Annotated in this window: 110 protein-coding genes, 1 tRNA gene and 3 rRNA genes (1 of these 114 running past the window's edge); 67 read left to right on the forward strand and 47 right to left on the reverse strand. The window is 73.4% G+C overall.

Annotation, left to right across the window (positions count from 1 at the left end):
* Positions 1-38 precede the first annotated feature (38 nt).
* Entirely contained in the window at positions 39-695 is a 657-nt protein-coding gene (locus AC0GKK_RS12940; RefSeq protein ID WP_489883937.1) for a TetR/AcrR family transcriptional regulator, read from the forward strand.
* Here AC0GKK_RS12940 and AC0GKK_RS12945 read toward each other — a convergent pair.
* From AC0GKK_RS12945 to AC0GKK_RS12965, 5 genes are all read right to left on the reverse strand, one after another.
* Complete coding sequence (locus AC0GKK_RS12945) at positions 641-1075, reverse strand: rhodanese-like domain-containing protein (protein ID WP_226354896.1); 435 nt, start codon at positions 1073-1075, stop codon at positions 641-643. The genes AC0GKK_RS12940 and AC0GKK_RS12945 overlap by 55 nt on opposite strands.
* The gene (locus AC0GKK_RS12950; protein ID WP_307799706.1) at positions 1072-1635 is read right to left on the reverse strand and encodes a cysteine dioxygenase; all 564 of its coding nucleotides are present in this window, start codon (positions 1633-1635) and stop codon (positions 1072-1074) included. Before AC0GKK_RS12950 ends, AC0GKK_RS12945 begins: the two co-directional genes overlap by 4 nt.
* A gap of 215 nt (positions 1636-1850) precedes the next feature.
* On the reverse strand, positions 1851-7448 hold the full coding sequence (locus tag AC0GKK_RS12955; RefSeq protein ID WP_489883938.1) for a SpoIIE family protein phosphatase: 5598 nt from the start codon (positions 7446-7448) through the stop codon (positions 1851-1853).
* A gap of 74 nt (positions 7449-7522) precedes the next feature.
* Positions 7523-8383 (reverse strand): alpha/beta hydrolase, encoded by an 861-nt coding sequence (locus AC0GKK_RS12960; protein ID WP_405419857.1) that lies wholly within the window; start codon positions 8381-8383, stop codon positions 7523-7525.
* The gene (locus tag AC0GKK_RS12965; protein WP_489883939.1) at positions 8380-10740 is read right to left on the reverse strand and encodes a carboxypeptidase-like regulatory domain-containing protein; all 2361 of its coding nucleotides are present in this window, start codon (positions 10738-10740) and stop codon (positions 8380-8382) included. The genes AC0GKK_RS12960 and AC0GKK_RS12965 overlap by 4 nt, the downstream gene beginning before the upstream one ends.
* 253 nt (positions 10741-10993) lie before the next feature.
* On the opposite strand from AC0GKK_RS12965, the gene malQ reads away from it, so the two are divergent.
* Together malQ and AC0GKK_RS12975 are read left to right on the forward strand one after the other, a co-directional pair.
* Complete coding sequence (gene malQ / locus AC0GKK_RS12970; protein ID WP_251787166.1) at positions 10994-12994, forward strand: 4-alpha-glucanotransferase; 2001 nt, start codon at positions 10994-10996, stop codon at positions 12992-12994.
* Positions 12995-13022: 28 nt separating this feature from the next.
* Complete coding sequence (locus tag AC0GKK_RS12975) at positions 13023-13838, forward strand: 2-keto-4-pentenoate hydratase (protein ID WP_405419862.1); 816 nt, start codon at positions 13023-13025, stop codon at positions 13836-13838.
* 12 nt (positions 13839-13850) lie between these two features.
* Here AC0GKK_RS12975 and AC0GKK_RS12980 read toward each other — a convergent pair whose 3' ends face one another.
* On the reverse strand, positions 13851-14729 hold the full coding sequence (locus AC0GKK_RS12980) for a diacylglycerol/lipid kinase family protein (RefSeq protein WP_062404079.1): 879 nt from the start codon (positions 14727-14729) through the stop codon (positions 13851-13853).
* A 53-nt stretch (positions 14730-14782) separates the two neighbouring features.
* Between AC0GKK_RS12980 and AC0GKK_RS12985 the strand changes: the two genes are divergently transcribed.
* From AC0GKK_RS12985 to AC0GKK_RS12995, 3 genes are read left to right on the forward strand one after another with little or no spacing between them, the layout of a single operon-like run.
* Positions 14783-15583 carry an SDR family NAD(P)-dependent oxidoreductase gene (locus AC0GKK_RS12985; protein ID WP_489883940.1) on the forward strand — a complete coding sequence of 267 codons (801 nt, stop codon included), beginning with the start codon at positions 14783-14785 and terminating at the stop codon, positions 15581-15583.
* A 36-nt stretch (positions 15584-15619) separates the two neighbouring features.
* A complete protein-coding gene (locus AC0GKK_RS12990) occupies positions 15620-15994 on the forward strand; it encodes an RNA-binding S4 domain-containing protein (RefSeq protein ID WP_251787162.1) in 375 nt (124 codons plus the stop codon).
* Between the two features lie 20 nt (positions 15995-16014).
* Positions 16015-17118 carry a quinone-dependent dihydroorotate dehydrogenase gene (locus AC0GKK_RS12995; protein ID WP_489883941.1) on the forward strand — a complete coding sequence of 368 codons (1104 nt, stop codon included), beginning with the start codon at positions 16015-16017 and terminating at the stop codon, positions 17116-17118.
* A gap of 338 nt (positions 17119-17456) precedes the next feature.
* Here AC0GKK_RS12995 and rrf read toward each other — a convergent pair.
* From rrf to AC0GKK_RS13020, 5 genes are all read right to left on the reverse strand, one after another.
* Positions 17457-17573, reverse strand: a 5S ribosomal RNA gene (gene rrf, locus AC0GKK_RS13000).
* Between the two features lie 143 nt (positions 17574-17716).
* Positions 17717-20796: ribosomal RNA gene (locus AC0GKK_RS13005) — 23S ribosomal RNA — on the reverse strand.
* Positions 20797-21120: 324 nt separating this feature from the next.
* Positions 21121-22640 (reverse strand): 16S ribosomal RNA (locus AC0GKK_RS13010).
* The 16S, 23S and 5S rRNA genes sit together here, the layout of an rRNA operon.
* A gap of 1220 nt (positions 22641-23860) precedes the next feature.
* Entirely contained in the window at positions 23861-24541 is a 681-nt protein-coding gene (locus AC0GKK_RS13015) for a hypothetical protein (RefSeq protein ID WP_489883942.1), read from the reverse strand.
* 87 nt (positions 24542-24628) lie between these two features.
* The gene (locus AC0GKK_RS13020; RefSeq protein ID WP_062399769.1) at positions 24629-25147 is read right to left on the reverse strand and encodes a CvpA family protein; all 519 of its coding nucleotides are present in this window, start codon (positions 25145-25147) and stop codon (positions 24629-24631) included.
* Positions 25148-25283: 136 nt separating this feature from the next.
* Between AC0GKK_RS13020 and AC0GKK_RS13025 the strand changes: the two genes are divergently transcribed.
* The 8 genes from AC0GKK_RS13025 to AC0GKK_RS13060 all read left to right on the forward strand — a co-directional run bounded on the left by AC0GKK_RS13025 (position 25284) and on the right by AC0GKK_RS13060 (position 33501).
* On the forward strand, positions 25284-25988 hold the full coding sequence (locus AC0GKK_RS13025; RefSeq protein ID WP_489883943.1) for a response regulator transcription factor: 705 nt from the start codon (positions 25284-25286) through the stop codon (positions 25986-25988).
* Positions 25985-27454, forward strand: a complete 1470-nt coding sequence (locus AC0GKK_RS13030; protein WP_489883944.1) for a HAMP domain-containing sensor histidine kinase — start codon at positions 25985-25987, stop codon at positions 27452-27454. Before AC0GKK_RS13025 ends, AC0GKK_RS13030 begins: the two co-directional genes overlap by 4 nt.
* Before the next feature lie 47 nt (positions 27455-27501).
* Positions 27502-28656 (forward strand): AI-2E family transporter, encoded by a 1155-nt coding sequence (locus AC0GKK_RS13035; protein WP_476653641.1) that lies wholly within the window; start codon positions 27502-27504, stop codon positions 28654-28656.
* Positions 28657-28774: 118 nt separating this feature from the next.
* The gene (locus AC0GKK_RS13040) at positions 28775-29449 is read left to right on the forward strand and encodes a DUF4383 domain-containing protein (protein WP_073575896.1); all 675 of its coding nucleotides are present in this window, start codon (positions 28775-28777) and stop codon (positions 29447-29449) included.
* Positions 29446-30252 (forward strand): YqjF family protein, encoded by an 807-nt coding sequence (locus AC0GKK_RS13045; RefSeq protein WP_489883945.1) that lies wholly within the window; start codon positions 29446-29448, stop codon positions 30250-30252. The genes AC0GKK_RS13040 and AC0GKK_RS13045 overlap by 4 nt, the downstream gene beginning before the upstream one ends.
* Positions 30253-30383: 131 nt before the next feature.
* Entirely contained in the window at positions 30384-32033 is a 1650-nt protein-coding gene (locus tag AC0GKK_RS13050) for a PP2C family protein-serine/threonine phosphatase (RefSeq protein ID WP_489883946.1), read from the forward strand.
* Positions 32030-33142, forward strand: a complete 1113-nt coding sequence (locus AC0GKK_RS13055; RefSeq protein WP_489883947.1) for a cobalamin B12-binding domain-containing protein — start codon at positions 32030-32032, stop codon at positions 33140-33142. Before AC0GKK_RS13050 ends, AC0GKK_RS13055 begins: the two co-directional genes overlap by 4 nt.
* A complete protein-coding gene (locus AC0GKK_RS13060) occupies positions 33139-33501 on the forward strand; it encodes an STAS domain-containing protein (RefSeq protein WP_208826535.1) in 363 nt (120 codons plus the stop codon). The genes AC0GKK_RS13055 and AC0GKK_RS13060 overlap by 4 nt, the downstream gene beginning before the upstream one ends.
* Positions 33502-33519: 18 nt before the next feature.
* Here AC0GKK_RS13060 and AC0GKK_RS13065 read toward each other — a convergent pair whose 3' ends face one another.
* Positions 33520-34479, reverse strand: a complete 960-nt coding sequence (locus AC0GKK_RS13065) for a ring-cleaving dioxygenase (RefSeq protein WP_489883948.1) — start codon at positions 34477-34479, stop codon at positions 33520-33522.
* A 98-nt stretch (positions 34480-34577) separates the two neighbouring features.
* On the opposite strand from AC0GKK_RS13065, the gene AC0GKK_RS13070 reads away from it, so the two are divergent.
* The 3 genes from AC0GKK_RS13070 to AC0GKK_RS13080 all read left to right on the forward strand — a co-directional run bounded on the left by AC0GKK_RS13070 (position 34578) and on the right by AC0GKK_RS13080 (position 37389).
* Positions 34578-34742: a hypothetical protein gene (locus AC0GKK_RS13070; protein ID WP_168172166.1), complete on the forward strand. Its 165-nt coding sequence runs from the start codon at positions 34578-34580 to the stop codon at positions 34740-34742.
* Positions 34743-34777: 35 nt separating this feature from the next.
* Complete coding sequence (locus AC0GKK_RS13075) at positions 34778-35323, forward strand: Dps family protein (protein WP_357440771.1); 546 nt, start codon at positions 34778-34780, stop codon at positions 35321-35323.
* Between the two features lie 341 nt (positions 35324-35664).
* Positions 35665-37389, forward strand: coding sequence for a BCCT family transporter (locus AC0GKK_RS13080; RefSeq protein WP_489883949.1), 1725 nt, complete (start codon positions 35665-35667; stop codon positions 37387-37389).
* Positions 37390-37425: 36 nt separating this feature from the next.
* Here AC0GKK_RS13080 and AC0GKK_RS13085 read toward each other — a convergent pair whose 3' ends face one another.
* From AC0GKK_RS13085 to AC0GKK_RS13095, 3 genes are read right to left on the reverse strand one after another with little or no spacing between them, the layout of a single operon-like run.
* Positions 37426-38142, reverse strand: coding sequence for a metal-dependent transcriptional regulator (locus tag AC0GKK_RS13085; RefSeq protein WP_379674511.1), 717 nt, complete (start codon positions 38140-38142; stop codon positions 37426-37428).
* Positions 38143-38171: 29 nt separating this feature from the next.
* Entirely contained in the window at positions 38172-38726 is a 555-nt protein-coding gene (locus tag AC0GKK_RS13090; RefSeq protein WP_357440765.1) for a TetR/AcrR family transcriptional regulator, read from the reverse strand.
* Positions 38719-39048 (reverse strand): DMT family transporter, encoded by a 330-nt coding sequence (locus tag AC0GKK_RS13095; RefSeq protein ID WP_062399751.1) that lies wholly within the window; start codon positions 39046-39048, stop codon positions 38719-38721. Before AC0GKK_RS13095 ends, AC0GKK_RS13090 begins: the two co-directional genes overlap by 8 nt.
* 117 nt (positions 39049-39165) lie before the next feature.
* Here AC0GKK_RS13095 and AC0GKK_RS13100 point away from each other — a divergent pair, with 117 nt between their 5' ends.
* The 5 genes from AC0GKK_RS13100 to AC0GKK_RS13120 all read left to right on the forward strand — a co-directional run bounded on the left by AC0GKK_RS13100 (position 39166) and on the right by AC0GKK_RS13120 (position 43282).
* Positions 39166-40047 (forward strand): nicotianamine synthase family protein, encoded by an 882-nt coding sequence (locus AC0GKK_RS13100; RefSeq protein WP_489883950.1) that lies wholly within the window; start codon positions 39166-39168, stop codon positions 40045-40047.
* A 103-nt stretch (positions 40048-40150) separates the two neighbouring features.
* Complete coding sequence (locus AC0GKK_RS13105) at positions 40151-40576, forward strand: DUF4383 domain-containing protein (RefSeq protein WP_489883951.1); 426 nt, start codon at positions 40151-40153, stop codon at positions 40574-40576.
* A 317-nt stretch (positions 40577-40893) separates the two neighbouring features.
* Entirely contained in the window at positions 40894-41640 is a 747-nt protein-coding gene (locus AC0GKK_RS13110) for a response regulator transcription factor (RefSeq protein ID WP_405419901.1), read from the forward strand.
* Positions 41641-41654: 14 nt separating this feature from the next.
* Positions 41655-43034 carry a sensor histidine kinase gene (locus AC0GKK_RS13115; protein ID WP_489883952.1) on the forward strand — a complete coding sequence of 460 codons (1380 nt, stop codon included), beginning with the start codon at positions 41655-41657 and terminating at the stop codon, positions 43032-43034.
* The gene (locus tag AC0GKK_RS13120) at positions 43031-43282 is read left to right on the forward strand and encodes a hypothetical protein (RefSeq protein ID WP_251783028.1); all 252 of its coding nucleotides are present in this window, start codon (positions 43031-43033) and stop codon (positions 43280-43282) included. Before AC0GKK_RS13115 ends, AC0GKK_RS13120 begins: the two co-directional genes overlap by 4 nt.
* Here the strand turns inward: AC0GKK_RS13120 and AC0GKK_RS13125 are convergent.
* Complete coding sequence (locus tag AC0GKK_RS13125) at positions 43242-43595, reverse strand: TraR/DksA family transcriptional regulator (RefSeq protein ID WP_062399738.1); 354 nt, start codon at positions 43593-43595, stop codon at positions 43242-43244. The two genes, AC0GKK_RS13120 and AC0GKK_RS13125, sit on opposite strands and share 41 nt — an antisense overlap.
* 32 nt (positions 43596-43627) lie before the next feature.
* On the opposite strand from AC0GKK_RS13125, the gene AC0GKK_RS13130 reads away from it, so the two are divergent.
* The gene (locus AC0GKK_RS13130) at positions 43628-44068 is read left to right on the forward strand and encodes a nucleotide triphosphate diphosphatase NUDT15 (protein WP_357440751.1); all 441 of its coding nucleotides are present in this window, start codon (positions 43628-43630) and stop codon (positions 44066-44068) included.
* An 81-nt stretch (positions 44069-44149) separates the two neighbouring features.
* On the opposite strand, the gene AC0GKK_RS13135 is transcribed toward AC0GKK_RS13130, so the two are convergent.
* The gene (locus AC0GKK_RS13135) at positions 44150-44527 is read right to left on the reverse strand and encodes a VOC family protein (RefSeq protein ID WP_357440748.1); all 378 of its coding nucleotides are present in this window, start codon (positions 44525-44527) and stop codon (positions 44150-44152) included.
* 65 nt (positions 44528-44592) lie between these two features.
* On the reverse strand, positions 44593-45543 hold the full coding sequence (locus AC0GKK_RS13140) for an acetyltransferase (RefSeq protein ID WP_489883953.1): 951 nt from the start codon (positions 45541-45543) through the stop codon (positions 44593-44595).
* Positions 45544-45659: 116 nt separating this feature from the next.
* Between AC0GKK_RS13140 and AC0GKK_RS13145 the strand changes: the two genes are divergently transcribed.
* Positions 45660-46898 (forward strand): GNAT family N-acetyltransferase, encoded by a 1239-nt coding sequence (locus AC0GKK_RS13145; RefSeq protein WP_489883954.1) that lies wholly within the window; start codon positions 45660-45662, stop codon positions 46896-46898.
* 12 nt (positions 46899-46910) lie between these two features.
* On the opposite strand, the gene AC0GKK_RS13150 is transcribed toward AC0GKK_RS13145, so the two are convergent.
* Both AC0GKK_RS13150 and AC0GKK_RS13155 read right to left on the reverse strand, forming a co-directional pair.
* A complete protein-coding gene (locus AC0GKK_RS13150) occupies positions 46911-47921 on the reverse strand; it encodes a BtrH N-terminal domain-containing protein (protein WP_489883955.1) in 1011 nt (336 codons plus the stop codon).
* A complete protein-coding gene (locus AC0GKK_RS13155) occupies positions 47914-48438 on the reverse strand; it encodes a PadR family transcriptional regulator (protein ID WP_357440739.1) in 525 nt (174 codons plus the stop codon). Before AC0GKK_RS13155 ends, AC0GKK_RS13150 begins: the two co-directional genes overlap by 8 nt.
* 163 nt (positions 48439-48601) lie before the next feature.
* Between AC0GKK_RS13155 and AC0GKK_RS13160 the strand changes: the two genes are divergently transcribed.
* Together AC0GKK_RS13160 and AC0GKK_RS13165 are read left to right on the forward strand one after the other, a co-directional pair.
* On the forward strand, positions 48602-49354 hold the full coding sequence (locus AC0GKK_RS13160; protein ID WP_357440736.1) for a GntR family transcriptional regulator: 753 nt from the start codon (positions 48602-48604) through the stop codon (positions 49352-49354).
* Entirely contained in the window at positions 49351-50613 is a 1263-nt protein-coding gene (locus AC0GKK_RS13165; RefSeq protein WP_489883956.1) for a dicarboxylate/amino acid:cation symporter, read from the forward strand. The genes AC0GKK_RS13160 and AC0GKK_RS13165 overlap by 4 nt, the downstream gene beginning before the upstream one ends.
* A 372-nt stretch (positions 50614-50985) precedes the next feature.
* Here the strand turns inward: AC0GKK_RS13165 and AC0GKK_RS13170 are convergent, their stop codons facing one another.
* Positions 50986-51570, reverse strand: a complete 585-nt coding sequence (locus AC0GKK_RS13170; RefSeq protein WP_489883957.1) for a DinB family protein — start codon at positions 51568-51570, stop codon at positions 50986-50988.
* Between the two features lie 660 nt (positions 51571-52230).
* Between AC0GKK_RS13170 and AC0GKK_RS13175 the strand changes: the two genes are divergently transcribed.
* The 6 genes from AC0GKK_RS13175 (at position 52231) to AC0GKK_RS13200 (ending at position 56271) form a co-directional block, all read left to right on the forward strand.
* Positions 52231-52635, forward strand: coding sequence for a MerR family transcriptional regulator (locus tag AC0GKK_RS13175; protein ID WP_405419921.1), 405 nt, complete (start codon positions 52231-52233; stop codon positions 52633-52635).
* Positions 52636-52742: 107 nt separating this feature from the next.
* Positions 52743-53330, forward strand: a complete 588-nt coding sequence (locus AC0GKK_RS13180; RefSeq protein ID WP_489883958.1) for an alkylmercury lyase family protein — start codon at positions 52743-52745, stop codon at positions 53328-53330.
* Positions 53327-53647, forward strand: coding sequence for a DF family (seleno)protein (locus AC0GKK_RS13185; RefSeq protein ID WP_405419926.1), 321 nt, complete (start codon positions 53327-53329; stop codon positions 53645-53647). Before AC0GKK_RS13180 ends, AC0GKK_RS13185 begins: the two co-directional genes overlap by 4 nt.
* Complete coding sequence (locus tag AC0GKK_RS13190; protein WP_405419928.1) at positions 53644-53844, forward strand: rhodanese-like domain-containing protein; 201 nt, start codon at positions 53644-53646, stop codon at positions 53842-53844. The genes AC0GKK_RS13185 and AC0GKK_RS13190 overlap by 4 nt, the downstream gene beginning before the upstream one ends.
* Positions 53845-53847: 3 nt before the next feature.
* On the forward strand, positions 53848-54309 hold the full coding sequence (locus AC0GKK_RS13195; protein ID WP_405419930.1) for a CBS domain-containing protein: 462 nt from the start codon (positions 53848-53850) through the stop codon (positions 54307-54309).
* Positions 54310-54891: 582 nt separating this feature from the next.
* Positions 54892-56271, forward strand: coding sequence for a hypothetical protein (locus tag AC0GKK_RS13200; RefSeq protein WP_489883959.1), 1380 nt, complete (start codon positions 54892-54894; stop codon positions 56269-56271).
* A gap of 6 nt (positions 56272-56277) precedes the next feature.
* Here AC0GKK_RS13200 and cutA read toward each other — a convergent pair whose 3' ends face one another.
* Entirely contained in the window at positions 56278-56622 is a 345-nt protein-coding gene (gene cutA, locus AC0GKK_RS13205; RefSeq protein WP_489883960.1) for a divalent-cation tolerance protein CutA, read from the reverse strand.
* Positions 56623-57219 (reverse strand): helix-turn-helix transcriptional regulator, encoded by a 597-nt coding sequence (locus AC0GKK_RS13210; protein WP_489883961.1) that lies wholly within the window; start codon positions 57217-57219, stop codon positions 56623-56625.
* 166 nt (positions 57220-57385) lie between these two features.
* Here AC0GKK_RS13210 and AC0GKK_RS13215 point away from each other — a divergent pair, with 166 nt between their 5' ends.
* The 7 genes from AC0GKK_RS13215 (at position 57386) to AC0GKK_RS13245 (ending at position 63519) form a co-directional block, all read left to right on the forward strand.
* The gene (locus AC0GKK_RS13215; RefSeq protein WP_489883962.1) at positions 57386-57814 is read left to right on the forward strand and encodes a plasmid replication, integration and excision activator; all 429 of its coding nucleotides are present in this window, start codon (positions 57386-57388) and stop codon (positions 57812-57814) included.
* 123 nt (positions 57815-57937) lie between these two features.
* Positions 57938-58399, forward strand: a complete 462-nt coding sequence (locus tag AC0GKK_RS13220) for a hypothetical protein (protein WP_489883963.1) — start codon at positions 57938-57940, stop codon at positions 58397-58399.
* Positions 58396-58737, forward strand: coding sequence for a WhiB family transcriptional regulator (locus tag AC0GKK_RS13225; protein ID WP_489883964.1), 342 nt, complete (start codon positions 58396-58398; stop codon positions 58735-58737). Before AC0GKK_RS13220 ends, AC0GKK_RS13225 begins: the two co-directional genes overlap by 4 nt.
* A 160-nt stretch (positions 58738-58897) precedes the next feature.
* Positions 58898-60481 (forward strand): FtsK/SpoIIIE domain-containing protein, encoded by a 1584-nt coding sequence (locus tag AC0GKK_RS13230; RefSeq protein WP_489883965.1) that lies wholly within the window; start codon positions 58898-58900, stop codon positions 60479-60481.
* 62 nt (positions 60482-60543) lie between these two features.
* Complete coding sequence (locus AC0GKK_RS13235) at positions 60544-62139, forward strand: replication initiator (protein WP_489884020.1); 1596 nt, start codon at positions 60544-60546, stop codon at positions 62137-62139.
* A gap of 13 nt (positions 62140-62152) precedes the next feature.
* Positions 62153-62350 (forward strand): helix-turn-helix domain-containing protein, encoded by a 198-nt coding sequence (locus AC0GKK_RS13240; RefSeq protein WP_489883966.1) that lies wholly within the window; start codon positions 62153-62155, stop codon positions 62348-62350.
* Positions 62350-63519, forward strand: coding sequence for a tyrosine-type recombinase/integrase (locus AC0GKK_RS13245; RefSeq protein ID WP_489883967.1), 1170 nt, complete (start codon positions 62350-62352; stop codon positions 63517-63519). Before AC0GKK_RS13240 ends, AC0GKK_RS13245 begins: the two co-directional genes overlap by 1 nt.
* Positions 63520-63586: 67 nt before the next feature.
* On the opposite strand, the gene AC0GKK_RS13250 is transcribed toward AC0GKK_RS13245, so the two are convergent.
* Positions 63587-63659: transfer RNA gene (locus tag AC0GKK_RS13250), tRNA-Lys, on the reverse strand.
* 343 nt (positions 63660-64002) lie between these two features.
* Between AC0GKK_RS13250 and AC0GKK_RS13255 the strand changes: the two genes are divergently transcribed.
* From AC0GKK_RS13255 to AC0GKK_RS13285, 7 genes are all read left to right on the forward strand, one after another.
* Positions 64003-64584: a superoxide dismutase gene (locus tag AC0GKK_RS13255; RefSeq protein WP_357438464.1), complete on the forward strand. Its 582-nt coding sequence runs from the start codon at positions 64003-64005 to the stop codon at positions 64582-64584.
* Positions 64585-64752: 168 nt separating this feature from the next.
* Complete coding sequence (dusB, locus tag AC0GKK_RS13260; protein WP_489884021.1) at positions 64753-65814, forward strand: tRNA dihydrouridine synthase DusB; 1062 nt, start codon at positions 64753-64755, stop codon at positions 65812-65814.
* 153 nt (positions 65815-65967) lie between these two features.
* On the forward strand, positions 65968-66855 hold the full coding sequence (locus tag AC0GKK_RS13265; RefSeq protein ID WP_489881734.1) for a GGDEF domain-containing protein: 888 nt from the start codon (positions 65968-65970) through the stop codon (positions 66853-66855).
* Between the two features lie 591 nt (positions 66856-67446).
* Positions 67447-69147, forward strand: a complete 1701-nt coding sequence (locus AC0GKK_RS13270; RefSeq protein ID WP_489881735.1) for an LCP family protein — start codon at positions 67447-67449, stop codon at positions 69145-69147.
* A 98-nt stretch (positions 69148-69245) separates the two neighbouring features.
* Entirely contained in the window at positions 69246-69902 is a 657-nt protein-coding gene (gene phoU, locus AC0GKK_RS13275; RefSeq protein WP_062399711.1) for a phosphate signaling complex protein PhoU, read from the forward strand.
* A 98-nt stretch (positions 69903-70000) separates the two neighbouring features.
* The gene (locus tag AC0GKK_RS13280) at positions 70001-70201 is read left to right on the forward strand and encodes a dodecin domain-containing protein (protein WP_100879374.1); all 201 of its coding nucleotides are present in this window, start codon (positions 70001-70003) and stop codon (positions 70199-70201) included.
* Positions 70202-70271: 70 nt separating this feature from the next.
* On the forward strand, positions 70272-70934 hold the full coding sequence (locus tag AC0GKK_RS13285; protein WP_357438471.1) for a phosphate signaling complex PhoU family protein: 663 nt from the start codon (positions 70272-70274) through the stop codon (positions 70932-70934).
* A 69-nt stretch (positions 70935-71003) separates the two neighbouring features.
* Here the strand turns inward: AC0GKK_RS13285 and pstB are convergent, their stop codons facing one another.
* The 6 genes from pstB to AC0GKK_RS13315 all read right to left on the reverse strand — a co-directional run bounded on the left by pstB (position 71004) and on the right by AC0GKK_RS13315 (position 76973).
* Entirely contained in the window at positions 71004-71783 is a 780-nt protein-coding gene (gene pstB, locus AC0GKK_RS13290; RefSeq protein ID WP_073575851.1) for a phosphate ABC transporter ATP-binding protein PstB, read from the reverse strand.
* An 11-nt stretch (positions 71784-71794) separates the two neighbouring features.
* Complete coding sequence (gene pstA / locus AC0GKK_RS13295; protein ID WP_357438474.1) at positions 71795-72910, reverse strand: phosphate ABC transporter permease PstA; 1116 nt, start codon at positions 72908-72910, stop codon at positions 71795-71797.
* Position 72911: 1 nt separating this feature from the next.
* The gene (gene pstC, locus AC0GKK_RS13300; RefSeq protein WP_073575849.1) at positions 72912-73856 is read right to left on the reverse strand and encodes a phosphate ABC transporter permease subunit PstC; all 945 of its coding nucleotides are present in this window, start codon (positions 73854-73856) and stop codon (positions 72912-72914) included.
* 127 nt (positions 73857-73983) lie between these two features.
* Positions 73984-75087 (reverse strand): phosphate ABC transporter substrate-binding protein PstS, encoded by a 1104-nt coding sequence (pstS, locus tag AC0GKK_RS13305; RefSeq protein ID WP_405419971.1) that lies wholly within the window; start codon positions 75085-75087, stop codon positions 73984-73986.
* A gap of 199 nt (positions 75088-75286) precedes the next feature.
* A complete protein-coding gene (gene mshD / locus AC0GKK_RS13310; protein ID WP_489881736.1) occupies positions 75287-76171 on the reverse strand; it encodes a mycothiol synthase in 885 nt (294 codons plus the stop codon).
* Between the two features lie 16 nt (positions 76172-76187).
* Positions 76188-76973, reverse strand: coding sequence for a winged helix-turn-helix transcriptional regulator (locus AC0GKK_RS13315; protein ID WP_489881737.1), 786 nt, complete (start codon positions 76971-76973; stop codon positions 76188-76190).
* A gap of 201 nt (positions 76974-77174) precedes the next feature.
* On the opposite strand from AC0GKK_RS13315, the gene AC0GKK_RS13320 reads away from it, so the two are divergent.
* The 10 genes from AC0GKK_RS13320 to AC0GKK_RS13365 all read left to right on the forward strand — a co-directional run bounded on the left by AC0GKK_RS13320 (position 77175) and on the right by AC0GKK_RS13365 (position 82726).
* The gene (locus tag AC0GKK_RS13320) at positions 77175-78005 is read left to right on the forward strand and encodes an LmeA family phospholipid-binding protein (RefSeq protein ID WP_489881738.1); all 831 of its coding nucleotides are present in this window, start codon (positions 77175-77177) and stop codon (positions 78003-78005) included.
* Between the two features lie 12 nt (positions 78006-78017).
* On the forward strand, positions 78018-78449 hold the full coding sequence (locus AC0GKK_RS13325; RefSeq protein WP_489881739.1) for a thioredoxin family protein: 432 nt from the start codon (positions 78018-78020) through the stop codon (positions 78447-78449).
* 71 nt (positions 78450-78520) lie between these two features.
* A complete protein-coding gene (locus AC0GKK_RS13330; RefSeq protein WP_350662235.1) occupies positions 78521-78595 on the forward strand; it encodes a putative leader peptide in 75 nt (24 codons plus the stop codon).
* Positions 78596-78659: 64 nt separating this feature from the next.
* Positions 78660-79118: a DUF4395 domain-containing protein gene (locus AC0GKK_RS13335; protein ID WP_345641394.1), complete on the forward strand. Its 459-nt coding sequence runs from the start codon at positions 78660-78662 to the stop codon at positions 79116-79118.
* Positions 79119-79152: 34 nt separating this feature from the next.
* Positions 79153-79989, forward strand: a complete 837-nt coding sequence (locus tag AC0GKK_RS13340; protein WP_224403751.1) for a sulfurtransferase — start codon at positions 79153-79155, stop codon at positions 79987-79989.
* Between the two features lies 1 nt (position 79990).
* A complete protein-coding gene (locus AC0GKK_RS13345) occupies positions 79991-80290 on the forward strand; it encodes a DUF1416 domain-containing protein (RefSeq protein ID WP_208820632.1) in 300 nt (99 codons plus the stop codon).
* A 149-nt stretch (positions 80291-80439) separates the two neighbouring features.
* Complete coding sequence (locus AC0GKK_RS13350) at positions 80440-80610, forward strand: hypothetical protein (protein ID WP_168169561.1); 171 nt, start codon at positions 80440-80442, stop codon at positions 80608-80610.
* Positions 80611-80645: 35 nt separating this feature from the next.
* Positions 80646-81251 carry a heme-binding beta-barrel domain-containing protein gene (locus tag AC0GKK_RS13355; RefSeq protein ID WP_062404071.1) on the forward strand — a complete coding sequence of 202 codons (606 nt, stop codon included), beginning with the start codon at positions 80646-80648 and terminating at the stop codon, positions 81249-81251.
* Entirely contained in the window at positions 81252-81866 is a 615-nt protein-coding gene (locus tag AC0GKK_RS13360) for a 5-oxoprolinase subunit B family protein (protein ID WP_489881740.1), read from the forward strand.
* A complete protein-coding gene (locus AC0GKK_RS13365; RefSeq protein ID WP_489881741.1) occupies positions 81863-82726 on the forward strand; it encodes a 5-oxoprolinase subunit C family protein in 864 nt (287 codons plus the stop codon). The genes AC0GKK_RS13360 and AC0GKK_RS13365 overlap by 4 nt, the downstream gene beginning before the upstream one ends.
* A gap of 3 nt (positions 82727-82729) precedes the next feature.
* Here the strand turns inward: AC0GKK_RS13365 and AC0GKK_RS13370 are convergent, their stop codons facing one another.
* Together AC0GKK_RS13370 and AC0GKK_RS13375 are read right to left on the reverse strand one after the other, a co-directional pair.
* Entirely contained in the window at positions 82730-84322 is a 1593-nt protein-coding gene (locus AC0GKK_RS13370) for a hypothetical protein (RefSeq protein WP_489881742.1), read from the reverse strand.
* Between the two features lie 43 nt (positions 84323-84365).
* Positions 84366-86270 carry a DivIVA domain-containing protein gene (locus tag AC0GKK_RS13375; protein ID WP_489881743.1) on the reverse strand — a complete coding sequence of 635 codons (1905 nt, stop codon included), beginning with the start codon at positions 86268-86270 and terminating at the stop codon, positions 84366-84368.
* Positions 86271-86514: 244 nt separating this feature from the next.
* Between AC0GKK_RS13375 and AC0GKK_RS13380 the strand changes: the two genes are divergently transcribed.
* The 4 genes from AC0GKK_RS13380 (at position 86515) to AC0GKK_RS13395 (ending at position 89457) form a co-directional block, all read left to right on the forward strand.
* On the forward strand, positions 86515-87000 hold the full coding sequence (locus AC0GKK_RS13380; protein WP_412763154.1) for a Fur family transcriptional regulator: 486 nt from the start codon (positions 86515-86517) through the stop codon (positions 86998-87000).
* The gene (gene ygfZ / locus AC0GKK_RS13385) at positions 86997-88124 is read left to right on the forward strand and encodes a CAF17-like 4Fe-4S cluster assembly/insertion protein YgfZ (protein WP_489881744.1); all 1128 of its coding nucleotides are present in this window, start codon (positions 86997-86999) and stop codon (positions 88122-88124) included. The genes AC0GKK_RS13380 and ygfZ overlap by 4 nt, the downstream gene beginning before the upstream one ends.
* Before the next feature lie 220 nt (positions 88125-88344).
* Positions 88345-88548 carry a DUF3073 domain-containing protein gene (locus tag AC0GKK_RS13390; RefSeq protein WP_062399683.1) on the forward strand — a complete coding sequence of 68 codons (204 nt, stop codon included), beginning with the start codon at positions 88345-88347 and terminating at the stop codon, positions 88546-88548.
* A 165-nt stretch (positions 88549-88713) separates the two neighbouring features.
* Entirely contained in the window at positions 88714-89457 is a 744-nt protein-coding gene (locus AC0GKK_RS13395) for an NUDIX hydrolase (RefSeq protein ID WP_489881745.1), read from the forward strand.
* A 22-nt stretch (positions 89458-89479) separates the two neighbouring features.
* Here AC0GKK_RS13395 and purM read toward each other — a convergent pair whose 3' ends face one another.
* The 6 genes from purM to purS form a co-directional block, all read right to left on the reverse strand.
* Entirely contained in the window at positions 89480-90577 is a 1098-nt protein-coding gene (gene purM / locus AC0GKK_RS13400; RefSeq protein ID WP_489881746.1) for a phosphoribosylformylglycinamidine cyclo-ligase, read from the reverse strand.
* Positions 90578-90620: 43 nt separating this feature from the next.
* Positions 90621-92207 carry an amidophosphoribosyltransferase gene (gene purF / locus AC0GKK_RS13405; protein ID WP_489881747.1) on the reverse strand — a complete coding sequence of 529 codons (1587 nt, stop codon included), beginning with the start codon at positions 92205-92207 and terminating at the stop codon, positions 90621-90623.
* A 119-nt stretch (positions 92208-92326) separates the two neighbouring features.
* The gene (locus tag AC0GKK_RS13410; protein WP_489881748.1) at positions 92327-92665 is read right to left on the reverse strand and encodes a sterol carrier family protein; all 339 of its coding nucleotides are present in this window, start codon (positions 92663-92665) and stop codon (positions 92327-92329) included.
* Positions 92665-94971 (reverse strand): phosphoribosylformylglycinamidine synthase subunit PurL, encoded by a 2307-nt coding sequence (gene purL, locus AC0GKK_RS13415; RefSeq protein ID WP_405420010.1) that lies wholly within the window; start codon positions 94969-94971, stop codon positions 92665-92667. The genes AC0GKK_RS13410 and purL overlap by 1 nt, the downstream gene beginning before the upstream one ends.
* A gap of 154 nt (positions 94972-95125) precedes the next feature.
* On the reverse strand, positions 95126-95800 hold the full coding sequence (gene purQ / locus AC0GKK_RS13420; RefSeq protein WP_179761267.1) for a phosphoribosylformylglycinamidine synthase subunit PurQ: 675 nt from the start codon (positions 95798-95800) through the stop codon (positions 95126-95128).
* Positions 95797-96030 (reverse strand): phosphoribosylformylglycinamidine synthase subunit PurS, encoded by a 234-nt coding sequence (purS, locus tag AC0GKK_RS13425; RefSeq protein WP_224388682.1) that lies wholly within the window; start codon positions 96028-96030, stop codon positions 95797-95799. The genes purQ and purS overlap by 4 nt, the downstream gene beginning before the upstream one ends.
* 60 nt (positions 96031-96090) lie before the next feature.
* Between purS and AC0GKK_RS13430 the strand changes: the two genes are divergently transcribed.
* From AC0GKK_RS13430 to AC0GKK_RS13440, 3 genes are read left to right on the forward strand one after another with little or no spacing between them, the layout of a single operon-like run.
* Positions 96091-97095 (forward strand): NAD-dependent epimerase/dehydratase family protein, encoded by a 1005-nt coding sequence (locus AC0GKK_RS13430; protein ID WP_179761268.1) that lies wholly within the window; start codon positions 96091-96093, stop codon positions 97093-97095.
* A gap of 40 nt (positions 97096-97135) precedes the next feature.
* The gene (locus tag AC0GKK_RS13435) at positions 97136-97768 is read left to right on the forward strand and encodes an MBL fold metallo-hydrolase (protein ID WP_489881749.1); all 633 of its coding nucleotides are present in this window, start codon (positions 97136-97138) and stop codon (positions 97766-97768) included.
* The gene (locus tag AC0GKK_RS13440; protein ID WP_226354825.1) at positions 97768-98139 is read left to right on the forward strand and encodes a VOC family protein; all 372 of its coding nucleotides are present in this window, start codon (positions 97768-97770) and stop codon (positions 98137-98139) included. The genes AC0GKK_RS13435 and AC0GKK_RS13440 overlap by 1 nt, the downstream gene beginning before the upstream one ends.
* Before the next feature lie 77 nt (positions 98140-98216).
* Here AC0GKK_RS13440 and AC0GKK_RS13445 read toward each other — a convergent pair whose 3' ends face one another.
* The 6 genes from AC0GKK_RS13445 to AC0GKK_RS13470 form a co-directional block, all read right to left on the reverse strand.
* Positions 98217-98975: a DUF2334 domain-containing protein gene (locus tag AC0GKK_RS13445; RefSeq protein WP_405420037.1), complete on the reverse strand. Its 759-nt coding sequence runs from the start codon at positions 98973-98975 to the stop codon at positions 98217-98219.
* Positions 98976-99064: 89 nt separating this feature from the next.
* Positions 99065-99787 carry a GolD/DthD family dehydrogenase gene (locus AC0GKK_RS13450; RefSeq protein WP_405420040.1) on the reverse strand — a complete coding sequence of 241 codons (723 nt, stop codon included), beginning with the start codon at positions 99785-99787 and terminating at the stop codon, positions 99065-99067.
* A complete protein-coding gene (locus AC0GKK_RS13455) occupies positions 99787-100293 on the reverse strand; it encodes a ribose-5-phosphate isomerase (protein WP_251783065.1) in 507 nt (168 codons plus the stop codon). Before AC0GKK_RS13455 ends, AC0GKK_RS13450 begins: the two co-directional genes overlap by 1 nt.
* Positions 100290-102017: a dihydroxyacetone kinase family protein gene (locus tag AC0GKK_RS13460; protein WP_489881750.1), complete on the reverse strand. Its 1728-nt coding sequence runs from the start codon at positions 102015-102017 to the stop codon at positions 100290-100292. The genes AC0GKK_RS13455 and AC0GKK_RS13460 overlap by 4 nt, the downstream gene beginning before the upstream one ends.
* The gene (locus tag AC0GKK_RS13465; protein ID WP_489881751.1) at positions 102014-103336 is read right to left on the reverse strand and encodes an RbtT/DalT/CsbX family MFS transporter; all 1323 of its coding nucleotides are present in this window, start codon (positions 103334-103336) and stop codon (positions 102014-102016) included. Before AC0GKK_RS13465 ends, AC0GKK_RS13460 begins: the two co-directional genes overlap by 4 nt.
* A gap of 10 nt (positions 103337-103346) precedes the next feature.
* On the reverse strand, positions 103347-104438 hold the full coding sequence (locus AC0GKK_RS13470) for an alcohol dehydrogenase catalytic domain-containing protein (protein WP_476653511.1): 1092 nt from the start codon (positions 104436-104438) through the stop codon (positions 103347-103349).
* Between the two features lie 154 nt (positions 104439-104592).
* On the opposite strand from AC0GKK_RS13470, the gene AC0GKK_RS13475 reads away from it, so the two are divergent.
* Entirely contained in the window at positions 104593-105543 is a 951-nt protein-coding gene (locus AC0GKK_RS13475) for a sugar-binding transcriptional regulator (protein ID WP_405420051.1), read from the forward strand.
* Between the two features lie 398 nt (positions 105544-105941).
* On the opposite strand, the gene AC0GKK_RS13480 is transcribed toward AC0GKK_RS13475, so the two are convergent.
* From AC0GKK_RS13480 to AC0GKK_RS13490, 3 genes are read right to left on the reverse strand one after another with little or no spacing between them, the layout of a single operon-like run.
* The gene (locus AC0GKK_RS13480) at positions 105942-106799 is read right to left on the reverse strand and encodes a phosphoribosylaminoimidazolesuccinocarboxamide synthase (RefSeq protein ID WP_489881752.1); all 858 of its coding nucleotides are present in this window, start codon (positions 106797-106799) and stop codon (positions 105942-105944) included.
* Complete coding sequence (gene purB / locus AC0GKK_RS13485) at positions 106796-108223, reverse strand: adenylosuccinate lyase (protein ID WP_405420054.1); 1428 nt, start codon at positions 108221-108223, stop codon at positions 106796-106798. Before purB ends, AC0GKK_RS13480 begins: the two co-directional genes overlap by 4 nt.
* Positions 108224-108276: 53 nt before the next feature.
* Positions 108277-108861: a TetR/AcrR family transcriptional regulator gene (locus tag AC0GKK_RS13490; protein ID WP_251783069.1), complete on the reverse strand. Its 585-nt coding sequence runs from the start codon at positions 108859-108861 to the stop codon at positions 108277-108279.
* A 258-nt stretch (positions 108862-109119) separates the two neighbouring features.
* Here AC0GKK_RS13490 and AC0GKK_RS13495 point away from each other — a divergent pair, with 258 nt between their 5' ends.
* From AC0GKK_RS13495 to AC0GKK_RS13505, 3 genes are all read left to right on the forward strand, one after another.
* Positions 109120-110139, forward strand: a complete 1020-nt coding sequence (locus AC0GKK_RS13495; protein WP_251783671.1) for a threonine aldolase family protein — start codon at positions 109120-109122, stop codon at positions 110137-110139.
* Positions 110140-110502: 363 nt separating this feature from the next.
* Positions 110503-111441, forward strand: coding sequence for an ATP-binding cassette domain-containing protein (locus AC0GKK_RS13500; protein ID WP_489881753.1), 939 nt, complete (start codon positions 110503-110505; stop codon positions 111439-111441).
* Positions 111438-111807, forward strand: partial view of a YhgE/Pip family protein gene (locus tag AC0GKK_RS13505; protein ID WP_489881754.1) — the start only. Its footprint extends 1781 nt past the window's final position; the window shows 370 of its 2151 coding nt (coding positions 1-370); its start codon is at positions 111438-111440; its stop codon lies beyond the right edge, outside the window. Before AC0GKK_RS13500 ends, AC0GKK_RS13505 begins: the two co-directional genes overlap by 4 nt.

The following is a 111807-nucleotide window of genomic DNA, read 5'->3' on the forward strand; positions in this document are numbered from 1 at the left end:
GCGAATGCTCGCCTTCAACGCGCGTTCCGGGGCGCCCGGTGAGCGGGCGCGGGGCCCGGCGGCGCGAGCCGCGCCAGGAGCGGTCCCGGGCGATGGTGGAGCGGATCGTCGCGGCGGGCCGGGACGTGCTGGTCACCCGCGGGTACGACGGCGCGTCGACGAACCGGATCGCGGCCGCAGCCGGGGTGTCGCCCGGGTCGCTCTACCAGTACTTCCCGGACAAGGACGCGGTGCTGACCGAGGTGCTGGATCGCTACCTCGACGCGATGGAGGCTCGCGTCTCGCGCGCGTTCCTCGACTCGATCGCCGCGGCCGGGCCGGGGGCGGGCACCGCGCCGGCGGTACGCGCGACCCTCGAGGCCCTGCTCGACACGTTCGGCGAGGAGCCGGACCTGCTACGGGTGATCGTCGAGCAGCTGCCGCGCTCCCCCGGCGGGCGCCGGGCCGCGTTCGCCGGCCGGATCGACGACCTGGTCACCACGGTGCTGCTCACCCGCGGCGCCGGGCACACCGACGCGGCGCGGGCCGCGGCGTGGACGGTCGTGCGGACCGTCGAGCACCTCACCACCGGGTTCGTGCTGGAGCGGCCCGGGTTCGCGCGGGCGGTCGTCGTCGACGAGCTGACCGCGCTGGTCGCGGGCTACCTCGACGCGCGCCTGTCCGGCGGACGGGTGGCGTCGGACGGGCCGTCCTGACCGGCCTCGACCGGGAGCCCGGCCGCGGCCCAGGCGCGGAAGCCGCCGTCGACGTCGGTGGCCCGGTGCAGCCCGATGTCCTGCAGCGACGCGGCGGCCAGGCTGGAGCTGTAGCCCTCCGAGCAGAACAGCACCCAGGCGACGTCGTGGTCGACGGCCTCGGGGACGCGAGCGTCGGAGGTCGGGTCGAGGCGCCACTCCAGGTGGTTGCGCTCGATCACCAGCGCGCCCGGGATCTGCCCCTCCTCACGACGCTGCCACCCCGGCCGGGTGTCGACCAGGTGCGCCCCGGCCGCGGCGAGCTCCGCGGCACGCCGCGGGTCCGGCCGGTCGAGCCGGGCGCGGGCGGCGGCGAGCAGGTCGGCGACGGTGCGGCTCATCCGACACCCCGGCCGGGTTCGACGAGCTCGGTGCGGGTGCGGCGCAGCCGCTGGTGGCCGGTGGTGCCCGCGACGTCCTCGACGTCGTAGTAGGACATCGCCGACAGCGGCGGGGAGTAGGCGTGCACGCTCACCGCGGGGGCGTCGGCGGTGTTGGCGACGTCGTGCACGTGGCCCAGCGGGAAGCCGGCGCCGCGGCCGTGACGCAGGGTCCGGGTGCGCAGCCCGGACGGTCCGCTCCAGCGGCGCTCGGTCAGCGAGCCGGACACCACGGTGAGGGCGCCGAGGGAGCCCGCGTGGTCGTGCAGCTCCGCGATCTGCTCGGTGGCCCAGCTGATCAGCCAGACGTCGACGAAGCCGTCGCTGCGCAGCAGCCGGTACCAGCGGCGCTCCGGGTCGACGACGACCTCGTGCCGCCCGGAGCGCACCTCGGCGGCGATCTCACGGGTGAGCTCCTGCAGGTCCTCGAGGCCGTACGGGGTGGGCGCGGTGACGGGTCGTGCGTGCGGGACGCGCAGGCGGGCGGGGCGGGACGCGGGCACGGAGGCAGGCGCGGACACGGTGGTGCTCCAGGGGACGATCGGGCGAGCGTGGGTCGGGGGACTCAGCTCGGGCGACAGCCCTGGTCGAAGTGGTCGGCGCGACGGGTGCCCCACAGGGGTCCGAGGGTCGCTGCCTGACTCATGCCGGGAATGGCATCACAGCGGTGGGCACGGTTTCAACCCGCTGTCCGGCCCGCGGGAGGACCCCGTGCGTGTCCGGACAGGTCGGCGGGTCAGGCGCCGTCGTCGTCGGACATGCCGATGACGGTGTCGAGCCCCGACAGCACCAGCGAGCGGCGGGCCTGGCTGCCCGCGGGCGCGACGAGGGTGAGCGCCGCGCCGTTGGTCCGCATCCGGCGCGCGACCTCCGACAGCAGGGCCATCCCGGCGCTGCTGACGAACGCCTCCCCCGGCAGGTTCAGGGTGATCGGCAGCCCGCGGTCGACGTGCTCCATCAGCGGGGCCCGGATCGCCGAGACCCCACCGAGGTCGAGGTCGCCGACGATCCCGATCCGCACGCCGTGCGCGTCCGGGACGGCACGCAGCCGGGCCCGGACGGTGCCGTCGTCGCCGTCGCCGGACGGGGTGTCGATCCGGTCGCGATCCGGCTCGGGCTCCCCGGCGACGAACTCCACCGGCGGTCCCGCGCCCGGGGTGCCCACCTCGACCGGGATCGCGGGCAGCAGGAACCGCACGGTGGTGCCGGAGTCCGAGGGGTCGATGTGCACGTCCCCGGCGAGCTCGCGGATGAGCGCGATGCCGCGGCCGCGGTAGCCCGGGTCGGGCGGCGGGGGCCGCCAGCGTCCGCCGTCGGTGACGCGCACCGCGACCGAGCCGTCCGCGGTCAGCGCCAGGTCGAGGTCGACCCCGGCGCGCCCGTCGGTGTCCTCGGGCAGATAGGCGTGCTCGATGGAGTTGGTGGCGGCCTCGCCGACGGTCAGCTGCAGGTCGCTGACCGCGTCCGGCCCCATCCCGCACTGCGCGGCCCAGGCGGCCACCGCGCGACGCAGCGGGGCGAGCCGTTTCGGGTCGGCCTCGATCGCGATCCGCAGCGGCGGCGGCATGAGCCGCGCGACGACGACGACCGTGTCGTCGGGGATGACCGTCCCCTCGGACATGCGGTGCAGCAGCGTGTCCGCCATGTCGCGGGGCTGGGCGGCGGACAGCTCGTCGAACGCGGCGGACAGCCGGGCCAGGCCGTCGTCGATGACCTCGTTGCGGCGTTCGAACAGGCCGTCCGAGCAGAGCAGGATCGTCTCGCCGGGCTCCATCCGGTCCACGGCCTCGGGGAACGGGGGCCGCCCGGAGATCCCCAGCGGTACGCCGCGGCCCTCGGACAGGGTCCGCACCCCGTCCGGGCCCGCGACCAGCGGCGGCGGGTGGCCGGCGCTGGCGTAGCGCATCTCGCCGGTGCCGGTGTCGATCGTCGCGATGGCCACGGTGCTGGCCATCGCGCCGCGCACCCGCAGCGCGTACTGGTCGAGCTGCTCCAGCGCCCGCGCCGGGGGCTGGCCGTTGACCAGGTTCGACGCGACCGCGGACCGCAGCTGGCCCATCACCGCGGCCGCCGCCGGGCCGCGGCCGACGACGTCGCCGACGACGAGTGCCACCAGGTCGTCGCCGAGGTCCAGTACGTCGAACCAGTCGCCCCCGGCCTCGGTGCCCTGGGTGCCGGGGCGGTAGCGGGTGGCCAGCGACAGCCGTTCGATGTCGGGCAGGCGCTGGGGCAGCAGGCTGCGCTGCAGGGTGACCGCGACCTCGTGCTCGGCCTGGTGCAGCTGGGCGCGGACGATCGCCTGCGCGCACTGGTTGGCCAGGGTCAGCACGAAGCTGCGCTGCTCGGGGGTGAACACCGGTTCGGTCTCGAAACGCAGCCCGATGACGCCGATCGGACGGGCCGCGACCATCAGCGGCACCGCGGTATGGACCGGGTAGCGCAGCACCTCGCCGCCGGCGGGCCCGCCGGCGTTCCAGATCGGCTCGCCACTGCTGACCGCGCGGCTCAACGGGTGCGCGCGGCCGGGGGTGCGCATCGGCGGGCCGTCGGCGGGCCAGCCGGTCTCCCGGAGCAGCGAGAGCGCGCCGCCCTCGTCGACGACGAGCACCGCGACCGCGTCGGCCCCGATCGAGATCCGGCCGTGCTCGACGACGACCTCGGCGACCGACTCCAGGTCGGTGGCCCGGGCCAGCCCGGTCGCGACCGCGCCGAGGCGTTCGGCGAGCCGCCGGGCCTCGGTCTCGGCCTCCAGCATCGACGCCCGGTCCAGCGCCTGTGCGGCGAGCTCGGCGACGGCGACGGCCGCCTCCTTGTCCGCGTCGGACAGCCGTCGCTCGGTCAGCATGGCGACGGCGAGGACCCCCAGCGAGCGCCCGCCGGCGACGAGCGGCAGGTAGCCGATGGTCTGGGCGTGGTCCGGTGCGATGCCGATGGCCGCGGGGTAGCGCGTCGCCCACTCGTGCGCGGTGGTGAACCACATCGGCTCGTGCCCGGCCAGCACCTCGGTGAACGCCAGCGGCGCGTCGACCCGGATCCGGGCGGCGCGCTGCCACATGTCGCGGTCCCACCCGTGGCCGGTGAGCGCCTGCAGCCACTCCCCGCGGATCTCCCAGAGCCCGGCGTGGTCGGCGTCGAGCAGGTCGACGATGTGGTCCGCGGCAATCGCGGCGACCTCGCCGGGGGTCGCCGCGGCCGACATCTTGGCGGTGGCGCGGTGCAGCAGGCCCAGGCGCTGGGCCGAGGCTCGTTCCTGCTCCAGCAGGCGGGCGTTGTCGACGGCCAACCCGGCCCGGCGCCCGATCTCGGACAGGAGGTCCAGGTCGTCGTCGGTGTAGGGGTCGCCCGACTCGGTGCGGACGACGGTCAGCACGGCGCTGGTGCGGCCGCGGGCGGGCAGCGGCACGACCATCGCCGAGGTCATGCGCAGCCGGGTCCAGGCCCGGCGCTGGGTGGGTGCGAGCCGGCTCAGGACCTCGTCGAGGTGGGCGGCGTCGAGGATCTCGGGGCGGCCGTCGTCGTCGGCGGGGACCAGCGGGGCCAGCCGCCACAGCGAGGGCTCCAGCGCCGAGCGCTGCGCGGAGACGGCGAGGGTGCCGGTGCCGGTGACCGCGTCGGCGTCGTGGACCACGGCGATGTCGGCGAGCCGGTCCTCGACGACGGCGCGGACGAGCTGGTCGGTGCGCCCGGTGCGGGTGATCTCCCGTTCCAGGGACTCGGCGACCTCGGAGTAGATGCGGTGCCGGCGCTGCTCACGGTGCTGGACGTCGATGTCGAGGCAGCCGCCGACGTAGCCCGCGGAGCGTTCGCCGTCGCGGACGGGGGCGCCGCGGTCGAGCACCCAGCGGTAGCGGCCCGCCCGGTCCAGCAGCCGGTACTCGACCTCGAACGGCGCGTGCGCGCGGGCGGCGGCGGAGGTCACCGAGCGGTAGCGCTCGCGGTCGTCGGGGTGGATGCGGCGGCGCCAGTCGTGGCCCAGCTCCTGCGCCGCGTCCTCGACGCCGGTGAAGTCCAGCCAGCCCCGGTTGACGAACAGCCGGTGCCCGCCCGGGTCGTCGACCCAGATCAGTGCCGGGGTGGAGTCGGCCATGGCCCGGAACTGCAGCTCGGCGGCCCGGCGGACCCGGCCGAGCTGCAGGTGGTTCGCGACCCGGGCGAGCAGCTCGCGGGCGGAGAACGGGCGGACCAGGTAGTCGTCGGCGCCGGCGGCGAACCCCTCGACGGCGGCCTCCTCCCCGGCCCGCGACGACAGCAGCACGACCGGCACCCCGATCGTGCGGGGGTCCGACCGCAGCGCCCGCAGGAGCTCGATGCCGCCGTTGCCGGGCAGCGCCGCGTCGACGACGACCAGGTCCGGCGGGTCGGTGCGGGCGGACTCCAGTGCGGCCGCACCGTCCGCGACGACCCGGACGGTCCAGCGTTCGACGAGCAGGTCGCGCAGGTAGCCGCGCATCTCGCGGTCGTCGTCGACGACGAGCACCCGGTCGCGGTGGTCGACCTCCAGCCCGTCGACGACGGACCCGTCCACCGAGCGGCCGCGGGCGAGGACCGGTGCGGCGCCCGCGGGCTCGGGGGCGTCGGGCAGCCAGCGCAGCGCCTCCGCCACGTAGGGCGCGGCGAGCTGCGGGGCGGCGCGGGACCCGACCTGGGCCCGGACGAGGCGTTCGGGGGGCAGGTGGGCGAAGCCCAGCGGCAGCCGCACGGTGAAGGTGCTGCCCGCGCCGGGCTCGCTGGTCACCCCGATGGTGCCGCCGTGCAGACGGACCAGCTGGCGGATCAGCGGCAGGCCGAGGCCGCTGCCGTCGCCGCTGCGGCCGTGCCGCCGGGTGGGACGGTGGAAGCGGTCGAACACCGCGTCGAGCTCGCCGTCGACGATGCCGGCGCCGGTGTCGGAGACCCGCAGGACGACCTGTTCGCCGTCCTGGGCGAGGTCGACGGTGATCGTGCCCTGGCGGGTGTACTTGACCGCGTTGCTGAGCAGGTTGAGGACGACCTTCTCCCAGGCGTCGCGGTCCACCCAGACCGGCCGGACCTGCGGCGGGCAGGACACCGCCAGCTCCAGCCCGGCCCGCTCGACGACGGGCGCGAACGCGTCGACGAGCGCCGCGGTGGTCTTCCCGATCTCGGTCGGGGCGAACAGGCCGTCGTGCTTGCCGGTCTGCAGGGCGGAGACGTCCACCAGCCCGTCGACGAGCTTGAGCATCCGCTGCGCGTTGCGCTGCGCGAGCTCCACCTGGGTGCGGACGGCGGCGTCGTCGTGGTCGCGCAGCCGCTCCAGCGGTCCGAGGACGAGGGTCAGCGGGTCGCGGAACTCGTCGCCGAGGCCGGCGTAGTACTCGGCACGGGCCTGCTCGATCAGCCCGGCGTCGTCGCGCCGGTCGCGCTCGCGGTCGCGGGCGAGCGCGGCGGTCAGCACGCCGCCGACGGTGCCCGCGACCAGCCGCAGGAACGAGCGGTGGTCCTCGTCGAGCGGGAGCAACGGCGGCGCCCCGATGACGACGGCGATGCCGGCCGACCCGTCGGGGGTGTGCACCGTCGCCCGGACGACGTCGGTGACCGGGACGCCGTCGTCGCCGTGGACCGCGACCGGGTCGACGGCGAGGAACTCGACGTCGGTGACGTGGTCGGGGTCGAGGTCGTCGGGGAGCCAGCCCGCGGGCGGCGCGTCGATGCGGACGGTGGCCAGCGGGCCGGGGTCGGCACCGACCGTCGTCACCACGGCGCAGCCGACGTCGTCGGGCAGGTCGGTCAGGACCGTGGTGAGCCGTTCGACGGCGATGTCCAGCGTCGGTGCGTCCCGGGCCACCTCGCCGAGCGCGGCCAGGAGCGCCATCCGCCGGCCCCCGACGACCTGCGGGGTGGTCTCGGCCGTGAAGACGATCAGGCCGAGGACGCCGCCGTCGGGACCGCGGACCGGGGTGGCGGAGTAGGTCCACCACGTGACCTCCGGGGTGTCCCAGCGCCGCAGCACGATCCGGTCGTCGCTGCGGTAGATGCCCTCGCGGTCCCCGGAGAGCAGCTCGTGGAGGTGGCTCCCGAGATGCGCGGTGATCTCCGGCCAGCCCTCCCCCAGGGGCTTGCCGAAGGACCGGGGATGGCGCAGGCCGGAGTGCTCGGCGAACTCGTCGTTGTAGAACAGGACGAGTTCGGGCCCCCACCACGCGACGAGCGGCTGGCGGCTCTCCAGCATGAACCGGATGGTGTCCTCGAGCTCGCGGTCCCAGGTGTCGCGCGCGCCGAGCGGGGTCGCCGACCAGTCGATCGTCGCCAGCAGGTCGCGGACGGGGACGTACTCGTCCTCCGTCCGCCGGTCGAACCGCTCCACCGTGCGCGCCACCCCGTTCCGCCGTACCGGCCCCAGGATCGCACCACCGGGGCGGGTCCGGCGCGGTGAGGCGGGGATCGGTCGGGTCAGGTCGCCTGACCGGCCGCGTCGCGGTGCCGGTCGAGCCAGTCCCGCAGGTCCGCGAGCGGGGTCGCCCGGCCCGGTTCGTGGTAGATCTCGTGCCAGAAACCGTCGTACCAGAGCACGGTGGTGTCGGCCGACCCGGAGCGCTCGTCGAGCAGCCGGGTGCCCGCCGGGTCGGTCAGCCGGTCCGCGGTCCCGTGCTGCACGAGCAGCGGGATCCGCAGCTCGGCGGCCCGGACGGGCAGCTCGGCCATCTGCCGGTAGATCTCCGCGCCGAGAGCCAGGGTGGGGCGGCCGTGGTGCACGAGCGGGTCGGCGTCGTAGTCGGCGACGACGGCCGGGTCCGAGCTGATCGCGGAGGTGTCGATCCCGACCGGGCGGACCGTGGGCAGGACCTTCGCGACGACCGACAGCAGCGGCACGAGCGCGGCCGGGACGGCGTCGGAGGCCAGTGCGGGCGCGGACAGGACGAGCCCGTCGAGGCGGTTCTGGTGGCGCAGCGCGTAGGCGAGCGCGATCTGGCCGCCGAGGCTGTGCCCGAGCAGGAACACCGGGACGCCGGGGTGGCGGGCGATGGTCTCGCGGCGGAACGTCTCGAAGTCGGTGAGCAGGTCGTCGTAGCGGCGGACGTGCACCCGGGTGCCGCCGGAGCGGCCGTGGCCGCGGTGGTCGAGGCCGTACACGGCCCAGCCGTCCGGGACCAGCGTGTCGACGACGGCGTCGTAGCGGCCGGAGTGCTCACCGATGCCGTGGCTGACCAGCAGGACGCCACTCGGGTCGCCCTCGGGGAGGCGGCCCTGCCAGAACAGCTCGACACCGCCGACGCCGGGGAGCCGGCCGTGGACCTCCGTGGTGCCGGTCACGAGCCCGCCAGGTCCCGCCGCTCGTCGCCACCGGGGACGAGGTCGACCTCCACGCCCGGGCCGTCGCCCGCGGCGAGCAGGTAGCGGCCGGGGTCGAGGTCGGCCAGGCGGTAGGTCCCGTCCGCCGCGGCGGTCGTCGAGGCGACCGGTTCGCCGTCCTGGGAGAGCACGACGCCGGTGCCCGCGGGCGCCGAGCCGTGGACGGCGGCGGCAGCGGCCAGGCGCAGGGTGGTGCCGGCGTCGTCGTCGCCGACGGTGCAGGTCGCGACGCCGGGCAGGTGTCCGTCGGCGCGGGCGACGACGACGAACGCCCCGGCGCCCGGCGCCGTGACGTGCGCCGTACCGTCGGCGTCGGTGGTGGCGGAGCCGATCGGCCCGCCGGAGCGGTCGCGCAGCGCGACCTCGGCGCCGGGCAGCGGGGCGTCGGTGGCGTCGACGACGCGGACCTCGATGTCCTGTGGTGCCGTGTCCGGCACGACCGCCGACGGCACGGGCCCGGTCCTGAGCACGGACAGGGAGACGTCCTCGGCGCGGTCGGGGCGGGTGGCGGCGGTCGGGCCGGCGTGCACGGGTGTCTCCTCGGCCTCCGGCGCGGTGGTGGACCGCTCCGGGGTGGTGGGGTCCGGGGTCGGGGCATCGGCCTGCGGGTCCTGCTCCTGCGGGTCCTGCTCCTGCGGGTCCTGCTCCTGCAGGTCCTGCTCCTGCAGGGCCTGGTCCCGCGGGGCCTGCTCGTCCGGGGCCTGGTGGGGCGGGGCCGGGTCCGTCGCTTCGGGGGCGGCGGTCGCGGCGTCGTCCGTCGTGGCGTCGTCCGTCGTGGCGTCGTCGGTCGTCTCGGCTCCGGGCGCATCCCCGGTCGGGGTCTCGCGCTCGCCGGTGCCCGGCACGGAGGCGTCGGTATCCCCCGCCGGACCACGGACGCCGACGGCGTCGACCGCTCCGGCCGCGCGGTCGGTGGTCACCGTGCCGCCGGAGCCCGGCTCGGAACCGGCGTCCCCGGTCTCGCCGGACACGACGGTGCCCTCGACAGGAGCGGTGTCCTCGTCGGGGCCGCTGTCGGTCGCGGACGTCCCGCGCAGCGACGGGGCGAGGTGCCGTGGTCCGCTCCCGGGACGCGCCGACCGCAGGACCCGCGGGGCGGGCCGCGGCGGCGGCTCGGGGCTGTCGGTGCTCTCGCGCGTGGCACGGGCGCCGGAGGCGGCGAGCCCGATCGACGGGATCCGGCTCACCGGCGGGGTGTCGCGGGCCGTCTCGGGTGCGCCGGCCTGCTCGGGGACGCGGCCCGCCCAGGTGTGCGGGGTCGAGATGCGGTCCCGGGCCTCGCGGAACTCCCGCTCGGTGTCCGGGTCGGCCGGGGCGCGGACCGACGTGCGCTCCGACGGCAGCGCCGTGACCCGCCGGACCAGGTCCGGGTCGAAGGGCGCGCGGGACGGGGTCGTGGCGGCGGGCAGGGCCTCGTCGACCGACTCGTCGGCCTCCTCCCCGGCGGAGGCGGTGTCCCCGGAGGAGGCAGTGTCCCCGACGGGCGCGACGTCCCCGGTGACGCCGGTCGGCGCGGTGACGCCGGTCGACGCGTCGGCGGGCGCCTCGGACGCGGTCGTCGACGCGTCGCCCACGACCGCGGCCCCGGAGGTGGGCGTGCTGATGTCGGGCGCCGAGCTGTCCGGGCCGGTGCCGGTGGCCGCGGTCGCCTCGTCGGCGGTACGGGCAGCGGGGTCCGCGACCGGCCGTCGTCGCACGAAGGGCGTCGGGGCCGGGGTCCGCCGGGCCGGTGCCACCTCGACGGGCTCGAGCGGTTTGCCGTCCTTGAACCCGCGCGACCAGGGCGGGCCGACCGGGCCCGCGCTCACGTCGGGCGTCACCCGCGGGACCGTCGGCAGCTCGTCGGTGGGATCGGCCGTGCCGACCGCCTCGGTGATGTCGGGCGCCGACGACGACGGCCCGACGTCCGGGGCGGTGTCCTCCGCGTCGGGGGGCCGCGTGCGCTCCTGCTGCGGACGGACCGCGGCGACGGGCGTGGTCGCGGCGACGGTGTCGTCGGGACCGTCGTCCGCCGCGGCGGCGGACCCGGCGGTCTCACGGTCCGCGGCCGGCTCCTCGTCGACCACGGGCTCCGGGGCATCGTCGACCGGAGGCGCCGGAGGCGCCGCGGGCACGGACGGGTCGGGCGCGGGCCTGCCGGGCCCGTCGTCGAGGCCGCGGGCGCGGCGGTCGACGAGATCGGCGACGGTGCGCGGACGGTCCCCTTCGGACGACGCGACGTCGTCCTCCCGGCCCCGCCCCCACCGCAGGAACCCGGCGATCCCGACGGCCACCAGCACCACCACCACAACCAGCCCGAGCAGGGCCCACGTCGACATCTGGAAGTCCTCCTGCCGGAGCTGCGCGAACCGTCGTCCACGACAGGGTGCGGCCCGGGAGGAGGTACCCGTCGCCGGGCCCCGCCGCCCGGCCGGCCACGGTGACCCGGTCGGCGCATCCGGCGACGCACCGTAGCACCGCGGCCCCCCTGACCGGGGGTGATCGGAGGCGTCCCGCGTGTCGGTCGCGGCGGTTGCCCGTATCACCCCGGGCGGCCGGGCCGGGCCGCCGCTCATCCGCCAGGATCGACCCATGACCAGCGACCCGGTGACCCCCGAGCTCGCCGAGATCGCCGACGCGTACGGCGTCGCGACCTCGTACCTCGACGGCAGCAGGACCGAGCAGCCGATCGACGCGGAGGTGGTCCGCACCGTCCTCGGGTTGCTGGAGGTCGACGTCGCCTCCCCCGAGGCGCAACGGGTGGCGCTCGCCGGGGCCCGCGAGCGCGCCGGCGCCGGGGCGCTGCCGCCGACGATCGGACTGCGCAGCGACCGTTCCCGCACCGTGCCGGGCCGTGGTCGCCTCACCGCCGTCGACGGTGCGCGTGGCGACGAGGGATGGGCCCGCGACATCGACGGCGAACTCCCCGCCGGGCTGGAGCCGGGCCGCTACGCGTGCGAGACGACGGCCGGGCGTGCCCACGTCGTCGTCGCGCCGCCCAGGCTGCCCGACCCGCCCCGGACGTGGGGCTGGATGCTGCAGCTCTACGCCCTGCACTCGCGCGACTCGTGGGGCATCGGCGACCTGGGCGACCTGACCACGCTGATCCGCGGCGGACACGGCGCGGGCGCGGTGCTGCTCAACCCGCTGCACGCGATCACCCCGGTGCCGCCGGTGCAGCCGTCGCCGTACACACCGTCGTCGCGCCGCTACGCCACCCCGCTGAGCCTGCGGGTCACCGACCTCCCGGCCTACGCCGCCGCCGACGCGGCCACCCGCGCCGAGGTCGACGCCCTGCGCCCGGAGACGACCGGCGACCGGATCGCGCACGACCGGGTCTGGGCGGCGAAGCGGTCCGCGCTGGAGGCGCTGTGGCGCAGCGCCGGGTACCCCGACGGCGCCCCGGATGCCGACCTGCGCGACTTCGCGACCTACTGCGCGCTGGCCGAGCGCTTCGGCGGCCGCTGGTCGCTGTGGCCGGACGACCTGCGTCGTCCCGACGCCCCCGGCGTCGCCGCCGCCCGTGCCGAACTGGCGCCGCGCGTCGCGTTCCACGCCTGGGTGCAGCGCCAGGCCGAGGCGCAGCTGGCCGGGGTCCGGGCCGCGGCGAAGGACGCGGGGATGCCGGTCGGTGTCATCCACGACCTCGCCGTGGGCTGCGACCCCGAGGGCGCCGACGCGTGGATGCTGCAGGACGTGCTCGCGCTCGGCGCGACGGTCGGTGCACCGCCGGACGCGTTCAACCAGCGCGGCCAGACGTGGGGCCTGCCGCCGTGGCGCCCGGACCGCCTCGCCGACACCGGTTACGCCGCGTTCGGCGACATGACCCGCGCACTGCTCGCGCACGCCGACGGCCTGCGGATCGACCACGTCATGGGGCTGTGGCGGCTGTGGTGGGTGCCGTCGGGGCAGACGGCCGACCGCGGCACCTACGTCCACTACGACGCCGACGCGATGCTCGCGGTACTGCTGCTGGAGGCCCACCGCGCGGGCGCGCTGGTCGTCGGCGAGGACCTGGGCACGGTGATCCCGCGGATCCGCGAGGACATGGCCGAGCGGAACCTGCTGGGCTCGACGGTGCTGTGGTTCTCCCGCGACCCCGACCCGGTGACCGGCGGGGACGACGGCCCGCTGCGCCCGCCGCGTCGCTGGCCCGAGCGGTCGGTCGCGACGATCTCCACCCACGACCTGCCGACCGCGCCCGGGTTCCTGGCCGGTGAGCAGGTGCGGGTGCGCGCCGAGCTGGGGCTCCTCGACGACCCGACGACCGAGGAGGCGAAGGCCGGAGCCGAACGGGACGAGCTGCTGGCGTTGCTGACCTCGGAGGGGCTGCTCGACTCCCCGGACGAGACCGACGAGGACACGATCGTCGTCGCGTTGCACGCGCTGCTGGCGTCGGCGCCGTCGCGGCTGGTCCTGGCGTCCCTCTACGACGTACTGGGCGAGACGCGGCAGCCGAACCTGCCCGGCACCGTCGACGAGTACCCGAACTGGCGAATCCCGCTGCCGGTGTCGCTGGAGGACGCGCTCGCCGACGACCGGGTCCGCCGCGTCGCCGAGGTGCTGCGCGCCCGGACCGGCGACGACGGCTGACCCGCGGCCCTGGCAGGATGCCGCCCCGATGAGTGCCGAGAACAGCTCCGCGGGCATGGACCCGACCGCCGTCGACCTCGTGCGGGCCGACGGCACCGCCGGCGCGTTGTGGCAGGCCTGGACCACCGGCGAGCGGATCGCCGCGCTGCCGGAGCTGCTGCGTCCGCGCAGCCTGGCCGAGGGGTTCACCGCGCAGGGCAGGTTGTCGGAGCGGGCCGGGCCGTCCTACGGCTGGAAGCTCGCGGCGACCGCGCCCGCCGGGCAGGCCCACATCGGGGTGGACGCCCCGCTGCCGGGGGCGCTGTTCGAGCGGTTCCGGCACTCCCCCGGCGACGTGGTGCCCTCCGACGACCTGCACATGGCCGTCGCCGAGGCGGAGTTCGCGTTCGTGATGGGTGCCCCGGTGGGTGCCGACGCGACCCGCGAGGAGCTCCGCGCCGCGGTCGCGGCCGTGCACGGGGCGGTGGAGCTGCCCGAGTCGCGGTTCACCGACTTCGTCGCCGCGGGGGCGCCGTCGCTGATGGCCGACGCCGCGTGCGCCGGCCGGTTCGTGCTGGGACCGGAGCTCCCCGGCGCCCTCGACCTCGACCTCGCCGCGACCCCGACCACCCTGCAGGTCGACGAGGAGCAGGCGGCCGGGTCCGGCGCGGCCGTCCTCGGGGACCCGTGGACCGCGCTGGCGTGGCTCGCCGACGTCCTGCCCGGCTACGGCCTGCGGCTCGAGGCGGGCGCGGTCGTCACCACCGGGACGACGACCGTCCCGATGCCCGTGCACCGCGGCGCCCGGGTGCGGGCGAGCTTCGGCGACGACCTCGGCGCGGTGGAATTCACGCTCGCCCCGTGAGCACGGCGGGGGTCAGCGCACGACGTTGAGTGCCCCGGCCGCGCAGCGGACGCGGATCGCGGTGCCGCCGGCGACCTCGTCGACCTCGCCGTCGATCTGCACCGGCATCGGCCCGCACGCGGTGAACCGGAAGTCCGAGGTCGCGGGCTGGCGGCCGAGCCCAGAGAACGCCGCCCGGGCCGCCACCCACAGCTGCTTCCACTTCGGACGGTGCTCCAGCAGCACGACCTCGAACCGGCCGTCGTCGGGACGGCTCGTGGCCGACAGCTCGGCGACCTTGGCCATCTCGCCGATGTTGGCGAAGACCAGGTTGTCGATCCGGCGCCGGTCGCCGCGGGAGAACTCCACCTCGAACGGGGTGAACGCCCAGAACGCCCGCACCGTGGTGATCACCTCGCGGATGCTGCCCTTGCCGCCCTTCTCGATCTGCAGCGCGACGACGGGGGTCAGCCCGAACCCGATGTAGGAGTGCGCGTAGTGCGGCGGGTCGTCGTCGCGGTGCATCTCGAGCAGGTCCATCGGCTCGGGGCGGCCGTCGAGGATCGCCTCGGCCAGCGGACGGCGTGCGGTGACGCGGTCGTGGTCGTTGGCGTTCCCGGCGGCGAGGACGGCGGCCGAGGCGTCCGTGCCGGGGACGTCCATGATCCCGTTGACGACCTCGTTGTAGCCGCCGTCGCCGGACGCCGACACGATGAGCGGGCGCCCGCCTGCGGACGCGGCCTCGCGGGCGATGACGCGGGCGTGCCCGGCGTACTCGGTGGGCACCAGCCGCACGGCCAGCTCGGGGCGGGCGGCGCCGAGCTCGTCGCGCAGCTGTTCGGCGAGCACGTCGGCGTCCCCCGTACTGCCCGGGTTGAAGACCACCAGCACGGAGTCGATCGGCTCAGCCACGCGCACACCGTAGACGCCTGCGGTCCCGGCAGGGTTGCGGCACGGTGGGAACCATGGATCTGCAACTGAACGGGCGCCGGGCGATCGTCACCGGTGGGAGCCGCGGCATCGGGTTGGCGACGGCCAGGGCGCTCGCCGCCGAGGGCGCCCGGGTGGCGTTGTTCGCGCGCAACGCCGGCGCCCTGGAGGCCGCGGCGGCCGGACTGCGCGCCGAGGGCGCGCCGGAGGTGCTGGCCGTCGCCGTCGACACCACCGACGACGACGCGGTCCGCCGGGGTGTCGCCGCCGTCGCCGACCGGTTCGGTGGGGTGGACGTGCTGGTGAACGCCGCCGCGCGGCCGGCGAGCGCGGGCCCGCCGACCGACCTGGCCTCGATCACCGACGACGCGGTGCGGGTCGAGCTGGAGACGAAGCTCCTCGGCTACCTGCGGTGCGCGCGGGCGGTCGCGCCGCTGATGCGGGCGCAGGGGTGGGGGCGGATCGTGAACGTCAGCGGCCTGAACGCACGGAAGTCGACGTCGCTGGTGGGGTCGGTGCGCAACGTCGCGGTGGCCTCGATGACGGCGGCGCTCGCCCAGGAGCTGGGTCCGCACGGCATCAACGTGACGGTCGTGCACCCCGGTGCCACCGAGACCGAGCGGACGCCCGACGCCGTCGCCGCGCGGGCGGAGTCGGCCGGGATCACCGGGGGTGAGGCCCGCGCGGAGCTGGACGCGACGACGACGATCGGCCGCATCACGACCGCCGCGGAGGTCGCCGACGTCATCACGTTCCTGTGCTCGCCCCGTTCGGTCGCGATCACCGGCGACGCCGTCGCCGCGGGCGGGGGAACACCGGGCGTCGTGCACTACTGAGGCCCGGACCGCCGTCCCGGATGGCACGATGGTCCGATGGAGGGGACCCGCGTGGACCGGTGGCTGTGGTCGGTGCGCCTGGCCAAGACCCGTGCCGACGCCGCGACGGCGTGCCGGGGCGGGCACGTGCGGATCAACGACCGGCCCGCGAAGCCGGCGGCGACGGTGCAGGTCGGCGACCGGGTGCGGGCGCGGGTGTACGACCGGAACCGGATCGTCGAGGTCACCCGGGTGATCGAGAAGCGGGTCGGTGCCCCGATCGCGCAGGAGTGCTACATCGACCACACCCCGCCGGAGCCGAGCACCGCGGGGCAGCCGTTGTTCGCCCACCGCGACCGCGGCGCCGGCCGCCCGACGAAGCGCGACCGCCGCATGCTCGACCAGCTGGGGCTGTCCCGCCGCACCTCCTAGGCCGGTGTGAGGATGGGGGCATGTACGACGCCCTCATGCGCCACGTGCTCCGGCACGTCCCGTCCGAACCCGCGCACCGGATGGGGTTCGGTGTGGTCCGCGCGCTCGGGACCGCACCCGTCGTGGGTGAGCGGGTGGCGGAGCGGTTCGCCCCGTCGGACCCCGTGCTGCGCACCCGGGCGCTGGGTCTGGAGTTCGCGGGCCCACTCGGTCTCGCCGCCGGTTTCGACAAGGACGCCGAGGGTGTGCTCGCGCTCGGCAGGCTCGGGTTCGGCGCGGTCGAGATCGGCACGGTGACCGGACGGGCGCAGCCCGGCAACCCTCGCCCCCGCCTGTTCCGGCTCGTCGACGACGCCGCGCTGGTCAACCGGATGGGCTTCAACAACTCCGGTGCCGGGACCGTCGGGCCCCGCCTCGCCGCGCTCCGGGCCCGCTCCGGGCCGGGGATGCCGGTGCTCGGGGTCAACATCGGCAAGAGCAAGGCGGTACCCGCCGAGGACGCCGCGTCGGACTACCGTGCGAGCGCCGCCGCGCTGGGCGCCTACGCCGACTACGTCGTGGTCAACGTCAGCTCCCCGAACACTCCCGGTCTGCGGGACCTGCAGCAGGTCGACGTGCTGGAGCCGCTGCTCGTCGCGGTCCGCGAGGAACTGGACCGGGTGTCCCGGGACCGTCGTGTCCCGCTCCTGGTGAAGATCACGGTCGACCTCGCGCCGGAGGATCTCGACGCCGTCGCCGACCTGGCCCGCCGGATGCGGCTCGACGGGGTCGTCGCCACGAACACGACCGTCGCCCGCGACGGTCTGCGCACTGCCCCCGACGTCGTCGCCGCCACCGGTGCGGGTGGGCTGTCCGGCCGTCCGCTGACCGAGCGGGCCCGTGCCGTCGTGCGGCAGCTGCGGACCCGCCTCGACGACGACCAGGTCGTCGTCTCCGTCGGCGGGATCGCCGACGCCGAGGAGGCCTACCGCCGGATCCGTTCCGGCGCGGCACTGGTGCAGGCCTACACCGGTTTCGTCTACGGCGGTCTGCTCTGGCCGGCCCGGGTCCACCGTGAGCTCGCGGCGCTGTTGCGCGCCGACGGCTTCTCGTGCGTCGACAACGCCGTGGGCGCCGATCTCTGACGCCCGCGGGGCCGGTGTTCCCGCCGGCCGCGCTCCCCGCATCCCACGTCGCACATGTTTCGGCGACCTCGCAGCCCCTGCAGAGGGTGCGAAGTCGCAGAAAGGGGTGCGAGGTGCGGCCGACCGGCAGGACCGGACCGGATGCGGCCCCCGACTCCGCCGGGGGAGCGGCACGCCCCCGACCAGCGACCCCGCACGACCCACACCAGCGCTCGGGAACGGACACACCGACACCCCACCCGGGCCGGGCCGGGTAGCACGCATCGGACCCAGAAACGGTCCGGAAACGAGAAATGCCCCGGACTCGAAAGTCCGGGGCATCTCCCATGAAAGTTGAATGTCGGCGACGACCTACTCTCCCACACCCTGGCGAGTGCAGTACCATCGGCGCTGGAAGGCTTAGCTACCGGGTTCGGAATGGGACCGGGCGTTTCCCTACCGCAATGACCACCGACAACACTATCCAACTATCACCCCACCCCGAAACCGGGACAGGGGTCGAGCACACACACCAACTCCACACCGTTTCCGGGCACACCCAGGAAAAGGTGTGGATGGTTGTGGACTCAGGGTCACACAGTGGATGCGAACAACTCGTTGTGGCAAGCCCTCGGCCTATTAGTACCGGTCAACTCCACCCCTCACAGGGCTTCCATCTCCGGCCTATCAACCCAGTCATCTACTGAGAGCCTTACCCACTCGAAGGTGGTGGGAGACCTCATCTTGGAACAGGCTTCCCGCTTAGATGCCTTCAGCGGTTATCCCTCCCGAACATAGCCAACCAGCCGTGCCCCTGGCGGGACAACTGGCACACCAGAGGTTCGTCCGTCCCGGTCCTCTCGTACTAGGGACAGCCTTCCTCAAGTCTCCAACGCGCGCGGCGGATAGGGACCGAACTGTCTCACGACGTTCTAAACCCAGCTCGCGTACCGCTTTAATGGGCGAACAGCCCAACCCTTGGGACCTACTCCAGCCCCAGGATGCGACGAGCCGACATCGAGGTGCCAAACCATGCCGTCGATATGGACTCTTGGGCAAGATCAGCCTGTTATCCCCGGGGTACCTTTTATCCGTTGAGCGACACCCCTTCCACAAGGTGGTGCCGGATCACTAGTCCCGACTTTCGTCCCTGCTCGACCCGTCAGTCTCACAGTCAAGCTCCCTTGTGCACTTACACTCAACACCTGATTGCCAACCAGGCTGAGGGAACCTTTGGGCGCCTCCGTTACTCTTTGGGAGGCAACCGCCCCAGTTAAACTACCCACCAGGCACTGTCCCTGAACCAGATCATGGCCCGAGGTTAAGACACCCAATTCGACCAGAGTGGTATTTCAACAACGACTCCACCACCACTGGCGTGGCGATTTCACAGTCTCCCACCTATCCTACACAAGCCGAACCGAGCACCAATACCAAGCTATAGTAAAGGTCCGGGGTCTTTCCGTCCTGCCGCGCGTAACGAGCATCTTTACTCGTAGTGCAATTTCGCCGAGTCTGTGGTCGAGACAGCGCCCAAGTCGTTACGCCATTCGTGCAGGTCGGAACTTACCCGACAAGGAATTTCGCTACCTTAGGATGGTTATAGTTACCACCGCCGTTTACTGGCGCTTAAATTCTCCGCTTCGCCCCGAAGAGCTAACAGGTCCTCTTAACGTTCCAGCACCGGGCAGGCGTCAGTCCGTATACATCGTCTTGCGACTTCGCACGGACCTGTGTTTTTAGTAAACAGTCGCTTGGGCCTGGTCTCTGCGACCGGCCGTCCCTAGCCCGCAAGGAGCCTCAAGACAACCGGCCCTCCTTCTCCCGAAGTTACGGAGGTATTTTGCCGAATTCCTTAACCACAGTTCGCTCGATCGCCTCGGTATTCTCTACCTGACCACCTGTGTCGGTTTGGGGTACGGGCCGCAACAGCACTCGCTAGAGGCTTTTCTCGACAGCATGGGATCACCCTCTTCGCCTCAATCGGCTACGCATCACCTCTCACCCTTAAATGAGCCCCGGATTTACCTAGGACTCGGGCTACAGGCTTACACCACGACAACCACCGCGTGGCGGAGCTACCCTCCTGCGTCACCCCATCACTTGCCTACTACCAGATCGGATCCCACGCTCCCCCACAAACAACACTCCCGAAGGAACGAAGGTGGGTTCGGATGGTTAGCATCACCAGCCTCGGCATGGACGCACTATCACGAGCACGGGAATATCAACCCGTTGTCCATCGACTACGCCTGACGGCCTCGCCTTAGGTCCCGGCTCACCCTGGGCGGAACAACCTGGCCCAGGAACCCTTGGTCATCCGGCGGCAGAGATTCTCACTCTGCATTCGCTACTCATGCCTGCATTCTCACTCCCACACCCTCCACCCGTAAATCACTCCCGGGCTTCACCAGATGCAGGACGCTCCCCTACCCAACAACACCTAAGTGTCATTGCCACGGCTTCGGCGGTGCGCTTGAGCCCCGCTACATTGTCGGCGCAGGACCACTTGACCAGTGAGCTATTACGCACTCTTTCAAGGGTGGCTGCTTCTAAGCCAACCTCCTGGTTGTCCGGGCGATCCCACATCCTTTCCCACTTAGCGCACGCTTAGGGGCCTTAGCCGGTGATCTGGGCTGTTTCCCTCTCGACCACGAAGCTTATCCCCCGCAGTCTCACTGCCGCGCTCTCACTCACCGGCATTCGGAGTTTGGCTGACTTCGGTAAGCTTGTCGGCCCCCTAGGCCATCCAGTGCTCTACCTCCGGTGAGAAACACACGACGCTGCACCTAAATGCATTTCGGGGAGAACCAGCTATCACGAAGTTTGATTGGCCTTTCACCCCTACCCACAGCTCATCCCCCAGGTTTTCAACCCTGGTGGGTTCGGGCCTCCACGACGTCTTACCGACGCTTCACCCTGGCCATGGGTAGATCACTCCGCTTCGGGTCTACACCCCGCGACTATGGCGCCCTATTCGGACTCGCTTTCGCTACGGCTACCCCACACAGGTTAACCTCGCCACGAAGCATAACTCGCAGGCTCATTCTTCAAAAGGCACGCCATCACCCGAAAGGCCCTGACGGCTTGTAAGCACACGGTTTCAGGTACTATTTCACTCCCCTCCCGGGGTACTTTTCACCTTTCCCTCACGGTACTTGTCCGCTATCGGTCATCAGGTAGTATTTAGGCTTGACGGGTGGTCCCGCCAGATTCACAGCAAATTTCACGGGCTCGCTGCTACTCGAGAACACGCCCACAACAGAACCCAGTGTTTTCGCGTACGGGGCTATCACCCACTACGGCCGACCATCCCAGAGTCGTTCCGCTAACACAGGCACTTGCTGTCCCACCCTCGGCAGAAGATGAACGACACGTCTCACAACCCGCACCCGCAACGCCTGCCGGCTTGACACGGACACGGTTTAGCCTCTTCCGCTTTCGCTCGCCACTACTCACGGAATCACTATTGTTTTCTCTTCCTGTGGGTACTGAGATGTTTCACTTCCCCACGTTCCCTCCACGCACCCTATGAATTCAGGTACGGGTAACGCCCCATGACGGGCGCTGGGTTTCCCCATTCGGACACCCTCGGATCACAGCTCGGTTGACAGCTCCCCGAGGCCTATCGCGGCCTCCCACGTCCTTCATCGGCTCCTGATGCCCAGGCATCCACCATGTGCTCTTAACAACTTGACCACAACAAGATGCTCGCATCCACTATGCAACACTCAACCCACAACCACACCCAACCAAGAAACAACCACCACCCACACACGCAGGCGTTAGGAAGCCCTCAACCAGAGCGGCCAAAGAAAACAACCCCAGCTCCGAAGAACCACAAGGTGTCCTCTCAGGACCCAACAGTGTGCCAAGCCAAACGGTCCGACGTACTGCGTTCCACCCAACGCACCCGACCCACGAACGAGGCCGCAAATGCGATTCAATGAAGGAACCACAGACTCACCATGAGCAAAACTCACAGAGCATCGTGGCGCCCCATCACATGATGGGACTCCTTAGAAAGGAGGTGATCCAGCCGCACCTTCCGGTACGGCTACCTTGTTACGACTTCGTCCCAATCGCCAGTCCCACCTTCGACAGCTCCCTCCACAAGGGTTGGGCCGCCGGCTTCGGGTGTTACCAACTTTCGTGACGTGACGGGCGGTGTGTACAAGGCCCGGGAACGTATTCACCGCAGCGTTGCTGATCTGCGATTACTAGCGACTCCAACTTCACGGGGTCGAGTTGCAGACCCCGATCCGAACTGAGACTCACTTTAAGGGATTCGCTCCACCTCACGGTCTCGCAGCCCTCTGTATGAGCCATTGTAGCATGTGTGAAGCCCTGGACATAAGGGGCATGATGACTTGACGTCATCCCCACCTTCCTCCGAGTTGACCCCGGCAGTCTCCCATGAGTCCCCACCATTACGTGCTGGCAACATGGAACAAGGGTTGCGCTCGTTGCGGGACTTAACCCAACATCTCACGACACGAGCTGACGACAGCCATGCACCACCTGCACACCAACCACAAGGGAAGCCCTATCTCTAGGGATGTCTGGTGCATGTCAAACCCAGGTAAGGTTCTTCGCGTTGCATCGAATTAATCCACATGCTCCGCCGCTTGTGCGGGCCCCCGTCAATTCCTTTGAGTTTTAGCCTTGCGGCCGTACTCCCCAGGCGGGGCGCTTAATGCGTTAGCTGCGGCACAGAAACCGTGGAATGGTCCCCACACCTAGCGCCCAACGTTTACGGCGTGGACTACCAGGGTATCTAATCCTGTTCGCTCCCCACGCTTTCGCTCCTCAGCGTCAGTATCGGCCCAGAGACCCGCCTTCGCCACCGGTGTTCCTCCTGATATCTGCGCATTTCACCGCTACACCAGGAATTCCAGTCTCCCCTGCCGAACTCAAGTGATGCCCGTATCGACCGCACGCTCAGAGTTAAGCCCCAAGTTTTCACGGCCGACGCGACACACCGCCTACGAGCTCTTTACGCCCAATAATTCCGGACAACGCTCGCACCCTACGTGTTACCGCGGCTGCTGGCACGTAGTTGGCCGGTGCTTCTTCTCCAGGTACCGTCAATCGCTCTTCGTCCCTGGCGAAAGAGGTTTACAACCCGAAGGCCGTCATCCCCCACGCGGCGTCGCTGCGTCAGGCTTCCGCCCATTGCGCAATATTCCCCACTGCTGCCTCCCGTAGGAGTCTGGGCCGTGTCTCAGTCCCAGTGTGGCCGGTCGCCCTCTCAGGCCGGCTACCCGTCACCGCCTTGGTAGGCCATCACCCCACCAACAAGCTGATAGGCCGCGGGCCCATCCCCCACCGAAAAAACTTTCCACCACCAACCATGCGATCAGTGGTCCTATCCGGTATTAGACCCAGTTTCCCGGGCTTATCCCAGAGTGGAGGGCAGGTCACCCACGTGTTACTCACCCGTTCGCCGCTCGTGTACCCCCGAAAGGGCCTTACCGCTCGACTTGCATGTGTTAAGCACGCCGCCAGCGTTCGTCCTGAGCCAGGATCAAACTCTCCAACAAAACCCTGACTTGCAACAAACAACTGGCCACAACACCCGACGGGATCGAATGCTGCAACCAAACAAACAATTTGGCACAAAACGCCAAACCGAATCAAAATAGCTCGACACACTGTTGAGTTCTCAAAAGACACCCGCACCACACTCACCCACCCCCAACAAGGAAGCAGGATCCTGAAGACGGATCGCCTTGACCCACAAAGGTAACCACATCGAGAAACTCGATGAACCACCGGGGGGTCGCCGTCCGCGGGGCCTGTTGACCGGGCCTCTCAGGGCCCGTTCTGTCCGGCTCACTCGCTGACAGGAAGAAAGTTACGGCACGGTGTCCGGGGCCGTCAAACCGGGGGGGTCCCCGGGCGAACATCGGGCGTCGTCGCAGGTCACCGCGGTGAGCGGAAGCGAACTCCTGGTTACCGACACCCCCTCACCGGGCGATACCGGCGATCACCGATCTGTGTGACGCCGACCACGGTCTCTTCGCGATGGGTTGTCCACGTGGTCTTCTCGGTGGTCGGGCCACCATCCGTTCAGGTCTCGAATCGGCCCGTGACCTGCGCCGTCAGGGTGCGGTCGGGGTGCGCCGTCAGGTGGTCGTCCGGTACCGCCGTGGTCCGGTTCCGGCCGTCGGCCGGAACCCCGCCCCGCACGACGGCCCGTGGTGACGGTGCAGGTGCCCCGCTTCCGGCCCACCGTCGGATCCGGCCCGTCCTCCGCCGTCGCGAAGCAGGACGTCCACAGCGGAGCACCGGGGACGGCCTGGGCGATCGCCGGAACGGTCCTCCCGCGGGCGAACCCGGAGCGGCCTCGACCCCTGCGATCCCGGGCCGCGCGGGGCTCGGCCGCGTCGCTCCGGCCCCCACCGTCCCGGGTGGGTGGGGCTCCGTCCCGCCGTTCCGGCTCCCGGAGCCCCACCACACACGGCGGGTGTTCCCCCGGATCGGCGCTCGACGGGCCGGACCACTCACCGATTTCTTGTCACGAAGACACGACGACGACCCGTCTGACCTGCGGGGACGACCGATGGTGGTGTCCGGGCCCGCGTCGTCACCGCATCAGGGGGGTATCCGTGCCCGTTCCGGCGCGTTGGTCCGTCGAGTGCTCCTCGTCGGATCCTGCAGCGCGTCGGGGGCGAATGCGCGACGCGATCCGACGAGGAGCACTCCCTTCTCCCCTCCCCCACGCGCGACGACACCGGTCGGTGTCGCCGCGCGTACGGGCTCACGGAGCGGCGGGAGCGGCCGGCGCCGCGGGAGCGGCGGACGACCCCGGGGCCGCGGGAGCAGCAGGGGCCGCGGGAGCGGCCGGGGCAGCGGCGCCGCCCTGGCGCGGAGCCGTGACACCCGGAGCCGTCGCACCCGGGGCGGCCGGGGCGGCGCCCGGAGCGGGCGGCGTCGGGGCCCCGGCAGGCGGCGCGGGCGGAGTCGCGCCGTCCCGACCCGGCCCACCGGCCGGACCGCACGCACCGGGGCCACCGGGACCGGCACCGTCGGGGCCGCGGCCCGGACCACCGGTCTCACCACCGGGGCCACCGGAGCCGTCGGGCCCGCCGGGTCCACCGGGGCCGCGGCCGTCGGCGGCCACCGCTGTGCGGGCGGGGCCGTCGCCCGGCCCGGCGAACGCGGTCCCGACGATCAGGCCGCTCGCGGTGGCCCCGACGACCAGGCCGATCACGCCGGCCGCGACCGCGGGCAGCGCGGACCGGCGTCGCAGGGCGGCGAACCGGCGTCGTCGCGGAGGGTCACCCGCGTCGAAGGCGGCGGCCACCGTCCCCCCGCCGTGCACGCCGTCCCGGACGTGCGGTCTCGGGGTGTGGGCGGTGGGGGTCTCGTCGGCGGGGACCGGGGGCTGCCGGTCGGTGGGGCGGTCGTCGTCGCGCGGGGTGCGGTTCTCGTCGTTCATGGTTCTCCTCGGACGGTGCCGTACCCGGAAGAAGGCAGCGGCGGGTCGCGGACCGCCGGACGGCGGACCGCTGGGGGTCGGGTGGGATCAGCCGGCGGGAGGCCGCGCGGCGTCGACGACGTCGCGGGCGGCGGACGTCGTCGCGGGCAGCAGCTCCGACACCGAGTCGACGATCCGGCTGCCGCCCAGGGACTGCGCGAGCGTCGTCACGGGGGCGAGCGCCTCGGCGCTCACGACCGCGGGGACCACCCACGAGACCAGCCAGATCACCAGCAGTGCGGTCACGGCACCGGTGACGGCGCCGACGATGCGGTCCAGGAAGGACAACCTGCCGCGGGCGAGCACCCGGCTGACCAGTCCGCCGAGGAACCCGCCGACCAGCGAGCCCAGCAGCAGACCGGCGATCACCCCGACCAGGCCCCACAACCAGGCCGAGTCGGGGGTGTCGCCGTAGCGGGCCAGGTTCGAGCCCCAGGCCGCGCCGACGCCGGCACCGACCACGAGGCCGAGCAGGCGCCCGGCCCGGGCCACGCCGCCGAGGCGGCGGAACCCGCCGATCGCGGCGGCCACCACGATGATCAGGACGATCACGTCGAGCAGGGTCATCTCTTCCTCTCCGCGCCGCGGGCCGGGCGGCCCGTCGTCTCGGTGTCTGCCACGACAGTGCCCGCGGTACCTGAGACGGACCTGAAACCGGCGGGTCCTTCAGGTCCCCCTCAGCCTCGCGGCGCACCCTTGTCCCGTGAGCACACGCCAGGACGACGACAGCCGCCGCCCCACGACCCGGGTCCTGGTGCTCGAGGACTCCGACGCCATCCGTGAGTCCGTCGTGGACGCGCTGGCCGACGCCGGGCACGTGACCGAGGGCGTCGTCGACGGCGTCGCGTTCGAGGAGCGGCTCGCCGCGTTCCGGCCGGACCTCGTCGTCCTGGACGTGATGCTCCCCGGCGGGCGCGACGGGTTCGAGCTGATCGACGTCGTGCGTGGGCACGGGGACGCCGGGATCGTCATGCTCACCGCGCGCGACGCGCTGGCCGACCGGCTCCGCGGGCTCGACTCGGGCGCCGACGACTACGTCCTCAAGCCCTTCGCGCTCGACGAGCTCGTGGCCCGGGTCGCGGCGGTGCTGCGCCGCCGGGGCAGGCTGCCGTCCGCGGTGCAGGTGGGCGACCTCGTCCTCGACCCCGACGCCGCCGTCGCCTCCCGCGGGGGGACGGTGCTGGAGCTGTCCGCGACCGAGCTGCGGCTGCTCACCTACCTCGCCGAGCAGCGCGGACGCACCGTGTCCAAGGCGCAGATCCTGCGCTCGGTCTGGGGCTACGACGCCTACGACCCCAACCTCGTCGAGGTCCACGTGTCGGCGCTGCGCCGCAAGCTGGAGGCACACGGTCCGCGGTTGCTGCACACCGTGCGGGGCCTCGGCTACTCGCTGCGCGGGCCGTCGTGAGCTCGGCCGCGCAGGCCCGCACCGCCACCCCGTCGCTGCGCCGCCGGGTCACCGCGGCGGTGCTCGGGGTGGTGGCGGTGCTGCTGGTCCTGGTGGTGGTGCTCGTCGACGTGCTGCTCGGGGCCCGCCTGGAGTCCGATCTCGACTCCCGGCTGCGGGACCGTGTGGTGCAGGCCCAGCAGCTGATCGCGGCGGGAGCCACCCCGGAGGAGCTGGTCACCGGGCTGTCCGGCCAGCAGATCCGGATCAAGGTGAGCACCGCCGACGGGGAGGTCATGGGCGACCCCGGACTGAACGCGCCCGGTACCCCACCGCCCGCCGGCCGGCCGGACCGCGGCCCCGGTGGTGACCGCACCGACGACCCGAGCAGGCCGCCGTCCGCCCCGGTCCCGGCCGGACGGCCACCCGTCCCGCCGGACACCGGCAGCCGCACCGTGACCCTCGACGCCGGTGGCGGGGCGACGGTCGAGCTCGTCGCCGACGCCTCCGACGTCGCCCAGGTCCGCAACGGTCTGCGCGCGGTGCTGGCCGGATCGGTGCTGCTGACCCTGCTCGTCGCGCTCGGTGCGGTGTCGTTCGTCGTGCGGACGGCGCTGCGCCCGCTGGACCGGATGACCGCGCTCGCCGGGCGGATCACCGCGGGCGAGCGCGACGCGCGGCTCCGGCCCGATCGCCCGCACACCGACCTCGGCACCGCGGCGGCGGCGATGGACGGCATGCTCGACGCCCTCACCGACGCCGAGCGGCGCTCCCGGGAGGAGGCCGAGCGGACCCGGGTGTTCCTCGCCGACGCCGCGCACGAGCTGCGGACACCGCTGTCCGGGATCACCGCCGTCGCCGAGACGCTGGAGCGGTCCGGGCCCGACGCCGACCCCGCCCGCCGCACCCGGCGCCTGGAGCTGCTGCTCGGCGAGACGCGCCGGGCCGGGCGGCTGGTCACCGACATGCTCGACCTGGCCCGCATCGACGGCGGCACCGCGGTGGCGGCACGGGAGGTCGACGTCGCCGGGATCGCGCGCGCCGAGACCCGGCGGGCCGCGGTGCTCGCGCCCGGCCTGACCGTCGACGGCCACGGGGAGCCCGCCGCGGTGCGCGCCGACCCGCAGGCGGTGTCGCGCATCCTCGCCAACCTGCTGGACAACGCCCGCCGGCACACCCCCGACGGCGGGCGGATCGAGGTCGTCACCCGGACCGACCGGGCGGCCGGGACCGTGTCGGTCTCGGTGCACAACACCGGCACCCCGATCGCCGACGGCGACCGCGAGCGCGTCTTCGACCGGCTCGTCCGGCTCCAGGACGCCCGCGACCGGGACAGCGGCGGCGCCGGGCTCGGCCTCGCGATCGCCCGCGGCCTGGCCCGCGCGCACGGTGGCGACCTCACCTGCCCGTCCGACGACGACGGCGCCACCTTCGTCCTCACCCTGCCCGTGACGGGCCCGGACGGCCCCGGCGGACTACCGTCGTGACGTCACGCAACCGTCAGTCCGACACCGTCCGATCCGGGGAGGCCGCGGTGACCGAGGAACCGCGGATCCCCCGGGGTCTGGTGATCGCGTCGAGCCTGGCCTGGCGCGGTCTCCTCGTCGCGACCGCCGTCGCCGTCGTGCTGTGGCTGATCGCGCAGCTCGCGGTGCTGGTCGTGCCGGTGGTGCTCGCGCTGATCCTGGCCGCGCTGCTCGCGCCGGTGGCCCGGATCGTGAACCGGGTCCCGCTGGTTCCCCGCGGTCTGGCGACGGGTGTCGTCGTCGCGGGCGGGCTGGCGGTGGCGGTCGGGGTGCTGTGGTGGGCGGTCGCGGCGTTCCTCGACGGGCTGCCGAGCCTGTCGGCGAGCATCGGGGAGACGGTCGTCGCGCTGCGGGACCGGCTGGCCGGGCCGCCGTTCCGGCTCGACGACACCCAGCTCTCGGCCGTCTTCCAGTCGCTGCTCGACACCTTGGCGCGCAACCAGGCCGCGCTGGCGAACAACGTGATCGGCGCCCTGGGGACCGCGGGCGAGCTGGCCGCCGAGACCCTGCTGATGCTGTTCGTGCTGATCTTCCTGATCCACGACGGGGCGCGGATCTGGCGGTTCGTCCTCGGCGCGGTCCCGCAGCACGTACGGCGGAGGGCCGACGTCGCGGGCCGGCGGGCGTTCGCGTCGCTGGTCGGCTACACCCGGGCGACGGTCGTCGTGGCCGCCGTCGACGCGGTGACCGCGGCGGTCGGCCTGTGGGTGATCGGGGTCCCGCTGGTCGTCCCGTTGGCCACGCTGATCTTCTTCGGCGCGTTCGTCCCGACCATCGGCGCCGTCGTCACCGGGATCGTGGCGGTGCTCGTCGCGCTCGCCTCCGGGGGCTGGGTGGACGCGCTGCTCGTGATCGGCCTGCTCGTGATCGTGCAGAACGTCGAGGGCTACATCCTCCAGCCGCTGCTGCTGGGCCGATCGGTACGGCTGCACCCGCTCGCGGTGGTGCTGCCGATCAGCGCCGGGCTGATCGTCGGCGGGGTGCCCGGGGCACTGCTCGCGGTGCCGCTGGTGACCCTCGCCGACGCCGGTGTCCGCTCACTGCGCCGGCCCGGCGACGGGACGCTGCGCGACGCGGGCACCGTCGACCCGCTGGACCCGCGTTCGGCACGGCCGCTGCGCGGCGAGGGCCCCGGGCCCGTCGCGCTCCCCGGTCCGGTCTGATCCGCAACCCGGATCCGGGTTTCGAGACACGGCACACCTTCCCAGGTCAGCGCGGTTTGTCCGGGAAGGCGATCGGATATCCCCGGAGTGCCTCGCTCGACGAACGGAGGACGACGTCATGTCATCGATCGGGTCCGACGCACGCCGGCTGAACGGGTTGCACCGGATCAGCAGCCTGCTCGTCGGGATCATGCTCCTGGTGTTCGGGGTGCTGGGCTTCACGAACAACCTCGACTTCTTCTCCACCACCGGGTCGCCGGTGCTGGGGCTGTCCACGAACCTGCTGCTGTCGACCGTGTCGGTGGTCGTCGGCGCGGTGCTGGTCGGTGCCGCCGTCCGGGGCGGCCGGTTCGCTTCGACGGTCAGTGTGACCGTCGGCGCGCTGTTCCTGCTGTCCGGTGTGGTCAACGTGCTGCTCATCGGTACGCCGTACAACCTGCTGGCGTTCCGGATGCCGAACGTCGTGTTCAGCCTGCTCGTGGGCCTGGTGATGCTGGTCCTCGGCGCGTACGGGCGGTTCAGCGGCCGGCTGCCGTCGGACAACCCGTACGCCGCGGAGCAGAAGCACGTCGTCGACGCCGAGGGTGGCGACGACCGTGACCAGCGGCTGCCCGCCGGCGCCGCCGACATCGCCGCGGCCCGCTCCCTGGCCGACACCGAGCGGCTCGTCGCGAACGGTGGCGGGACCGAGGAGCAGCGCCGCATGCTCGCCGAGGTCGACGCCATCCGCGACACCGGTGAGCGCCGCGACGCGTGGAGGGCCCGCACCGAGCGCGGCGGCGCACCGGCGTGACCGGCCGCCGCACGGCACCGGGCCGGGACACCGCACCGGTGCCGCCCGGCGTCGCGCCCGAGCCGATCACCCCGGACCCGCCCGCCCCGGTCCGGCACCCGCTGCTGCACCAGTACTGGGCCGACGTGGTGTTCCTGCACTGGCGGGCCGACCCCGCCGCGGTGGCCCCGCTGCTGCCGCCCCGGACCCGTCCGGACACCCACGACGGCGTCACCTGGGTCGGGCTCGTCCACTTCCGGATGCGGCGGCTGGGCTTCGGCCCGCTGCCCGGCCTGCCCTGGCTCGGCAGCTTCGCCGAGACCAACGTCCGGCTGTACTCGGTGGACGACGAGGGCCGCCGGGGCGTGGTGTTCCGTTCGCTCGACGCCGACCGGATGCTGCCCGTGCTCGCCGCGCGGGGTGTCGCGGCGCTGCCCTACGACTGGTCGCCGTCGACGGTGTCCGGGCGGGTCGCCGAGGGCGAGGAGATCGCCTACACCTGCACACGCCGCTTCCCCGGGCCCCGCGGTGTCTCCGCACGGACCCGGGTCCGCACCGGCGCCCCGCTGGCCGTACCCGGGCAACTCGAGCACTTCCTCACCGCACGCTGGGCGCTGCACACCCGGCGTCCGCTGGGCACCGTCCGCTGGCGCAACGACCACCCGCGCTGGCCGCTCCACCACGCCGAGCTGCTCGAACTCGACGAGAACCTGGTCGCCGCGGCCGGTGCGGCGCCGCCGTCGGGCCCCCCGGACAGCGTCCTCGCCTCGCCCGGTCTGCCCGTCCGGTTCGGCGGCTGGCGCCGGGTCCGCGAGCACCGGTGAGGGGCACGCATCGCCGCCCCCGCGCCGCGCGCCCGGGATGAGGGCCTGTCGCGTACGCGGTACGGTAGGGCGTTCCGCGCCCCGGCCTTCCCGGGCGCCGACGACCGGCCCGCCAGGGGCCAGGAGCTGATGTGACCGAACTGGAGCCGACGACCGGCGACGCGACCGTGCTACCGGACGCGTCGCCCGTGGTCGACCGGCGCTGGGCCGATGCGCCGTGCGCCGCGCTCACCGTCGGCGCCGACGGCACAGTGCTGCAGGCCAACGGGGCAGCACGCGTGCTGCTGCCCCGGGCCCGTGCCGGGCACCCGCTGTCGCGGGTCGCCCCGTGGCTGGCCACCGCGGGTGGCGCCGACCGCGGCGTCCCCACCGCGTTCTCCGACATCGTCGACGGCCGCGCGCTGGAGGCCCAGCCCGTCCGGCACGAGGACGGCTCGGTCACCTGGTGGCTGATCGACGTCACCGACGTCCGGTCCATCCGCGACGAGCTGCACCTGGAGCAGGCCCGCGCCGCTTTCCTGTCCGAGGCCTCGGCCGCGCTCCTGGGCTCGCTGAACCTGGGTCGCTGCATGGAGGTCACCGCCCAGCTCGCCGTGAGCAGACTGGCCGATGGGGCGCTCGTGATGACCCCGGGCACCCGCGGGCAGTTCCAGGTCGTCGACGCCGTCACCGACGGCCCCGTCCGGCACCGGACACTGCGCATCGACCCGGACGAGGTCCCCGGCCTGGCCGAGGCCCTGCAGGGCTTCCCACCGGTCCCGTCGCGCTGGATCGACCCCGCCGTGGCCCCCGCCTGGGTGACGCCCGACGGGTTCGGCGAGGTCGGCTCGATCGTCGTCACCCCGCTGCCGGGGCACGGCATCCCGGCCGGCGCCATCGTGCTCCTGCGCCGCGCCGACACCGGGCCGTTCAGCGAGGGTGAGGAGGCGACCGCCCGCGAGTTCGCCGCCCGGTCCGGTCTCGCGATGTCCGCGGCCCGCATGTTCGCCCAGCAGGCCTCGATCACCGAGACCCTGATGCGCGACCTGCTGCCGCCGTCGCTGCAGCACGTCTCCGGGGTCGAGTTCGCCGGTGGCTACCGGCCCGCGCAGGACTCCGAGCGGGTCGGCGGCGACTTCTACGACGTCCACCCCGGCGCGGAGGGCTCCGACGAGACCCTCGCCGTGCTCGGGGACGTGTGCGGCAAGGGCCTGGAGGCCGCCGTGCTCACCGGCAAGATCCGCAGCGCGCTGCACGCGCTGCTGCCGATGGCCGACGACCACCTGCGGCTGCTGCACCTGCTCAACAACGCGCTGCTCTCCGACGACCACGCCCGCTTCGTGACGCTGGTGCTGGCGTCGGTGTCGCGCAGCGGGGCCGACGTGCGCATGCGGATCACCTGCGCGGGCCATCCGCCGCCGCTGATCATCCGCGCCGACGGCCGCGTCGAGGAGGCCGCGACGCTCGGCACGCTGATCGGGGCGCTGCCCGAGATCCACGCGTCGACCTGGGAGACCCGGCTCGGGCCCGGCGAGACCTGCCTGATGTTCACCGACGGCATCACCGAGGCCCAGGGCGGCCCGCTCGGGCGCGACCAGTTCGGCGAGGAGCGCCTGCGCCGCGCGGCCGCCGAGTGCGCCGGGATGCCGGCCGAGGCCGTCGTCGAACGGGTGCAGATGCTCGCCACCGAGTGGGTGGGGCGCAACTCCCACGACGACATGGCCGTCCTCGCGGTCACCGCTCCGCGCGGCCGGCACCTGACCGCGGTGGGTGGGTCGGGCCGGGGCAGGTACACCGCATGACGGCCGGGCACTACACCGACCTGCTCTGGGACGCGGTGCTGCGCGGCGACGAGTACAGCGCGGTCGACGTCGTCGTCGACGCGCTGCGGGACGGCCTGGAACCCGAGGCCGTGCTGCTCGAGGTGATCGGCGCGGTGCAGCAGCGGGTCGGGCTCGAGTGGGCGGTCAACCGCCTCTCCGTCGCCCAGGAGCACGCCGCGACCGCGATCAACGAGCGCGTGATCAGCACGCTGTCGCTGACCAGCGGGCGGCACGGCGGCGAGCGCGGCCGGGTGACCGTGGCCTGCGTCGACGGCGAGTGGCACGCGCTGCCCGCCCGGCTGCTCGCCGAGGTGCTGCGGCTGCGCGGTTTCACCGTCGACTACCTGGGCGCGCAGGTCCCCGCGGCGCACCTGGTCACCCACCTGCACCGGACCGACCCGGACGCGGTGGCGCTGTCGTCGTCGATCGCGACCCGGCTGCCGACCGCGCACGCGACGATCACGGCCTGCCAGGCCGCGGGTGTCCCGGTGATCGTCGGCGGCCGGGCGTTCGGCACGGACGGCCGCTACGCCCGCCTGCTCGGCGCCGACGCCTGGGCCCCGGACGCGCGGACCGCCGCCGAGACCCTCGCCGACGGACTGCCCGCCCCGGCGCACCCGCACGCCCAGCCGATGGACGACCTGCCGCACCTGTCCGACCAGGAGTACACGCTGGTCACCCGCAGTGCCCCGCGGCTGGTCGCCACGGTGCTGGACCGCCTGCCCGAGCGTGTCCCGGCGATGGCCGGATACGACGACGACCAGCGCCGGCACACCGCCGAGGACGTCCGGCACATCGTCGACTTCCTGTCCGTGGCGCTCTACACCGGTGACGCGGAGCTGTTCGAGCACTTCCTCGGCTGGACCGCCGAGGTGCTCGAGGCCCGGTCGGTGCCGGTGGCCGTCCTGCGGCCCGTCCTGGACCTGCTCGGCGACGAGCTGCGCGACTTCACCCGGGCGTCGGAGCTGCTGCGGCGCGCGACCACGTCCCCGGCGCTCACCGGAGGCGCGGACACCCCCGTCCCGGCCGGTGCCGTCGCCGAGGGCGCCGACTCCACGACACTGCACCGAACCGGAAGGCCCGCATGAGTGACCCGCGAGAGCTGTCCCTCACCTGGACCAGCCCCGCGCCGGACCTCGCGACGGTGGCGCCGGCCGGTGACCTCGACTACGCCACCTCCGACGCGCTCACCGACGCCGTCGCCGTGCTGCTGACGGACCGGCCCGGCCTGCGTGAGCTGCGGATCGACTGCGCCCGGATCGGGTACTGCGACTCCTACGGTCTGTCGTCGCTGCTGATGATCCGCAGGCGGACCCGGGCCGCAGGCGTCGAGCTGCACCTCGACAACCGTGTCGGTGCGCTGGAGCGGCTGCTGCGCGTCACCAACACCCTGGAGCACCTCACCGGAGCCGACGGGCCGGCACGCGAGCAGCGGCTCGACACCTGAGCCGGGCGGCCCCCGCGGTCACCCCCGGTCGCGCAGCGCGGGCAGGTTCGCCTCGATCGTCGCCCGGTCCGGCTCCAGCCACGGCGGCAGCTTCAGCGCGCGGCCGAGTTCGAGCAGCGGCTCGTCGACGGTGAAGCCGGGCTCGTCGGTGGCGATCTCGAACAGCACACCGCCGGGTTCGCGGAAGTAGATCGAGGTGAAGTACTGCCGGTCGAGGATCTCGGTGACCTCCAGGCCGCGGGCCACCAGCTCGGTGCGCCACTGCTGCTGGGTCGCCCGGTCCGCCACCCGGAACGCGATGTGGTGCACCGTCCCGCCGGCCTGCACCCCGTGCCCGTCGACACCGCCGAGCACGTCTACGACCGTCGCGGTGTCCCCCGTGGTGCGGAAGCGGCTGCGGGCGCCGTCGTCGCCGGTGTGGGTCATGCCGAGGTCGGTGAGCATCCGCTGGGTCGGTTCGAGGTCCGCCTCGGACAGCGTCACCGCGTGCAGGCCGCGTACCGCGTGCTCGGCAGGCACGTCGCCGGCACCGTCCCAGCCCGAGCGGATGTCGCCGGGCGCGGCGACGAGGTCGATCACCAGCCCGTCGGGATCGCGCAGGGTCAGGACCTCCTCGGCACCCGACGACGCGTCCCGGGTGCGGGGGTCGTCGGCGTCGACGCCGAGCGCGGCGAGGTGGGTCTGCCACCAGCCCAGCGACTCCGGCGGCACGCCGAACGCGGTGGCGGTCGTCAGGCCGGCGCCCTGGCGGCCGGGCTCGACGTCGGGCCACGGGAAGAACGTGAGGATGGTGGCGGGACGGCCCGCCTCGTCGCCGTAGTAGAGGTGGTGGACCTGGGGCGCGTCGAAGTTCACCGTCCGCTTCACCAGCCGCAGGCCGAGCACGGTGGTGTAGAAGTCCACGTTGCGCTGCGGGTCCCCGGCGATCGCCGTGACGTGGTGCAGCCCGTGCGGGGTGACGGTCGTTCCGGGGGTCATCGCATCGCTCCTCGGGGTGGTTACTCCCCACCGGCTACCCGTTCCCGGGGTCGCCGACGCCGGACATGAAACCCGCTCGACCGGGGTACCCGGTCGTCATGACGACGCCCGAGAAGGACCAGCGCGATCAGGACGAGCGCACGAGCCACCCGGTCCCGACCGAGCAGAGCGACACCCCGGTCGACGAGACACCCGACGGCGACGGCGTCCACCTCGACGCCCAGCCCGTCGCGGACGACGACCCCCGCACTGCGGCGTCCTGAACCACGCACCCGTCACGGAAGGACTGCACAGAACCATGGCCACGATCCGTTACACCGTCCCCGGGCTCGAGCGCGGAGACGCCGAGCAGGTCGTCGACATCCTGCAGCACCGTCTGCACGCCCTGAACGACCTCCAGCTCACGCTCAAGCACGTGCACTGGAACGTCATCGGCCCGAACTTCATCGCGGTGCACGAGATGCTCGACCCGCAGGTGGACGCGGTCCGCGGGTTCGTCGACGACGTCGCCGAGCGCATCGCGACCCTGGGCGGCTCGCCCAACGGCACCCCCGGCGCGCTGGTCAAGGACCGCACCTGGGACGACTACTCGATCGGCCGCGACCAGGCGATCGCCCACCTCGGCGCGCTCGACGTGGTCTACACCGGGGTCATCTCCGACCACCGCACCCAGATCGAGAAGGTCGGCGCGCTCGACCCGGTGACCGAGGACATGCTCATCGCCCAGGCCGGCGAGCTGGAGCAGTACCAGTGGTTCGTCCGGGCGCACCTGGAGAACGCCGACGGCTCGCTGAACACCCAGGGCAAGGCCGGTGAGCAGGGCGCAGCTGACGCCTCCCGCTGACCCTCCTCCACGACGCGACGCCGACCCGGGCCCGGTATCCACACGGATACCGGGCCCGGGTCGTGTCGTGCTCCGGACCGGCCGTGACCGAATCGTTCTCCTCGAGCCCAGGGACGGCCGCCCCGGGCATCCGCCCTGCTCACACCCCGGAGCGACCGCGGGACGGCGTCGACGACCCTGTCTCCCGGCCCCGGGCGTCCTGCCCCGTGCGGCCACTCCACCTACAGTCGCGTGCCGCACATTCCACCTGAATCGACGCGTAAACCCCGAACCGGAGGTACACGGTGATCGCCCGCTATCTCAGGGAGCACACGAGCCCTCCCGTCTTCGTGTCGTCGGCGGTGCTCGCACTCGCCTTCGTACTGTGGGGTGCAGTCGCCCCCGCATCGCTCGGCTCCGTCGCCGACGCCGTGAACTCGGCCGTGACCGGCAACCTCGGCTGGCTCTACATCTTCACTGCGAGCGCCTTCGTCGTGTTCGTCGTCGTGCTCATGGCCTCGCGCTTCGGCCGGGTCAAACTCGGGCCCTCGGACTCGACGCCGGAGTACAAGACCGTCTCGTGGTTCGCGATGCTGTTCACGGCGGGCATGGGCATCGGGCTCGTCTTCTACGCCGTCGCCGAACCGCTGACGCATTTCACGAGTCCCCCGACCGGCGAGGCCGGGACGGCGGAGGCGGCGGAGAACGCCATGCTCTACACCTTCTACCACTGGGGCCTGCACCCGTGGGCGATCTACATCGTCCTCGGGCTCTCGCTGGGCTACTTCTCCTTCCGCAAGGGGTTGCCACTGCGTCCCGCCGCGGCCCTCTATCCGCTGATCGGGAACCGCATCAACTCCTGGCCGGGCTACCTGGTGGACGTCGTCGCGGTGTTCGGCACACTCTTCGGGCTGGCGACCTCGCTGGGGATCGGGGCGCAGCAGGTCGGCGCCGGGCTGGAGACCCTGTTCGGACTGGAGAACAGCACTCCGCTGCAGATCGTGCTGATTCTGCTCATCACCTCGGTCGCCGCCGTGTCGGTGCTGCTCGGGATCGACAAGGGCATCCGGAACCTGTCGTTGATCAACCTGTGGTTGGCGCTGGCGCTGATGCTGTTCGTGTTCTTCTTCGGCCCGACCCGGGATCTGCTGAACTCGGCGGCCGCCAATGTGGGCGTCTACGTCCAGCAGCTGCCGGGACTGAGCTTCCAGACCTTCCCCGGTGACACCGACGCGCAGAGCTGGCAGTCGAGTTGGACGTTGTTCTACTGGGGATGGTGGATCTCGTGGTCGCCGTTCGTCGGCATGTTCCTGGCCCGCATCTCCTACGGCCGCACGATCCGCCAGTTCGTCGCCGGTGCACTGTTCGCCCCGGTCGGCGCGTCCATGGTGTGGATGACGGTCTTCGGCGACACCGCCCTGGACATCCTGCGGGCCGACCCGGCGAACCCGCTGGCGGGCGCCCCGGACTCGCCGGAGACCTCGATGTTCCTGCTCCTGCAGCAGCTGCCGGTCCCCGAGATCCTCACCCTCCTCGCGTCGGTGCTCTCGATCGTGGTGGTGGTGCTCTTCTTCGCGACGTCCTCGGACTCCGGCTCCCTGGTGATCGACATCCTCACCAACGGAGGGGACCCGAACCCGCGGTGGCAGCAGCGCCTGTTCTGGGCCGTGCTGGAGGGGATCATCGCCGCCGTGCTGCTCGGCGCCGGAGCGGCCGCGGGTGCGGACGCGCTCTCGGCCCTGCAGACCGCCTCCATCCTCGCCGGGTTGCCGCTGTGCATCGTGCTGATCCTCATGGCTGTCGGTCTCATGAGGGGCCTGCGCAGTGAGCGGTTCGTCGTCGCGCTGCCGGTCGAGGCATCGCCGGCTCTGGCTCTGAGGAGCAGCACCGCACGAACGGACGACCTCACGACCGAGCGGGCGGAGGTCGACGGCGGCCGGGCCACCATCGACCCCAACGGGGCCCTCTACTCCGAGACCGCGGTCGCCACCATGGCGACCTCGGACGAGGTCGAGCCGGACTCCGGCGACGACGTCCTCGACCACGCGGGGGACGTCGCGCTCGAGCGGCGCCAGGGCTCGACCTGACGGATCCCGGGGCCCGGACACCCGGGCCCCGGGACCTCACGGGTGCCCGTGCTCGTCGCCGCCCACCCACAGGGCCGTCGCGAGCGCCGGGCCCCACTCGTGCTCGGCCTCGCCCGGGGCGGGGCGGGCCTGCTCGCGGGAGCGGCGCAGCCGCACCACGAACGGCCCCTCGAAGGGCTTGCGGGCCAGCAGGTCCACCCGGTCGCCGAGCCGGACGTCGTGCGCGTCGAGGAAACGGAGCACCTCGGGGTCGGTGTCGTCGACGCGCACCAGGGTGCCGCCCTCGCCGTAGCGCAGGTCCGGCAGCCGGCGGGCGTGGACCACGGGCATCGTGCCGTCACGGGCCGGGATGGGGTCGCCGTGCGGGTCGAACCGCGGGTGCCCGAGCCGGGTGTCGATCCGGTCGAGCAGCCGGTCGGAGACGGCGTGCTCGAGCGCCTCGGCCTCCTCGTGCACCTCGTCCCACGCCAGATCCAGCTCGGTGACCAGGAACATCTCCAGCAGCCGGTGCCTGCGCACCACGGCGAGCGCGGACACCCGCCCGGCGGCGGTGAGCGTGATCCCGGCGTAGCGGGCGTGGTCGACCAGCCCGGCGTCGACGAGCTTGCGCACCATCCCCGACGCCGACGGCGACGAGACCCGCAGCCGCTCGGCCAGCGCGGAGACCCCGACCGACCCCTCCCACCGCTCCGAGAGCAGGAAGATGGTCTTCAGGTAGTTCTCCACGGACTCCGAGAGGCGCTCCGCGCTCATGCCCACCACGGTATCCCGGCGACGGTGGCTCAGGCGGTCCCGGCCGCGCAGAGCCGGGTCAGGAGGGCGGGGTCGACCGGTGAGCCGAGGGCACCGCTCAGGGTGAGCCCGTTGACCGCGGCGGCCAGCAACGCACGCCGGTCGGCGTCGTCGGGCAGGAGCCGGGCGGCGGCCGCGGCGAGCGCGATGTCCCAGCGGTCCAGCTCACCGCGCAGGTCCGGTCGCCGCGCGGCCAGCAGGAACAGCTCGTACTCGGCGATCGCGGTGACCCGTTCCTGACGGACGCAGTCCTCGACCAGCGCGACGAGGTCGCCCGGGACGGTGACCGCGTCGAGCCGGGCGATCCAGCGGTCGTTGACGGCGGTGAGCGTCGCGACCAGCAGCGCGTCGACACTGCGGTGGTAGTAGAAGACCGCGCTGGGCGGCACGCCGGCCTCCGCGGCGACCGCGCGCTGGCTGACCGCGGCGACCCCGCCGGCGCCGACCAGCCGCAGCGTGGCCCCGACCAGCTCGCGGCGGCGCCGGTCCCCGCGGCGGCGGCGACCGTCGGCCCCGGAGGTGTCCCGGCCGATCGCGTCAGGCATGCGCGGTCGCGCCGCCCAGCTCCAGGGCGAGCACCCCGGCGATGACGAGCGCGATCCCGCCGAGCTGGACCCACGTCAACGACTCACCGAGGAAGAACACCCCGATCAGCGCGACGAGCGCCACCCCGGCCGCGGCCCAGGTTCCGTAGGCGATCCCGAGCGCCATCCCCCGGCCGAGCGCCTGGGACAGCGACCAGAACGCCAGCCCGTAGCCCACCACCGTGATCATCGACGGCACCAGCCTGCTGAAACCCTGCGAGAACCGCAGCGCCACCGTTCCGGTGACCTCGGCGCCGATCGCGAGCGCGAGCCAACCCCACATCGCCGGACTCCTCCCCCTCTGTCCGTTCCCTTCCACATTGTAGAGCGTTCGCTCAGCTTTCCCGCCACCCGGACGACCGAGCACGAAATGGTTGTCATTGGCTTACGGTGGATCATCGTGACCACGCAGAGCAGTCGGACGACCGCGCCCGGTTTCCCCGCACCCCGCCGTCCCCGCGACTCCGTCGCCGCCGTCGCGACCCGCCTCGTGGACCTGCGACGACGCCTGGAGCGCACCGACCTGCGCCCCGCCCCGGACACCGACGCCGCGTTCGGCGAGCTCGTCGGGCTTTGCTGCTTCCCGCCCGCCGGCTGCACCGAGGGCGTCCTGGCGCAGGTCGCCCCGCACTCGGACGCGCTGCGGACCCTCGCCGCGACCGGCGAGGGCCACATGGAGAACCACTGGGCGGGCCGGATCGCCGCCGCCCCCGACCCGCGGGCCGAGCTGGACCGGTTCCCCTACCTGGGCAACTATCACGACCTCGTCCGGCTGGAGCTCGCCGCGCTGACCGCCGTCGGGCTGCCCGCGCCGCGGCGCGTCGTCGTGCTCGGGTCGGGGCCCCTGCCGCTGACCGGCCTGGTCCTGGCCACCGGGCACGGCGCGCAGGTGCTGCACGTCGACCGGGACCGGGCGGCCGTCGCCGCGGGGGACGCGGTCACCGCAGCCCTCGGGGCGGACGGGCGGGTCCGCAGCCTGGTCGCCGACCTCGACGACCCGCAGCTGTCCCCCGCGCTCGCCGACGAGCTGGGCCGGGCCGACCTCGTGCTCGTCGGGGCCCTGGTCGGTCCGGACGCCGCCACCAAGGCCGCCATCACCGCCCGGCTGACCAGCGCGACCGGGCCCGGCACGACCCTGCTCGTGCGGTCCGCCGCGGGGCTGCGGACCCTGCTCTACCCGGAGATCGTCCCGGCCGACCTGCCTGCACTCGAGGTACTCCTCGAGGTGCACCCGCGCACCGACGTCGTCAACTCCGTCCTGGTGGCCCGCGCCGCCACGTGAGGTGCGTCGCTCCCGCGGTTCGGAGCGCCTCCGGCCGGGCAACCGGACCCCGACGAGGGGCGCAGCGACGCGCCGGAGGACGACGGACCGAGGAGGTCGGGACATGATGCGGACGACGGGCGGGTTCTCCCGGCCCTACACCCCGGTGCAGCCGGTCGCGGCGGCGTTCGCCGCGGCGTTCCTGCTGGTCGGAGCCCTGGGCTTCGTCCCGGGCGTGACCTCCGGTGAGCTCGCCGTGCTGCCCGGTGCGGGTACCGCGGTGCTTGCCGGGCTGCTGCCGCTGTCGGTGCTGCAGAACGTGCTGCACCTCGTCACCGGCCTGGCCGGACTGGCCTCGGCGCGCTCCGGCGCCGCGTCGCGGGTGGTGCTCGTGGCCGGTGGCGCCGTCGCGCTGCTGAGCGCCGCCGTCGCCCTGGACGCCGTGGGCGCGGCCCTGGTGGTCGTCGCCGTCGCGATGGTCGGCTGCGCGACACTGCTGCGCGGCCGTCCCGTGGTGCGCCCGGCCCGCCGCGGGGCAGCCGCGGCCTGAGACCTGGACAGGGCGTGACCCCCGTGGTCCGATGGCGGTGTGTCCGACACACCGTCCGCCGGGACCCCGGTCACCGGACGACACCCCGACCACGGCCACGAGGCCGAGGTCGGCGACCCGGTGTGCTGGCTGGACCGGCTCTGCCCGGACTGCGGGGCGATGCCCTCGCCCACCGACGACGGCGGGCCGCCGCAGACCTGCTGGCGCTGCGGCGCCGCCGTCACGCACCCGTCGGGCTTGCGATCGCCTGACGATCACGCCGGGCCCGGCGCCCGGGTCGACGGGAGCGGTCCGGATCCGGTGGAATCGCCGTCATCATGAGCGAACAGGGCCGGACCCGGGTGCTGCTGGTCGACGACGACGTCCGGATCGGGCGCGCGCTCGGCCTCGCCCTGGGCGACGAGGGCGTCGACGTCGACGCGGTCCACACCGGCGAGCAGGCCCTGGTCAGTGCGGCCCGCCCGGGCGTCGACCTCGTGCTGCTGGACCTCATGCTGCCGGGCATCGACGGCCTCACCGTCTGCCGGCGGCTGCGCGAGACCGGTGACCTGCCGATCATCATGGTGACCGCGCGCTCCGACTCCGCCGACGTCATCGCCGGGCTGGAGGCGGGCGCCGACGACTACGTCACCAAGCCCCTGGTGGCCGGGGAGCTGGCCGCCCGCATCCGGGCGCTGCTGCGCCGGCGACGTCCGGCCCCGGCGGCACCGCGCCGGATCACCGTCGGCGACGTCGAGCTGCGACCGGACGAGGGCACCGTGCTCCGCGACGGCGCCCCGGTGCACCTGACCCGCACCGAGTTCCGGCTGTTCGCCGAGCTCGCCGCGGCGGGCGGGCGGATCGTGACCCGCGACGAGCTGCTGTCGCGGGTGTGGGGCTACGAGTACCACGGCGACACCCGGCTGCTGGACGTCCACGTGCGACGGCTGCGGCGCAAGGTCGAGCTCGACCCGGACCGGCCGGTCCTCGTGCTGACCGTGCGCGGCGCCGGGTACAAGGTCGGCGACGCCGGACCGGACGCCGCACTGCCGGGCGCCGCCCCCGCCTCGGGCCGCGGCGGGTGAGCGGGCGCGGCAGGATGCGGTCCGTGCTGGACCGACTGCCGCTGGGCCGGCTTCCGCTGCGTCACCGGATCGGCGTCGCGTTCGCCGGGGTGTCGCTGGTGGTGACCGGGCTGTTCGCGACGGTCACCTGGAACCTCGCGTCGTACTATCTGGTGGAGCAGGGGGTGGAGAGCGCGACCCGGCAGCTCGCGGTGAACCTCCAGCTCGTCGAGCGGGCGATGGCCGACACCGCCGACGTCGGCGGGCTCGACGACCTGTTGACGGGCCTCGCGGGTACCCCGGACACCACGGTCGCGCTGCGCCGCGACGGCGCCTGGACGACCAGCGGCCGCGAGGTCGACCCCGACCTGCTGCCGGCGGGTGTGCTGGCGCTGGCGGAGAACGGGACCGGGGCACGGCAGCGGGTGATGGTGGCGGGGATGCCGAGCGTCGTCGTCGCGGCGCCGCTGCCGGGCGGCGACGTGTTCGTCGAGGTCTTCCCGATGCAGCGGCTCGACGCCAACCTGAGGTTCCTCAGCGTCGTGCTGTTCACCGGGGTCGCGGTGAGCGCGCTGCTCGGGCTCGCGCTGGGCCAGTGGGCCGGGCGGCGCGCGCTGCTGCCGCTCACCGCCGTGACCCGGGCCGCGGCACGGATCGCCGGGGGTGACCTGACCGCGCGGCTGCCGTCGAGCACCGACGCCGAGCTCGCCCCGCTCGTCGCGACCTTCAACCGGACCGCCGACGACCTGGAGCAGCGGGTGTCGCGCGACGCCCGGTTCGCCGCGGACGTCTCGCACGAGCTGCGGTCGCCGCTGACAACACTGGTGAACGCGGCCGCGGTGCTGACCCGGCGGCGCGACGAGCTCGCACCGACCGCGCGGGAGGCGGTCGAGCTGCTCGACGGCGAGATCCAGCGCTTCCGCCGGATGGTCCTGGACCTGCTGGAGATCTCCCGCAGCGACACCCTGCAGCGCGAGGACGGCGAGCTCGGCGCGCTGGTCCGCGGGCTCGTCGCGGTCCGCGGCGGGGAGCACGTCCCCGAGGTCGACGCCCCGGAGCCGGTGACCGTGCGGGTCGACCGCCGCCGCCTCGACCAGATCCTGGGCAACCTCCTGGACAACGCCGACGCGCACGGCGGCGGCGCGCGGCGGATCGGCGTCGCGCCCCGGGACCGGTACGCCCGGATCGAGGTCGACGACGCGGGCCCCGGCATCCCGCCCGAACAGCGGCTGGCGGTGTTCGAGCGGTTCGCCCGTGGCACCCTGGCCGGCAGCCGCGGCGACGGCGGCGGCACCGGTCTCGGCCTGTCCCTGGTCGCCGCGCACGTGCGCCGGCACGACGGCCGGGTGTGGGTGGAGGAACGACCCGGCGGCGGCACCCGGGTCGTCGTCGAGCTGCCGGGGGTGCAGGCATGAGGACACGGCTGTGCATCGCGCTGCTGGGGCTGCTGGTCGTCGCCGGGTGCGGGGTGACCCTGGAGGACGAACCGGAGCCGCTGGACCCGGCCACCGGGACGCCGTCGCCGACCCCGACGGTGACCGTGCTCCCGCCACACACCCCCGATCCCGGCACCGTGCCCCCGCCGCAGCGCACGGCCGCCGGCGGCACCGCTGGGCAGCCGGCTACCGGCGGCGGCGCCGGCGCGGGTCCGACGCACAGCTGATGCAGGTGTCCGCGGCGGGCAGCGCCTCCAGCCGCTCCGGGGCGATCGGACCGCCGCAGACGCTGCACCGCCCGTAGTCGCCGTCCGCCATCCGGTCGGCCGCCCGGTCGAGGTCCCCGCACTCCCGCTCCGCCGCGGCGAGCAGGCCCTGCAGCTGCGCGCGCTGCACGGCGATGGTGACACCCTCGGGGTCGTGCTCGTCGTCGTGGCTGGTCAGGGCCTGCTGGTCGGCGAGGGCGTCCAGCTCCCGGCGCAGCGACGCCACCCACTCACGGGCGTGGGCGCGGGCGGCGGCCAGGGCGGTGGGGTCCACGGGACCAGGATGCGCCCCGGCAGACTGTCGTGGTGGCCCTGTCGCGTCCGAAGTCCGGTGTCGGTGTCGTCCTCCAGCGCGACGACGGCGCCGTCGCCGTCGGGCACCGCGTCACCGCCGGGGAGACCCCGAGCTGGTCGTTCCCGGGCGGGCACCTGGAGGGCGGGGAGCCGGTCGTCGCGGCCGCGCTGCGGGAGCTGGCGGAGGAGACCGGCGTCGTCGCGGCGACGGGGACCCTGTTCGCGGTGTGCGTCCGGCTCGACGGCGCGGGGGTGACCTTCGCGGTGCACGTACCCGCGCCCGCCGGGGCGGAGCTGCGGGTGACCGAACCGCACGCGATCGACGCCTGGACCTGGGCCGACCCGGACGACCTGCCCGGACCGGTGTTCGCCCACACCGACGCCGTCCGGCACGCCTGGCGTTCTCCGGGCGTCACCCTCGACGGCTGGGACCTGCACCGCGTCGCGCACTGAGCCCCGTCGATCAGTACGGGATCGCTGTCCGGGCGGGCGTCGACGGCACCCGTGTACTGATCGATCGGCGGGGGACGGCGGTCATCCTCCCTGCGGCGCGAAGCCGGGCTTCGCCTCGACGAGGGTCACCGCGTTGCCGTCCGGATCGGTGGCGGTGCCGAACGCGACCCTCTCCGACGAGGTCGCGTCGACCTCGAGCGTGATGCCGGCGGCACGCAGCCGTCCCGCGACCGCGGTGACGTCGTCGACCTGCAGCGTCAGCAGTCCGCCCCCGGCACGGTCGGGATCGAGCACCAGCTGGACCGTGCCCGCCGGGCCGAGGTACCAGTCGGCGAGCACCGGCATGGGCCGGGCATTCGGCTCCTCGCCGAGCACGACGCTCAGCCAGGCGATGCCGCGGTCGATGTCCGAGGTGGGAAGCCCGGCGAGGACGCCGAGGACGGGACCGGTGCGGGGCATGTCGTGTCCTTCCGTGCGGAGCCTGTCGGAAGTGGTGACCGCGCCGGGGCCCCGGGCTCATCGGTCTACTCCCCCGCAGCCCCGGTCGCGAGCTCGACGACGATGTCGAGGTGCCCCAGGTGACGGGCGTACTCCTGCACGACGTGCAGCAGCGTCCGCTCGATCGTCCCGGGTGCGGCACCGCGCCAGCGGGCGCTCGGCAGCCCCACCGCGCCGGGTCCCACCGACTCCGCGATCTCGCGGGTGCGCCTGCCCTGCGCCGCGAGCGCGTCCGCGAGCCCGTCGACGGTGACACCGGGTGGGAGCTGCCACCGGCCGTCGACGTGGTCGGCCCAGGGGTCCGGGAGGTCGGCGTCGACGAAGCCCCACTCCAGCCAGCGGCGCTCCATGCAGCACAGGTGGTGCACGAGCTCGGCGGGCGACCAGCCGGTCGGGAGGCGGCTGGTCGTGCGGTCGGGCACGGAGAGCTCGGCGTACCTGGCGAGGACGCGGGCCCGGAAGAAGTCGACGTAGGTGAGCAGGAGCGCGCTCGTGGAGGGGGCCGGGTCGGTGGGCTCGGGGAGGCGGGACGGGCACCTGCGCAGGTGCAGCAGCGGGAACGGGCGCCCCCGACCGTCGCGGTCGGACCGTCCGGTCCGGACGAACCCGTGGCGCTCGTAGAAGGCCAGCGCGGACGGGTTCTGCTCGTTCACGTCCAGCTCCACCTGCGCGAGTCCGTCGGTGGCCGTCGTCAGGAGCGTGGACCCGACGCCGAGACGGTGCGCCGACGGGTCGACGAACAGGGCCTCCACCCGGTCGCCGTGCACTCCGATCCAGCCGACCGGCGTGCCGTCGTCCCGCTGGGCGACGGTGACCGCGAGGGCGGGCAGGGCCGCCGTCCGGACCTCGTGCTCGATCTCGTCGACGTCGGCCGGGGTGAGGAAGGTGTGCGTCGCCTCGACCGCGCGACGCCAGATGCGGACGAGCTCCGGATGGTCGGCGGGGGTGGCCGTGCGGACGGTCGGGGAACTGCTCACCGGGACAGGATCGCAGCGGTGTCGACCGGGTTCGCCCACCGCGGGCCGGTGTCCGCGACGGGCGCCGACCCGGACCACGGTCGACACCGGGGGGCGGCGCCGTCGACCATCGCCCCATGACCGTCCTGGACGTCCTCCTGCCGCGGCTCGTCGCGCTGCCCGGTGTGCTCGCCGTGGCGCTGGGCGGCAGCCGGGCCCGGGGCACCCACCGGCCGGACAGCGACTGGGAACTCGGCGTCTACTACCGCGGCGGGTTCGATGCCCGGGTGCTCGGGCGCCTCGGCTTCGCCGGGCACGTCGCGCAGCCGGGCGAGTGGGGACGCATCGTCAACGGCGGGGCGTGGCTGAGCGTCGAGGGCGAACCAGTGGACGTGCTGCTGCGTGACCTCGACGTCGTCGACGCCTGGCGTGCCGACGCCGACCACGGCCGGTTCCAGATCGACCAGGTCGAGGGTCATCTCGCCGGGCTGCCCACGTACACCCCGCTCGGGGAGATCGCCGTGAACCGGGTGCTCGCCGGGCGGCTGCCGGCCGTCGCCTACCCCGCGGCCCTGCGCGAGACGGCGCAGGAACGCTGGCGCTGGAACGCCGCGTTCTCGCTGACGATCGCCGAGCAGCACGTCCGCCGGGGCGACCGGACCCTCGCACTCGGCATGATGGCCCGCGCCACCGCCCAGGCCGCGCACGCCGTCATGGCCGGGCGGGGTGCGTGGGTCCTGGGCGAGAAGGGTCTCGTGGACGACGCCGGCCTCGGCGCCGCCCACGACGTCCTCGGCGACGACCGGCCCGACCCGGCCGAGGCGCTCCACGAGCTGCGCGCGCTGCTCGACGCACCCCGGCCGCAGGAGCTCCGCAGCCACCGCACGCGGGCACGGACGGTCCGCCTCCGGCCCGCCGACGCCGGAGAGGTCCTGACCCTGCAGCGGGCGGCCTACGTGCCGGAGGCCCGGGCACACGGCGACATCGACCTGCCGCCGCTCACCGAGCACCTGGCGGAGATCCGCGAGCAGCTGGCCGACAGGTCGGTGACCGCCTGGGGTGTCCGCGACGACGGCCGGCTGGTCGCCGCCGTACGGATCACCCGGTCGGGGAGCACCGCCGTCGTGAGCCGGCTGGTGGTCGCTCCGGACCGGCAGGGCGAGGGCCTGGGATCGGGCCTGCTCCGCCACGCCGAGGAGCAGCTCGACGACGGCGTGTCGGTGATCGAGCTGTTCACCGGTGAGCACAGCGTCACGAACCTGCGGCTCTACGACCGGCTCGGGTTCCGGGAGACCCACCGGACCGACGCGGGGACCTACGCGCTGGTCCACATGGCGAAGCCCCGGGGTACCGGGCGGGGTCGGTCCCCCGGCTGACCTCCGGCCGGCTCAGAGCGACCGGAGCGTGGTCATCGCCGCGGTCTCCCGGTCCGCGATCCGCAGCAGCAGCCCCGCGGCCTCGGTCAGGCCGGCCGGGTCCCCGTCGAGCCCGGCGCGCTCGACGAGTCCGGCGACGCGGGTCCACAGCGTCGCCGACTCGGCGAACAGGTCCCGGCCCCGTTCGACTGCCGCGACGCGTCCGCCCGGCCCGGCGCCGTCGTCGAGCAGCGGCAAGCAGGCGGTGAGGAAGTCGCGGTACAGGGTGCGGAACAGCGCCCCGCCGGTGCCGGCCCGTTCCATGAGCATCGCCATCTGCGGCAGGTCCCGGGGCGGGTCCTCGACGCGGTCGAGCCAGGACGGGGCGCGCTTCGCCGTCGTCCGGATGCCGCGGTGCCCGACGTTGGCGATCGGCGGGTCCAGGAACGCCTCGGCGCACTCGACGATCGCGGGCACGATCGCGGGGACGGGGTCGACCGGCTCCCGGAGCGGTCCGAGGGTGAACGAGCGGTGCGGCGCCGACATGGGTCCGCGGGCCGCGCGCGCCCGGGCCAGACTCTCCAGGCTCGTGCGGACCCGGCCGCCTTGCTGCGCGGTGTCGAGGAGGTACGCGGACTCCCCGTCGTAGCCGAGGAGGGCCACGACGTGACCCGCGAAGTGGACCCGGGAGCCGAAGTAGTCCAGGTCGTGGCTGTCGAGCTGCAGCCCGACGGGCACGCCGTCGTCGACGAGGGTGCGCACCTGGTCCCACCCCCGGCGGGCGGACGAGGTCTCCTGCACCCGCAGGTCGAGGCCGAGACGGCGGGCGAGGGTCCGGGTCAGCTCGAAGGGCTTGACCCGCCCGCCCAGGAACGGCGCCGACTGCCGCTTCGAGTCCCAGTACACGAACGACAGCCCGGCGCCGAGCCCGAACAGCACCGGTTCGGTGAGGTGGACGCCGGCGTGCCCGAGGAGCGCGCCGAGCGTCGTCGTCTCGCAGTGGACGCCTCCCGTGGCCGGGACGCCGGTGGATGCATCAGTCATCGGACACCTGGACCCGCTCGGCGAGCCACGACCTCTCCGCACGCAGCTGGGACAGAGAGAACGAGAAGACGTCGTGCGCCTCCGTCGGGAGGGGCTCCTGGGCCGTGCGGGCGGCGACGACCGCGTCGATGCGGGCGTCGAGGCCGACCAGCCGGGCCCGGAGCGCCGCGTCGACCTCGTGCGCGGGGAGCAGGCCCGCGTGGGCGAGGCCGGCGAGGAAGGAGCGGGCGGGGACCCCGGCGTCGGCGAGCAGCTCGCGGACGTCGGCGGCCGCGGTGCGGCGCCCCCGGTCGGTGATGCGCACGACGCGGCGGGCCTTCGGGGAGGGGCGGTCGTCGTCGGCCTCGGCCAGGCCGCGGGCGGTCAGCTTGTCGAGCAGGTAGTAGATCGAGGAGAAACCGATATCGGTCCAGCGGCGGACGCCGCGCTGCTCGACGACCTGTTCGATGTCGTAACCGTGGCGGGGGCGCTCGGCCAGGGTCCCGAGGACGACGAGCTCGCCGAGGGTCAGCTCCACGACTGTATTCTAGCACTGGAATAGCGGTCCGGACCGCCCCGCGTGCGACCTCCCCCGCGCGAAACACGACGACACCGGCGCGAGACGCCGACGCAACGTGCCGCTCCTAGCGTCTCCACCTGCTGTATCCAGCCCTGGACACAGCAGGTGAGGAGGCTTGTCGATGTCGAGTGCCGTCGACGAGGCGGGGACGCCGCCGCTGCGCGAACGCGTCTACGCCGTGCTGCGGGACGACGTCGTCAACGGCGACATCGGCGCGGGCACCCGCCTCACCGAACCGAAGCTCGCCGCACGGTTCGGCATCTCCCGCACCCCGGTCCGCGAGGCCCTCGGCCGGCTCGTCGCCGACGGCCTCCTGCAGCGCGAGGAGGACTACGGCTACTCGGTCGTCGTCCCCGACCTGGCGGGGGTGCGTGACCTCTGGGAGGTCCGCATCGCGGTCGAGCTGCGCGGGATCGACCGGTGCCGGGAGAACCCGGGCACCGTGCACGACGCCGGAGCGCTCCGGGCGGAGCTGGCCCGCTGGCACCGGATGCTCGAGGAGCCGCCCGCGGCGGGCCCGGGCTTCGTGCTGGAGGACGAACGGTTCCACAGCACGCTTCTCGCGGCGTCGGGCAACCCCGAGCTCGTCGCGGTGCTGGCCGACGTGCACCGCCGGATCCGGCGGGTGCGGATGAACGACTACGTGCTCCCCGGCCGCGTCGAGGCGGCCGTCGCCGAGCACGTCGCCGTCGCCGAGGCGGTCCTCGCCGGACGGCTCGACACCGCGCGCCACCTGCTGCACCAGCACATGGGCGCCTCGCTGGAGATCGTCACCGAACGCGCCGGCCGCGCCCTGCTCGCCACCGACACCCGGGACCGCCGCCGCGGCCCGGCCACCCTCGACGTGAGGACTTCACGAGACTCGCCGCGATGAAGCATCCCGCCGTCCTGATCGCGCTCGCCGCGGTCGCCGGGATCGAGTTCGGTCTGGTCGCCGGCGAGTGGGCCGGCAAACTGAAGGTCGTCGGCGACGCCTTCATCCGGCTCGTCCAGATGGCGATCGTGCCACTGGTCATGACCTCGGTGATCGCGGCCTGCGGGTCGATGACCGGGTCCGGCACCGGCCGGCTCGCACTGCGGACCTTCGCCTGGATGATCGGTCTGTCGGTCGTGGCCGCGGTGGTCGCGGTCGTGCTCGGGCTGCTGTTCCGCCCGGGCTCCGGCATGGTCGCGACGGCCGCGCCGGACGCCGCGCTGCCGCCCGCGGCGGCCCCGGAGAGCTGGCAGGACACGGTCCTGGGCTTCTTCACCACCAACGTCGTCGAGTCGATGGCCGAGGCGGCGATGGTCCCGATCATCCTGTTCTCGCTCCTGTTCGGCGTCGCCCTCAACCGGCACGTCCACGCGACGGGCAACGCACTCGTCCTCGACGTCGTCGGGCAGCTGCAGCAGGTCCTGCTCACCCTCATCCGGCTGGTCATGTACGTCGCACCGATCGGGGTCTTCGCACTGCTCGCCGACCTGTCCGGCCGGATCGGCTGCGCCGTGGTCGGGTCGGCGCTGGCCTACCTCGGGACCAACCTGCTGGGCGTCGTCGTGCTCACCGTGCTGTTCGTGGCGATCGTCGCCGCGCGCACCCGGCTCAACCCCGCGCGCCTGCCCCGCACGCTCGCGGAGCAGACCGCCGTCGCGGTCACGACGACGAGCTCGGCCGTCACCTACCCCACGGTCCTGCGCACGACGATCGAGAAGGTCGGCGTGAGCCCGCGGGTCGCCAACTTCACGCTGTCGGTGGGGCTGACCATGGGGTCCTACGGCGCCGTCCTCAACTACACGATCGTCGTGCTGTTCCTCGCCCAGGCCGGCGGCGTCGACCTGTCCGCCGGACAGATCGTGTTCGGGATGGTCCTCGCGATCCTGCTCAACATGGGCACCATCACCGTGCCGGGCGGGTTCCCCGTCGTGGCCCTGTTCCTCGCCACCACCCTCGGGCTGCCGCCCGCGGCCGCCGGGCTGCTCATCGCCGTCGACTGGTTCACCGGGATCCTGCGGACGTTCCTCAACGTCAACGCCGACACCCTGGTGGCGATGCTCGTCGCGCACCCCGACGGGGAGATCGACCGGGACGTCTACGACGGTGTGCGCGGCGAGGACCCGGTGGAGACGGCGGTCGGGAGCAGCCCGCAGGCCTGACCCGAACGGCAGCGGCTCGGCGTCGGACCGCCCGGCTCCGCACCGTCGCCCGGCGGGGATCCTGGAGGGATCGTCCGGCACACGAGAGCGAGGACGAGCGCTGATGTCACGTCCACCGGGACGGCTGGTCGCCATGACCCTCGACCGCCGTGTGCCCGGCCGGGGAGCTCCGCGCGTCCCACGACGACTTCGTGGTGCCCGTGCGACGGCACAGCACGCCTGGACCTCCAGCAGGTCACCCACCGCCGTCCCGGTCGGTGACCGGACGGCGAGACCCTCCGCGCGCACCTGGACGTCGCCGTCGACGATCCCGATGACGCCGAACAGCCGGCGAGCGGGTGCCGGGTTCGGGCGGAGCCCGGCCGCCGGATGCTAGTGCGCTCGGCGTGCGATCGCTTCGAGGCGGTCTCGCTGCTGTCGGCGTGCTGCCGGATCCTCGCGACCGACGAGGCCGGCTCCGTCCATGTAGCCCGCAGTCCCGTCGACCAGTTCGCGGACGATGTCGGAGTGTCCGGCGTGGCGGTGCGCCTCGGCGATGGTGTGGATCAGTATGTGCTGGAGGGTCACCGTCCGAGCGGGCTCGGGCCACCACGGCACGTGACCGATCGCGTCGAGGCCGTGGTCGTCGATGACGGCATCGGAGGCTGCACACACCTGGTGGTAGAGGTCGAGCAGTTCCTCCCGGCTCTCGTTCTCTGCGGCCCACATGTCCGCGTCGGGCTCGGCCGTGTCGGAGGTCCAGGGCAGCGACAGCGGGTCGGGGCGTCCGAACGCTGCGCCGAAGTGGCCCCATTCGACGGTGGCGAGGTGCTTGACGATCCCCAGCAGGTTGGTGCCGGTCGCAACGAGTGGTCGCCGGACGTCGTACTCCGAGAGCCCGTCCAGCTTCCAGACGACAGCAGCGCGGGCGACGCGCAGGTAGCCGTGGAGGTCGGCTTTCAGGTCCGGACCGGTCATGCGGACAGGGTGGCATGACCCGACCGTCCGACCGCCGAGGTTGGAAGGGTTGTTCGACCCGCCCGACGAGAAGTGACCCACAAGGATCCCTTGATCTTGGTCGTCACCAGCCAGCGACGCTGTGACCTGGTGATGGTGTGGGCCCCCGGGGGATCGAACCCCGAACCCGCGGACTCTGGCGCTGTCGTTACGGCTAGACCCGGATATCCCTTGTGAACTGGGGTTTTCCACCCGCAGAGTGGTGGTCGTTCGGGGTCGATTTCGGCCGATGTCGCGTCGTTTCGTGTCCCAAAAGCGTCCCACGCGGGGCCTCTTCCCCCACTCGCCTGGCCTGCTGGTGATCTCCTCGCGGCGCGGGCCCGTCCCTGCCAGACCGGGGAGTGGGGTGCAAGGTACTCAGTCCCGCCTTGTGCCCCACTCCCCGGTCTGGCTGCCGTCTCGGCGCGCCGTGAGGAGATCACCAGCCTGTACTCCCCTGATCTCCGAAGCGGTGCCGGGTTCGGGCAGCGCCCGGCCGCCGGAGGCAGTGGATCTTGCGGGGAGCGGTCTAGCCGGGCCGGATCGGCGATGGAACAGGTAATGAACGACGGTCGTCTGCACGGTTGTGGCGGGGCCGCAAGGCTTGACCTGGTACCCCGGTACAGGGTGCATGCTCGACGCATGCGGACGAGTGAGGTGGCCGCGCAGGCTCGGGTGAACCCGCAGACACTGCGGTACTACGAGCGCCGGGGGTTGCTGCCGGAGCCGGAGCGGTCGGCTTCGGGCTATCGGGCGTACGGCCCGCAGGCGGTGCGGCTCGTGCGGTTCGTCAAGCGGGCTCAGGACCTCGGCTTCACGCTCGACGACGTCGAGTCGCTGCTGCATCTGGCCGATGGCGGTCCGGTGAGCTGCGACGGCACCCGCGAGCTGGCGACCGCGAAGATCGCGGACCTGGATGCCCGGATCGCGGACCTGCAGGCGATGCGGTCGGGGCTGGCCCGGCTCGTGCAGACCTGTGAACAGCCGCGGGATCGGCGGGAATGCCCGATCCTGGTCGAGATCAGCAGCGATGGGGAGGGCCAGTGAGTACCGATGGACCGCTGCGGATCGAGTCGCTGTGCGACCCGGAGCAGAGCGGGGTTGTCGCCCGGCAGGCGGGCCTGACGGCGACGGCCCGGCAGGTACACCGCGCGGTGCTGCGCGCGTTCATGGAGACCGGGCAGGCACCGCGCCGCGAAGACGTCACGCTGCCCGGGGGCGTTGACGTGGCCGAAGCGTTCCGGCAGCTGGACGAGGTGGACCTGGTGCACCTCGACGACGGACGAGTCACCGTGGCCTACCCGTTCTCCGGGTCGCCGACCGGACACGTGGTGCACCTGGACGGCGCGACGCCAGTGCATGCGATGTGCGCGATCGACGCGCTGGGCATCCCGCTGATGACCGGCCGGGATGGCGTCATCGAGTCGGCGGATCCGGCTGATGGGCGGCCGATCCGAGTCGAGCGCCGAGACGGGACGTGGCGCTGGTTGCCGGAGGAGACGGTGGTCCTGCTGGCGCAGAGCCGCGGATGCGGTCCGGCCGCGGACTGCCTGTGCCCGCTGCTCACGTTCCATGGCGACCGGCGTCGTGCTGAGGAGTATCGGCTGGGGCGCGTCGAGCTGACCGGGCTCGTGCTCGACCAGGCACGGGCCGTCCAGATCGCAGATTGGTCGTTCGGGACGCTGCTGGCCGCGACGCCTGGTCCGGACGCGCTATCCGCAGGGATGGAGATACGCACGTGATCGTGGAGATGCTGCACACCGACGGTTGCCCGCACGCCGAGGAGTATCTGCCGCGGCTGAGGCGGCTGGTAGCCGAGTCCGGCGTTACCGACCCGGTCCGGGTGCGGATGATCGCCGACGGCGAAGATGCGCACCGCGAGCAGTTTCTCGGCTCGCCCACGGTCCGTGTCGACGGCCGCGACGTAGAGCCGGGCGCGGAGGCTCGGCGGGACTACGGCCTGAGCTGCCGACTGTACGTCGGCCCGAGCGGGGTCAGCGGCATGCCGTCCGACGAGTGGGTGCTGGCGTTGCTCCGGGTAGACCCGGGTACACGATGACCACGATCGGCTACCCGGGACTGCGCCGCCTGCTTGACCAGGGGGCACAGCTGGTCGAGGTGCTCCCGGCCGAGGAGTACGCCGAGATGCACCTGCCCGGCGCGGTCAGCATCCCGCTGAAGTCGCTCGACGCCGCCACCACCGCGGACCTCAACCGCGCCCGCCCCGTCGTCGTCTACTGCTGGGACGGCCTTTGAGACATGAGTCCACGGGCCGCGTGCCGGCTCGAAGCGCTCGGATTCACCCAGGTCCACGACTACCTGCCGGGGAAGGTCGACTGGCTCGCCCGCAACCTGCCCGTTGAGGGCACCGGCGCCGACGCCCCGGTCATCGGCCAACACCTGCGCCACGACGTCGTCACCACCAGGCCCGACGAGCCGATCGCGGACCTGCGCGCCCGCGTCGCGGCGTCGCCCCACACCTTTGCGCTGGTCACTACGGCTGATCGCATCCTGCTCGGTCGACTCCGCAGCATTCATCTCGATCAGATGAACGCCGGCACAGCGGCCGAGGTGATGGAAGCTGGACCATCCACGCTGCGCCCGCATGAACCGCTGGAAGCGGTCCGCTCGCGGCTCGTCAATCGTGACCTGACCTACGCGATCGTGACCGACCCGGACGGCCGTTTCCTCGGTACCGTCCATCCGGACGACCTAACGTAGTCCACAGCCGAGCGTCCGGAGAGGCATCGATGACGGCGGCATCTCGACCAGAGGGCCCATCATCGACCGCATGCTGGTGCTGTGGAGGTGACTATGCGGACACCCAGCTGGTCCGCCTCGGCGAGCACCCAGAGGTCGGGAGCTGCCTGGACTGCGCGGTCTGGGTCAAGCGCCGGGCCGCAACCCGCCGCCACGAGCAGCACCCGTCAATCGCCGGCCGTCTGAGCAGCGGCCTCGACATCGTGCGGAACGCCGTGATTGCCCGCGGTTGGCACGAGCGCGGCACGCTTGGGATGGTCCTCCGCCGAGTCGACCGCTGGCTGCCATAGCTCGAGTCCGGGCGGAGTCACGGGTTCATCTTGTTCGATGTGCGGCCGACCCGGCTAGTGAATCTGATCGTCGTCCCGGTCGTGGGGCCGGGTAGCCGGCCCCGACGCCGCGAACGGGCCGGAGGTGTAGTGAGCGAAGCGGCGGGGCCGGCGTGGCCGGCCCCGCGCCGCCGGAGGCGGCGCCTTGATTCTCTAGAGACCAACTCGGCAGTACCGTTGTGTCGTCGGACACTCAACAGATCGGATTCCTCGCTTGTCGATCAAGCCCCCTCCGGACGACTTCACCTTCGGCGACGCACGCGACTCTGTTAGAGATCGAGCCATTGCGGCGGGTATAGAGTGGTGGTTGGAAGATTGGTCCAGCTCAGATGAGGACCCTGATCCGTTCCTGCTAGGCCTGGCACTCCCAAATGGAAACCGCAAGCGTCGGATATCTCTTGATGGAGACGACGCTCGAAAGCTCGCTAAAGTGCGCTTCGAGAATTTCGTTGTCGTGGGAGACTACAGGGCGATCCTTGACACCGAATCCAATTCTGTGGAAGTACTTCTGGAGGGTGCTCGCGGGCGCGGAGTCGGGGTGCGCACGATCCTAGGGCTTCCCGGATCCGAGGTGTACCGGCGCATCCAAGATTCAGGCCAGCTCGAGAAGCTTCCAGGCGGGCTCGACGATGTCGAGCCCGCCGGCTCAATGTCGGCGCTGTCACGCGTACGCCGCGGGCATGAGTTCACATGGAGACTGCCCTTCTCCGAATTGCCAGACGGTCTTGCCATCGAGATATCGCCAGCGAGCGATTCCTTCTTAGCAATAGCAGGATCGAACGCCTCCGGTATTCGGCGATCCTCGCAGCCGACCCTCAAGATATCGACCACCGAGCTCAATTCTCACGATTCAGCGCTAGGCATCATGGAGGATTACGCGAGCAGCATCCTCTTTGATCTTGATACTCGCTTTGAGCTTCCTCTGAGCATGGAGCGGATTCGATGGCTTTCGACTCCGCTGCAGCCCTACCGCGATTTTCGCTCCGAACATGCGGTCCGCTTTCCGGCTTGCCGCTACTCCAGTGAGGCTACAACCCTATACTTTTACGCTAGAGCGGCAACAACAATGCCACTATTGCAGTATCTTTCGTACTACCAATCGATCGAAAACCACTTCGCGAGGTTCTTTGAGGCGGCAACAACCCAGCGAATTAGAAACCAGCTGAAAGATCCACGGTTCGATGTCAGTTCAGACGCCGCTATCAAGCGTCTTATCGCAACAGCTTCGCGCGGCGGTCGCGGATCGGCTTCAGAGCGCGACCAACTAAAGGCCACCGTTCATGGAAGCGTTGAGGTTGACGAGATTGTCGACTTTCTCGAGATAGACGCGGAGCGCAAGGCCGCACTTACGCGCAAGGGGGAAATCGAGGGCGCACCTTGGATCGGCAAGGCACGCGACTCACTTCTGGACCAGCTAAGCGAGAGAATCTACTATATTCGCTGCCGCATTGTTCACAGTAAGGAAGATGCGAGCGACGTGCACGCGGCTCCCCTAATGCCCTACTCACGTGAGTCCTCGAAACTCTCGCATGACCTCGAACTCATAGAATTTGTTGCGCGTAGGGTAATTATTGCTGGCGCAACTCCACGATAATCAGCCCTATTGAGGCGCACCTTCTGTAACCGCGAGGATCCACTCTAGGTAATCTTGGCTGCCATCTAAAATTGGGCGAGCACTAACGCTCGGAACCTCATACGGGTGCTCGTCCTTTACTCTTTGAACAATGGTGGCAACCAAACTAAACCGGGTATGCAGAGCTGCTCGGCCCTCAATACGGTTATGGACTCTGCCATCCCAGTGGTAGCACGAACGCACAGGTGTGAAGTTGTGGACGTTCGACGCGAGCCTTGCAGCAACGAGGCCGCAAGTGAACTCTAGAAGCCAATCTGGGTCAGGCGCAGTAATCACGAGTTCGCAAAGATCGAAATTACTTCGATCGACCACCTATACCTCCCTGTCGACTAGCTTACTCATTACCCGTTCGCTGTCCTCTCGGCCGCGCCCCACGCTCGCCCATCCCGTCATAATCTGGTCGTCGTAGCCAAGACCAACCCACCGACCGGTGAATTCGATCCCGTGCGGGTGCATGACGAGGAACATAGTTCCTTTCGAACGTACAGCGCCATCGGCTGCGGCATACCAGCCAGTGAGAATTTGGTTATCCCATAGGCGCAACTCGCCCGACCACAGGTATCCACCTTCGGCCTGGCTAAGCCCACGCTGCAATGCGGCGATGTGCACGAGGTCGCCCTCCTGGCGCATGTGCACCGGCTGAGTAGCGATCTTCTCCGCGCCGTCGCGGGTTGTCTGCCAGGACGACCACCAGTCCCCGGTCAGCGAGACCCGACCGGGCGCGCGGCCGGCCAGCTCGCTCACCGACACCCCGAGCGCGTCCGCGATGGTCAGCGCCACGGACAGCAGCGGCTGCTGCTCCCCCGCCTCGTAGCGGCGAATCTGCCGGGTGTCGACGCCGGCCACCCGCGCCAGATCAGCCTGCGACATGCCGAGATCCGCTCGACGCCTCCGGATCACTTCGCCCATTTCCACGCACCCCATCGTCGTAGGACTTCCTAGTCCTTGACAACCGGACTAGTTCGCCTCACTGTAGGACTTGTTAGTCCGCAACAGGGGCGGGCAAGTCCGCTCCGTCGGTCTGGCCTCGGCACACCCGACCGTGTCGCCGAGCAACCCGAGGAGGGCGCCAGTCATGGCGATCAAGAACAAGTTCCCCGTCGCGATGGGCGACGTGTTCCCCCACGGCGCGTTCGTGGTGTCCGAGGTCGAGCCGGTCCGGGACTTCGACAAGTCCTCCCCCGGCCGCCCGGTCCAGCAGACCGACAAGGAGTCCGGGCTGCCGGTGTGGTCGGTCTCGGTCCTCGACGCCGACCCCGAGGCCCGCCGCACCGACAAGACGGTCACGGTGAAGATCGCGGCACCGCACCAGCCGGTCCCGCCCGAGGCCGCCGCCGGGCTGCCGTTCCGCCCGGTCGAGTTCGACGGCCTCACCGTCACCCCGTACGTGCAGGAGACCGGGGGCCGGCCCCGCGTCGCGTACAGCTTCCGCGCCGCCGGGATGCGTGCTCCCGCCGGTCACGGCAACCGACCGGCGCCGGGCAAGAACCAGGACGCGGCCTGAGCTGCCACTCAGCCGCCGCTCAACCAGGTGGAGGGAAGCCCGTGCCTAGCGGGCTCCCCTCCGATCTTCCTCGCCCCTCGTAGCCCTGCCAGGCACTGAGACTCGGAAGGACACCGAGCGTAGATGACCTCGCACACCTCTCTACCCCGTCATGCCCTGACCACGACCGACCCCACCGACGCCCAGGTCGTGCCGGTGGCCCGGCTCGTCGAGGCCGGCCTCCGCCGCACCAGCCGCGCGATCCGCGACGCCGCACGACCTCCGACCGGGGACCTGCTCGCCCACGCAACCCGCGCCCGACGGCTCGCCGAGCTCCACACCCGCCGCGCCCGCTGGTGGGCCGTCCTGGAACGCGACACCGCCACCAACGGCGTCCCCGTCATCTACGTCGAGGCCGTCGTCACCGCTGTCCTCGACAACGAGCGCCAGGCCCGCTACTGGACCGACACCGCGGACGACTGGCAGGCCCTCGCCGACGGCCGTCCCACCTCCGACGTCGCCGGGGCCATGTCCAACTGGGCCGACCTCGGCCTCACCGACCCCGCCGCGCCCGGACTCCCGGACACCTCGGCGGTGGCCCGATGAGCGCCCCAAGCGGAGGCCGGCCGGTGCTGCGGCTCGTCCCGATCACCGATCCCATCGCCGCAACAACCGATGTCCGCTGGCGGGACGACGCCGCGTGCGCCGGGCTGGACACCGAGCTGTTCTTCCCCGTCGACGACCGCGCAGCCTCGGTGGAGACACCGCGCCGGGTCTGCCGGGGCTGCCCGGTGCGCGTCGCCTGCCTCGCCGATGCGCTGGCCACGGAGGACCCGGCCCGACGGTTCGGGATCGTCGGCGGCACCACTCCCGGTGAGCGCCGGACCCTGCATCGCGCCGGGCTCACCCTCTCGGTCTCGACCGTCGGGGGTGATGTCGCGTGAGCGCCACGCCCGCCCCGCGTCCGCCTCGCTGCGAGGTGTGCCGGACCCCGCTGCACGAGCGGCCGGACCCGCGACGTCGTCGGTGCGCTGATCACCTGGACCAGCTCGTGTTGGTGCCGCTGTCCAGCGTCCGCCCGGCTCGTCGGAAGGGAGGCCGTCGATGACCCCGACCGGAACGCTCGTCCTGCTCGGTGCGGGTACGGCGGTGCTGCTGTTCCTGCTGCATCAGCTCGGCCAGTTCCTCGGCCGGATCCTGGAAGCGCTCGCCGCGGTGGCGGTGGTGTTCGTGACGTTGTGGCTGGTCTGCAAGGGCACCGCGGTCGCCGTGGTGTGGCTGGTCCGGCACTGGCGCACCACGCTGACCGCCGCCGGTGTGGGTGCGTGGTGCTGGCTGCTCGGCTGGCCCTCGCTCGTGCTCACCGTCGCGGCGGCCGGCCTCGGGCTGGGGTTGTGGCGGCTGGCATCGGTGCCGTCGTTCGACCGGCTGGCCGGGCGTCGTCTGCGGGCGTGGTGGCTGCGCTGGACGCTGTACGCGCCTCGGCTGCCGCGCTGGATGCGGGCGTGTCAGCTGACGGTCCCGGACCCGGGCACGCCGGTGGTGGTGCAGGTGAACCCGCTGGCCCGGACGTCGACGGCGCCTCGGCAGCGGCCTCGTCGTGACCAGATTCCGCGGGTGCTCGGGGTGCGGTCGGGTCCGTCGTGGGACGAGGTGCGGGTCCGACTGGTGCCGGGGCAGACCCCGGAGGCGTTCGACCAGGCCGCGCGGGCGCTGGCCGTGGCTCGTGGGGTGGCGCGCTGTCAGGTGCGGGAGCTGGCGCCAAACGTGGTGTCGATCGACTTCCAGCGTCGCAACCTGCTGGCCGGGGTGACCTCGGCCCCGGCGGTGGAGCACTCGGCCGGTGTCGACGGGGCCTCGGTGGATCTGCGCCGGGTGTGGTCGGGGCGGACCGAGTACGGCACCGACTGGCACCAGTCGCTCATCGGCGGTCACACGCTGGTCGCCGGCGCGACGGGGGCGGGCAAGGGCTCGCTGATGTGGGCGCCGCTGCTGTCGATCGCTCCGGCGATCCGGGACGGCCTGGTGCGGGTGAACGGGATCGACCCGAAGGGCATGGAGCTGGCCTACGGCCGCCGGCTGTTCCACCGCTACGCCGTGACCAGCCGCGACACCCTGGACATGCTCGACGAGCTCGTCGACTCGATGGAGGCCCGCAAGCGCGAGCACGCCGGGTCGGTCCGCACGGTCCCGGTCACCTGGGAGACACCGCTCGAACTGGTCGAGTTCGACGAGATCGGGGCCCTGATCCGCTACGTCGGGGACCGCAAGACCCGGGAGGCGATCACCGAGCGGATCGCGCTGCTGACCACGCAGGGCCGCGCGCTGGGCTTCACCGTGCGCGGATACGTGCAGGAGCCGACGAAGGACACCGTCCCGGTCCGGGAGCTGTTCCCGCGACGGGTGTGCCTGCGGGTGGCGTCCAGGTCCCACGTCGGGATGGTGCTGGGCGAACACGCCTACGACCGGGGTGCGTGGGCGAACCGGATCGGGGAGTCGGAGGCCGGCGTCGGCTACCTGTTCGGCGAGGGCATCCGCGAGCCGCTGCGTGTGCGGGCGGGATGGGTGTCGGACGAGGCGATCAAGGCCCTGGAGGGCTTCGTCACCGGCGCCGTGCCGCGGACCACCGCCGCGCCGGTGCTGACGCTGCCCTCCCTCGCCGGGCACCAGGCCGGAGGTGCCGCGTGACTGCCCCGGAGAGCCCCACCGTCCCGATCGACCAGGACAAGCTCACCCGCGCCCAGAAGGCCATGCTGGCGCTGTCCAACGAGGTCGCCACGCAGCTCGCCGAGGACCACGGCGTCTGCGTCCGCCCCCTCGCCATGCGGCGGATCGACCAGAGCAGCGGCCGGGTCGACGTCGTCCCGGTGCCGTGCGGGTCGACGCGGGAGGACCAGTGCCGCCTATGTGCGGAGAAGGCCCGACGGCTGCGGATGGTCCAGTGCCGGGAGGGCTGGCACCTCGAGGACGAACCGATCGCCAAGCCTGCTGACCCGTCCGCGGCGCAGAAGGAGCTGATGACGGTGCGGGCGGACCTGCACGCCGCCTACACCGACGCCCGCGCCAAGGGCGACGAGGAGGAGTGCGAGGAGATCCGCGAGACGGTCGCCGAGGTGGACCAGGAGCTGCGCGCGCTCGGTGTCCGTGGCCGCCTGGCCCCGCTCGACCCGACACCGCAGACCGTGCGGCGCTCCACCCGGCGTCGGCAGGACGCACCGAACCTGCCCCGCCGGCCGGTGGAGGACCGCACCCTGGGCCGGGTGTTCGGCGGGAAGTACCGGCCCTCGACCTTCCTCACCCTGACCCTGGACACCTATGGGCGGGTGGACAAGCACGGGGCCGCGCTCGATCCGGACAGCTATGACTACCGCCGGGCCGCGCGGGATGCGATCCACTTCCCCAAGCTGCTCGATCGGTTCTGGCAGAACACCCGCCGGTGTGTGGGCTGGGACGTGCAGTACTTCGGGACCGTGGAGCCGCAGAAGCGCGGGGCACCGCACTTCCACGCCGCCATCCGCGGCACCATCCCCCGCACTGAACTACGGGCGATCACCGCTGCGACCTACCACCAGGTGTGGTGGCCGGCCCACGACGAGATCGTCTACAGCGGGGACCGGCTCCCGCGGTGGGATAACCACCACAAGGCGTTCGTCGACCCCGACACCCGGGCGCCGCTGCCCACCTGGGACGAGGCCACCGACCCCGACGTCCTCGCGGCTCCGGCGCACACGGTGGTGTTCGGGCCCCAGGTCCACGTCAAGGGCATCCTCGGCGGTTCGGAGGAGGCCGGCCGCCACATCGGCTACCTGACGAAGTACCTCACCAAGTCCGTCGGGCAGGCCGCCGGCCTCGACGAGTCCGCGACGTCTCGCCAGCGGGAGCACGCCCGCCGACTGGCCGCCGAGCTGGCCGTCACGCCGTGCTCGCCGCGCTGCCCGATCTGGCTGCTCTACGGCATCGAGCCCAAGGGCGCCCGGCCCGGAACGACGCCAGGGCATTGCAAGGGCAAAGCGCACAAGCCCGAACACCTCGGCATCGCCGGGCGCCGGGTGCTGGTCTCCCGGAAGTGGTCCAACAAGTCGCTGTCGGACCACCGGGCCGAGCGGACCGCGTTCGTTCGGCAACTGCTCGACCGGGCAGGGGTGCAGCCCGCCTACGCCGTCGACGACGGCCCGTTCACCTGGGAGACGACCAAGCCCGGGGACTCGGACGTGCCACCCCGCACGGTGCTGCTGCTCCATGCGATCAACCAACGCTCCCGATGGCGCGCGGACTACGACGCCGCCGTCCTGGCGACCAGCGATGCCCCGCCCGACCGTCCGGCAACTCGTGATCACGCGGCCTGACAGGAGACCCGACATGGACAACATGCAGCTCATCGCGCCGTTGTGGACGGTGCAGGACGTCTCGGAGTACCTGCGGGTGCCGGTGCAGACGCTCTACTCGTGGCGTCAGACCGGCTACGGGCCGCCGTGCCGCCGGGTGGGCAAGCACCTGCGGTACCGGCCGACCGACGTCGCCGCGTGGCTCGACGGCCTCGACGACGGGGTGGCGTGATGGCGCGCCCGCCGATGCCGCTCGGCAGCTACGGGGCCATCACCGCCTGGGAGGACAGCTCCGGGTGGGTCGCCAAGACCCGGTTCCGGGACTTCGACGGGGTGTCCCGCCAGGTGAAGCGGCGTGGCAGGTCCAAGGCCGCCGCCATCCGTGCGCTGCGCGCCGCGCTCGTGGACCGGCAGACCCCGGTGAAGGAGTCCGAGGTCGTGCCCGACACGCGGTTCGGCAAGGTCGCGGACCTGTGGCTCGCCGAGGTCGAGGAGGCTGTGGAGTCCGGGCGGCGCAGCCCCGGCACGCTCGACATCTACCGGTCGATCTACCGCCGCCACGTGCGGCCGGCCCTCGCCGACCTGCGGGTCCGGGAGATCACCACACCGGTCGTGGACCGGGCGCTCGGCGTCATCAAACAGCGCTCGTCCTCCCGGGCCCGTACGGCGAAGATCGTGATCTCGGGCGTCATGAAGCTCGCCGCCCGGCACGGCGCGATCGCCTACAACCCGGTCCGGGAGGTCGCCCGGATCGACTCCGAGCCCCGCCGGCCTCCGCGCTCGCTGACCGCGGCCGAACGCACGGCCTGGCTGGATGCGGTCGAGCAGAGCACGAAGGCACGGGACTGGGACCTGCCCGACCTGACCCGGATGATGCTGGCGACCGGGGTCCGGATCGGTGAGGCCCTGGCGGTCGGCTGGTCGGAGGTCGACCTCGACGAGGGTGTCGTGGACGTCCGCTGGCGCCTGGTCCGCCGTACCGGGGTCGGCCTGCTCCGGCTGCCCTCCACCAAGTCGGGCCGCAAGGGTGAGCGCCTGGTCCCCATCCCCTCGTGGGGGCTGACGATGTTGAAGCGCCGGCGCCTGGCGATCGGGCCGGGTGTGGAGGCGGTGTTCCCGGACTCCCTGGGCGGCTGGCGCGACCCCGCGAACGTCCGCCGGGTCTGGCGCCAAGTGCGCGACGACGCCGAGCTGGACGGGCTCGTGAGCCACACGCTGCGTAAGACCGTCGCGAGCTTCCTGGACGACGCGAACGTGACTGTCCGGAAGATCAGTGACCAGCTGGGCCACTCCAAGATCAGCATGACGCAGGACCGCTACCTCGGGCGCAGGCTCACCGACCGTGAGACGGCCGAGGTCCTGGAGGGCATGTTCGACAGCGACGGGGACGGGGACGGGTAAGTGGTCCCAAAGTGGTACTGCGATCTTGGGGAGATGATCAGTGCGACGCTGTGACCTGGTGATTGTGTGGGCCCCCGGGGGATCGAACCCCGAACCCGCGGATTAAAAGTCCGCTGCTCTGCCGATTGAGCTAGAGGCCCCTGACCGCCCCCGGACACCCCGGGCCCGGTCCGCCACCGGTTACCCCCGGCCGGTCGTGGCGAACCGGACGCCACCTTACCGTCCGCAACCGGGCATCTCGTCGTCGCGACACCATCACCGTGTCGGGTGTCGCTCACCGCGGCGCCCCCACCGGACGACCGGATCCGCTGTCGCGGAGCGGTTCCCGGGCGGGGCGGGCGGCGTCGCGGGCACGTGCGGGCCGCGGGGCCGCCTGCGGGGAGGTACGGGGACCGGGCGTGACCGCCACACGAACCGGTGGAACCTGCCTCGATGTCCGTTCTCGCAGTGCCCACCCCGGCCCGACGAACGATCATCGTCGGCATGATTGACGTACGCTCCGTAGCCTCGATCGCCCTGCTCGGCGCCGCTGCGCTCGTCCTCACCGCCTGCGGCGGCAGCGGCGGCGACGAGCAGCCGCAGAGCGCCGCGACGCGGGTCTCCGCGACGTTCGCCCAGAGCGGCGAGGGACCCGCCCACACCTACGACGCCGCGCTGGTCCCGGCCGGCTCGACCGTCGAGGTCACCAGCGCGGAGCAGGACGGCTCGACCGTCACCGTCCTGAAGGTGACCGGTCTGCAGCCGAACCGCACCTACGGGGCGCACGCGCACACGAAGCCCTGCACCGCGGCCTCCGGCGCCGACGCGGGCCCGCACTACCAGTTCTCCGAGGACCCGGTGACACCGAGCGTCGACCCGTCCTACGCCAACCCGATGAACGAGATCTGGCTCGACGTCACCACCGACGCGAACGGCGCGGGCGAGTCGACCGCGACCGTCCCGTGGGTCTTCCCGGACGACCGGCGCGCGGAGTCCGTCGTCCTCCACGAGAAGCCGACCGCCACCCACGCCGGGCACGCCGGCACCGCGGGCGGACGCCCCGGCTGCGTCACCGTCGACTTCTGACCGACGCCCAGGTCGGCGCCGCGACGCGGGCCTGGGACACTGGTGGGCGTGACCGTGTTGGACAGCGTCCGCGACGCGCGGACGGACACCCCCGCCCGCCGTGACCGCGTGCTGCCGCCGTTGCGCATCGGCCCGTTCGAGGTCGACACCCCCGTGGTGCTCGCGCCGATGGCCGGCATCACCAACCCCGGGTTCCGCCGCCTGTGCCGTGAGCAGGGCGCCGGCTACTACGTCTGCGAGATGATCACCGCTCGCGGGCTGGTCGAGAAGAACCCGCTGACGTTCCGCATGATCGCCTTCGACGCGGACGAGCACCCCCGCTCGATGCAGCTCTACGGCGTCGACCCGGTGTCGATGCAGCGGGCCGCGGAGATGATCGTCGAGCGCGACCTGGCCGACCACATCGACATGAACTTCGGCTGCCCGGTCCCGAAGGTCACCCGTCGTGGTGGCGGGGCGGCGCTGCCGTTCAAGCGGGAGCTGTTCCGCCGGATCGTGCGGGCCGCGGTCACGGGCGCCGGGGACCGCCCGGTCACCGTGAAGATGCGCATCGGCATCGACGACGAGCACCACACCCACCTCGAGGCCGCGCGGATCGCCGTCGACGAGGGCGCCGTCGCCGTCGCGCTGCACGCCCGCACCGCCGCCCAGCGCTACTCCGGCACCGCGGACTGGGACGAGATCGCCCGGCTGCGCGACGCCGTCCCGTCCCACGTCCCGGTGCTGGGCAACGGCGACATCTTCTCCGCGCAGGACGCCCTGGACATGGTCGCCCGGACCGGGTGCGACGGCGTCGTGGTCGGCCGGGGCTGCCTGGGCCGCCCCTGGCTGTTCGGGGACCTGGAGGCGGCGTTCGCCGGGCGCGAGCTGCCGGCCGCCCCGAGCCTCGGTCAGGTCGCCGCGACGCTGCGCCGGCACGCCGTGCTGCTGTGCGAGCACATGGGCGACCACAAGGGCATCCGCGACGTGCGCAAGCACATCGCCTGGTACCTCAAGGGCTTCCCGGTCGGCCCGGAGCTGCGGCGCAGCCTGGGGATGGTGGAGTCGATCGACCACCTCGACGAGCTGCTGTCCGGGCTGGACCCGGACGAGCCGTTCCCGGCCGACGCCGACGGTCCGCGCGGGCGCCAGGGCTCCCCCGGTCGCGTCGTGCTGCCCGAGCACTGGCTCGACGACCCGGACGACCCGTCGATCCCCTTCGGGGCGGACGTGGAGCACTCCGGAGGTTGATCACGGCGACCCCGGGGCGAACACGCGTTACCCCGACCCGGGGGAACCAGGGCGCCGAACGGGTGCCGACGCCCCGTACGCCTCAAGCGTCCCGGGGGTGTCACCGATGAACAGTCCCAGTGGCCGAACGGCTCGACGACGGGGAGGTGGACCATGACCGACACCGCATGGACGGTGCGCAGGCTCGTGCGGTCCGCACGCCGACTCGACCCGTCGCCGCCCGCTCCCGGAACCGACACGCCGGGCGACGACGTCGCCCCCGCCTCCCCCGCGGCCCGCGCGGCCCTGCACACCGCGGCCGCCGAGCGGCTCGCGGAGCACCGTCGCTACGAGCAGGCCTACCTGCACCTGCGCGAGGCCGTCCGGCTCCTGCACGGCCTCCACGCGCCCAGCCCCGCCGACGAGCTCGACCGGCTCCGCCGCGAGCACGCCGAGGCCCGCGAGCAGAGCCGCCGCGACAGCCTGACGGCGTCGTACAACCGCCGGTACCTCGACGAGCGGCTGATCGACCTGCTCGCCGCGGGCACGGACCTGCCGGTCTGCCTGGCGCTCGCCGACATCGACCACTTCAAGCTGGTCAACGACACCCACGGGCACCCCTTCGGGGACCGGGTCCTGCAGCGGATGGTGCTGGAGCTGGGCCGGGCCCTGCCGCCCGGGGCGTTCTGCGCCCGCTACGGCGGCGAGGAGTTCGCGCTGGTGCTGCCCGGACTGACGGCCGAGGAGGGCGTCGCGGCCTGCGAGACCGCCCGGGAGAGCGTGGCCGCGCACGACTGGAGCGACCTGCACCCCGACCTGCGGATGACGATCAGCATCGGCGTGGCCCGGTCCCGTCCCGGCGACGACGACGTCGAGGCCCTCGTCACCGAGGCCGACGTGCTCCTCTACACGGCCAAGCAGGCGGGCCGGAACGCCGTCGCCCACCGCGACGCCGACGGCCGGGTGAGCCTCGCCGGCGCGGCATCCGGACGCCGGTCGATCCCCCAACCGGAGCAGGGTGCGTCGCGCCCCGCGCCACCCGCGCCGAACCGGGCCGAATAAGATCCTCGGTGCGGTCCCCGCGACCGCACGATCCCGGAAGGGCGCGCTCCCCCGACGTCGCGCCCGTCACGCGCTTCCGCTCCGGCGGTCGCGACGAGGAGGCCCGGTGCAGGACGGCGACGACGAGGTGCGCCGGTCCCGGCGTACGCGTCGGCGCCCGGACGACGCGGGCCCGCCCGCGCCCCCCGCACCGCAGGGCCCTCCCGGGGCGCAGGTCCCGCCGCCCGGAGCGCACCCGTCGGGCCCGCACGGGCGCGCCGGCGCACATCCGTCCGGGCCGCAGCCCCGTCCCGCCTCCGGGACCCACCCCTCCGGGCCGCAGCCGCGCCCCGCCACCGGAACCCGGCCCGCGGGGCCGCAGCCGTCGCAGCCGCGGGTCGCCGACGTCCCGCCGCCGGGACCGGTCCCCCGACCGGTGTGCGTCGCGTGCGCGGCGGACCCGTGCCCCGCCGTCCCGGTGAGCCGCCGGCGCCGCAGCGTCCACGCCCGCGCGACGGTGCCCCGTCGCGGACCACCCCGGTGCCGCCCGCAGGGGCCACCACCCGTCCGGGGCCACCCGGTGGCCCCGGTGCACGGCCCGCCCACTCCCCCGTGGAGGACCCGGCGAGCGCGCGCGCCGTCGGCCCGGCCGCCGGACCCGCCCGGGACACAGGGAACACCCGGGATCCGGGCGACGCCGACGACACCGGGGCCACCCGGAGCGGCCGGACCGACGACGCGGCGGAGACCGGACGGACCGGGGCAGGTGCCGCGGCGCCGCGGCCCGCCCGCCGCGGCGCCGCGGACTCGCGCGTCACCGAGGTCTTCGACGCGCTGGTGCCGCGCCGCCGTCGTCGCCGCTACCGGGACGACCCGCCCGTCGAGGACACCTCCACGGCGCAGGAGCCCACGCCGGAGGCGGACGCTCCCGGGGGCGCGGAGCCGGCACCGGCCGGGACCCCGCCACCGGCCCGGCTCGACCCCCGCGCCCGCGCGCTGCGGATCGGCGCGGCGGCGGCCGCGGTGCTCGTCCTGGTCACCACCGCCTACGGGTTCGCCGGGCGCAGCGAGGTGCACGACGGCGTCCGCGACGTCGCCGCCCTCGCCCGGGACAGCGACGCGATCCTCGACGCCGACGTCCAGGCCGGCGACCGCAACGTCCTGGTGCTGGGCCTGCAGGCCGACCGCGCGGGCACCGCGGAGTCCGCGCGCACCGACACAGCGGTGCTGGTCCACCGGCCCGCGGGCGGCGGCCCGGCCGTCACCCTGTCGATCCCCGCGACGCTGGAGGTGTCCCGGCCGCCGTGCCGGCGCTTCGACGCCGCCACCGGCACCTACGGCGACACCGTGCCCGCGGAGTCCCGCACCGCCTTCGCCACCGCCTACGACGTCGGCGGCCCGGCCTGCAGCGTCGGCGTCGTCCAGCAGCTGACCGGCATGCCGATGAGCGGCTTCGTCGCGCTCGACCTGGCCGGGACCCCGCAGCTGGTCGACGCCGTCGGCGGGATCGAGGTCTGCACCGAGCGTCCGGTCGTGGACCCGGTGCTCGGCCCGGTCGTGGAGGGGTCGGGCACCGTGGAGCTCGACGGGCCCACCGCGGTCCGGTTCGCCTCCGCCGCGGGCACCGCGGACAGCTCCCCGGCGAACCGGGTCCGGCGTCAGCAGCGTGTGCTCGCCGCAGCGCTCGGCGACGCGCTCTCGACCGCCTCGCTGCTGACCCCGGGTGCACCGGGCCGCTCCGCGGCCGGGGTGTCGTCGGCGCTGTCGGCGGACGGAGCCGACGCCGGCGAGATCCTCACCCTCGCCCGCGGCCTCGCCCGGTCCGGCGCCGCCGGCGACGCCGACACCCCGGTGTTCCTGTCCGCCCCGGTCACCGACACCCCGAACACGCGGGGCCAGCTGGAGCTGCGCCGCTCCGAGGCCCGCACCCTGTTCTCCGCGCTGCGCGAGCACGAGCCGCTGCCCGAGAGCGCGACCGCGCCGGCCTCCCGGTCCGCGGCCGCCCCGGCGCCGGGCACCGTCGTGAACCTGGTCGACGCGACCGGACGTCCCGGTGCGGCCGACCGGATCGCCGCGGACCTGCGCGAACGCGGCTACGAGATCGGCACCGTCACGCCCGGTCCGCCCGCGCCCGGCGCGCAGGTCCGCTACTCCCCCGACAACACCGACGCCGCGGGCACGCTCGTGGAGGCGCTGCCCGGCGCGCGGCCCGTCCCGGACCCGACCGGGAGCCGGGTGCTGGAGCTGGTCGTCGGGGCAGGCGACGCGGCCCCGGTGCAGGCCGTACCCTCCGACGACACCGACTGCGACTGAATCGCCCGTACCCCCCGAACGGGGGATGTCGTCCAGCGTTCACGGCGGGTTCACCCGCTGCAGCTGAACCTTCCCGTCCGGGGGCCTAGGCTCGGGACATGCGCGACACCTATCAGGAGCAGCTGGACGAGCTGGCCTCCGGCCTGGCAGACATGTGCGACGACGTCGCACGTGCCATGGCGCGCGCCACGACAGCGCTGCTCGAGGCCGACCTCCAGCTCGCCGAGCAGGTCATCTCCGAGGACATCAAGATCGACGATGTCCGTGCCGCCGCGGAGCACCGGGCCTTCGGCCTGCTCGCCCTGCAGGCGCCGGTCGCGACCGACCTGCGGGTCGTCGTCGCCGCGATCCACGGTGCGGGCGACATCGAGCGCATGGGCGACCTCGCCCTGCACGTCGCCCAGGCCGCCCGTCGCCGGCACCCGCAGACCGTGCTGCCCGACGAGGTGAAGTCGTACTTCGCCGAGATGGGCCGGGTCGGTGTGGAGCTCGCGGAGAAGGCCGGTCGGGTCATCCGGACCCGTGACCTGGACGCGGCGAACGAGCTCGAGGCGGACGACGACGCCGTCGACGACATCCACCAGCACATGTTCACCGTGCTGATGGACCGCAACTGGACCCACGGGGTGTCCGCCGCGGTCGACGTCGCGCTGCTCGCGCGCTTCTACGAGCGGTACGCCGACCACGCCGTCGCCGTCGCTCGCCGGATCGTGTACGTCGTGACCGGTCAGATGCCCGGTCCGCTCGCTGTCTGAGAGCGCTGTTGCCCCGTTCGACGTAGTCGATACACCCCGCTCGGCGAACGGTCGACCGATCGAGTTTGACGGTGCGACGCCGGGGGCACGTCTGCGTCATGGAACACGCGGGCTGCGTCGTCACAGAGGTCGTCGGGACCTCGGACGAGAGCGTCGAGGCTGCGATCCGGGACGGCATGAGCCGGGCCGGACACGCCCTCGAGTGGTTCGAGGTGACCGGGGTCCGATCGACCGTCCTCGGCTCCACCGAGCGCTTCCGGGTCGGCCTGCGCGTCGGCCTGCGGGCCCGCGCCGCCTGACCCGGCGTTCACCGAGCGTTCACCGGTCCCGTGCCGTAGCCGTCATCGACTCCGATCTAAGGTCGTCGCCATGCGCAGGGAGACGCTCGACGACAACCTGACGCAGCTCCGGGCCATGCTCGACGAGATGGGCCCGCTCGTCGCCTCCGCGTTCCGCAACGCGTCCGAGGCGCTCCTGTGCCACCGCCCCCGGCTCGCCGAACAGGTCGTCTCCCGCGACCCCGTCATCGACGGCCATCGCGACGCGATCGAGCTGCTCGCCGTCGAGACCATGAACATCCACCAGCCGATGGTCGCGCCGCTGCGCTCGGTGATCACCGCCCTGCGGTGCGCCCAGCAGCTGGAGCGGATGGGTGATCTGGCCCGGCACGTCGCCGCCACCGTCGTCCGCAACGCGGACCGTGCGGTGCTCGCCGAGCAGGCCCGCCCGCTGTTCCGCGACTACGGGGCCCGGGTCGCGGCCATGGGCGACAAGGCCGTCGAGGCGCTCCGTACCCACAACGTCGTCCTCGCCGCCGAGCTGCGTGACGACGACGACGTCGTCGACGCCCTGCACCGCCAGGTCTTCGAGCTGATGTTCGGCCCGGACTGGACCGCGGGGGTGCCCGCCGCCGTCGACGCCGCGCTGCTGGCCCGCTTCCACGAGCGCTACGCCGACCACTGCGTGCACCTGGCCGACCACGTCGTCTACGCCGTCACCGGCGGCACCGTGGACGAGCTGCCCGCGCTCTGACCCCACCCGCGACGACGACGGCCCCGGCCCGCGTGCGGGGATCCGGGGCCGTCGTCGTGCTGCGGGGACTCAGCCGAAGCGACCGGACACGTAGTCCTCGGTCGCCTTCTGCTTCGGCTGGGAGAAGATCGTCTTGGTCTCGTCGAGCTCGACCAGCTTGCCGGGCTTGCCGGTGCCCTCGATGTTGAAGAAGCCGGTGAAGTCGCTGACCCGCGCCGCCTGCTGCATGTTGTGGGTCACGATGACGATCGTGTAGTCGTTCTTCAGCTCGTTGATCAGGTCCTCGATCGCGAGCGTGGAGATCGGGTCCAGGGCCGAGCAGGGCTCGTCCATCAGCAGGACGTCCGGGCGCACCGCGATCGCGCGGGCGATGCAGAGCCGCTGCTGCTGACCACCGGAGAGACCCGAACCGGGCTTGTCGAGCCGGTCCTTGACCTCGTTCCAGAGGTTGGCGCCGCGCAGCGACCGCTCGACGGTGTCGTCGAACTCGGACTTCGAGGCCTTCTTGTTGTTGAGCTTCATCCCGGCGATGACGTTGTCGTAGATCGACATCGTCGGGAACGGGTTGGGCCGCTGGAAGACCATGCCGATCTGGCGGCGGACGCCGACCGGGTCGACGTTCGCGCCGTAGAGGTCCTGGCCGTCGAGCTCGAGCCGGCCCTCGACGCGGGCGCCGGGGATGTTCTCGTGCATCCGGTTGATCGACCGCAGGAAGGTCGACTTGCCACAGCCGGACGGGCCGATCAGGGCCGTCACCGTCTTCGGCTTGATGGTCATGTTGACGCCCTCGACCGCGAGGAACGCCCCGTAGTAGATGTTCAGGTCCTTGGCTTCGACACTCTTGCCCATGTCGGGAGTCCTTATCGGGTCTTCGGGGCGAAAATGCGGGAGATGACGCGGGCGAGGATGTTCAGCACCATGACGATGAGCATCAGCACCAGGGCCGCGGTCCACGCCCGGTCGATGAACGCCTCACGCGGGATACCGGGCACCGCGTAGGAGTAGTACGAGAAGACGGGCAGCGTCGCCATGGGCCCGGAGAACGGGTTGAGGTTGATCCCGAGAGCGGCACCGACCGTGACCAGCAGCGGCGCGGTCTCGCCGATGACCCGGGCGACCGCGAGCGTGATGCCGGTCGCGATACCGCCGGCGGTCGTCGGGATGACGACCTTCAGGATGGTCCGCCACTTCGGGACCCCGAGGGCGAAGGCGGCCTCACGCAGTTCGTTCGGGACGATCTTCAGCATCTCCTCGGTGGAGCGGACCACGATCGGGATCATCAGCACGGTCAGGGCGACCGCACCGACGAACCCGAAGCGGACCCCGGGCCCGAGCAGCAGCGCGAAGAGCGCGTAGGCGAACAGGCCCGCGACGATCGAGGGGATACCGGTCATCACGTCGACGAAGAAGGTGATGGCCCGCGCCAGGCGCGAGTTGTTGCCGTACTCCACCAGGTAGATCGCGGTCAGGATGCCGATCGGGATCGACATCAGGGCGGCGAGCCCGGTGATGATGAGCGTGCCCTGGATGGCGTGCAGACCACCGCCGCCGACACCGACGATGCCGCGCATGGACTGGGTGAAGAAGGTCGCGTCGAACCGTGCCCAGCCCTCGGAGACGACGGTGTAGAGGACCGACACCAGCGGCAGCATGGCCAGCAGGAACGCCGTGGTGACCACGACGGTGACCAGACGGTCGGTGGCCCGGCGACCGCCCTCGACGACCCGGGACACGACGTAGGTCGCGACCGCGTACACGACGGCGGTCGACACCACCCAGAGCCCGACGCCGGAGCCGAGGAGGGCGACGAGCCCACCCGTCAGGACCGCGGAGGCCACGAGCAGCGCCCACGGAGCCCAGGTCGGCAGGCTTCCCGTACGGCGCAGCACCGTGGGCGTCGCAGCGGGGGTCTCCAGACCGGTACTGGTCACGGGTACCTCGGTGTCGGTGCGGTTGCGTTCGGTTCCGGTGGACATCTCAGTTCGCTCCGGAGAAGTCGCGGCGGCGCTCGACGATGTAACGGGCGAGCATGTTCACCAGCAGCGTGATCACGAAGAGCACGAGGCCGGAGGCGATCAGGACGTTCACGTCGAGCCCGGAGGCCTCGGGGAACTGCAGGGCGATGTTCGCCGCGATCGTCGACGGGTTCTCGCTGCTGATCAGGTTCAGCGTCACCGCACCGGAGACCGACAGGATCGTGGCGACCGCCATCGTCTCCCCGAGCGCGCGCCCCAGACCCAGCATCGCCCCGGAGATGACGCCCGAGCGGCCGAACGGCAGCACCGCGAGCCGGATCATCTCCCAGCGGGTGGCACCCAGGGCGAGCGCGGCCTCCTCGTGCAGCTTCGGCGCCTGGAGGAAGACCTCACGGGCGACGGCGGTGATGATCGGCAGGATCATCACCGCGAGGACGACACTGACGACCAGCATGGTCCGGCCGGTGACCGAGGGCGGCCCGGCGAACAACGGGATCCAGCCGAGGTAGTCGTTGAGCCAGACGCTCAGCGCCACCGACGCAGGGGCGAGGGTGAAGGCACCCCAGAACCCGTAGACGATCGACGGGACCGCCGCCAGGAGGTCGACGACGTAGCTCAGCCCCTGTGCGAGCCGGCGGGGCGCGTAGTGACTGATGAACAACGCGACACCGACCGCGAGCGGCGTCGCGATCAGCAAGGCGATCACGGCACCGAGGACCGTGCCGAAGATGAGCGGGGCGATGTAGGCGGCGAGCCCACCGTGCACCTCCTCCGCCGGAGCGACGAGAGCGGGTGCGGCCTCGGAGACGAGGAACGCGGCGACCCCGGCCAGGACGACCAGGATCAAGATCCCCGCACCCTTCGCCGAACCGGCGAAGATGCGGTCACCGAGCTGGCCCGGAGGCTTGCCCGATACGGGTTCGGGCTTCGTTTCCGTGGTGGTCACAGTGATCCCTGTGGGTGCGATCGTGCGCTGGGCAGGGGAGGACGGCACCGGGGAACCCCGGGCTCGGTGTCCATGATGAACACGGCCCGGGGCCCCTGGCTAGATGACATCCGACTCAAGCCGACGGTCAGCCGGCGGCCTTGATCTGGTCGATCACCGGGGTGATCTGGCCACGCAGGGTCTCCGAGAGGGGCGCCGAGCCCGCGTTCTGCGCCGCGGTCTGCTGACCGTCCGTGCTGACCACGTAGTTCAGGAACGCCTTGGTGGTGTCGGCCTGGGCGGCGTCGGGGTAGGTCGGGCAGGCGAGGAGGTACGACACCAGCACCACCGGGTAGGCGCCTCCGGTGGCGGTCCTGTTCAGGTCGAAGGCGAACGAGGTGTCGCCCTGGCCCTCGACGCGCGTGGACTCCTCGAGGATCTTGGCGGCGGCCTCGGCGGTCGGCTCGACGTTCTGGTCGCCCAGCTTCACCTTGGCCTTGCCCAGCTCGCCCGCCTGCGACGCGTCGGCGTAGCCGATCGTGCCGTTACCCGCGTTCACCGCGCCGACGACACCGGACGTGCCCTGGGCGGCCTCGCCGCCCTGGATCGGCCACTCGCCGTCGCCCTCATCGGTCCACACCTGCGCGGCGGCCTTGTTGAGGAAGTCGGTGAAGTTCTCGGTGGTGCCCGACTCGTCCGAGCGGTGCACCGGGGTGACCGCCGTGGCCGGAAGCTGCACCCCCGGGTTGTCCGCGGCGACCTTGGGGTCGTTCCAGGTCGTGATCTCGCCCTTGAACAGGCCCGCGATGGTCGCCGGCGACAGATTCAGGTCCTGCACGCCGTCGAGCTTGTAGACGATGGCGATCGGCGAGACGTAGTTCGGGATCTCGATGACCGAGCCGCCGCAGCGCTGCCGTGCCTGGTTCAGCTGGTCGTCCTTCAGGTACGCGTCCGACCCGGCGAACTGGACCGCCCCCTGGACGAACTGCGTACGGCCACCGCCCGAGCCGACCGGCTGGTAGTTGACCGTCGCGCCGGGGTTCGCGCCGGTGAAGCCGGCGATCCAGGCCTGCATGGCCGCCTGCTGGGAGCTCGCGCCCGCACCGGCGATCTGGCCGGTGACGCCCGAACCCTGGGCGTCCGAGCCGCCGCCCTCGTTCGCCGCACCGCAGCCGGCGACGAACAGGGCGCAGGACGTGGCGATACCGACGGCAGCCAGGCGCGCCCGGGGCGCACGCCGCTTGGTCTTCACTGCAGTTTCCTCCGAGTCGGCAACGAGCCGGTTGCGGGACGGTGGTCTGGGTGACCACCCGGCCGCAGACGCTAGGAGTCGACGTTGGACGCCACCCCCACGGAAGATGAACGTGGGATGAACAGGGTCGGCGACCGGGTGGACCTGCGTCACACGTTCGAACGAACCTCGTCACCGGTCGTCGAACGGTGGCCGGGTCTCACCGGGCGTAGTTGACGTCCGCGGCGTGCACGGCGAACCCGAGGCGTTCGTAGACGGCCACGGCGGGGGCGTTGTCGGCCTCGACGTAGAGCAGCACGGTGTCCAGCCCGCGGTCGTGCAGGTGGTGCAGACCGGCGAGCGTCAGGACCTTCCCGAGTCCCCGCCCGTGGGTGGCCGGGTCGACGCCGAGGACGTAGACCTCGCCCAGGGCCCGCTCGTCGCCGGTCGCCGGGTGGACCTTGGTCCAGTGGTAGCCGAGCAGGGTGCCGCCGCCGTCGACGGCGAGCAGGAACCCGGCCGGGTCGAACCAGTCCTCGGCCTCCCGCGCGGCGAGCTCGGCGCCGGTCCAGCCGCCCTGCTCGGGGTGCCAGTCGAAGGCGGCGTTGTTGACGCGGAGGAACTCGTCGTCGTCGCGGCCGGGCTCGAAGGCGCGGATCGTGACGCCGTCGGGGACGGTCAGGGCGGGCAGCGGGCCCGCCGCAGGGGTGCGGCGCATCTGCCAGAGGACGCGGTCCCGGCGGTAGCCGCGGCCCGCGGCGAGCGCCTTCGCGGCGTCGAGGTCGCCGTGCGCCCACACGTGCGGGTCGGCGGTGACCTTCTCGACCGCGGCGACGAGCGCGCCGCCGATCCCCCGCCGCCGCGCGCGGGGGTGCACCGCCAGCTCGGCGTAGGTGCCGTCGACCTGGGCGTAGCCGGCCACGGCTCCGTCGTCACCGGGGACGACGAGGTGCGTCACACCGTCGGCGGGGGCGTCCGGGCGCAGGTGCATCAGGAACTGCTCGGAGAGCGGTTCGGCGCCGTCGGCGGCGGTCGCCGCCCTCAGCAGGTCCTGCACCGCGGAGACGGTGGCGGCGTCGAGACGGGCGTGCTCCTGCGGGTCCACGAGCGCCGACCCTAGGTCACCGCGCCACCCACGCTCCACGTCCCGGGCCGGTCGGGGGCCGGGCGCCGGGCAGGCGACGGCCCGGGACGGGCTCGGGGTCCGCGTCGTCCTGGTCGGGCGGCGCGGACAGCCCGCCGCGCGACGGGCGGACGAACTTGTAGCCGACGTTGCGCACGGTGCCGATCATCTGCTCGTGCTCGCCGCCGAGCTTGGCGCGCAGCCGCCGGACGTGGACGTCGACGGTGCGGGTGCCACCGAAGAAGTCGTAGCCCCAGACCTCCTGCAGCAGCTGCGCCCGGGTGAACACCCGTCCCGCGTGCTGCGCGAGGTACTTGAGCAGCTCGAACTCCTTGTAGGTGAGTTCCAGCAGCCGGCCCTTGAGCCGCGCCGAGTACGTCGCCTCGTCGATGACGAGCTCGCCGAGGACGAGCGCGCCACCCCCGGACGCGGATTCGGCGCCGGGACGCGACCGCAACAGCCGCAGCCGCGCGTCCACCTCGGCCGGGCCGGTGTCGGGGAGCAGGATCTCGTCGACCACCCACTCGCCGGACACGGCGACCAGGCCGCCCTCGTTCAGCACGGCGATCACCGGCGCGTCGGTCCCGGCGCTGCCCAGCAGCCGGCACAGGCTGCGCGCGGCGACCAGGTCGGAGCGGGCGTCCACCAGGACGGCGTCGTGCGGACCGGCGTCGAGCAGTGCCGCCACCTCGGGCGCCGCGGTCCGCACGTTGTGCGGCAGCAGCGACAGGGCGGGCAGAACGGCTGCCGCATCCGGAGCCGTGGTCAGCAGGAGCAGTTCCATGGACTCCCCCTTCTCGCGATACGCGGACGATACCGGGACGTCACCCCACGGTCAGCCGCAGAGCGACGGGTTTCACGCCACGAACTGGATCGTTCCGGTCGGGGACCGGGACCGCTCCGGGGCCCCGGGGCCGCCCACCGGGCCGGCGACCGGGCTCTCTACCCTGGTCAGGACGTATCCCGATCCTGTGGAGGCCCGGTCGTGGGACGCCCCGTCCGTCGCGTGCTCGCCACCGTCCTGGCGGTGGCCGCCGTGCTCGTCGTGGGCGACCTCGCCACCGGCGCGGCGGTCGAGTCGGGCGTCTCCCGTGCGCTGCGCGACCGGCTCGACCTCCCCGAGGACCCGCGCGTGCAGGTGCACGGCTTCTCGGTCCTCGCCCAGGCCGCGACCGGCCGCTACGACCATGTCGAGATGACGCTGCAGCGGGTCCCGGTCGGGCCGCTGCGCACCCCCGAGCTCCAGGTGCAGATGTACGGCCTGCGCGGGGACCTGTCCGACCTCGCCGGGCCCGGACCCGCCCGGTTCCGCGCCGCGGCGGCCGAGGGGATCGTGCAGGTCAGCCCGAACGACATCCGCCGGATGGTCGTCGACGCCGGTGGGCCGGCCGCCGGGGTGACGCGGCTGTCGGTCGAGGCCGTCGACGCCAACGCGATCGACTCGGTGATCCAGGCCGGCGGCGACCCGACGCTGCGCGGGCTCGACCCGCGCAACGCGGCACGGTTCGTCGCGGAGATGCCGGTGGACGGGGCCGACGCGCAGGTGGCCGTGCTGGCCGTGCTCCTCGTCGACCACGGCACGATGCGGATCGTCCCGCGGGACGTCCGGATCAACGGCTCGGACGAGCCGGTGCCGGACGCGGTCCGCACCTCGATGCTGCGCGCGCTCGCCGTGGACATCGACCCGGGTCCGCTGCCGCTGGGCGTCACCGCGACCTCGGCGGGCGTTCCGGAGTACAACGTCCTGCAGGTCGCCGGGTCCGTGCGCGACCTGAGCGTCGGCGGAGGACCGGGCACGTCCCGCTCCGCGGGCTGAGAGGGGGCGGCGGTGGACGTCACGGGTGCGGTGGTGCTGGTCGTCGTCCTGCTGGTGGCGACGCTCGCCGGGCTGGCCCTGCGCAGCCGTTCGGGGCGGCTCCGGCCCTCCGTCGACGACGGCGGCGCGCCTGCCGTGGCCGGGCCGGGCTGGGAGCTGGCCGGGACCGAGCCGGAGGGGCGCCGGGCGCTGCTGCTGCAGCTGTCCTCACCGGTCTGCGCGCCGTGCCGGCAGACCGCGCGCGTCCTCGACGACCTGGCCGCGGCGGATCCGGGTGTGGCGCACGTGGAGGTCGACGTGGCCGAGCGCGTCGACGTCGCCCGGGCGCTGGGCGTGCTGCGGACCCCGACGACGGTCGTCTTCGACGCCCGCGGTGCCGAGGTCCTGCGGGTCTCCGGGGTCCCGCGCACCGACGAGCTCGTCGCCGCCCTTCCCACCGGCTGAGAACGTGTGTGTGATGTCCGGTGGGCGCCGACCGCTGGGCTCGGCGCGGATCGTCGGCTAGGCTCGGTTCCGTGAACTGGCCGCTGACCCGACGCCGCACGGTCGATCTGTGCCGCCTCGCCGGCTGCCTGTGTCTCGACTCCTGACCCGCGTGTCCTGAGCCCCGGCGTCCCGCGACGCCGAGGTTCCCACCCCGGTTACTGGAGTCCCATGTCCGTCACGGACCGCGGATCCGCGCTCACCGAGCCCCGGCTCGACCCGCGCGGGGTCCGCTTCTCCGCCGCGATCACCACCGTCGTCCTGGCGCTGGTGCTGCTGTCCGGCAGCGGCCTGCTCGTACTCGCGCAGGCCGTCGTCTTCGCCGTCGGCGCGTTCGCCGGCATGCGGTTCGCCCCCTACGGCGTCGTGTACCGGCACCTCATCGCGCCCCGGCTGGGCCCGCCCGCCGAGCGCGAGGACGCCACCCCGGTCCGCTTCTCGCAGACCGTCGGGCTGGTGTTCACCGTCGTCGCGGCGGCCGGCTACCTGTCCGGCCTGACCGTGCTCGGTGTCGTCGCCACGGCGGCGGCCCTCGCGGCGGCCTTCCTCAACGCGGCCTTCGGCTTCTGCCTCGGCTGCGAGATGTACGGGCTCCTCGCCCGCCTGCGCGGCACCGCCGCGCAGTCCTGACCGTTCCACGACACACGATTCGGGAGAGATCGACATGAGCCGCGAGGACGTCCTCGTCACCGCCGACTGGGCGGAAGAGAACCTGGAGACCGACGGGGTGGTGTTCCTCGAGGTCGACGAGGACACCACCGCCTACGACGGGGGGCACATCCCCGGTGCGGTCAAGGTCAACTGGACCGACGAGCTGCAGGACGCTGTCCGTCGCGACATCCCCACCAAGGAGCAGTTCGAGCAGCTGCTCTCCGCCAAGGGTGTCTCGAACGACGACAAGGTCGTGCTCTACGGCGGGAACAACAACTGGTTCGCCGCCTACGCGTACTGGGAGTTCAAGCTCTACGGCCACGACAACGTGGTGCTGCTCGACGGCGGCCGCAAGAAGTGGGAGCTCGACGGCCGGACCCTGACCACCGACGTCAAGGACCGCCCCGCGACCTCCTACACCGCCAAGGAGGCCGACACCTCGATCCGCGCGTTCCGCGACGAGATCGTCGACGCGATCGACGCCAAGAACCTGGTCGACGTCCGGTCGCCCGACGAGTTCTCCGGCAAGATCCTGGCCCCGGCCCACCTCCCGCAGGAGCAGAGCCAGCGGCCGGGCCACGTGCCGAGCGCGATCAACATCCCGTGGTCGAAGGCGGCCAACGAGGACGGCACGTTCAAGTCCAATGACGAGCTCGCCTCGCTGTACAAGGAGGCCGGCTACGACGAGGGCAAGGCGACCATCGCCTACTGCCGCATCGGCGAGCGCTCCAGCCACACCTGGGTCGTGCTGCACGAGCTCCTGGGCCACTCCGACGTCAAGAACTACGACGGCAGCTGGACCGAGTACGGCTCGCTGATCGGCGTGCCGATCGAGCTGGGAGCGAAGTGACATGTGTGCCGCACCCGACCAGAACCTGACCCTGCCCCCGAACACGGACCTCTCCAAGGAGACCGTGCTCGCCGGCCGCGTCGTCGCTGCCGGCGACCCGGTCGCCGGGGCCTTCGTCCGGCTGCTCGACGGCACCGGGGAGTTCACCGCGGAGGTCGTGTCCTCGGCCTCGGGTGACTTCCGGTTCTTCGCCGCCCCGGGCACCTGGACCGTCCGGGCGCTGTCGCGCTCGGGCAACGGGCAGTCCGAGCTCGTCGCCGACGGGCCGGGCCTGCACCAGGCGGAGATCGCCGTCGCCTGACCGGTCCCGGGGCTCGCCCCGGACCACCGCACGTCCTCACGAACGGGCCCCTCGTACGAACCTTTCGTACGAGGGGCCCGTTCGTGCACGGGGACGGGTGGGCGCGGCCCCCGGTGCACGCCCCGGGGGCGGCGGTAGAGTCGCCGGTCGTGCACTGGTTCTCCACCGGGCTGTTGATCGCCCTGTCCGCGGGAACCGCCGCCTGGGCCGGCTGGTTGCTCCGTCGCCTGTTCGTCGTCGAGCCCGCCGCCGCGCCCGGGCCGGGTCCCGATCCCGAACGGGACCCCGACGACCACCACACCGAGGAGCAGACCCCGTGACCGACCCCGAGCCCGCCGCAGCGTCCGACGAGGAGCTGCAGACCACGATCACCGGTCCGGAGAACGCGGCCCCGGACTCCCCGCAGCGCAACCGGCCGCAGTGGCCCGACCTGCCCGTCGACGACGACACCGCCAACCTGCGCCAGGGCCCCGACCTGCACGAGGCCTGCCTCGGCCTGCTGCCGCTGGTCGGTACCTGGCGTGGCACCGGCGAGGTCGTCTACCCGACGATCGAGGGCCCGTTCCACTTCGGCCAGCAGATCACCTGGGCGCACGACGGGCGACCGTTCCTGTCCTACGAGGCCCGGTCCTGGCTGCTCGACGACGACGGCGGGATCATCCGCCAGGCCGCCCGCGAGACCGGGTTCTGGCGCCCCCAGGAGGACGGCTCGATCGAGGTCCTGATCGCGCACCACACCGGGATCGTCGAGGTCTACTACGGGCCGCGGGGCGACATGCGCTCCTGGCAGATCGAGACCGACGCCATCGCCCGGACGCCCTCGGCCAAGGAGGTCACCGCGGCGAAGCGGCTCTACGGCCTGGTCAACCAGGGCGACCTCGCCTACGTCGACGAGCGCGCGATGGTCGGGCAGCCGATGCAGCCGCACATCTCGGCCGTCCTGCACCGCGTGGTCGGCTAGTTGGTCGCGGTCCGGGTCCGCCGCTGCGGCGGGCGGGCGGTGCTGCTGGAGGTCGACGACGCCGCCGGGGTGGCGGCCGTCGTCGCCGCCGTGCGGGACGCCACGCTGCCCGAGGTGCGGGAGCTGGTCCCGGCCGCCCGGACCGTGCTCGTCGAGGTGGCGACCGGAGCCGCCACCGAGCGGGTCGTACAGGTCGCACGGGCCGCGGACGCGGCCGCCGGCGAGGCGGGCACGGGCACCGTCCACACGCTGCCCGTGACCTACGACGGCGAGGATCTCGCGCTCGTCGCCGAGACCGCGGGCCTGTCCGTCGACGAGGTGGTCGCACTGCACAGCGGCGCGGAGTACCGGGTGGACTTCTGCGGATTCGCGCCGGGCTTCGGCTACCTCTCGGGGCTCCCGGAGCCGCTGCGGCAGCCACGCCTGGAGAGCTCGCGGACCGCGGTGCCCGCCGGCTCGGTCGGGATCGCCGACGTCTACAGCTGCGTCTACCCGCGGCGCTCCCCCGGCGGATGGCGGCTGATCGGCCGCACCGACACGGTCCTGTTCGACCCCGACGCCGACCCGCCCGCGCTGTTCACCCCCGGCGACCGCGTCCGGTTCGAGCCCCGGTGAGCGCGCTGCTGGTGATACGGGCCGGGCCGCAGGCGCTGGTGACCGACCGCGGACGTCCGGGGCACGCACACCTGGGGGTGCCGCCGTCGGGCGCGCTGGACGGGCCGGCGTACGAGCTGGGGAACCGTCTGGTCGGCAACGACGACGGCGCCGCCGGGCTGGAGCTGCTCGGCGGCGGGCTGCGGGTGCGTGCCCTGGGGGGCCGGACCGTCGCCGTCACGGGGGCGCCCGCGCCGGTGCGCGTCGACGGCATCCCGGCCGCGTCGCACCGGGCACTGCACCTGCCCGACGGCGCCGAGCTGACGGTCGGGACGCCGGTCGGCGGGCTGCGGTGCTACCTCGCCGTCGCGGGCGGGCTGGAGCTACCGCTCACGCTGGGCAGCCGCAGCACCGACCTGCTGTCCGGGCTGGGGCCCGACCCGGTCGCCGACGGCGACGAGCTGCCGGTCGGCCCGTGGTCCGGCGGGATCCCGGTGTCCGGGCCGGTCCCGGTGTCGCTGCCCGGTGCCGTGGTCGGGCTGCGGGTGCGCCCCGGCCCCCGCGACGACTGGTTCGCCGACCCACGCGCCGCCCTCGCGGATCCGCTGTGGACGGTGACGGCCGACGGGAACAGGATCGGGGTCCGTCTCGACGGGCCGTCCCCGGAGCGGCTCCCGGAGCTGCGCGACCGGGAGCTGCCGAGCGAGGGGATGGTGACCGGCGCGGTGCAGGTGCCGCCGGACGGGCCGCCGGTGGTGTTCCTCGCCGACCGTCCGACGACCGGCGGCTACCCGGTGATCGCCGTCGTCGAGCGCGCCGACCTGCCGCTGCTCGCCCAGGCCCCGCCGGGAACGGGCGTGCGGTTCACCGTGCTGCACTGAGGCTCAGCGCTCGGCGTCCTCGCCGTCGAGGATGGTGCGGACCTCGTCGACGGCCATCCCGGACAACCGGCCGATCTGCGCCGGGTCGAGGCCGCACTCGTGCAGGTGCCGGACGGCGCCGGCCAGGTCGTCGCGGCGGCGACGCAGGACCTCGTCGAGCTCGGCGATGCGGTCGCGGGTGTCGTCGAGCCGCTCGGTCGCGTCGACGGCGCGGGCCGGGTTCTCCAGCAGCACACCGAGCAGCCGGTCCTTCGCGTCGCCGGCCGCCGGGGTGCGCGCCCCCGCGGTCGGGACGACGGCGAGCGGCAGCTCCTGCTGCTCGCCACCGGGGGCGTCGGGCTGCGGGTCGACGACGCCGTCGGTGGCGCGCAGGCGCGCCCGCTGCACGGCGCGGGCCGCGAGGGCCTGCTGCACGGCCCGGGAGACCGGTTCGGGGGTCGGCCGGGACGTGATCTCGGACCCGGCGGGCGGGGTCGGCGCGGGGGGTGGCACCGCCGGGATCCCGGACGTCGCGGGGAGGTCCTCGGCGGCCGGCTCCGCGCGCTCGGCCGACCAGGGCGGCAGCGGGCCGGCCGCGGTGTCCTTCGGGGCGGCCGGAGCCGGGTCCGCGGCAGGGGGCACGGTGTCGTCCCCGGCGGCCGGGGCCTGCCCGGCTGCGGCGGGCGTGGCGTCCGGGCCGGGCGCGACGACGTCGGTGAGGTCGTCGACGATGCGCAGCCGTGCGACCGGCCACTCCGGCACCGGCGGCGTGGCCGGGTCGTCGGGGGTGCCCGCGGCGTCCCGGGCCACGGTGGTGTCGGTCGGGGCCGCGTCATCGGCCCCGGCGGCGTCGCTCGCGGCAGCGGCGTCGCTCGCGGCAGCGGCGTCGATCGCGGCAGCGGCGGTCGCGGCGGCGTCGCTCGCGACGGCGGCCTCGGCCCCGGCAGCGGCGTCGGCCCCGGACGGATCCGCGGCACGGAGCGTGGCGGAGGCACGGCCCGGGTCGACGGTGTCGGTCCCGGTCCCCGCGTCCCGGACCCGTCGCAGCCCGGTCGACCGGGGGCGCGGGGTCGGCCGTGGCCGGGGCAGTGGCTCCACCGCGGCACCCGACGCCCCGATTCCCGACGCGGCACCCGGAACCGGCGACGCCGCGGCGAGCGACACGGCGGCCGTCGCCTCCGGGTCGCGCCCCCGGGCGAGGGTGGCCGCGTCGGGCTGCTCGTCGGCCGGGGCGAACAGCGCCTCCAGCGAGCCCTCGGCCCCGTCGTCGTCGCGGGCGGCGTGGCGCCCTGCACCGGGGGCGACCACGGCGCCGGCGTATGCGGGTACCCGGGGCAGCGGACCGGTGTCCGCGCCGCGCTCGGCGACCACGTCCGCGACGGTCCGTGCACGGGCCGGGCGCGGCGGGTCGGCCGGGCCACCGGCCGCCTCACCGGTCCAGTCCGCAGAGGACGGCTGCGGGTCCGCGGCCGCGCGCGGGGGCTCGAGCGGCAGCGGCCCGGGCGCGGGGGTGCGGCGCACACGCCACACCCCCCACAGGACCAGGACCACGAGCACGCCCGCACCCAGCACCGCCACGAGGGGCAGGACCGGGACCGTGAACGAGCCGAGCTGCATGGGCCCGGACCTTATTGGGGTCCCGGGCCCCGCGCGGGGAACCTCAGCTGCTGCGCGTCCCCGTCGACGGCTGCGCCGCGCCCGTCCGGCCCTTGTCGCCGGTGGCCGCACCGGAACCGTTGCGGGTCGCGCCGTTGCCCTTCTCGCCACCCTGCGACGACGGCTCGGACGCCGACGACGCACCGTTACGACCGTTCTGACCGTGGCCGGCCTGGCCGGAGCCGTTGCGGGACCCCTCCGGACCGGGTCGCCCCGGACCGCGCCCGGCGGCCGGGTTCGCGGTCGTCGGCGGCTCCGCGTCGGCCTTCGTGCCCTCGGCCGCGGTGCCCTTCTCCCCCGCCGACGGCTTCTGCGAACCATCCGTTGGGGTGTCACCGGAACGGCGGACGGCGCCGACCGCGACCGTGCGCTCGGCGTCGCCGCCGGGCGTCGGACGCGGGTCCTGGCGCGGCACGGCCGACGTCTTCGGCTCCGCCTCGACCGGGCGGGACTCCGACGCGGGCCGGAACAGCTCGGCGGGCTCGGGCTCGTCCCCGGGCCGGACGGCGGTGGTGCGCTCGGCACCGCCCTGCTGCCCGGTGGGGGCCGGCGACGGGCGCGGGCCCGGTGCGGGCCGCGGACCCGGGCGCGGGCCGGCGGGCTTGTCCCCGTCGGCACCGCCGGGCCGCGGGCCCTGGGCGTCCGTCCGGGCGGGCTGCGGTGCCCCGGCCGGACGGTCGGCACCCGCCCCACCGGCGCCGGGCTTGGCCGGACCGGAGTCGGACCGGGACGGGGAACCGGAGTCCTGGCGCGCCGGGGCGGGCCCCGGCTGCGGACGCGGACCGGGCCGCGGCGCGGGTGCCGCATCGCCCGACGGCGACGCCTGGGCGGCCGCCGGTCGGGCACCGTTCACCCCGGCGCCGTTGACACCGGCCGCGGGGGCCTGCGGGCGGCCGTTCGGGGCGCCCTGCGGACGCGTGGGCCCCTGATCCTTCTGACCGGGACGCTGCTCGGCCCCCGGGCGCTCCTCAGCACCGGACCGGGCACCGGGGCGCTGCGGCTCCGGTGCACCCGGGCGCGGCCCGGGCCGACCGGACCGCTGGTCCGCGGAGTCGGGACGGGCCTGGTCGGAGCGACCCTGGTCGGGACGCCCGGGCCGGGCGTCGGCAGCCTGCCCCGGGCGGGCGGAGGCGTCCGCACCCGTGCCGGCGGCAGCGGCGGCCGGCGTGGCGCCGGCACCGGACTGCGCGGCGGGCTTCGGCCCGGGGCTCGGCTGACCGGCGGGCTGGGCGGCACCGGACTGGCCGGTGCCGGGCCGCTCGCCCGCGGCGGGCTTCGCGGAGCGGTCGTCGGACGACCCGGCCTCGCCGGACGGTCCGCCGAGCTTCTGCCCCGGACCGGGGGCCGGCCGGATCTCGTGGCGGGCCTTGTCCCCGGTGGCCGGGGCCTTCCCGACCTCGGCGCGCAGCTCGTCGCGACGCCGGGTCAGCTCCCCGACCTCGGTGCGGAGCTTGTCGCCCTGTTCACGGGCCCGGTCGGCGTCCGCGCGGGCGCGGTCGACCTGCTTGCGGGCCTCGGTGACGACACGCTCGGCGTCGGCACGGGCCTTGCTGCGGATCTCCTCCGCCTCCTCCTCCGCCTTCTGCAGGATAGCCTGCATGCGGTCGGAGAAGTTGTCGACGGCACCGTGCCGGTCGGGATCCGAGGGCCCCGGGCCGGGACGCGGCCCCGGACGCGGTGCCGGACGCGGCGGCCCGCCGGCCGGACCGGCGGCGAACCCGCCGGGCGGCGGCACCGGCATCGGCGGCGGCATGGGCCGGCTCCGCAGTGCGTCGATGTCCGCGCGCATCCGGCCCATGAGCCGCTGCATCTGGACGATGTGCTCGTCCACCTGCCGACGGTCGTAGCCGCGGAGAACGACGTCGAACCGCGGGGAACCGCCCGGGCGGTCCGCCCCGTCTGCCGTCATCGCCTCTCCTCAGGTCGTCGACATGGGTGCCCTCGGAGGGCACGTACGAGGTCGGCGGACCGACGGTTCGGCGCGACCTCGCCGGTCAGGGTAGTCACGACGACGGGGTCGCGGCGAACCACGCAGCGTGCAACGGTCGTCCGTCGGCGTGGCGGGCCCCGCGACGGACGGTTCCGTGACACGATGTGCGGTCACCGTCCTCGTGGCCCGAGCCTACCGGGCCGTACCGAATACCATCGGCGGTGTGGACAGCACACTGAAGGGCACGTTGCACCGGCGTGGGCTCCGGATGACCCCTCAACGCCAGCTCGTGCTGGACGCGGTCCGGCAGCTGGGGCACGCGACACCCGAGCAGGTGTGCAGCCGGGTCCAGGCGACGGCGCCGGCGGTGAACATCACGACGGTGTACCGGACGCTGGACCTGCTCGAGGAGCTCGGCGTCGTCCGGCACGCCCATCTCGGGCACGGTGCGCCGACCTACTCCGAGCACCAGCACCGCCACGTCCATCTCGTCTGCCACCACTGCGGCCGGGTGGACGAGGCGCCGACCGAGCTGCTCTCCGATGTGGCGAGTCGCACGCTCGCCGACCTGGGCTTCCACCTGGACGCGACGCACGTGGCCCTGTCCGGCACGTGCGTCGACTGTGCGCACGACGACGAGGACTCCGCCGACGGAGCCCCCGAGCAGGACGACACGGCGCCCCAGGAGGGCGCGGAGGGAGACCGGTGACCGTTCCCGGATCCGAGCAGGACCCCGACACCACCGACAACGCCGAGGACACGACCCCCGACCCGGACGACGTCGTCGCCGCGCACCACGGCGACCCGCCGGCCGAGCAGCGGGCGATGGCCCGCTCCGCCGCCGTCGTCGACCGCGGGCACCGCGAGGTGCTGGCGGTGACCGGCGAGGAGCGGCTGTCCTGGCTGCACCTGCTGCTCACCCAGCACGTCAGCGAGCTGCCGCCCGGCACCGGCACCGAGGCCCTGGTGCTCGACGCGCAGGGCAGGGTGCTGCACCACATGGCCGTCGCGTCGTCGGCGGACACGGTCTGGCTGGACACCGAGCCCGGCGAGGGCGCGGCACTGCTCGACTACCTGGCGAAGATGGTCTTCTGGTCGAAGGTGGAGCCGCGTGACGTCACCGCCGAGCTGGCGGTGCTGTCGGTCGTCGGCCCGGAGACCCCGGCCGTGCTCGCCGCGGCGGGGCTGCCGGTGCCCGATGCGCCGAACGGCGTCACGGCCCTGCCGGACGGCGGCTTCGTGCGACGGATGCCGTGGCCGGGCCGGGACGCGGCGGACGTCGTCGTCCCCCGCGGGACGAAGGAGGCCCGCTGGGCGGACCTCACCGCGGCCGGGGCGCGGGCCGCCGGGACGATCGCGTTCGAGGCGCTGCGGGTGGAGTCGCGCGCACCGCGCCTGCACCGCGACACCGACGACCGCACCATCCCGCACGAGGTCGGCTGGATCGGCTCCGCCGTGCACCTCACCAAGGGCTGCTACCGGGGCCAGGAGACCGTCGCCCGGGTCGCGAACCTGGGGCGCCCGCCGCGGCGCACGGTGCTGCTGATGCTCGACGCCGGCGACGAGGACCTGCCGCGCACCGGCGACCCGGTGGTGCGCGACGGCCGCACGGTCGGCCGCGTGGGCACGGTCGTCCAGCACCACGAGCTGGGCCCGGTGGCGCTCGCGCTGCTCAAGCGGTCGGTCCCGGTGGACGCCGAGCTGACCGCGGGTGTCGACGACCGGGTCTCCCCCGCGACGATCGACCCGGACTCCTACGAGCCGGACCCGGACACCCCGCCGCCGGGCCGCGCGGCCCGGGAACGGGCGGGTGGCGCCGCGCGTCGCGGATGACGCGCGGCCCGGCCGGACCGCCGTGGGGCGACCACCGGGTGAACACGCGGGGCCCCGCGCCGGTCCGGGGCCGGGTCCGCCTGTGACGACGGCGGTGCCGCGTCGCATGTTCCGGGGTGAGCAGGGTACGGTTGTTTTCACGACATTGATGAGACGAGAGGGGCCGCCGGGTCGTGCGCAATGACCGGCCGCCCCTTCCCTGTTGTAAGGGGGACCTGCCATGGGGCGTGGACGAGCCAAGGCCAAGCAGACGAAGGTGGCCCGTGAGCTCAAGTACAGCTCCCCTTCTATGGATCTCGACGCCTTGCAGCGGGAGATCGGTAGCGCGACGGCGGTGACTACCGACAGCCGCGAGGACGACTACGGCGAGTACGACGACCTCGCCGCCAAGTACAACGACGAGGACGACGACCCTCGCCGTTGACGGCCACCCCGGCGCCCGGCCCCCCGTCGTGACACGGCGGCCCGGGCGCCGCGGCACGTGCCGACCCGGGCGGTTTCCCCCGGCCGGTCGGATAGGGCAAGATCATCACCAGTCTCCTGTGAGAGGCTTGGTCACCGATCCCGTCACGCCCGAGGTGTTCAGCAGATGCGCGGCAACCTGTTCGCGGTCGCCGTCAACCTCGTCGTGCTGACCGTGCGGTCCGACCGTCTGCACGTGCTGCTCATCGAGCGGGGCGAGCCCCCGTTCCTCGGGCACTGGGCCCTGCCCGGTGGTTTCGTCCGCCCGGAGGAGGACCTCGTGCACACCGCCAGCCGGCGGTTGGGCGAGGAGACCGGGGCCGACACCGGCAGCGCCGTGTGCGGGCACCTCGAGCAGCTGGCGAGCTACGCCGCACCCGACCGCGATCCCGGTGGCCGGGTCCTGTCCGTGGGCTACCTCGCGCTGCTGCCGGACATGCCGGAGCCGACGCCGGGTGGCGGGGCCGCCGCGTCCGCGTGGTGCGCCGTCGACGACGTGCCGCCGCTGGCGTTCGACCACCGGCGCATCCTCGCCGACGGCGTGGAGCGGGCGAAGTCGAAGCTCGAGTACACGACGCTCGCCGTGTCGTTCTGCCCGGACGAGTTCACGGTGACCGACCTGCGCCGGGTCTACGAGGCCGTCTGGGAGACCTCTCTGGACCCGCGCAACTTCCAGCGCAAGGTGACCTCCACCGACGGCTTCCTCGTGCCGACGACGACGCTGGTCACCGGCGGCCGCGGGCGGCCACCCCGGTTGTTCCGCCGCGGCCCGGCGACGGCGCTGCACCCGCCGATGCTGCGTGAGTCGCACCGCGCCGGGAACCGGCAGCCGGCGCCGCACGACACGGAGCTGCACCACTCCGTCGAGTGAGGGCGGACGGCGCGGGACCGCCTCAGAAACGGGGGTGCTCCCCGCGCAGCTGCACCCGGGCGCCGAGCTCGCCGGAACCGGCACCGTCGATGTCGCCGATCCGGCCGACCTCACCCAGGATCCAGGCGGGGACGTGCCGGGCGGTGAGGACGGCGAGGGCGCGGTCGACGTCCTCGGGCGGCAGCACCGCGACCATCCCGACGCCCATGTTGAACGTCTTCTCCATCTCCGCGCGCTCGACCCGGCCGCGGGACTGGATCAGCTTGAAGATCGGGGCCGGGGTCCACGAGCCGCGCTCCACGGTGGCCGCGAGGCCCTCCGGCAGCACCCGCTCCAGGTTGCGGGCCAGCCCTCCGCCGGTGATGTGGGAGAACGTCCGCACGCCGGTCTCGGCGGTGATCGCCAGGCAGTCCTTGGCGTAGATCCGGGTCGGGACGAGCAGCTCCTCGCCGAGGGAGTGGTCGAACTCCTCCAGCTCACCGGCCAGCGGCAGCCGGGCGATGTCGAGCAGCACGTGGCGGGCCAGGGAGTAGCCGTTGGAGTGCAGCCCGGAGGAGCCGAACGCGACCAGCACGTCGCCGGGGCGGACGCGCTCGGGCCGCAGCATCTTCTCGGCGTCGACGACACCGACACCGGTGGCGGAGAGGTCGTAGGCGCCCTCCTCCATCAGCCCGGGGTGCTCGGCGGTCTCGCCACCGAGCAGCGCGCAGCCCGCGGTCTGGCAGCCCTCGGCGATGCCGCGCACGATCGTCGCCACCCGGTCGGGGACGATCTTGCCGATGGCGATGTAGTCCTGCAGGAACAGCGGCTCGGCCCCGCAGACGACCAGGTCGTCCACGACCATCGCGACGAGGTCCTGGCCGATGGTGTCGTGCTTGTCCATCGCCTGCGCGATCGCGACCTTGGTGCCGACGCCGTCGGTCGAGGCGGCCAGCACCGGCTCGGAGTACTTGCCGAACTTCGCCGCGAACAGACCGGCGAAACCGCCGATGCCGCCGCGCACCTCGGGCCGGGTGGCCTTCTCGGCGAACGGACGGAAACGCTCGACCGCCTGCTCCCCCGCGTCGATGTCCACCCCCGCGGAGGCGTAGCTGGCGGGGCCGGGCTCGGTCGAGGGCATGCGAGGTCTCTCCAGGTCGGGACGGGGTCGTGATCGGGTGCCGCTACGGGCGGGTCAGCGCTTCTCCGGCACCGTATCCGACGGACAGCGGGCCGGGATCGCCAGAGGCGGCGCCGGACGCCGTCGGCTCCGGGACGTCCTCCAGCAGGTGCTTGCCGAGCTGGGCCTCCTCCGGCAGCGGGATCGGGTATTCCCCGTCGAAGCAGGCGCAGCACAGCCGCGACCGCGGCTGCTCGGAGGCGGCGACCATCTGCTCGACCGAGACGTAGCCGAGGCTGTCCGAGCCGATCGAGCGCCGGACACCCTCGGTGTCGGCGCCGTTGGCGATCAGCTCGGCCCGGCTGGCGAAGTCGATGCCGTAGAAGCAGGGCCAGCGCACGGGCGGCGAGGCGATCCGCACGTGCACCTCGAGGGCGCCGGCCTCGCGCAGCATCCGCACCAGCGCGCGCTGGGTGTTGCCGCGGACGATCGAGTCGTCGACGACGACCAGCCGCTTGCCCCGGATGACGTTGCGCAGCGGGTTCAGCTTCAGCCGGATGCCGAGCTGGCGGATGGTCTGGCTGGGCTGGATGAAGGTGCGCCCGACGTAGGCGTTCTTCACCAGGCCCTGGCCGTAGGGGATGCCGGAGCCCTGGGCGTAGCCGATCGCGGCCGGGGTGCCGGACTCCGGGACCGGGATGACCAGGTCGGCCTCGACCGGGTGCTCCTCGGCGAGCCGGCGGCCGATCTCCACCCGGGTGTCGTAGACCGAGCGGCCGGCGATGGTGGTGTCCGGGCGCGCCAGGTAGACGTACTCGAACACGCAGCCCTTCGGCTCCGGGGCGGCGAAGCGCTGGCTGCGGATGCCGTCGGCGTCGATCGCGATGAGCTCGCCCGGCTCGACCTCGCGGACGAACGAGGCGCCGACGATGTCCAGCGCCGCCGTCTCCGATGCGACGACCCAGCCGCGCTCCAGGCGGCCCAGGACCAGCGGGCGGACGCCGTGGGAGTCGCGGGCGGCGTAGAGGGTGCTCTCGTCGGCGAAGGTCAGCGAGAACGCGCCGCGCAGCCGCGGCAGCAGCCGCATCGCGGCCTCGTAGACGCCGAGGTCCGCGGCGCCCGCGGCCAGCAGCTCGGTGAGCAGGTCGGAGTCGGTGGTCGCGCGCAGCCCGGACCGCTTGCGGTTCTCCAGCTTCGCGACGTCCTCGCGCAGCTCGGCGGTGTTCACCAGGTTGCCGTTGTGACCCAGCGCCAGACCGGAGCCCGCGGCCGTGGTGCGGAACGTCGGCTGGGCGTTCTCCCAGGTCGTCGCACCGGTCGTCGAGTAGCGGCAGTGGCCGACGGCGAGGTGCCCGCGCAGCGAGGACAGCGTCTGCTCGTCGAACACCTGGCTGACCAGGCCGAGGTCCTTGAACACCACGGTGCGGCGGCCGTCGGACACGGCGATGCCTGCGGCCTCCTGGCCGCGGTGCTGCAGCGCGTAGAGGCCGTAGTAGGTCATCTTCGCGACGTCCTCGCCGGGGGCCCAGACGCCGAACACACCGCACTCCTCGCGGGGTCCTTGCTCGTCGGGCTCGGCGACGGGGGGTGCGACGGGGGTGAGGGAGAGGGTTCGTTCAGGGCTGACGTGCTCGTTCCGGACGGAACTCAACGCGGCGCTCCTCGGCTGGCGGCGTACCGGGACCAGGGGACGACTGTACGCCCCGAGATCACGTATCCCCAGGTACGGGGACAGGGGTCACGTCGGGGTCGCACACCGCACCCGTCCGGTCACGGCGTGCGTAGCGGCAGGAACGCGGCGATCTCGCCGGCCCGCGACCCGGACGCCGACACCCGCCCGTCGGCGAGCGCGTCGTCCCAGCTCAGGCGGCCGACGGCGAGCGCGATCCAGGTCCGCGGGTCGGCCTCGACGACGTTCGGCGGGGTGCCGCGGGTGTGCCGCGGCCCCTCGACGCACTGCACCGCACCGAACGGCGGGACCCGCACCTCGACGCTGCGGCCCGGCGCGCGCCGGGCCAGCTCGTCGAGCGACGCCTTCACCGCCGACTTCCGTGTCGCCCGGTCCGGCTCGACCCCGTCGTCGACCCAGTCCAGGAGGACGTCGGACATCAGACCGAGACGGCGCCGAACCGCGCCGGGAGCGTGCCCTCCCAGGCGGCGCGCAGCTCGTCGAGCGCCAGCGTGCCGAGGGCGTCGCCCAGGTCGAGGACGTCGCCGCCGGTCTCGCCGAGCCGCAGCGCCGGGACACCGGCCTCGGCGGCGCGGGCCAGGAACGCCTCGGCGCCGTCGGCGGGCACGGTGACCAGCACCCGTCCGGCGGACTCGGCGAACAGCGCGGTGAACGAGTCCTCGTGCACCCCGGCCAGGTCGACGCGGGCGCCCCGGCCCCCGGCGAGCGCGGCCTCGACCAGTCCCTGGGCGAGGCCACCGTCGGACAGGTCGTGGCTGCCGGTCAGCGCCCGGTCCGCGGCCGCGGCGGCGAGGAGCTGCGCGAGGCGCCGCTCGTGCTCCAGGTCGACGGCGGGCGGCCGTCCGCCGAGGTGCCCGTGCACCTCGTGCGCCCACTCCGACCCGCCGAACTCGGCGGCGGTGGTGCCGAGCAGGACGACCGTGTCGCCGTCGGCGCCGGCGAACCCGGACCGGACCGCGGTGGTGACGTCGTCGATCACGCCGAGCACGCCGACCACCGGGGTCGGCAGGATCGCCGTCGTCCCGGTCTGGTTGTAGAAGCTGACGTTGCCACCGGTGACCGGGGTGCCCAGCACCGCGCAGCCGTCGGCGAGACCGCGCACGGCCTGCTCGAACTGCCACATGACGTGCGGGTCCTCCGGCGAGCCGAAGTTCAGGCAGTCGGTGACGGCGAGCGGCACGGCGCCGGAGGTCGCGACGTTGCGGTAGGCCTCGGCCAGCGCGAGCTGCGCGCCGAGGTACGGGTCGAGCGCCACGAAGCGGGCGTTGCAGTCGGTGGCGACGGCGATGCCGCGGCCGGTGGACTCGTCGACCTGCACGACCCCGGAGTCGGCGCCGTGCGCGGCGACGGTGTTGCCGCGCACGTAGCGGTCGTACTGGTCGGTGACCCACGACCGGGACGCGAGGTTCGGGGCGGCGGCCATCCGCAGGATCTCCGCGCGCAGCTCGGACGGGGTCTCCGGGCGGGGCAGCGCCTCCGGCGAGTCCGCGTTCAGCGCGTCCTGCTTCGCGTCGTCGCGGGTGACCGGGCGGGTGTAGACCGGGCCCTCGTGGGCGACCGTGCGCGGCGGCACGTCGACGACGGTCTCGCCCTGGGAGGTGATCACCAGGCGGTCGCCGTCGGTGACCTCGCCGATCACGGTGGCGATGGTGTCCCACTTGCGGCAGACGGCGAGGAAGGCCTCGACGTTCTCCGGGGTGACGACCGCGCACATCCGCTCCTGGGACTCCGAGGAGAGGATCTCGGCGGCGGTCATGCCGGTGGCGCGCAGCGGGACGGCGTCGAGGTCGACGTGCATGCCGCCGTCACCGGCGGAGGCGAGCTCGGAGGTCGCGCAGGACAGCCCGGCGCCGCCGAGGTCCTGGATGCCGACGACGAGCCCGGCCGCGAACAGCTCCAGGCAGCACTCGATGAGGACCTTCTCGGTGAACGGGTCGCCGACCTGGACGCTCGGGAGCTTCTTCCGCCCGGTGCCGCCGCCGGTGGAGTCGAAGGTCTCCGACGCCAGCACGGACACGCCGCCGATGCCGTCGAGCCCGGTCGTCGCACCGAACAGGATGATCTTGTTGCCGGTGCCGGAGGCGAACGCGAGGTGCAGGTCCTCGGTCTTCAGCGCTCCCACACACAGGGCGTTGACCAGCGGGTTCCCCGCGTAGGACGGGTCGAAGACGACCTCGCCGGCGACGTTCGGCAGGCCGAGGCAGTTCCCGTAGCCGCCGACACCGGCGACGATGCCGGGCAGCACCCGGCCGGTGTCGTCGGCGTCGAGCGGGCCGAAACGCAGCGGGTCGCCGACCGCGATCGGGCGCGCGCCCATCGCCATGATGTCGCGGACGATGCCGCCGACACCGGTCGCCGCGCCCTGGTAGGGCTCGACGTAGGACGGGTGGTTGTGCGACTCGACCTTGAAGGTGACCGCCCAGCCGTCGCCGACGGACACGACGCCCGCGTTCTCGCCGATCCCGGCGAGCATCGTCGAGCGCATCTGTTCGGTGGTGGTCTCACCGAAGTAGCGCAGGTGGACCTTGGAGGACTTGTACGAGCAGTGCTCGCTCCACATCACCGAGTACATCGCCAGCTCGGCGTCGGTGGGCCGACGGCCGAGGATCTCCCGGATACGGGCGTACTCGTCGTCCTTGAGCCCCAGCTCCCGGAAGGGCTGCGGCTGCTCCGGAGTGGCCTCGGCGTGCTTGACGGAATCGACCGGCACCTGGGACTGCGTCACGGGGTCAGGGTAGACGGGGCTCCCCCGCCCGCGTCCCCGCACGGTGCCGGGGCCCACAGGCGGGGTTCCCCACAGCAGGTCACGGACCGAGGACGACGACGGCCCGGCCCGCGGTCCACGGGGACCGCCGGCCGGGCCGGACGTCGTGCGCGGGTCAGGCGGTGACCCGGGCGAGCACCGAGGTGAATAGGCCGAGCCCGTCGGCCGACGGGCCGGTCAGCGCACTGGTCGCGTGCTCGGGGTGCGGCATGAGACCGACGACGTTCCCGGCCGCGTTGGTGACGCCGGCGATGCCGCGGGTCGAGCCGTTCGGGGCCGGGTCGCGGTAGCGGAACACCACGCGTCCCTCGCCCTCGAGCTCGTCGAGGGTCGCGGCGTCGGCGACGTAGCGGCCCTCCTGCGACTTGAGCGGGATCAGCAGCTCGTCGCCCGCGGCGTAGTCACGGGTCCAGGCCGTGCCGGCGTTCTCCACCGTGAGCACCAGGTCACGGCACAGGAAGTGCATCCCGGCGTTCGCGACCAGGGCGCCCGGGAGCAGGTGCGCCTCGCAGAGGATCTGGAAGCCGTTGCAGATGCCGAGCACCGGCAGGCCGCGCCCGGCGCCCGCCACGACCTCGGTCATGATCGGCGCCAGGCTCGCGATCGCGCCGGCGCGCAGGTAGTCGCCGTAGGAGAACCCGCCCGGCACGACGACGGCGTCCACGCCCTGCAGGTCGTGGTCGCCGTGCCACAGCGGGACGGCCTCGGCGCCGGCGCGGCGCACCGCGCGGGCGGCGTCGACGTCGTCCAGGGTCCCCGGGAAGGTGATCACACCGACGCGGGTGCTCACAGCCGGGTCACCGTCCAGTCCTCGATCACCGGGTTCGCCAGCAGGGAGCCGGCGAGCCGGTGCAGGGTCTCGTCGTCGATGCCGTCCTCGACCTCGAGCTCGAAGTGCTTGCCCTGCCGCACCCCGCTCACGCCGGACACACCGATCCGACCCAGCGCCCGGGTCACGGCCTGACCCTGCACGTCGAGGATCTCGGGCTTGGGCATCACGTCCACCACCACTCTGGCCACGGGGTCAGCCTACGGTGAACAGCGGCGACGGCTCGACGTGCGTGCCCTCACCATCGGCCCATGCGGATCCTCGTCCTGGGTGGCACGGTCTTCCTCTCCCGCGCGGTCGCCGCGGCCGCGCTCGCTGCGGGCCATCCGGTGACCTGCGTGTCCCGTGGTGTCTCCGGGCCGCCGCCGGACGGCGCGGAGGCGGTGACGGCGGACCGGTCCCGGCCCGGGGCGCTGGCCGCGGCGCTGCACGGGCGCACGTTCGACGCCGTCGTGGACGTCGCGACGATGTCCGCGCCGTGGGTCCGCGACGCCCTCGACGCGCTGCACGGCCGGTTCGGGCACTGGACCTTCGTCTCCTCGATCAACGCCTACGCCGACCCGTCGCTGCGCGGCGGGACCGTGACGCAGCCGACCCTGGCACCGCTGCACGACCAGCCCGACCAGGACCTCACGAACCGGGACCCGGGCGTCTACGGCGCCGCGAAGGTCGCGAGCGAACAGGCCGTGCGGGAGCGGGCGGGCGACCGGGCGCACGTGGTGCGCGGCGGGCTGATGTGCGGGCACGGCGACCTGTCCGACCGCTACGGCTACTGGGCGGACCGGTTCGCCCGCGGCGGCCGGGTGGTCGTCCCGGACGTGCCCGCCCAGCCGATGCAGCTCGTCGACGTGGACGACCTCGCCGCCTGGATCGTGGCCGGCGCCGCCGACGGCACCACCGGCACCCACGACGGCGCAGGCCAGCGGTCCACCCTGGACCGGGTGCTCACCGGGACCGCCGACGCCGTGGGCGCCGACGACCTGGAGCTCGTCCGGGTCCCGGAGCGGACGCTGGCCGAGCAGGACGTGGCGTTCTGGGCCGGTCCGCGGTCGCTGCCGCTGTGGCTGCCGGAGTCCCTCTGGGGCATGGTCGACCGGGACGTCACCACGACGTCCACCGCCGGTCCGGCGGCTCGCCCACTCGCCGACACCGCCCGCGCCGCGCTGGCGTGGGAGCGCGGGCTCGGCGCCGGCCGGGGGCGCCGGGCCGGGCTCACCGACGCCGAGGAGCAGGCCGTGCTGCGGGCGCTCGGCTGAGCCGGGACGCCCGCCACCCCCGACCGGGCATGCTGGTCCCATGCACCTGACGCACTACGGCCACGCCTGCGTCCTGGTCGACACCGGGTCGGCCCGGCTCCTGTTCGACCCGGGCGCGTTCTCGACCGGCTTCGAGACCCTGGACGGCCTGGACGCGATCCTGGTCACCCATCAGCACTTCGACCACGTCGACGCCGACGCGCTGCGTACCCTGCTGCGCGCCAACCCCGACGCCGCCCTGGTCACCGACGGCCAGACCGCCGGGCAGCTCGACGGCATCGACGCCCGCACCGCCGCGCCCGGCGACGTGCTGGCCCTCGGCGGCGCCGAGGTGTCCGTCGTCGGGTCCGGGGACCACGCGCAGATCCACCCGGACATCCCGCTGGTCGCGAACAACGGCTACCTCGTCGACGGCGCGCTGCTCCACCCCGGCGACGCGTACGTCCCGCCGGGCGTCGACGAGCTGGCGACGCTGCTGCTCCCCACCGGCGCACCCTGGCTGAAGGTGTCCGAGGCCGTCGACTACCTGCGGTCGGTCGCCCCGCGGACGGTGGTGCCGATCCACGAGGGCACCCTCGCCGACCCCACGCTCCACTACCGGTTCTTCGACAACCTGGGGCCCGACGCCACGACGCTCCTGGTCCCCGACCGGGGGACGGCGGTCGACGTCTGATGGCCCTGCAGTGGGAGCAGGTCGTCGTCGACGCCCGGGACCCGGTCCGGCTCGGCCGCTGGTGGGCCGAGGCCCTGGACTGGACGGTCGTGAACGCCTCGGCGTCGGAGTTCGAGATCCAGCCCGCCGAGGGCGTCGTCCCGGGGCTGATCTTCGTGCCGGTCGCGGAGGGGAAGCGGACCAAGAACCGCCTGCACATCGACCTGCGGCCGGACGGCGTCCGCGACTCCGAGGTCGCCCGGCTGCTGATGCTGGGTGCCACCCGGGTCAACGTGGGCCAGCACCGGGCCCCGGCCGACGAGGTGTCCTGGACCGTGCTCGCCGACCCCGAGGGCAACGAGTTCTGCGTGCTCGGCGAGCGGCGGACCTGACACCTGTCCACAGGTGGCACCGGTTGTCCACAGGAGAGCACACACTGTGGACAACCGGGCCGATCGCCGGGGAGCTCCTAGGCGGCCGGGGCCGCGGCGGGGAACAGCGTGCGGTGCACGGCGCCGACGGCGCCCGCCCCGCGCGCCGCGTCGACGGCGGCCAGCGCGGCCTCGACGCGGTGCTCGCGACGCAGGTCCTTGGCCCGCAGCGCGAGCCGGACGAGCCCGCCGCGCTCGGCGGTGCGCACGGCCTGCTGCTCCAGTGCCCGTCCGCGGCGGCGCTCCCCGGCGCGGCGCCCGCCCCGCCAGGGCTCGGACGCCCGGAAGGTCAGCACGCGCGAGCGCAGCACCGGACCGCCGGTCGCGCGGACGGTCGTCTCGTCGGCGCAGAGGCCGAAGCCGAGGTCGGCGAGCGCGTCGAGGGTGCCCTCGGAGGCGATCCAGCCGGGCGGGGCGAAGCCGTCGGTGGACAGCCCGGTCGCGAGCAGGATCCGCCGGGCGCCGGTCAGCCGCAGGCCCGCCTCGTGCCGGGGCAGCGCCCCGAACTCGGTGCGGCGCCCGATCCGCGGCACGGAGCCGTTCTGCCAGGCGCCCACCGGGTCGCTCGTGTGGTCGAAACCGTGCAGGAGCAGGTCGTCCCCGGCGCGGACGCGGCCGGCGATCCAGCGGACCAGGTCGTCGCCGCGGCGCAGCGGCCCGTCGGGCCCCTTGGGCTGCACGAGGTGGGTCAGCGGCACGGCACGCCGGTCCAGCTCCGCGGCGAACGCGGCGGCGCGGGCGCGGTCGGCGTCGTCGGAGTCGGTCAGGCCGGACAGCGAGACCAGCAGCGTGCTCATGGCCCCCATCCGACCCGACCGAGGTGAACCCCGCGTGGAGCCGCCGGATCGCGCGGACGACGATCGGCGGGCGTTCTCGGCAGCCGTCCTCAGCGGGCCGTGAACCCGCCGTCGACCCGCAGCTCGGCGCCGTTGACCATCGCGGCCTCGGCCGAGGCCAGGTAGACCACGGCCGCGGCGATCTCCGACGGCTCCGCGAACCGCCGCGCCGGGATCTCGGCGCGGTGGGCGTCCCCGGCCGGGTTGTCCCACGCCGCCCGACCCAGGTCGGTGAGCACGACCGTCGGCGACACCGCGTTCACCGTCACCCCGTGCGGCCCCCACTCGACGGCGAGGGTGCGGGTCAGCCCGGTGATCCCCGCCTTGGACGCGCAGTAGGCCGCGTGCTGCTCCAGCCCGCTGCTCGCCGCCTGCGAGGCGAGGTTCACGATCCGCCCGTACCCGCGCTCCACCATGACCCGGCCCGCGGCCCGCGCCATCAGCCAGGACCCGGTGAGGTTGACGTCCAGGGTGCGGCGCCAGTCGTCGACCCCCAGCTCCAGCGCCGGGGCGAGCAGCGCGATCCCGGCCGAGTTGACCAGCACGTCGACCCGGCCGTGCCGGGCGACGACCTCGTCGACGCAGGCCTGGGCCGCGTCGGGGTCCGCGACGTCGACGACGTGCGCCGACGCGCAGACTTCCGGGACGCCGTCGGTGCGCAGGTCCGCGCCGGCGACCACGGCGCCCTGCCCGGCGAGTGCCCGGGCCGCCTCGGCGCCGATGCCCGACGCCGCGCCGGTGACCAGTGCGACCGAACCGGTGAGATCGAACATCAGCAGTCCGTCCCGACCGTGCCCGCCTCGGCGAGCCGGTCGCCGTCGCGGCGGTCGTAGGAGTCCAGCGCGGCGACCTTCTCCGCCGAGGCGCTGCCCGGGTCGAAGCGGTGGTCGAGCCAGCCGTCGACGAGCGTGCGGGCCAGCTCCAGCCCGACCACGCGCTGGCCCATGCAGAGGACCTGCGCGTTGTTGGACTTCACCGAGCGCTCGACGGAGAACGGGTCGTGCGCGGTGACCGCGCGGACACCCGGCACCTTGTTCGCCGAGATCGCGACGCCCAGCCCGGTCCCGCAGATGAGCAGACCGCGGTCGGCCTGCCCGTCGGCGACCCTGCGTGCCGCGGCGACGCCGATGTGCGGGTAGGCGGTGTGCCCGTCCGCGCCGACGCCGACGTCGACGACCTCGGCGACGCGGTCGTCGGCCTCCAGGTCGGCCTTCAGCGCCTCCTTGTACTCGTACCCGGCGTCGTCCGCGCCGACGACGATGCGGAGCTTCTCGCTCACGTCTGCTCCTCCTGCGGTGTCAGGACGTCGGCGACGGCCGTGACGATCAGGCCGAGGCTGACCGCCCCGGCGTCGGGTGTGCCCACGCTCTTCTCGGCCAGCGGGCGGGCCCGGCCGATCCGGGGCCGCAGGTCGGCGGTGTCCCGCGCCCGGGCCGTGGCGACCTCGGCGGCCGCGGCCCACGCCCCGGCGAGCGGATCGCCGTCGCCGACCCGGCGCTCCAGCTCGTCGACGAAGGGCAGCAGCGCGTCGAGCAGGGTCTTGTCCCCCGCCCGTGCGCCGCCGAGCTGCTCGATGGTCGTCGCGAACCCGCGGACGCCGGCGGCGACGGTCGCGGCCGGGTAGCCGTCGGCGGTGTCATCGAGGTGCCGCCCGAACGCCTCGAGCGCGGCGCCCCACAACACCCCGGAGGTGCCGCCGGCGCGCTCGGCCCAGGCCTGCCCGGCCTGCTGGAGCACCCAGCCGCCGCCGACGTCGTCGCCGAGCTCGCCGACCCGGGCGGTGGCGGCGGTGATCCCCTTGAGCATGCCGCGGCCGTGGTCGCCGTCGCCCGCGACGGCGTCGATCCGGCCCAGCTCGTGCTCGTGGGAGCGGATCGTCGACTCCGCCGCCGCCAGCGCGGCGCGGACGGTGCCGGCGACGTCCCGGGCCGCGTCGCTCGCCGCGGGCGCGGTGACGACGGCGTCGGCCTCGGCGAGCTCGTCGGCGGTCGGCTCGCGCAGCGCCGCCAGCGGTGCGGCGGTCTTGCGGTAGGCGGGGGTGTAGGCGTCCGCCCGCCACAGCGGTTCCAGCTCGTCGTCGAGCCACATCAGGGTGAGCGAACAGCCGCCCATGTCGAGGCTGGTCACGAGCTCGCCGACCTCCGGGTCGACGATCTCGTACCCGGCGTCGCGCAGCCGCGGCGCGACGTGACGCCACAGCAGGAACAGCTCCTCGTACTTCGTGGTGCCCAGCCCGTTGAGGATCGCCCCGACCCGGCCGGGCGCTCCGGTGGGCGCGTGCTTCAGCACGTCGTCGACCAGCAGCTCCGCCAGCTCGCGGGCGGGCAGCATCGGGACGTCGCGGATGCCGGGCTCGCCGTGGATGCCCAGGCCGAGCCCGAGATGTCCCTCGGGCACCGAGAACAGCGGCTCGTCCTCGCCGGGCATCGTGCAGCCGGTGAACGCGACGCCGAGGCTGCGGGTGGCCGCGTTGGCGGCCCGGCCGAGCCGCTCGACCTCGTCGAGATCCGCACCGCGCGCGGCGGCGGCGCCCATCGCCTTGAACACGGTGAAGTCGCCGGCGATCCCGCGGCGCCGCGACTCCTCGTCGGCGGAGGCGACGTCGTCGGTGACGACCACGATGCGGGTGTCGATGCCCTCCTCGCGCAGCCGGTCGGCCGCGATCCCGAAGTTGATCGTGTCGCCGGCGTAGTTGCCGAAGCTGAAGACCACACCGCGGCCCTGGTCGGCGGCCTTCGCGACCGAGTACGCCTGGGCCGCCGACGGCGAGGTGAAGATGTTGCCGACGACGGCGCCGTGCGCCATCCCCGGCCCGACCGTCCCGCAGAACGCCGGGTAGTGGCCGGACCCGCCCCCGATGACGACGGCGACCTGCGGGTCGCCGTCGCCACGGTGGGCGACCACGCCGCCGTGCACCCCTCGGACACGGTCGGCGTAGAGGTCGAGGAAGCCGGCGAGCTGGTCGTCGGCGAACTCGGCGGGGTCGTCGAAGATCCTGGTCACGAGGTCTCCCTCACCGTGGTGGCGGCGGTCTCGCGCAGCTGCGGGTCGTCCTGCGGGACGTTCAGGAACGAGACCATCACGAAGGCGGCGGCGTAGAGGGCGACGAAGGCCCACACGACGCCGACGTTGCCGGTGCCGAGCGCGAGCATCAGGGCGACGACGCCCGAACCGAGGAAGGCCGCGCCGCCGGCGGCGGTGGTGTACATGGCCATCGCGGCGCCCTTGTGGTCGGGTGCGAGCGCGGGCATGATCGCGCCCATCGGGACGAACCCGGCGAGCAGGCAGCCGAACACGCAGCCCGCGGCGACCGAGACCCAGAAGCCCCAGGTCGAGCCGGCCGGGACGAGCTGCGGGACGTACCACCACAGCAGCAGGCCGACGGCGGAGCCGAAGACGCCGAACCACTGCACCGTTCGGCGCCAGCCCCACCGGTCGCCGACGGCCCCGAACACCGCGTTGACCAGGATGTTCGTCGCGTAGACGAACACGGTCATGGTCAGCCAGCGGCTCTGGCCCCAGCCGAGGTCCACCGCGATGACGGTCGGCAGGATGATGAACATGCCGTACTGCGGCGCGGTGTTGATCAGCCGGACCAGGAAGCCCATGAGGATCTTCGGGTTGGCCGCGGTGAGCCGCAGCCCGGCGCTGAGCACCTGGCCGGTGGCCTCCCCCGCCGGCGCGAGCCGACGGGTGGCGTGCGGCTCGTGCACCCCGAAGCGGGCGATCAGGTACCCGGCGACGACGAGCGCGGTCGACCCGACCATCGCGGCGGTCTCGCCGCCGGTGCCCCCGCCGAAGGCCGGGATCATGCCGAGCGCGAACAGCGAGCCCAGGGTGGGCAGGCCGCCGGTGAACATGACGTAGAACCAGCCGACGGCGACGCCGTTGCGCGAGTACGGCGTGACGACGTTGATCCACACCAGGAACGCGAACGCGAAGAGCGGGTAGCCGAAGCCGCGCAGGAAGTAGGTGGCGGCGACCAGCGGGAGGCTGCCGATCTGCAGGCTCAGCAGGAACAGCACCTCGAACACGACCCAGACGGCGACGCCGAGGGTCATGACGCGGCGCGGGCCCCACAGGTCGGCGAGCGCGCCGGACAGGTAGCTGGCGACGAGCACGGCCAGGCTGTAGCCGGTGATGATCGTCGCGACGGTCGCCTCGGGCGAGCCGAGCACCGCCTCGATGTGCGGGGAGATGAAGTTGGACTCGGTCCCGTTGCCGGTCATGAAGACCAGCACGCCGAGGAAGCCCCAGCGCAGGGAGTGCGGGATGCCGATGCGGTCGAGGAAGGTCTCGTGCTGCGGAGCGGCGCTGCTCATCGTCGACCCCTCAGGCGTTCGGGAGGATCGAGACCTTGACCGACGCACCGGAGGTGTCGCCGACGAGGTCGAGGGCCTTCTGGAACTCCGCGAGCGGCACCTGGTGGGTGCAGATGTCGGAGATCGGGAGCTTGCCGTCCTCCAGCATCTTGATCGCGGCGGGCCAGCAGTGCGGGCCGAGGTGGGCGCCGCGGACGTCGAGCTCCTTGTCGTCGGAGATGATCGACCAGTCCACGGTGACCTCGGAGCCGAACACCGAGTACTCGACGTAGGTGCCGAGCTTGCGCAGCAGGTTCAGGCCCTGCGCGACGGCCGGGACGGCGCCGGAGCCCTCCAGGTAGACGTCGGCGCCGTAGCCGTCGGTGAGCTCCTTGACCCGGGCGACCGCGTCCTCGCGGGAGATGTTGATCGTGAGGTCGGCGCCGGTGCGGCGGCCGAGCTCCAACTTCTCGTCGTCGAGGTCGAGCGCGATGAGCAGCCGCGGGTTCTTCGCGCGGGCGCCGGCGATCAGGCCGAGGCCGATCGGGCCGCACCCGGCGACGACCACGACGTCGTCGAACCCGATGGTGCCCCGCTCGACGGCGTGCAGCGCGCAGGACAGGGGCTCGGCGAACGCGGCGTGCTGCGGTTCCAGGTCCGGCGAGACGCGGTGCACCCGGGCGCGCGTCGGGACCAGCATGTACTGGGCCATCGCGCCGTCGAAGTTCCGGAAGCCGAACATGTCGTGCGGCCCGCACATCCAGTACTGGCCGCGCAGGCAGTAGCGGCACTGCTCGCACGGGACGATCTGCTCGCAGGCGACGCGGTCGCCGACGGACACGCCGTGCAGGGCGAGGCCCTCGTCGTCACCGGAGACGATCCGGCCGACGAACTCGTGACCGGGCGTGACACCGGTCTGGGCCCAGGCGGGCCGGTTGTCGTCGCCCCAGAACTTCGCGGCGCCGTGGTAGCACTTCAGGTCGCTGGCACACACGCCGACGGCCTCGACCTGCATCAGCAGCTCGCCGGGGCCGGGCCGGGGGACGTCCACCTCCTCCAGCCGGTAGTCCTCGGGGCCGTGCACGACGACCGCCTGCATCCGGGTCGGGATGTTCTCTCCCACGGCGAAACCTCCGTTGGTGCCATGCGGGGTGCTGCATGCGACTGGCCTTGAGCATGCGTTCCGGTGTGAACATCCGTCAACACATCGGTTCCGACTTGAACAAACGTGCAGTACGCTTGACTGGTACCGATCCGGACCGGCGGAGGAGGTGGCGATGGCGCCGCACGACGTCTCCCGGCGCGACCTGGGGCTGATGCACCGGGCCGCGCGGCTGTACTACGTCGACGAGCTCAACCAGGCCGCGATCGCCGACCGGCTCACCGTGTCGCGTCCGACCGTCTCCCGGCTGCTCGCCGAGGCCCGCCGGGTCGGGATCGTGCAGATCACCGTGCACGACCCGGACTCGCTGCACACCGGCGGCGACGACGCACCCCGGCTCGCCGCCGCGCTCGGGCTGGACCGCGTGTGGCTGGCCCCGCGCCCCGCCACCGACCTCGGTCAGTCGCTCGCCGAGCCGGTCGGCGAGGCGCTGCGGGAGGCCGGGCTGCGCGCCGGCGACGTCCTGCTCGTCTCCTCCGGGCGCACCGTGTGGGAGCTCAGCCACACCGCGCTGCCCGCGCTGGCCGGCTGCGAGATCGTGCCGACCGTCGGCGGGGTCGCCGAACCCGAGGCGTGGCACCAGACCAACGAGATCGTCCGGTCGGTCGCCGAACGCGGACACGGACGCCCGCACTTCCTGTTCACCCAGGCCATGCCGTCACCGGCGATGAGCCGCACGCTCGCCGAGGACCCGGAGTTCCGGCGGGTCACCGGGTTCTGGATGCGCGCACAGGCCGCGCTGGTCGGCGTCGGCGCCCCGCCCGCCGGCCGCGCGTCGATCTCGACCTCGGTCCCGCTCGACGACGAGGGCCTCCAGGACGGCGTCGGCGACGTCTGCCTGAACTTCTACCGCGCCGACGGCCGCCCGATCGCCTTCCCGGGCAGCGACCGGATGGTGCGGATCTCCCCGGAGCAGCTGCGACGGGTGCCGCGGACGATCGCCGTCGCCGTCGGGGAGGAGAAGGTGCCGAGCATCGTCGGCGGGGCGCGGGCGGGCCTGTTCAACCGCCTGGTGACCGACACCCCGACCGCCCAGGCCCTGCTCGACGCCCTCGGCCCCGTCTGACCCACCGACGACGTCGGACGGCGGGGCAGCACATGTTCGTGATCGCAGACCGCGTCATCCACCCGGTTCCGAGTAGGCGTCGCCGGCCGGCTCGGCACACGGGAGCACACTGCGCCGCCACACCGAGCTTCTGCCCGTCCGCCGATCTGCCTACCCGGTAAGCGGATTCCGGAGGGCGGGCGCTCGGGTCGGACCGCCGCCCGGACGACCATTCCACGGTCCGCTGTGGTCGGCCGAGAACTCGCTTACCGGGTAAGCGGGTTCGGCCCAGAAGGGCGTGCCGCACGACCGGTCCCGTCGACGAGCCGATCACACCCGACGTTCACACCCCTTGTCCGACGTCCACACCCGTCGAGAGGGGTGTGAATGCCGGACAAGGGGTGTGGGTGCGGCCGGGGTCAGGCCGTGGGCGACACCCAGGGGGTGCCGGTGATGCGGCGGTAGACCTCGGCGTAGCGGTCGTGGACGACCTTCACGACCTCGTCGGGGACCTCGGGGCCGGGGGCGGTGCGGTCCCAGTCCAGCCCGGCGGACCAGTCGCGGACGTACTGCTTGTCGAAGGAGAACTGCACCCGGCCGGGCTCGTAGGAGTCGGCGGGCCAGAACCGCGACGAGTCCGGGGTGAGCACCTCGTCACCGAGGACGATCTCGCCGGAGGTGTCCCGGCCGAACTCCAGCTTGGTGTCGGCGACGATGATCCCGCCCTCGGCCGCGGACTCCGCGCCGCGCCGGTAGACCTCCAGGGTCAGGTCCCGCAGCCGGGTCGCGGTGTCGGCGCCCAGCTGCGCCACGACCTCGTCGAAGGTCATGAACTCGTCGTGCTCACCGACCGGCGCCTTGGTGGTCGGGGTGAAGATCGGCTCGGGCAGCTTCGAGCCCTCGACCAGACCGGCGGGCAGCGTGACGCCGGAGACGGCGCCGGTGCGCTGGTACTCCTTCAGCCCGAGCCCGGTGAGGTAGCCGCGGGCGATGCACTCGACCGGCAGCATCTCCAGCGGACGGCAGCGGACGGCGCGCCCGGCGAACCCGTCGGGGATGTCGTCGGTGCCGATGACGTGGTTGGGCACGAGGTCGCCGGTGCGCTCGAACCAGTACAGCGACAGCGCGGTGAGGATCGCGCCCTTGTCCGGGACCGGCGTCGGAAGCACGACGTCGTAGATCGACAGCCGGTCCGAGGCCACGAGCAGCAGCTGGGCCGGGTCGCGGGACTCGTCGAGGTAGAGCTCGCGGACCTTGCCGGAGTGGACGAGCCTCACAGGATCCCTCCGGGGGTGTAGGCGGCGGCCTCGGGGTGCTTCGCGGTGATCGCGGCGATCTTCTCCGTCACCGTGGCCACCTGCGCGGACGCGGCGCCGGTGAAGCGCAGCGGGTCCTCCAGCAGCCGGTCCAGCGTGCCGGCGGGCAGGCCGAGCCGGTCGTCGCCGGCCAGCCGCTGGAGCAGGTCGTTGTCGGCCTGGCCCTGCTCGCGCATCGCCAAGGCGACGGCGACCGCATGCTCCTTGATGACCTCGTGCGCGGTCTCCCGGCCGACCCCGGCGCGGACGGCGGCCATCAGCACGGCGGTCGTGGTGAGGAAGGGCAGGTAGCGGTCGAGCTCGCGGGCGATCACGGCCGGGTAGGCGCCGAACTCGTCGAGCACGGTCAGCGTGGTCTCGTAGAGGCCGTCGAGGGCGAAGAACGCGTCCGGCAGCGCGACGCGGCGCACCACCGAGCAGGAGACGTCGCCCTCGTTCCACTGGGAGCCGGCGAGCTCGGCGGTCATGACCGACAGGCCGCGCAGGATCACCATGAGGCCGTTGATGCGTTCCGCGGAACGCGCGTTCATCTTGTGCGGCATGGCGGACGACCCGACCTGGCCGGGGGCGAAGCCCTCGGTGGCGAGCTCGGCGCCCGCCATCAGCCGGATCGTCGTGGCCAGCGACGACGGCGCCGCCGCCAGCTGCACCAGTGCGGTGACGACGTCGTGGTCGAGCGAGCGCGGATAGACCTGCCCGACGCTGGTGAACGCCTCGGCGAACCCCAGGTGGGTGGCGATGCGCTGCTCCAGGTCCTCGAGCTTCACCGAGGCTTCAGTGTCGCCGCCCAGTAGATCCAGCATGTCCTGGCTGGTGCCCATCGGGCCCTTGATCCCGCGCAGCGGATAGCGCGAACGCAGGTCCTCCAGCCGGGCGTGCGCGACGAGCAGCTCGTCGGCGGCGGAGGCGAACCGCTTGCCCAGGGTGGTGGTCTGCGCGGCGACGTTGTGGCTGCGCCCGGCCATGACCAGCTCGGCGTACTCCGACGCGCGACGCCCGAGCCGCGCCAGGACCGCGACGGTCCGGTCGGCGACGAGCTCCAGCGACAGCCGGATCTGCAGCTGCTCCACGTTCTCGGTGAGGTCGCGGCTGGTCATGCCCTTGTGCACGTGCTCGTGGCCGGCGAGGGCGTTGAACTCCTCGATGCGGGCCTTCACGTCGTGCCGGGTGACGCGCTCGCGGGCGGCGATCGAGCCCAGGTCGACCTGTTCGACGACGGCCTCGTAGTCGTCGACAACCGACGACGGCACCTCGATGCCGAGGTCGCGCTGGGCGCGGAGCACCGCGATCCACAGCCGTCGCTCCAGCTGGATCTTGTACTCCGGAGACCAGAGGCGGACCAGCTCGGGGCTCGCGTAGCGCGCGGCCAGCACGTTGGGAATCACGTGGCGCGATGATAATGGCTGGTGGGGGCCCTGTGACCGGCGGGAGCGCGGCCTCACACCCGGGGCAGGGACTCCAGCACCTCGCGCAGCGCCTCCCGGCCGACCGCGCGCGGGTCGGGGTCGGCCTCGATCAGCGCGGTGAGCACGACGCCGTCGACGAGCGCGGTGAGCCTGCGGACCTCCCCCGGCCCCGGTCGACGGCCGGTCGCGCGGGTGAGGGCCTCGTCGAGCAGGGCGTCGAACTCGACGCGCTGGGCGCGCAGCAGCCCGGCCAGGAACGGGCGCCGGCCGGACCCGATCAGCCGCTCGAACCGGCCCAGGACGGCGTCGAGGCCGCCGGTGCGCGAGCGCGGCCCGAGGAGCAGGTCGAGCACGATCTCGGCCGGGTCGTCGCGCCGGGCGAGGCAGTCGTGGGCGTCGGCCAGCTCGGTGTGCGCGAGCCGGTCGAGCGCGGCGGACACCAGGTCCTCCAGCGAGGAGAAGTAGTAGGTCGTGGCCGCCAGCGGCACCCCGGCGCGCTCGGCGACGGCACGGTGGCGGATCGCGTCGAACCCGCTCTCGGCGAGCAGCTCCGCGGCCGCCGCGACGAGCAGGGCGCGGCGACGCTCACCCTTCTCGGTCTGCTTCGGGGCCGCCATCGCCACATAGTGCCAAGACGGGACCCGTCCGGACGAGTGAGATACCGGACTCGACGCCCAGGTCGGACGGGGTGACCGTGACCGTTTCGTGACCCTGCCGTTCTCACCGCCGCGGCGATGGAACACACTGGTGGTGTGCGTCCGTCACCCAGAAGCCGCTGGTCACCGCGCGGTGGTGCGCGCGGGGCGGCGGCCGCCCCGGCCCCCGGCGAGCCCGTCGACCTGCGATCGGACACCGTCACGCTGCCGACCGAGGCGATGCGCCGGGCGATGGCCGAGGCCGAGGTCGGCGACGACGTGCTCGACGGCGACCCCACCATGCGCGAGCTGGAGGAACGGGTCGCCGGCCTGCTCGGCGCCGCCGATGCGCTGTGGACGCCCACCGGCTCGATGGCGAACCTGATCGCGCTGATGAGCCGGCTCGGCCGCGGCGACTCCTTCCTCGCCCCCCAGGGCGCGCACGTGCTCGACTTCGAGCTGGGCACGGCCGCGTGGCTGGCCGGCGGGATGCCGCGGCCGCTGCCGCACGACGCGGGACCTGGCAAGGTCACCGCGTCCGCCGTGCGCCGGGCCGCCGCCGACGACGGCTTCTACGCCTCCCTGCGCCCGGTGCTGCTGTGCCTGGAGAACACCCACAACTCCGCGGGCGGCACCGTGACCGCACCGGAGGAGCACGCCTCCGTCGCCGCCGCGGCGCGGGCCGCCCGGCTCTCGGTGCACCTCGACGGCGCCCGGCTGTGGAACGCCGCCGTCGCGCTCGGGGTCCCGCCGGGCGCGCTGACCGTCGGCGCCGACACGGTCGCGGTGTGCCTGTCCAAGGGACTCGGCGCGCCGGTCGGGTCGGTCGTCGCGGGGTCGGCGGAGTTCGTCGAGCACGCCCGGCGGCTGCGCAAGATGCTCGGCGGCGGCGTCCGGCAGGGCGGGGTGCTGGCCGCGGCCGGCCTCGTCGCGCTGGAGGACGTCGACCGGCTCGCCGAGGACCACGACCTCGCGACGCGGCTCGCCGCCGGACTGCGCGAGCGCGGCTGGCGGGTCCGTGAGCCGCAGACCAACATCGTGCTGGTGGACGTGGCCGACGTGCGCGGCACGATCGCCGCGTTCGCCGAGGCCGGTGTCCGCGCCGGCGCCATCGCGGGCAAGCTGCGGCTGATGACCCACCGCGACGTCGGCGACAAGCACATCAGGGCGGCGCTGGACCGGATCGGCGAGGTCGGCCCGTCCAGCACCGGCTCCCCCGGCGGCCCTGCGCCGCTGCCCCGCACCGCCCTCGGCGGCTGAGTCCCCGGTCCCACCCCGCGCCGCCCTCCGCCGGCGCTCCGGGTCGCCTGCGGCCCCGGCGCCGGACGTGCCCGGCGCACCCGGGCCGGGCGCCCCGGGCGTCCCTCGTCGCCGCCGTCACAGTGTCGCGCCGGGTCAACTCACTGTCGTCCGAGGTCAAGTCGGCTCGCACGATCGGGTCCACACTGGGCGACGGCCGGACGCCGGAGCAGGCGTCGGCCTAGGCTTCCGCCGCCGTCGCGCCCGTGCGTACGCACCGCCGGGCGCCGGTGGCTCCGACCCACGACCGGTGCCGGTGAGCTGCGCGGACCCGCGATCGCCGGGTGTCGTGCGGCCCGGGGCGCCCAGGACAGCAGGACCGTCATGACCAGCTCCGCCCCCTCGCCCGCCCCCGATACCGAGACCGCCGTCGTCCCCGGGGCCGCCCTCGTCGCCGAGGGCCTCGCCGTCGACGGCACCCACGGGGTGCTGCTCGCGCCGACCTCGCTGCGCGCCGTCCCCGGCTCGGTGCTGCTGGTCGCGGGCACCCCCGGCTCCGGGCACACCGCGCTGGCGCTGGCGCTGGCCGGGCGGATGCGGCCCGACCACGGCACCGTCACCCTCGACGGCGACGACGACCCGCGCCGCCTGCGCCGCGCCGTCGCCGTCGTCGACACGCCCGGGGTCAGCGAGCCGGAGCCGGTGCTGCCGCTGCGGACCGTCGTCGGCGAGGAGCTGGCGATGGCCGGGCGCGGCACCACCCCGCGGGCGGTGACCGAGTGGCTGGGCGCGCGGGGCGCGCAGACCTGGGTGCGCTCGCGGTTCGAGGACGTGCCCGCGCCCGTGCGGATCGGGCTGATGACCGCGCTGGCCGCGTCCCGGCCCGGGGTGCGGGTGCTCGTGCTGACCGCGCCGGACCGGCACGGCGGCACCCCGGTGACCTGGTGGCAGGTCGCCTCCGAGCACGCCCGCGCCGGGTTCGCCGTCGTCGTGACCTGCACCGAGGGGTCGGCGGCGCTGCTGGGGGTGCCCGCGGTGCGGCTCGGCGGGGGCGACGCCGGCGCGCTGCCGGAGCCCCCCGGGCGGCACAGCAGGCCCGAGGACCCGACGGGGCCGCTGACCGTCGTCGCACCGCAGGGGGCCGACGACCTGCCGCAGGGCTGGACCCGGCGGCTGCTGCGCCGCCGCCCCGCCGGGACCGCGGATGCTCCGCCGCCCGGCACCGAGGAGCCCCCGCGGGACGCGGGTACGGCGATCCTGCCCGGGCCCGACCTCACCCCCGGGACCACCGACGGCGACGAGAGCACGGAGCGGACCTCATGAGCGCGATCCGGATGGCGATCAGCGAGCTGCGGCGGATCACCGCCGGGCGCCTGCCGGTCCTGGCCGTGCTCGCGCTGCTGATGATCCCGATGCTCTACGCGGGCTTCTACCTCTACGCCAACGGCGACCCCTACTCCCGCCTGGACCAGGTGCCCGCCGCACTCGTCGTCGACGACGCGGGCGGCACCGACGCCGACGGGAAGGCACAGAACGTCGGCCAGGACGTCGCGACGGAGCTGACCGACTCCGGCTCGTTCGACTTCCACCGGGTCTCGGCCGCCGAGGCCGACCGCGGTGTGCGCGACAACGTCTACACCTTCGCCGTGACGATCCCGCGCGACTTCACCGCGGCCCTGCAGTCCTCCG

The organism is Pseudonocardia sp. P-1 (assembly GCF_058111925.1).

Coding starts and splice junctions, on each gene's coding strand:
- AC0GKK_RS12945 (WP_226354896.1), bottom strand. CDS start 1,075: ATGAGCCGCACCGTCGCCGACCTGCTCGCCGCCGCCCGCGCCCGGCTC.
- AC0GKK_RS12965 (WP_489883939.1), bottom strand. CDS start 10,740: ATGTCGACGTGGGCCCTGCTCGGGCTGGTTGTGGTGGTGGTGCTGGTG.
- malQ (WP_251787166.1), top strand. CDS start 10,994: ATGACCAGCGACCCGGTGACCCCCGAGCTCGCCGAGATCGCCGACGCG.
- AC0GKK_RS12975 (WP_405419862.1), top strand. CDS start 13,023: ATGAGTGCCGAGAACAGCTCCGCGGGCATGGACCCGACCGCCGTCGAC.
- AC0GKK_RS12985 (WP_489883940.1), top strand. CDS start 14,783: ATGGATCTGCAACTGAACGGGCGCCGGGCGATCGTCACCGGTGGGAGC.
- AC0GKK_RS12990 (WP_251787162.1), top strand. CDS start 15,620: ATGGAGGGGACCCGCGTGGACCGGTGGCTGTGGTCGGTGCGCCTGGCC.
- AC0GKK_RS12995 (WP_489883941.1), top strand. CDS start 16,015: ATGTACGACGCCCTCATGCGCCACGTGCTCCGGCACGTCCCGTCCGAA.
- AC0GKK_RS13015 (WP_489883942.1), bottom strand. CDS start 24,541: ATGAACGACGAGAACCGCACCCCGCGCGACGACGACCGCCCCACCGAC.
- AC0GKK_RS13020 (WP_062399769.1), bottom strand. CDS start 25,147: ATGACCCTGCTCGACGTGATCGTCCTGATCATCGTGGTGGCCGCCGCG.
- AC0GKK_RS13040 (WP_073575896.1), top strand. CDS start 28,775: ATGTCATCGATCGGGTCCGACGCACGCCGGCTGAACGGGTTGCACCGG.
- AC0GKK_RS13055 (WP_489883947.1), top strand. CDS start 32,030: ATGACGGCCGGGCACTACACCGACCTGCTCTGGGACGCGGTGCTGCGC.
- AC0GKK_RS13060 (WP_208826535.1), top strand. CDS start 33,139: ATGAGTGACCCGCGAGAGCTGTCCCTCACCTGGACCAGCCCCGCGCCG.
- AC0GKK_RS13065 (WP_489883948.1), bottom strand. CDS start 34,479: ATGACCCCCGGAACGACCGTCACCCCGCACGGGCTGCACCACGTCACG.
- AC0GKK_RS13070 (WP_168172166.1), top strand. CDS start 34,578: ATGACGACGCCCGAGAAGGACCAGCGCGATCAGGACGAGCGCACGAGC.
- AC0GKK_RS13075 (WP_357440771.1), top strand. CDS start 34,778: ATGGCCACGATCCGTTACACCGTCCCCGGGCTCGAGCGCGGAGACGCC.
- AC0GKK_RS13085 (WP_379674511.1), bottom strand. CDS start 38,142: ATGAGCGCGGAGCGCCTCTCGGAGTCCGTGGAGAACTACCTGAAGACC.
- AC0GKK_RS13090 (WP_357440765.1), bottom strand. CDS start 38,726: ATGCCTGACGCGATCGGCCGGGACACCTCCGGGGCCGACGGTCGCCGC.
- AC0GKK_RS13095 (WP_062399751.1), bottom strand. CDS start 39,048: ATGTGGGGTTGGCTCGCGCTCGCGATCGGCGCCGAGGTCACCGGAACG.
- AC0GKK_RS13105 (WP_489883951.1), top strand. CDS start 40,151: ATGATGCGGACGACGGGCGGGTTCTCCCGGCCCTACACCCCGGTGCAG.
- AC0GKK_RS13110 (WP_405419901.1), top strand. CDS start 40,894: ATGAGCGAACAGGGCCGGACCCGGGTGCTGCTGGTCGACGACGACGTC.
- AC0GKK_RS13115 (WP_489883952.1), top strand. CDS start 41,655: ATGCGGTCCGTGCTGGACCGACTGCCGCTGGGCCGGCTTCCGCTGCGT.
- AC0GKK_RS13120 (WP_251783028.1), top strand. CDS start 43,031: ATGAGGACACGGCTGTGCATCGCGCTGCTGGGGCTGCTGGTCGTCGCC.
- AC0GKK_RS13135 (WP_357440748.1), bottom strand. CDS start 44,527: ATGCCCCGCACCGGTCCCGTCCTCGGCGTCCTCGCCGGGCTTCCCACC.
- AC0GKK_RS13145 (WP_489883954.1), top strand. CDS start 45,660: ATGACCGTCCTGGACGTCCTCCTGCCGCGGCTCGTCGCGCTGCCCGGT.
- AC0GKK_RS13150 (WP_489883955.1), bottom strand. CDS start 47,921: ATGACTGATGCATCCACCGGCGTCCCGGCCACGGGAGGCGTCCACTGC.
- AC0GKK_RS13160 (WP_357440736.1), top strand. CDS start 48,602: ATGTCGAGTGCCGTCGACGAGGCGGGGACGCCGCCGCTGCGCGAACGC.
- AC0GKK_RS13165 (WP_489883956.1), top strand. CDS start 49,351: ATGAAGCATCCCGCCGTCCTGATCGCGCTCGCCGCGGTCGCCGGGATC.
- AC0GKK_RS13170 (WP_489883957.1), bottom strand. CDS start 51,570: ATGACCGGTCCGGACCTGAAAGCCGACCTCCACGGCTACCTGCGCGTC.
- AC0GKK_RS13175 (WP_405419921.1), top strand. CDS start 52,231: ATGCGGACGAGTGAGGTGGCCGCGCAGGCTCGGGTGAACCCGCAGACA.
- AC0GKK_RS13190 (WP_405419928.1), top strand. CDS start 53,644: ATGACCACGATCGGCTACCCGGGACTGCGCCGCCTGCTTGACCAGGGG.
- AC0GKK_RS13195 (WP_405419930.1), top strand. CDS start 53,848: ATGAGTCCACGGGCCGCGTGCCGGCTCGAAGCGCTCGGATTCACCCAG.
- AC0GKK_RS13210 (WP_489883961.1), bottom strand. CDS start 57,219: ATGGGCGAAGTGATCCGGAGGCGTCGAGCGGATCTCGGCATGTCGCAG.
- AC0GKK_RS13215 (WP_489883962.1), top strand. CDS start 57,386: ATGGCGATCAAGAACAAGTTCCCCGTCGCGATGGGCGACGTGTTCCCC.
- AC0GKK_RS13220 (WP_489883963.1), top strand. CDS start 57,938: ATGACCTCGCACACCTCTCTACCCCGTCATGCCCTGACCACGACCGAC.
- AC0GKK_RS13225 (WP_489883964.1), top strand. CDS start 58,396: ATGAGCGCCCCAAGCGGAGGCCGGCCGGTGCTGCGGCTCGTCCCGATC.
- AC0GKK_RS13230 (WP_489883965.1), top strand. CDS start 58,898: ATGACCCCGACCGGAACGCTCGTCCTGCTCGGTGCGGGTACGGCGGTG.
- AC0GKK_RS13235 (WP_489884020.1), top strand. CDS start 60,544: ATGCTGGCGCTGTCCAACGAGGTCGCCACGCAGCTCGCCGAGGACCAC.
- AC0GKK_RS13240 (WP_489883966.1), top strand. CDS start 62,153: ATGGACAACATGCAGCTCATCGCGCCGTTGTGGACGGTGCAGGACGTC.
- AC0GKK_RS13245 (WP_489883967.1), top strand. CDS start 62,350: ATGGCGCGCCCGCCGATGCCGCTCGGCAGCTACGGGGCCATCACCGCC.
- AC0GKK_RS13255 (WP_357438464.1), top strand. CDS start 64,003: ATGATTGACGTACGCTCCGTAGCCTCGATCGCCCTGCTCGGCGCCGCT.
- dusB (WP_489884021.1), top strand. CDS start 64,753: ATGGCCGGCATCACCAACCCCGGGTTCCGCCGCCTGTGCCGTGAGCAG.
- AC0GKK_RS13265 (WP_489881734.1), top strand. CDS start 65,968: ATGACCGACACCGCATGGACGGTGCGCAGGCTCGTGCGGTCCGCACGC.
- phoU (WP_062399711.1), top strand. CDS start 69,246: ATGCGCGACACCTATCAGGAGCAGCTGGACGAGCTGGCCTCCGGCCTG.
- AC0GKK_RS13280 (WP_100879374.1), top strand. CDS start 70,001: ATGGAACACGCGGGCTGCGTCGTCACAGAGGTCGTCGGGACCTCGGAC.
- AC0GKK_RS13285 (WP_357438471.1), top strand. CDS start 70,272: ATGCGCAGGGAGACGCTCGACGACAACCTGACGCAGCTCCGGGCCATG.
- pstB (WP_073575851.1), bottom strand. CDS start 71,783: ATGGGCAAGAGTGTCGAAGCCAAGGACCTGAACATCTACTACGGGGCG.
- pstA (WP_357438474.1), bottom strand. CDS start 72,910: ATGTCCACCGGAACCGAACGCAACCGCACCGACACCGAGGTACCCGTG.
- AC0GKK_RS13315 (WP_489881737.1), bottom strand. CDS start 76,973: ATGGAACTGCTCCTGCTGACCACGGCTCCGGATGCGGCAGCCGTTCTG.
- AC0GKK_RS13335 (WP_345641394.1), top strand. CDS start 78,660: ATGTCCGTCACGGACCGCGGATCCGCGCTCACCGAGCCCCGGCTCGAC.
- AC0GKK_RS13340 (WP_224403751.1), top strand. CDS start 79,153: ATGAGCCGCGAGGACGTCCTCGTCACCGCCGACTGGGCGGAAGAGAAC.
- AC0GKK_RS13345 (WP_208820632.1), top strand. CDS start 79,991: ATGTGTGCCGCACCCGACCAGAACCTGACCCTGCCCCCGAACACGGAC.
- AC0GKK_RS13370 (WP_489881742.1), bottom strand. CDS start 84,322: ATGCAGCTCGGCTCGTTCACGGTCCCGGTCCTGCCCCTCGTGGCGGTG.
- AC0GKK_RS13375 (WP_489881743.1), bottom strand. CDS start 86,270: ATGACGGCAGACGGGGCGGACCGCCCGGGCGGTTCCCCGCGGTTCGAC.
- AC0GKK_RS13390 (WP_062399683.1), top strand. CDS start 88,345: ATGGGGCGTGGACGAGCCAAGGCCAAGCAGACGAAGGTGGCCCGTGAG.
- AC0GKK_RS13395 (WP_489881745.1), top strand. CDS start 88,714: ATGCGCGGCAACCTGTTCGCGGTCGCCGTCAACCTCGTCGTGCTGACC.
- purM (WP_489881746.1), bottom strand. CDS start 90,577: ATGCCCTCGACCGAGCCCGGCCCCGCCAGCTACGCCTCCGCGGGGGTG.
- AC0GKK_RS13410 (WP_489881748.1), bottom strand. CDS start 92,665: ATGTCCGACGTCCTCCTGGACTGGGTCGACGACGGGGTCGAGCCGGAC.
- AC0GKK_RS13430 (WP_179761268.1), top strand. CDS start 96,091: ATGCGGATCCTCGTCCTGGGTGGCACGGTCTTCCTCTCCCGCGCGGTC.
- AC0GKK_RS13435 (WP_489881749.1), top strand. CDS start 97,136: ATGCACCTGACGCACTACGGCCACGCCTGCGTCCTGGTCGACACCGGG.
- AC0GKK_RS13440 (WP_226354825.1), top strand. CDS start 97,768: ATGGCCCTGCAGTGGGAGCAGGTCGTCGTCGACGCCCGGGACCCGGTC.
- AC0GKK_RS13445 (WP_405420037.1), bottom strand. CDS start 98,975: ATGAGCACGCTGCTGGTCTCGCTGTCCGGCCTGACCGACTCCGACGAC.
- AC0GKK_RS13450 (WP_405420040.1), bottom strand. CDS start 99,787: ATGTTCGATCTCACCGGTTCGGTCGCACTGGTCACCGGCGCGGCGTCG.
- AC0GKK_RS13465 (WP_489881751.1), bottom strand. CDS start 103,336: ATGAGCAGCGCCGCTCCGCAGCACGAGACCTTCCTCGACCGCATCGGC.
- AC0GKK_RS13475 (WP_405420051.1), top strand. CDS start 104,593: ATGGCGCCGCACGACGTCTCCCGGCGCGACCTGGGGCTGATGCACCGG.
- AC0GKK_RS13490 (WP_251783069.1), bottom strand. CDS start 108,861: ATGGCGGCCCCGAAGCAGACCGAGAAGGGTGAGCGTCGCCGCGCCCTG.
- AC0GKK_RS13495 (WP_251783671.1), top strand. CDS start 109,120: ATGCGCCGGGCGATGGCCGAGGCCGAGGTCGGCGACGACGTGCTCGAC.
- AC0GKK_RS13500 (WP_489881753.1), top strand. CDS start 110,503: ATGACCAGCTCCGCCCCCTCGCCCGCCCCCGATACCGAGACCGCCGTC.